The 109,535-nt window shown below is 70.7% G+C and carries 103 protein-coding genes and 1 other RNA gene; 41 read left to right on the top strand and 63 right to left on the bottom strand.

From position 1 onward, the window contains the following. Nucleotides 1–100: 100 nt before the first annotated feature. Nucleotides 101–1,465 (top strand): M1 family metallopeptidase, encoded by a 1,365-nt coding sequence (locus tag AB0I04_RS37120; RefSeq protein WP_360895656.1) that lies wholly within the window; start codon nt 101–103, stop codon nt 1,463–1,465. 31 nt (nt 1,466–1,496) lie between these two features. On the opposite strand, the gene AB0I04_RS37115 is transcribed toward AB0I04_RS37120, so the two are convergent. Beyond that, the gene (locus AB0I04_RS37115) at nt 1,497–2,522 is read right to left on the bottom strand and encodes a DUF3068 domain-containing protein (protein ID WP_360895653.1); all 1,026 of its coding nucleotides are present in this window, start codon (nt 2,520–2,522) and stop codon (nt 1,497–1,499) included. 76 nt (nt 2,523–2,598) lie between these two features. On the opposite strand from AB0I04_RS37115, the gene AB0I04_RS37110 reads away from it, so the two are divergent. Next, the gene (locus tag AB0I04_RS37110) at nt 2,599–3,390 is read left to right on the top strand and encodes a class I SAM-dependent methyltransferase (RefSeq protein WP_360895650.1); all 792 of its coding nucleotides are present in this window, start codon (nt 2,599–2,601) and stop codon (nt 3,388–3,390) included. Then, entirely contained in the window at nt 3,387–4,622 is a 1,236-nt protein-coding gene (locus AB0I04_RS37105; RefSeq protein WP_360895647.1) for an acyltransferase, read from the top strand. Before AB0I04_RS37110 ends, AB0I04_RS37105 begins: the two co-directional genes overlap by 4 nt. Here AB0I04_RS37105 and AB0I04_RS37100 read toward each other — a convergent pair. Beyond that, complete coding sequence (locus tag AB0I04_RS37100) at nt 4,612–5,193, bottom strand: LysR family substrate-binding domain-containing protein (RefSeq protein WP_360895644.1); 582 nt, start codon at nt 5,191–5,193, stop codon at nt 4,612–4,614. The genes AB0I04_RS37105 and AB0I04_RS37100 overlap by 11 nt on opposite strands. Before the next feature lie 193 nt (nt 5,194–5,386). Between AB0I04_RS37100 and AB0I04_RS37095 the strand changes: the two genes are divergently transcribed. After that, entirely contained in the window at nt 5,387–5,884 is a 498-nt protein-coding gene (locus tag AB0I04_RS37095; protein ID WP_360895642.1) for a DUF3592 domain-containing protein, read from the top strand. Between the two features lie 62 nt (nt 5,885–5,946). On the opposite strand, the gene AB0I04_RS37090 is transcribed toward AB0I04_RS37095, so the two are convergent. From AB0I04_RS37090 to AB0I04_RS37075, 4 genes are all read right to left on the bottom strand, one after another. Beyond that, nucleotides 5,947–6,978, bottom strand: coding sequence for a sigma-70 family RNA polymerase sigma factor (locus tag AB0I04_RS37090; RefSeq protein WP_360895640.1), 1,032 nt, complete (start codon nt 6,976–6,978; stop codon nt 5,947–5,949). After that, nucleotides 6,975–7,358: a VOC family protein gene (locus tag AB0I04_RS37085; protein WP_360895637.1), complete on the bottom strand. Its 384-nt coding sequence runs from the start codon at nt 7,356–7,358 to the stop codon at nt 6,975–6,977. The genes AB0I04_RS37090 and AB0I04_RS37085 overlap by 4 nt, the downstream gene beginning before the upstream one ends. A 116-nt stretch (nt 7,359–7,474) precedes the next feature. Then, nucleotides 7,475–8,233, bottom strand: coding sequence for an SDR family oxidoreductase (locus AB0I04_RS37080; protein ID WP_360895633.1), 759 nt, complete (start codon nt 8,231–8,233; stop codon nt 7,475–7,477). A gap of 86 nt (nt 8,234–8,319) precedes the next feature. Then, nucleotides 8,320–8,766 carry a MarR family transcriptional regulator gene (locus AB0I04_RS37075; RefSeq protein ID WP_360895630.1) on the bottom strand — a complete coding sequence of 149 codons (447 nt, stop codon included), beginning with the start codon at nt 8,764–8,766 and terminating at the stop codon, nt 8,320–8,322. 86 nt (nt 8,767–8,852) lie between these two features. On the opposite strand from AB0I04_RS37075, the gene AB0I04_RS37070 reads away from it, so the two are divergent. From AB0I04_RS37070 to AB0I04_RS37040, 7 genes are all read left to right on the top strand, one after another. After that, the gene (locus AB0I04_RS37070; RefSeq protein ID WP_360895627.1) at nt 8,853–9,812 is read left to right on the top strand and encodes an NAD(P)-dependent oxidoreductase; all 960 of its coding nucleotides are present in this window, start codon (nt 8,853–8,855) and stop codon (nt 9,810–9,812) included. 80 nt (nt 9,813–9,892) lie between these two features. Then, entirely contained in the window at nt 9,893–10,450 is a 558-nt protein-coding gene (locus AB0I04_RS37065) for an RNA polymerase sigma factor (protein WP_360895626.1), read from the top strand. Further along, nucleotides 10,447–11,322, top strand: a complete 876-nt coding sequence (locus AB0I04_RS37060) for a hypothetical protein (RefSeq protein ID WP_360895623.1) — start codon at nt 10,447–10,449, stop codon at nt 11,320–11,322. The genes AB0I04_RS37065 and AB0I04_RS37060 overlap by 4 nt, the downstream gene beginning before the upstream one ends. A 148-nt stretch (nt 11,323–11,470) precedes the next feature. After that, the gene (locus tag AB0I04_RS37055) at nt 11,471–11,965 is read left to right on the top strand and encodes a hypothetical protein (protein ID WP_360895621.1); all 495 of its coding nucleotides are present in this window, start codon (nt 11,471–11,473) and stop codon (nt 11,963–11,965) included. Further along, nucleotides 11,962–13,044, top strand: coding sequence for a peptidoglycan-binding domain-containing protein (locus AB0I04_RS37050; RefSeq protein WP_360895618.1), 1,083 nt, complete (start codon nt 11,962–11,964; stop codon nt 13,042–13,044). The genes AB0I04_RS37055 and AB0I04_RS37050 overlap by 4 nt, the downstream gene beginning before the upstream one ends. A 109-nt stretch (nt 13,045–13,153) precedes the next feature. After that, complete coding sequence (locus AB0I04_RS37045) at nt 13,154–13,891, top strand: ABC transporter ATP-binding protein (RefSeq protein ID WP_360895615.1); 738 nt, start codon at nt 13,154–13,156, stop codon at nt 13,889–13,891. Next, entirely contained in the window at nt 13,888–15,081 is a 1,194-nt protein-coding gene (locus AB0I04_RS37040) for an ABC transporter permease (protein ID WP_360895612.1), read from the top strand. Before AB0I04_RS37045 ends, AB0I04_RS37040 begins: the two co-directional genes overlap by 4 nt. A gap of 15 nt (nt 15,082–15,096) precedes the next feature. Here AB0I04_RS37040 and AB0I04_RS37035 read toward each other — a convergent pair whose 3' ends face one another. The 3 genes from AB0I04_RS37035 to AB0I04_RS37025 are packed head-to-tail and all read right to left on the bottom strand — an operon-like array spanning nt 15,097 to nt 16,192. Then, nucleotides 15,097–15,291: a DUF397 domain-containing protein gene (locus AB0I04_RS37035; protein ID WP_360895609.1), complete on the bottom strand. Its 195-nt coding sequence runs from the start codon at nt 15,289–15,291 to the stop codon at nt 15,097–15,099. Beyond that, on the bottom strand, nt 15,288–15,386 hold the full coding sequence (locus tag AB0I04_RS37030; RefSeq protein WP_360895606.1) for a DUF397 domain-containing protein: 99 nt from the start codon (nt 15,384–15,386) through the stop codon (nt 15,288–15,290). Before AB0I04_RS37030 ends, AB0I04_RS37035 begins: the two co-directional genes overlap by 4 nt. After that, nucleotides 15,383–16,192: a helix-turn-helix transcriptional regulator gene (locus AB0I04_RS37025; RefSeq protein ID WP_360895603.1), complete on the bottom strand. Its 810-nt coding sequence runs from the start codon at nt 16,190–16,192 to the stop codon at nt 15,383–15,385. The genes AB0I04_RS37030 and AB0I04_RS37025 overlap by 4 nt, the downstream gene beginning before the upstream one ends. Nucleotides 16,193–16,333: 141 nt before the next feature. Here AB0I04_RS37025 and AB0I04_RS37020 point away from each other — a divergent pair, with 141 nt between their 5' ends. Continuing rightward, entirely contained in the window at nt 16,334–16,717 is a 384-nt protein-coding gene (locus tag AB0I04_RS37020) for an ATP-binding protein (RefSeq protein WP_360895600.1), read from the top strand. Further along, a complete protein-coding gene (locus tag AB0I04_RS37015; RefSeq protein WP_360895597.1) occupies nt 16,714–16,923 on the top strand; it encodes a hypothetical protein in 210 nt (69 codons plus the stop codon). Before AB0I04_RS37020 ends, AB0I04_RS37015 begins: the two co-directional genes overlap by 4 nt. A gap of 183 nt (nt 16,924–17,106) precedes the next feature. On the opposite strand, the gene AB0I04_RS37010 is transcribed toward AB0I04_RS37015, so the two are convergent. From AB0I04_RS37010 to AB0I04_RS36995, 4 genes are all read right to left on the bottom strand, one after another. Then, nucleotides 17,107–17,898 (bottom strand): DUF1963 domain-containing protein, encoded by a 792-nt coding sequence (locus AB0I04_RS37010; RefSeq protein ID WP_360895595.1) that lies wholly within the window; start codon nt 17,896–17,898, stop codon nt 17,107–17,109. A 37-nt stretch (nt 17,899–17,935) separates the two neighbouring features. After that, nucleotides 17,936–18,685 (bottom strand): hypothetical protein, encoded by a 750-nt coding sequence (locus AB0I04_RS37005; RefSeq protein ID WP_360895592.1) that lies wholly within the window; start codon nt 18,683–18,685, stop codon nt 17,936–17,938. A 9-nt stretch (nt 18,686–18,694) separates the two neighbouring features. Continuing rightward, on the bottom strand, nt 18,695–20,560 hold the full coding sequence (locus AB0I04_RS37000; protein ID WP_360895589.1) for a biotin/lipoyl-containing protein: 1,866 nt from the start codon (nt 20,558–20,560) through the stop codon (nt 18,695–18,697). A gap of 107 nt (nt 20,561–20,667) precedes the next feature. Next, a complete protein-coding gene (locus AB0I04_RS36995; RefSeq protein ID WP_360895586.1) occupies nt 20,668–21,246 on the bottom strand; it encodes a TetR/AcrR family transcriptional regulator in 579 nt (192 codons plus the stop codon). Nucleotides 21,247–21,390: 144 nt separating this feature from the next. On the opposite strand from AB0I04_RS36995, the gene AB0I04_RS36990 reads away from it, so the two are divergent. After that, nucleotides 21,391–21,603 carry a hypothetical protein gene (locus AB0I04_RS36990; RefSeq protein ID WP_360895583.1) on the top strand — a complete coding sequence of 71 codons (213 nt, stop codon included), beginning with the start codon at nt 21,391–21,393 and terminating at the stop codon, nt 21,601–21,603. Between the two features lie 147 nt (nt 21,604–21,750). Beyond that, complete coding sequence (locus tag AB0I04_RS36985; RefSeq protein WP_360895580.1) at nt 21,751–22,737, top strand: alpha/beta hydrolase; 987 nt, start codon at nt 21,751–21,753, stop codon at nt 22,735–22,737. 1 nt (nt 22,738) lies between these two features. Here AB0I04_RS36985 and AB0I04_RS36980 read toward each other — a convergent pair whose 3' ends face one another. After that, a complete protein-coding gene (locus AB0I04_RS36980; RefSeq protein ID WP_360895577.1) occupies nt 22,739–23,632 on the bottom strand; it encodes a sigma-70 family RNA polymerase sigma factor in 894 nt (297 codons plus the stop codon). A 71-nt stretch (nt 23,633–23,703) separates the two neighbouring features. On the opposite strand from AB0I04_RS36980, the gene AB0I04_RS36975 reads away from it, so the two are divergent. Next, nucleotides 23,704–24,753: an alkene reductase gene (locus AB0I04_RS36975; protein ID WP_360895574.1), complete on the top strand. Its 1,050-nt coding sequence runs from the start codon at nt 23,704–23,706 to the stop codon at nt 24,751–24,753. Nucleotides 24,754–24,784: 31 nt separating this feature from the next. On the opposite strand, the gene AB0I04_RS36970 is transcribed toward AB0I04_RS36975, so the two are convergent. Further along, nucleotides 24,785–25,909, bottom strand: coding sequence for an FAD-dependent monooxygenase (locus AB0I04_RS36970; protein ID WP_360895571.1), 1,125 nt, complete (start codon nt 25,907–25,909; stop codon nt 24,785–24,787). Nucleotides 25,910–25,971: 62 nt separating this feature from the next. On the opposite strand from AB0I04_RS36970, the gene AB0I04_RS36965 reads away from it, so the two are divergent. Further along, nucleotides 25,972–26,424: a MarR family transcriptional regulator gene (locus tag AB0I04_RS36965; RefSeq protein ID WP_360895568.1), complete on the top strand. Its 453-nt coding sequence runs from the start codon at nt 25,972–25,974 to the stop codon at nt 26,422–26,424. Nucleotides 26,425–26,430: 6 nt separating this feature from the next. Here the strand turns inward: AB0I04_RS36965 and AB0I04_RS36960 are convergent, their stop codons facing one another. Beyond that, entirely contained in the window at nt 26,431–27,099 is a 669-nt protein-coding gene (locus AB0I04_RS36960; protein WP_360895564.1) for a TetR/AcrR family transcriptional regulator, read from the bottom strand. Nucleotides 27,100–27,177: 78 nt separating this feature from the next. Between AB0I04_RS36960 and AB0I04_RS36955 the strand changes: the two genes are divergently transcribed. Then, the gene (locus tag AB0I04_RS36955; protein ID WP_360895561.1) at nt 27,178–28,101 is read left to right on the top strand and encodes an MBL fold metallo-hydrolase; all 924 of its coding nucleotides are present in this window, start codon (nt 27,178–27,180) and stop codon (nt 28,099–28,101) included. A gap of 40 nt (nt 28,102–28,141) precedes the next feature. Here AB0I04_RS36955 and AB0I04_RS36950 read toward each other — a convergent pair whose 3' ends face one another. The 6 genes from AB0I04_RS36950 to AB0I04_RS36925 are packed head-to-tail and all read right to left on the bottom strand — an operon-like array spanning nt 28,142 to nt 36,552. Next, the gene (locus AB0I04_RS36950; RefSeq protein ID WP_360895558.1) at nt 28,142–32,221 is read right to left on the bottom strand and encodes an alpha-(1->3)-arabinofuranosyltransferase family protein; all 4,080 of its coding nucleotides are present in this window, start codon (nt 32,219–32,221) and stop codon (nt 28,142–28,144) included. After that, nucleotides 32,209–32,349 (bottom strand): hypothetical protein, encoded by a 141-nt coding sequence (locus AB0I04_RS36945; RefSeq protein ID WP_360895555.1) that lies wholly within the window; start codon nt 32,347–32,349, stop codon nt 32,209–32,211. Before AB0I04_RS36945 ends, AB0I04_RS36950 begins: the two co-directional genes overlap by 13 nt. Then, nucleotides 32,337–33,572 carry a glycosyltransferase family 4 protein gene (locus AB0I04_RS36940; RefSeq protein WP_360895552.1) on the bottom strand — a complete coding sequence of 412 codons (1,236 nt, stop codon included), beginning with the start codon at nt 33,570–33,572 and terminating at the stop codon, nt 32,337–32,339. Before AB0I04_RS36940 ends, AB0I04_RS36945 begins: the two co-directional genes overlap by 13 nt. Continuing rightward, the gene (locus AB0I04_RS36935; RefSeq protein ID WP_360895549.1) at nt 33,569–34,342 is read right to left on the bottom strand and encodes a glycosyltransferase; all 774 of its coding nucleotides are present in this window, start codon (nt 34,340–34,342) and stop codon (nt 33,569–33,571) included. The genes AB0I04_RS36940 and AB0I04_RS36935 overlap by 4 nt, the downstream gene beginning before the upstream one ends. Nucleotides 34,343–34,345: 3 nt before the next feature. Further along, the gene (locus AB0I04_RS36930; RefSeq protein ID WP_360895546.1) at nt 34,346–34,477 is read right to left on the bottom strand and encodes a hypothetical protein; all 132 of its coding nucleotides are present in this window, start codon (nt 34,475–34,477) and stop codon (nt 34,346–34,348) included. Continuing rightward, on the bottom strand, nt 34,477–36,552 hold the full coding sequence (locus AB0I04_RS36925; protein WP_360895543.1) for a hypothetical protein: 2,076 nt from the start codon (nt 36,550–36,552) through the stop codon (nt 34,477–34,479). The genes AB0I04_RS36930 and AB0I04_RS36925 overlap by 1 nt, the downstream gene beginning before the upstream one ends. A gap of 199 nt (nt 36,553–36,751) precedes the next feature. Here AB0I04_RS36925 and AB0I04_RS36920 point away from each other — a divergent pair, with 199 nt between their 5' ends. The 4 genes from AB0I04_RS36920 to AB0I04_RS36905 are packed head-to-tail and all read left to right on the top strand — an operon-like array spanning nt 36,752 to nt 41,027. Continuing rightward, the gene (locus AB0I04_RS36920; RefSeq protein ID WP_360895541.1) at nt 36,752–38,296 is read left to right on the top strand and encodes a hypothetical protein; all 1,545 of its coding nucleotides are present in this window, start codon (nt 36,752–36,754) and stop codon (nt 38,294–38,296) included. Continuing rightward, the gene (locus AB0I04_RS36915; RefSeq protein ID WP_360895538.1) at nt 38,293–39,513 is read left to right on the top strand and encodes a CHAT domain-containing protein; all 1,221 of its coding nucleotides are present in this window, start codon (nt 38,293–38,295) and stop codon (nt 39,511–39,513) included. The genes AB0I04_RS36920 and AB0I04_RS36915 overlap by 4 nt, the downstream gene beginning before the upstream one ends. Next, nucleotides 39,510–40,043 carry a hypothetical protein gene (locus tag AB0I04_RS36910; RefSeq protein ID WP_360895535.1) on the top strand — a complete coding sequence of 178 codons (534 nt, stop codon included), beginning with the start codon at nt 39,510–39,512 and terminating at the stop codon, nt 40,041–40,043. The genes AB0I04_RS36915 and AB0I04_RS36910 overlap by 4 nt, the downstream gene beginning before the upstream one ends. Before the next feature lie 3 nt (nt 40,044–40,046). Next, nucleotides 40,047–41,027 (top strand): hypothetical protein, encoded by a 981-nt coding sequence (locus tag AB0I04_RS36905; RefSeq protein ID WP_360895532.1) that lies wholly within the window; start codon nt 40,047–40,049, stop codon nt 41,025–41,027. Here the strand turns inward: AB0I04_RS36905 and AB0I04_RS36900 are convergent. After that, nucleotides 41,016–43,526, bottom strand: a complete 2,511-nt coding sequence (locus AB0I04_RS36900) for a hypothetical protein (protein ID WP_360895529.1) — start codon at nt 43,524–43,526, stop codon at nt 41,016–41,018. The two genes, AB0I04_RS36905 and AB0I04_RS36900, sit on opposite strands and share 12 nt — an antisense overlap. A gap of 56 nt (nt 43,527–43,582) precedes the next feature. On the opposite strand from AB0I04_RS36900, the gene AB0I04_RS36895 reads away from it, so the two are divergent. Then, complete coding sequence (locus AB0I04_RS36895) at nt 43,583–44,926, top strand: hypothetical protein (RefSeq protein ID WP_360895526.1); 1,344 nt, start codon at nt 43,583–43,585, stop codon at nt 44,924–44,926. 73 nt (nt 44,927–44,999) lie between these two features. Here AB0I04_RS36895 and AB0I04_RS36890 read toward each other — a convergent pair whose 3' ends face one another. The 6 genes from AB0I04_RS36890 to AB0I04_RS36865 form a co-directional block, all read right to left on the bottom strand. Beyond that, on the bottom strand, nt 45,000–47,516 hold the full coding sequence (locus tag AB0I04_RS36890) for an acyl-CoA dehydrogenase (protein WP_360895524.1): 2,517 nt from the start codon (nt 47,514–47,516) through the stop codon (nt 45,000–45,002). A gap of 25 nt (nt 47,517–47,541) precedes the next feature. After that, nucleotides 47,542–49,740, bottom strand: a complete 2,199-nt coding sequence (locus tag AB0I04_RS36885) for an acyl-CoA dehydrogenase (RefSeq protein WP_360895521.1) — start codon at nt 49,738–49,740, stop codon at nt 47,542–47,544. A gap of 103 nt (nt 49,741–49,843) precedes the next feature. Further along, the gene (locus tag AB0I04_RS36880) at nt 49,844–51,784 is read right to left on the bottom strand and encodes a hypothetical protein (protein ID WP_360895518.1); all 1,941 of its coding nucleotides are present in this window, start codon (nt 51,782–51,784) and stop codon (nt 49,844–49,846) included. Nucleotides 51,785–51,886: 102 nt separating this feature from the next. Continuing rightward, nucleotides 51,887–52,669 carry an EI24 domain-containing protein gene (locus AB0I04_RS36875; RefSeq protein WP_360895515.1) on the bottom strand — a complete coding sequence of 261 codons (783 nt, stop codon included), beginning with the start codon at nt 52,667–52,669 and terminating at the stop codon, nt 51,887–51,889. 105 nt (nt 52,670–52,774) lie between these two features. Then, nucleotides 52,775–54,262 (bottom strand): SDR family oxidoreductase, encoded by a 1,488-nt coding sequence (locus AB0I04_RS36870; protein ID WP_360895512.1) that lies wholly within the window; start codon nt 54,260–54,262, stop codon nt 52,775–52,777. Between the two features lie 3 nt (nt 54,263–54,265). After that, a complete protein-coding gene (locus AB0I04_RS36865; RefSeq protein ID WP_360895510.1) occupies nt 54,266–55,630 on the bottom strand; it encodes a deoxyribodipyrimidine photo-lyase in 1,365 nt (454 codons plus the stop codon). 147 nt (nt 55,631–55,777) lie between these two features. Here AB0I04_RS36865 and AB0I04_RS36860 point away from each other — a divergent pair, with 147 nt between their 5' ends. Beyond that, a complete protein-coding gene (locus AB0I04_RS36860) occupies nt 55,778–56,269 on the top strand; it encodes a hypothetical protein (protein WP_360895508.1) in 492 nt (163 codons plus the stop codon). Nucleotides 56,270–56,313: 44 nt separating this feature from the next. On the opposite strand, the gene AB0I04_RS36855 is transcribed toward AB0I04_RS36860, so the two are convergent. Then, nucleotides 56,314–56,742: a hypothetical protein gene (locus AB0I04_RS36855; protein ID WP_360895505.1), complete on the bottom strand. Its 429-nt coding sequence runs from the start codon at nt 56,740–56,742 to the stop codon at nt 56,314–56,316. Nucleotides 56,743–56,920: 178 nt separating this feature from the next. On the opposite strand from AB0I04_RS36855, the gene AB0I04_RS36850 reads away from it, so the two are divergent. Further along, complete coding sequence (locus tag AB0I04_RS36850) at nt 56,921–57,277, top strand: tetratricopeptide repeat protein (protein WP_360895503.1); 357 nt, start codon at nt 56,921–56,923, stop codon at nt 57,275–57,277. A gap of 340 nt (nt 57,278–57,617) precedes the next feature. Here the strand turns inward: AB0I04_RS36850 and ssrA are convergent. The 6 genes from ssrA to ftsE all read right to left on the bottom strand — a co-directional run bounded on the left by ssrA (nt 57,618) and on the right by ftsE (nt 63,574). Next, nucleotides 57,618–57,992: a transfer-messenger RNA gene (gene ssrA / locus AB0I04_RS36845) on the bottom strand. Nucleotides 57,993–58,356: 364 nt separating this feature from the next. Next, a complete protein-coding gene (locus tag AB0I04_RS36840; protein ID WP_360895500.1) occupies nt 58,357–60,213 on the bottom strand; it encodes a penicillin-binding transpeptidase domain-containing protein in 1,857 nt (618 codons plus the stop codon). A 2-nt stretch (nt 60,214–60,215) separates the two neighbouring features. Further along, entirely contained in the window at nt 60,216–60,689 is a 474-nt protein-coding gene (gene smpB / locus AB0I04_RS36835) for an SsrA-binding protein SmpB (protein ID WP_360895497.1), read from the bottom strand. 4 nt (nt 60,690–60,693) lie between these two features. Then, the gene (locus AB0I04_RS36830; RefSeq protein ID WP_360895494.1) at nt 60,694–61,854 is read right to left on the bottom strand and encodes a S41 family peptidase; all 1,161 of its coding nucleotides are present in this window, start codon (nt 61,852–61,854) and stop codon (nt 60,694–60,696) included. Nucleotides 61,855–61,909: 55 nt separating this feature from the next. Next, nucleotides 61,910–62,815 carry a permease-like cell division protein FtsX gene (ftsX, locus tag AB0I04_RS36825; RefSeq protein WP_360895491.1) on the bottom strand — a complete coding sequence of 302 codons (906 nt, stop codon included), beginning with the start codon at nt 62,813–62,815 and terminating at the stop codon, nt 61,910–61,912. A 60-nt stretch (nt 62,816–62,875) separates the two neighbouring features. Next, nucleotides 62,876–63,574, bottom strand: a complete 699-nt coding sequence (gene ftsE, locus AB0I04_RS36820; protein ID WP_360895488.1) for a cell division ATP-binding protein FtsE — start codon at nt 63,572–63,574, stop codon at nt 62,876–62,878. A gap of 269 nt (nt 63,575–63,843) precedes the next feature. On the opposite strand from ftsE, the gene AB0I04_RS36815 reads away from it, so the two are divergent. After that, nucleotides 63,844–64,029: a hypothetical protein gene (locus AB0I04_RS36815; protein WP_360895485.1), complete on the top strand. Its 186-nt coding sequence runs from the start codon at nt 63,844–63,846 to the stop codon at nt 64,027–64,029. Nucleotides 64,030–64,124: 95 nt separating this feature from the next. On the opposite strand, the gene prfB is transcribed toward AB0I04_RS36815, so the two are convergent. Beyond that, nucleotides 64,125–65,246 (bottom strand): peptide chain release factor 2, encoded by a 1,122-nt coding sequence (gene prfB, locus AB0I04_RS36810; RefSeq protein WP_360895482.1) that lies wholly within the window; start codon nt 65,244–65,246, stop codon nt 64,125–64,127. 261 nt (nt 65,247–65,507) lie between these two features. Here prfB and AB0I04_RS36805 point away from each other — a divergent pair, with 261 nt between their 5' ends. After that, entirely contained in the window at nt 65,508–66,554 is a 1,047-nt protein-coding gene (locus AB0I04_RS36805; protein ID WP_360895479.1) for a hypothetical protein, read from the top strand. Nucleotides 66,555–66,619: 65 nt separating this feature from the next. On the opposite strand, the gene AB0I04_RS36800 is transcribed toward AB0I04_RS36805, so the two are convergent. The 6 genes from AB0I04_RS36800 to AB0I04_RS36775 all read right to left on the bottom strand — a co-directional run bounded on the left by AB0I04_RS36800 (nt 66,620) and on the right by AB0I04_RS36775 (nt 77,489). Beyond that, nucleotides 66,620–67,525 (bottom strand): hypothetical protein, encoded by a 906-nt coding sequence (locus AB0I04_RS36800; protein ID WP_360895476.1) that lies wholly within the window; start codon nt 67,523–67,525, stop codon nt 66,620–66,622. Between the two features lie 106 nt (nt 67,526–67,631). After that, the gene (locus AB0I04_RS36795) at nt 67,632–72,524 is read right to left on the bottom strand and encodes an NAD-glutamate dehydrogenase (protein WP_360895474.1); all 4,893 of its coding nucleotides are present in this window, start codon (nt 72,522–72,524) and stop codon (nt 67,632–67,634) included. A 409-nt stretch (nt 72,525–72,933) separates the two neighbouring features. Further along, nucleotides 72,934–74,856: a protein kinase gene (locus tag AB0I04_RS36790; protein WP_360895471.1), complete on the bottom strand. Its 1,923-nt coding sequence runs from the start codon at nt 74,854–74,856 to the stop codon at nt 72,934–72,936. A gap of 238 nt (nt 74,857–75,094) precedes the next feature. Further along, nucleotides 75,095–77,047 carry an acetoacetate--CoA ligase gene (locus AB0I04_RS36785; RefSeq protein ID WP_360895468.1) on the bottom strand — a complete coding sequence of 651 codons (1,953 nt, stop codon included), beginning with the start codon at nt 77,045–77,047 and terminating at the stop codon, nt 75,095–75,097. 77 nt (nt 77,048–77,124) lie between these two features. Further along, on the bottom strand, nt 77,125–77,304 hold the full coding sequence (locus AB0I04_RS36780; protein ID WP_360895465.1) for a helix-turn-helix domain-containing protein: 180 nt from the start codon (nt 77,302–77,304) through the stop codon (nt 77,125–77,127). Continuing rightward, a complete protein-coding gene (locus tag AB0I04_RS36775; RefSeq protein WP_360895463.1) occupies nt 77,301–77,489 on the bottom strand; it encodes a hypothetical protein in 189 nt (62 codons plus the stop codon). Before AB0I04_RS36775 ends, AB0I04_RS36780 begins: the two co-directional genes overlap by 4 nt. Before the next feature lie 54 nt (nt 77,490–77,543). Here AB0I04_RS36775 and AB0I04_RS36770 point away from each other — a divergent pair, with 54 nt between their 5' ends. Continuing rightward, on the top strand, nt 77,544–78,101 hold the full coding sequence (locus AB0I04_RS36770; protein WP_360895460.1) for a class I SAM-dependent methyltransferase: 558 nt from the start codon (nt 77,544–77,546) through the stop codon (nt 78,099–78,101). A gap of 8 nt (nt 78,102–78,109) precedes the next feature. Here the strand turns inward: AB0I04_RS36770 and AB0I04_RS36765 are convergent, their stop codons facing one another. The 7 genes from AB0I04_RS36765 to AB0I04_RS36735 form a co-directional block, all read right to left on the bottom strand. Further along, entirely contained in the window at nt 78,110–78,814 is a 705-nt protein-coding gene (locus AB0I04_RS36765) for a haloacid dehalogenase-like hydrolase (RefSeq protein WP_360895457.1), read from the bottom strand. Between the two features lie 126 nt (nt 78,815–78,940). Beyond that, the gene (locus tag AB0I04_RS36760) at nt 78,941–79,474 is read right to left on the bottom strand and encodes a hypothetical protein (RefSeq protein ID WP_360895454.1); all 534 of its coding nucleotides are present in this window, start codon (nt 79,472–79,474) and stop codon (nt 78,941–78,943) included. 117 nt (nt 79,475–79,591) lie between these two features. Then, entirely contained in the window at nt 79,592–81,232 is a 1,641-nt protein-coding gene (gene pruA, locus AB0I04_RS36755; protein WP_360895451.1) for an L-glutamate gamma-semialdehyde dehydrogenase, read from the bottom strand. Between the two features lie 38 nt (nt 81,233–81,270). After that, nucleotides 81,271–81,906 (bottom strand): HAD family hydrolase, encoded by a 636-nt coding sequence (locus AB0I04_RS36750; protein ID WP_360895448.1) that lies wholly within the window; start codon nt 81,904–81,906, stop codon nt 81,271–81,273. Nucleotides 81,907–81,976: 70 nt separating this feature from the next. Further along, the gene (locus tag AB0I04_RS36745; RefSeq protein ID WP_360895446.1) at nt 81,977–82,690 is read right to left on the bottom strand and encodes a hypothetical protein; all 714 of its coding nucleotides are present in this window, start codon (nt 82,688–82,690) and stop codon (nt 81,977–81,979) included. A 62-nt stretch (nt 82,691–82,752) separates the two neighbouring features. Further along, nucleotides 82,753–83,454: a response regulator gene (locus tag AB0I04_RS36740; protein ID WP_360895443.1), complete on the bottom strand. Its 702-nt coding sequence runs from the start codon at nt 83,452–83,454 to the stop codon at nt 82,753–82,755. Next, nucleotides 83,451–85,142 carry a sensor histidine kinase gene (locus AB0I04_RS36735; protein ID WP_360895440.1) on the bottom strand — a complete coding sequence of 564 codons (1,692 nt, stop codon included), beginning with the start codon at nt 85,140–85,142 and terminating at the stop codon, nt 83,451–83,453. The genes AB0I04_RS36740 and AB0I04_RS36735 overlap by 4 nt, the downstream gene beginning before the upstream one ends. Before the next feature lie 252 nt (nt 85,143–85,394). Between AB0I04_RS36735 and AB0I04_RS36730 the strand changes: the two genes are divergently transcribed. The 3 genes from AB0I04_RS36730 to AB0I04_RS36720 are packed head-to-tail and all read left to right on the top strand — an operon-like array spanning nt 85,395 to nt 88,351. Continuing rightward, nucleotides 85,395–86,285, top strand: coding sequence for an ABC transporter ATP-binding protein (locus AB0I04_RS36730; protein WP_360895437.1), 891 nt, complete (start codon nt 85,395–85,397; stop codon nt 86,283–86,285). Beyond that, nucleotides 86,282–87,193: an ABC transporter permease gene (locus tag AB0I04_RS36725; RefSeq protein WP_360895434.1), complete on the top strand. Its 912-nt coding sequence runs from the start codon at nt 86,282–86,284 to the stop codon at nt 87,191–87,193. Before AB0I04_RS36730 ends, AB0I04_RS36725 begins: the two co-directional genes overlap by 4 nt. A gap of 51 nt (nt 87,194–87,244) precedes the next feature. Next, nucleotides 87,245–88,351, top strand: coding sequence for an ABC transporter substrate-binding protein (locus AB0I04_RS36720; protein ID WP_360895431.1), 1,107 nt, complete (start codon nt 87,245–87,247; stop codon nt 88,349–88,351). Nucleotides 88,352–88,473: 122 nt separating this feature from the next. Here the strand turns inward: AB0I04_RS36720 and AB0I04_RS36715 are convergent, their stop codons facing one another. Then, on the bottom strand, nt 88,474–88,980 hold the full coding sequence (locus AB0I04_RS36715) for a hypothetical protein (protein ID WP_360895428.1): 507 nt from the start codon (nt 88,978–88,980) through the stop codon (nt 88,474–88,476). Between the two features lie 52 nt (nt 88,981–89,032). Further along, nucleotides 89,033–89,674 (bottom strand): HAD family phosphatase, encoded by a 642-nt coding sequence (locus AB0I04_RS36710; protein ID WP_360895425.1) that lies wholly within the window; start codon nt 89,672–89,674, stop codon nt 89,033–89,035. A gap of 128 nt (nt 89,675–89,802) precedes the next feature. Between AB0I04_RS36710 and AB0I04_RS36705 the strand changes: the two genes are divergently transcribed. Further along, a complete protein-coding gene (locus AB0I04_RS36705) occupies nt 89,803–91,149 on the top strand; it encodes an aldo/keto reductase (RefSeq protein WP_360895422.1) in 1,347 nt (448 codons plus the stop codon). An 11-nt stretch (nt 91,150–91,160) separates the two neighbouring features. On the opposite strand, the gene AB0I04_RS36700 is transcribed toward AB0I04_RS36705, so the two are convergent. Together AB0I04_RS36700 and AB0I04_RS36695 are read right to left on the bottom strand one after the other, a co-directional pair. Beyond that, nucleotides 91,161–91,280 carry a DUF397 domain-containing protein gene (locus AB0I04_RS36700; protein ID WP_360895419.1) on the bottom strand — a complete coding sequence of 40 codons (120 nt, stop codon included), beginning with the start codon at nt 91,278–91,280 and terminating at the stop codon, nt 91,161–91,163. After that, nucleotides 91,277–92,095, bottom strand: coding sequence for a helix-turn-helix transcriptional regulator (locus AB0I04_RS36695; protein ID WP_360895416.1), 819 nt, complete (start codon nt 92,093–92,095; stop codon nt 91,277–91,279). Before AB0I04_RS36695 ends, AB0I04_RS36700 begins: the two co-directional genes overlap by 4 nt. Nucleotides 92,096–92,213: 118 nt before the next feature. On the opposite strand from AB0I04_RS36695, the gene AB0I04_RS36690 reads away from it, so the two are divergent. Continuing rightward, nucleotides 92,214–92,519: a hypothetical protein gene (locus AB0I04_RS36690; protein WP_360895413.1), complete on the top strand. Its 306-nt coding sequence runs from the start codon at nt 92,214–92,216 to the stop codon at nt 92,517–92,519. Between the two features lie 94 nt (nt 92,520–92,613). Here the strand turns inward: AB0I04_RS36690 and AB0I04_RS36685 are convergent, their stop codons facing one another. After that, nucleotides 92,614–93,462, bottom strand: a complete 849-nt coding sequence (locus AB0I04_RS36685) for an SDR family NAD(P)-dependent oxidoreductase (protein ID WP_360895410.1) — start codon at nt 93,460–93,462, stop codon at nt 92,614–92,616. Further along, nucleotides 93,459–94,403: an SDR family NAD(P)-dependent oxidoreductase gene (locus AB0I04_RS36680; protein WP_360895407.1), complete on the bottom strand. Its 945-nt coding sequence runs from the start codon at nt 94,401–94,403 to the stop codon at nt 93,459–93,461. The genes AB0I04_RS36685 and AB0I04_RS36680 overlap by 4 nt, the downstream gene beginning before the upstream one ends. Before the next feature lie 62 nt (nt 94,404–94,465). On the opposite strand from AB0I04_RS36680, the gene AB0I04_RS36675 reads away from it, so the two are divergent. Beyond that, nucleotides 94,466–95,398 carry a LysR family transcriptional regulator gene (locus AB0I04_RS36675; protein WP_360895404.1) on the top strand — a complete coding sequence of 311 codons (933 nt, stop codon included), beginning with the start codon at nt 94,466–94,468 and terminating at the stop codon, nt 95,396–95,398. A gap of 7 nt (nt 95,399–95,405) precedes the next feature. Here the strand turns inward: AB0I04_RS36675 and AB0I04_RS36670 are convergent, their stop codons facing one another. After that, nucleotides 95,406–95,990 carry a TetR/AcrR family transcriptional regulator gene (locus AB0I04_RS36670; RefSeq protein ID WP_360895401.1) on the bottom strand — a complete coding sequence of 195 codons (585 nt, stop codon included), beginning with the start codon at nt 95,988–95,990 and terminating at the stop codon, nt 95,406–95,408. 105 nt (nt 95,991–96,095) lie between these two features. Between AB0I04_RS36670 and AB0I04_RS36665 the strand changes: the two genes are divergently transcribed. Next, a complete protein-coding gene (locus AB0I04_RS36665; protein WP_360895398.1) occupies nt 96,096–97,145 on the top strand; it encodes an aldo/keto reductase in 1,050 nt (349 codons plus the stop codon). A gap of 162 nt (nt 97,146–97,307) precedes the next feature. Here the strand turns inward: AB0I04_RS36665 and AB0I04_RS36660 are convergent, their stop codons facing one another. From AB0I04_RS36660 to AB0I04_RS36645, 4 genes are all read right to left on the bottom strand, one after another. Next, nucleotides 97,308–99,029, bottom strand: coding sequence for an ABC transporter ATP-binding protein (locus AB0I04_RS36660; RefSeq protein ID WP_360895395.1), 1,722 nt, complete (start codon nt 99,027–99,029; stop codon nt 97,308–97,310). Between the two features lie 87 nt (nt 99,030–99,116). Further along, the gene (locus tag AB0I04_RS36655; RefSeq protein WP_360895391.1) at nt 99,117–100,016 is read right to left on the bottom strand and encodes an ABC transporter permease; all 900 of its coding nucleotides are present in this window, start codon (nt 100,014–100,016) and stop codon (nt 99,117–99,119) included. 99 nt (nt 100,017–100,115) lie between these two features. Further along, nucleotides 100,116–101,069 (bottom strand): ABC transporter permease, encoded by a 954-nt coding sequence (locus AB0I04_RS36650; protein WP_360895388.1) that lies wholly within the window; start codon nt 101,067–101,069, stop codon nt 100,116–100,118. A gap of 61 nt (nt 101,070–101,130) precedes the next feature. Next, the gene (locus AB0I04_RS36645; protein ID WP_360895385.1) at nt 101,131–102,960 is read right to left on the bottom strand and encodes a peptide ABC transporter substrate-binding protein; all 1,830 of its coding nucleotides are present in this window, start codon (nt 102,958–102,960) and stop codon (nt 101,131–101,133) included. A gap of 323 nt (nt 102,961–103,283) precedes the next feature. On the opposite strand from AB0I04_RS36645, the gene AB0I04_RS36640 reads away from it, so the two are divergent. The 4 genes from AB0I04_RS36640 (at nt 103,284) to AB0I04_RS36625 (ending at nt 107,376) form a co-directional block, all read left to right on the top strand. Next, nucleotides 103,284–104,393, top strand: coding sequence for an ROK family transcriptional regulator (locus tag AB0I04_RS36640; protein ID WP_360895382.1), 1,110 nt, complete (start codon nt 103,284–103,286; stop codon nt 104,391–104,393). A 142-nt stretch (nt 104,394–104,535) separates the two neighbouring features. Continuing rightward, nucleotides 104,536–105,996 carry a M81 family metallopeptidase gene (locus tag AB0I04_RS36635; RefSeq protein WP_360895379.1) on the top strand — a complete coding sequence of 487 codons (1,461 nt, stop codon included), beginning with the start codon at nt 104,536–104,538 and terminating at the stop codon, nt 105,994–105,996. 23 nt (nt 105,997–106,019) lie between these two features. Further along, nucleotides 106,020–106,760, top strand: a complete 741-nt coding sequence (locus AB0I04_RS36630; protein ID WP_360895375.1) for a copper homeostasis protein CutC — start codon at nt 106,020–106,022, stop codon at nt 106,758–106,760. 73 nt (nt 106,761–106,833) lie between these two features. Next, nucleotides 106,834–107,376, top strand: coding sequence for a hypothetical protein (locus AB0I04_RS36625; RefSeq protein WP_360895372.1), 543 nt, complete (start codon nt 106,834–106,836; stop codon nt 107,374–107,376). Between the two features lie 153 nt (nt 107,377–107,529). Here the strand turns inward: AB0I04_RS36625 and AB0I04_RS36620 are convergent, their stop codons facing one another. Next, complete coding sequence (locus AB0I04_RS36620; protein ID WP_360895369.1) at nt 107,530–107,667, bottom strand: DUF397 domain-containing protein; 138 nt, start codon at nt 107,665–107,667, stop codon at nt 107,530–107,532. Continuing rightward, entirely contained in the window at nt 107,664–108,482 is an 819-nt protein-coding gene (locus AB0I04_RS36615) for a helix-turn-helix transcriptional regulator (protein ID WP_360895366.1), read from the bottom strand. The genes AB0I04_RS36620 and AB0I04_RS36615 overlap by 4 nt, the downstream gene beginning before the upstream one ends. A 118-nt stretch (nt 108,483–108,600) precedes the next feature. Between AB0I04_RS36615 and AB0I04_RS36610 the strand changes: the two genes are divergently transcribed. After that, nucleotides 108,601–108,909 (top strand): hypothetical protein, encoded by a 309-nt coding sequence (locus AB0I04_RS36610; protein ID WP_360895363.1) that lies wholly within the window; start codon nt 108,601–108,603, stop codon nt 108,907–108,909. A 2-nt stretch (nt 108,910–108,911) separates the two neighbouring features. Beyond that, nucleotides 108,912–109,274 carry a hypothetical protein gene (locus tag AB0I04_RS36605; RefSeq protein ID WP_360895360.1) on the top strand — a complete coding sequence of 121 codons (363 nt, stop codon included), beginning with the start codon at nt 108,912–108,914 and terminating at the stop codon, nt 109,272–109,274. Nucleotides 109,275–109,535 lie beyond the last annotated feature (261 nt).

Here is a 109,535-nt window from a genome sequence, read left to right as displayed (position 1 = left end):
TTCGTGATCGACGACGTCGCCATCAACGCATCCTGACCGTGATCCATCGGGGCCCCGCGCGTCCAACGCGCGGGGCCCTCTCCATCACCAGGAGTCACAAGTGAAGAAGACTTTGATCGCGGTGCTCGCCTCGGCGGCGACCGCGCTGACCCCGGCGGTGGCGGCTCATGCCTCCACCCCGCATGCCACGGTACGGGCGGCCGCGGACACCGTACGGACGCCGGCGACGCCGTCGTACACGGTCAACCTGACCAGCAACAGCAGTGGTTCGAGCTGGACCGGGCACGAGAGCGTGAGCTTCACGAACGCCTCGGCCACCCCGCTCACCGAGGTGTACCTGCGGCTGTGGGACAACTACCACGGCAGCTGCCCGCAGACGCCGATCACGGTGTCGAACGTCACCGGCGGCACGGCCGGCTCGCTCGAGGTGAGCTGCACGGCCCTGAAGGTCACGCTGCCGAGCCCGCTGGGCCAGGGGCAGAGCGGGTCGATCGGGTTCGACCTGAGCATCGCCGTGCCGAGCGGCGCGGACCGGTTCGGGCGCGACGGGTCGTTCAACTTCATCGGCAACGCCCTGCCGGTGCTGGCGATCCGGGACGGCGCGGGCTGGCACCTCGACCCGTACACCAACAACGGCGAGTCGTTCTACAGCCTCGCCAGTGACTTCAAGGTCACGCTCGACCACCCCAGCTCCATCAGCGTCCCGGCGACCGGCACGTCCGTGGACACGCCCGGGTCCTCCGGCCGCACGATCACCACGGCGACCGCGACGAAGGTCCGCGACTTCGCGTGGGGCGCCGGACCGTACAGCGTCATCTCCGGGACCTCGCCGGGCGGCGTGAAGGTCAACGTCTACCGGGTGAGCTCGATCAGTTCGAGCTCCGCCCAGTCGATGCTGAGCACGGCGAAGTCGGCGATCGACGCGCACAGCGGGCGGTTCGGGGCCTACCCGTACGGCGAGGTCGACGTCGTCCTGGACAACAACTTCTGGTTCGGGGGCATGGAGTACCCCGGCTTCGTCCTCGACCTGGTCAGCTCCACCGCGCTCGCGCACGAGCTGGCGCACCAGTGGTGGTACGGCATCGTCGGCGACGACGAGTACAACGACCCGTGGCTGGACGAGGCGTTCGCCGACTACTCCACCGACCTGTACCAGGGCATCAGCGGCTCGGGCTGCTGGAACAGCGTCTCCTGGGCGTCGTCCGCCGAGAAGATCAGCAACTCGATGGCGTACTGGGACGCCCACTCGAGCCGCTATGGCACGGTCGTCTACACGTACGGCAAGTGCGCGCTCCACGACCTGAGCCGGGTGCTCGGGACGACCGCGATGGCCAACCTGCTGCGCTCCTTCGCGCAGTCCCACTGGTACGGCGTGTCGACGACGGCCGAGTTCAAGGCGGCGGCCCAGGCCGCGACCTCGACCGACCTGACGTCCTTCTGGACGCAGCACCGCATCGACGGCTGATCAGCCGCCGGAACGGAGCGGGCGGCCGGACTCAGCCGCCGGAACGGGGGCGGGCGGCCGGGCTCGGGCCGTCCGCCTTCGTCGTGTCGTCGGGCAGGGGGATGATGGTCTGCCGGCCGGGGACGGCCAGCACCAGCCCGACGACGAGCAGGACCAGGCCGAGGGCCGCGCCGCCGAGAGGCAGGACCATCCGCAGCAGCGTGATCTTCAACGCCTGGCTCTTGTTGACGTGCACGAGGGACTTCTGGCTCGCGTCGGTCATCTTCAGGTCGAGGTCGGCGGCGACGAGCCGCTCCACGCCGTCCCTGGTGCGCAGGACCGTCCGGATCCGCTGCTCCTGGCTCACCTGTCCGCCGGTCCGCGGGTCGATCCAGAGCGTCACGGTCGCGTCGTAGACGCGGTCCGCGGCGACGTTCCCGGTCTTCTTGTCATAGCCCGCGAGCCGCTTCGGGTTCTTCACCTTGAGCAGGGCGGCGGGAACTCCGCCCTTGACGGACTCGGTCACGGTCGGGGGGATCCGCTGGACGAAGCGGTACGCCCGGACGCCGTGGATCCGCTCCTCCCCCCCGAACGTCGCCGGCCACGGGCGCTTCGTCGACAGGTCGAAGTACTGGTAGGTCTGCTTCTTCACGCCGATCGGCCAGAACATCCCGACCCCCGACTGCCGGACGCTCGTGTCGCCGCCCACCGACGCGCCCCGGACGTTGTAGAGCGTGCCGGTGCGGCGGTCGAACGCCGCGCGCTGCTGCTGGATCTCCACGCTCTTCTTCGTGGCCGGGTCCTCGATCGAGGTGAAGGAGTCCCAGACGGCGATCTTCCCGCTCGCCGCCCGTACGTCACCGCGGACCGTGTTGACCGCCCGCAGGTGCACACCCTTGCGGACCTTCAGGGTGGCGGTGTCCAGGTACGACGCGTTCGTCGCCTCCAGCGTGGACTGCTGGAAGAAGTTCGCCGGGGCGGCGATGACCTGGCCCGCGACGTAGAAACGCATGAGGGCGGCGAAGGCGAGGAAGAACGCCCCCGCACCGGTCAGGACCACTCCGACGTTCCGCCGCACCTTGACCTCCCGCCACGAATGAGACCGGATTCTAGAAGACTGCGCAATTGATGGGTGGTTATGCCGGTTTGTCGTGATGAGTACGTTACCCGGGCGTAGGATTGCGGCCTCTGCCTCCCGGAGGTCCCCTTTGCCGACCGCTCCGCATCGTGCGACGCTCGCCCGCTCGGTACGCCTGATCCGGGCGTTCCGCGAGGAGCAGTCCGACCCGGAGGGGTTCTATCGGCTGCTCGCCGCCGACACGATCGCCCAGCTCAGCCGGTACACGGCCCTCGACGGCAGGGTCGTCGCGGACGTCGGCAGCGGCCCCGGCTTCTTCACCACCGCGCTGCGCGACGCGGGCGCCCGGTGCGTCGGCGTCGAGTGCGACGCCGGTGAGCTGACCCGGCACGGCCCGCCGCCGCCCGGCTCGGTCCTCGGCAGCGCGCTGGGCCTGCCGCTGGCCTCCGGCTCCGTCGACGTGTGCTTCTCGTCGAACGTCCTGGAACACGTTCCAGACCCGTGGCGGATGGGCGACGAGATGGTCCGCGTCGTCCGCCCCGGCGGCGTCGTCTTCCTCGCCTTCACCAACTGGCTGTCCCCCTGGGGCGGCCACGAGACCTCGCCCTGGCACTACCTCGGCGGGCACCGGGCCGCCCAGCGGTACGAGCGGCGGCACGGCCGGCCGCCCAAGAACCGGTACGGGGTGAGTCTCCATCCCGTCTCGGTCGCCGCCGCCCTGCGCTGGGCGCACGCCCGCGGCGGCGTCACCGTCGAGGCGGCGACGCCGCGCTACCTCCCCGGCTGGGCCGCCCCGGTCGTCCGGGTGCCCGGCGTCCGTGAGGTCCTCACCTGGAACCTGCTGCTCGTGCTCCGCAAGGCGCCATGACCACGACGCGAGCCGCCGAGCGCGCACCGGCCACCGGCCTCCCGGCGATCTCGGGCCACCAGGACGCCCTGGACGGTGTCCGGGCCGTCGCGGCGCTCGCCGTGCTGGTCTTCCACGTCGCCGCCGACACCGGCCACACGTTCAGGCACGACGCGACGGCCTACCTGCTGTCCGGCGGCGCGATCGGCGTGCCGGTCTTCTTCACCCTGTCCGGCCTGCTGCTGTACCGCCCCTGGGCGGCCGAACTGCTCATCGACGGACATCGCCGACCGCGTACGGGCCGCTACCTGTGGCGTCGCGCCGCACGGATCCTGCCGGCGTACTGGCTCGTCGTCGCCTTCGTCATCGCCACGATCCTGACGGAGCATCTCCGCGACCCGTGGACCTGGCTGAAGCTGCTGACCCTCACGTACACCTACGACCCGCACCCGTGGTGGGGCACCTACCTCGGCCCGTCAGGGCTCGGCCAGATGTGGAGCCTCACCGTCGAGGCCGCCTGGTACGCCCTCCTGCCCGTCACCGCCGCCCTTCTCGGCCGGTACGCCCGCCGCGGAGCGCCCGGCGACGCCGATCGTCGGGCCCGCCGTCTGCTGCGCGGCATCGCGGCGTACGCGGCGGTGTCGTTCGTCTTCACGATCTTCATGTTCACGCCGCACCTGTCGATCCAGCTGGGCGTGCTGGTGCCGCGCTACTTCGCCTGGTTCGCGATCGGCATGGCGCTGTCCGTGGTGACCGTCTGGGCCCGTACGGGCTCGGCGGCACCGGTCCGGTTCTGCCGTACGGTCGCGCGGTCGTGGGGCACCTGCTGGGCCATCGCCGGCGTGCTCTACTGCCTCGCCACCTCGCCGCTCACCGGCCCCTCCGACCTGGCCACCCTCGACACGACCTGGACATCGGAACTGCGCGTGCTGCTGTACGGCCTGGTCGCGGCCTTCTTCGTCGCCCCCGTGGCCCTGTCCCCCGCCGGCGGTATCGACCGGATCCTCGGCAACCGCGTCATGCGCTTCCTGGGCCGCATCTCCTACGGCGTCTTCCTCTGGCAGGTCGCGGTCTCCGTCACCTGGTACAAGGCCACCGGCCACGTCGCCTTCACCGGCGACTTCCGCACCGAGTTCCCCGTCATCACCGCCCTGACCATCGCGGTCGCGACCCTGAGCTTCTACGCCGTCGAACGCCCCGCCCTCCGCCTCATGACTCGCCGCCGGCCTTCCGGCAGGTCGGTCACCGAGTGACCGAGTCGTCGTGCGCTGTGAGGCGTACGGCGTCGGCGGCGGTTTGCGCGAATGTTCGGATGAGCGGGTTCTCCGCGGCGGTGCGCCAGACCAGCGCCCAGGAGACCGGCGGGGCGTCGCGTACTGGGAGATAGGTCAGGTTGGGCCAGGAGTAGAAGCGGGCCGCCTCCTCCGCGGTCGCGATGACGGCCTGCCCGGCACTCACCACCTTCAGCTGCTCGTCCCAGTTCCCGATGACCGGGCCCCGGGGGATGGGGCGGCCCGCGGGCGTGTGGAACGGCTGGAACACCTCCTCCATGTAGGCGGGGATCGGGGACCTATGCGCGACGAAGGTGAGGTCGCCGTAATCCTCCAGGCAGACCGACTCGCGGGACGCGTAGGGGTGAGTGGTGGCGAGCACGAGGACGAGCGCCGAGGTGTGGGTGACCGGGCCGATGGTCAGGTCGGGCTCGCGGACCGGCAACCAGACATGACCGATGTCGATCTCGCCGGAGCGAAGCAGCACGAGAGGGTCGACCGGGTTCATGTCGCGGTGTTCGAGCCGGACCGCTGGAGAGCGTTCCCGGAACACTCAGGAAAATCTCAATGTCCCGAAGCTCCAACGCCCCTCCCGAAGCATGCACGATGCCTTGCAAAGGTCATCATTGATGCGCGACCGGCGGACGCGCCACCTGCAGACGCCATTGAGCACTTGACGGGCGCGGTTTAGGCTCGACGGCGGGCCCTCATCCTGAGCGATGGTGCGGAACGCAGGGGAGCCGGGAATGCGGCAGTCGACGAAGTGGACGCTACGGCTGGCGGCGATCCCCGCGGGACTGCTGGGCGTGGCGTTCGCCGTCTTCGTCATCACGGGGGCCATCGGCATCGTACGCAGTGGGTCGCGGGCGTACGACGACGCTTCGGCCTTGAACCGACACGGGCGGACCGCCGTCGCCACAGTGATCTCCAAGCGGGTACGCGGGGACGAGCCGATCGCCACCGACATCAAGCCGATGAAGGTCAGGTTCACCGCCGCCGACGGCACCGAGCATGTGGTGGGCGTCGACGGCGACCACCACGTGGGCGCCCGGATACGCGTCCGGTACGACCCCGCCGATCCCGACGTGGCCGTCACGGAGTCGCTGACGAAGCGCCACTTCTACGCGGTATGGAAGATGGTGGGGGGCGTAGTGCTCGCCTTGTGCCCGCTCTTCATCGCCGCGGGTGCCGTCGCGTATGTCATCGACCGCCGGATGAGCCGACGGACCGCCCCGGCGTCGTGAGGTAAGGGCGCCGGCCGGTGGCGGTCGCGTGCCGGGTGTGTTCGCCACCTGCACGCAGGTGGTCAGGATCGGCCGAGTTGGCAGCCGTCCCCCTCCGGAGTGTGCAACGTCAGCGCCCATGGCTCGAGGAAGGTGTTGATCTCGGCGATCAGCTCACCGTGCAGGGTGAGCACCGCAGTGTGGTGCGGCCGGAACCTGTCGGCTGCGGGGTCCCAGAGGTAGGCGCGGGCGGCGAGCTGGCCGCTCGCGCGGGCAGGGGTCAGCCGCCACGTCAGGCTGCCGTCCAGCGGCCTTGCTGCCAGAGATGCCGCGACTGTCTCGCGCCCACCGCACCACGTCGCGGTCGGAGGCATCGCGATCGTCGCGCTGTCGGTCAGCATGGCCACGATCGCGCCGACGTCGTGCCGCTCCCAAGCCTGAACGTAGCGGTCGACGATCTCTCGCAGCCGCGCGTCACCGAGCGCGCGGAGTGTCGCCTGCTGGCTGAGCGAGGGGAGTCGCTGATCGACGGTTTCGTGGGCGCGCTGCAGCGCGCTGTACACGGACGCCGTGGTCGTCTGGAGCGCCGCGGCGACCTCGGCGCCGGAGAAGCCGAGCACGTCGCGGAGGATCAGTACTGCCCGCTGGCGGGCCGGCAGATGTTGGAGCGCGGCGATGAACGCGAGTTCGACGCTCTCGCGCTGCTCATAGCGGGCCTCCGGGCCGGCGAGTCCGGCGTCGAGACCGAACCGCTCATCGGGGTACGGCTCGATCCACGTCGATTCGACCAGCGGCTCGCCGAGCGGTCGGTGCGGATCGGCCGGGGGACCGTAATCGATCGGCAGCACGCGTCCCGGCCGGCGCTCGATCGCCCGCAGGCAGACGTTGGTCGCGATCGTGTACAGCCACGAACGCAACGAGCTGCGTCCCTGGAACGACGCCAGGCTCCGCCACGCCCGCAAGAGCGTCTCCTGCACGGCGTCCTCGGCGTCGTGGACCGAGCCGAGCATCCGGTAGCAGTGGGCGTGCAGCGCATCGCGGTGTGGTTCGACCAGCTCGGCGTAGGCCGTCTCGTCCCCCGCGGCGGCGGCTTCGAGCAGCTTCGACTCGGTCATTCCCGTCCCCTTCCGAGACGCCGTTTGGGCTGCCAGAGCGCGATCTCGCCACCCTCGCTCGTGGCCAGCACGCTGCGCCACCCCGCCGGTCCCTCCCGCGGCTCGAGCAGCACCGTCGCGCCGAGTCGGCGCGCCCGCTCGGTGATCGCCTCGATCTCCTCGACCTCCACGTAGGGAAGCCAGGTCGCGCAGGTCGCACCGCACTCCACGATCCCACCGTCGAGTGGGCCGCCGAACGCGAGCGCGTGGTAGGAACCCCAGCGAGCCTCGATCCGCTCCGTGGACCACCGCAGAACCCGACCGTAGAACGCGCTCGCGCCGGAAGGATCGTGCGTGTGCAGCTCCAGGTGCACGACGGGGAGACCCATGACCTGTTGCATCTTCCAGCTCCTCTGTACGGAGTGGTCCCGCCTGCGGCGGACCCTGTTCGACGTGGCTGACGCCTGCGTGAGCCGCACCCGAACAGAGCCGCCGCAGGCGGCCCGATAGAGCACCCTTACGCCGGGACCGCGACGATCGCCGCCATCTGCCGCTCCACGCTCTTCGGCGAGGCGTGGAACTGCTCGCCGAAGGCCGCGGCGAACGGGTCCGGGAAGATGTCCTCATCGCCCGCCTCAACGCCGTCGAGGATCGCCTTCGCGACGTCCTCAGGCGGGGTCTTCTCGAACTGAGGCGGGAGGTCCTTGGTCATGTCGGTGTCGACCGGTCCCGGGTAGACGCCGTGCACGGTCACGCCCCGAGCCGCCAGCAGCGCGCGGGACGCCTGGGTCAGAGAATGCTGCGCGGCCTTCGAGGCGCTGTACGTGGGCTGGAGCGGCACGTTGGTGAGCCCGGCCGCCGAACCGACGTTGACGATCACGCCGCCGCGCCGCGCCAGCGTGTCCGCGAAGCTCCGCAGCATCCGTAGGGCCCCGAAGTAGTTGACCTCCATCTCGCGCCGAGCCACGTCGACGATCGCCTCGTCGGTCAGCTCTGTCGGCTCGAACGCGCCCGCGTTGTTGAACAGCAGATCGACGTCCGTGGCCTGGCGTGCGACCTCGGCGACCTGTTCGGTGTCCGTGACGTCCAACCGCACCGGAACCAGGCGAGAGGCGTAGCGCTCGCGCAACACCTCAAGCGTCTTCGGATCACGCGCCGCGGCGTAGACCTTCGTGGCGCCGCGCTCGAGCAGCGCCTCCGTGATCGCGAGCCCGATGCCCCTGTTGGCGCCGGTGACCAACGCCACCGATCCTTCGATCCGTGTGGAACCCTGCATGTCTGCCTCCTCTAGTCCCCTTGCGTAGATAGAGATCCGGGGAGGCGCCGGAATCCATCGGTCGACGGCCGAGTGCCGCGGAAGAGTCATCCCTCCCGGTCTGTTTCAGCCGCTTCTGCGGTGAGCTGCTGGATGATTTTGGTGAGGGCGGTGCGGAGGTGGAGTCGCTCCTCGTCGGTGAGGGTGGCGGTCGCGTGCTCCGCCAGGTCGCGGCGTGCCTCCTGGATCGGGCGCTGGGCGGCGCGGGCGCGGTCGGTGAGGTAGAGGCGGACGAGGCGGCCGTCGTTCGGGTCGCGGCGGCGGGTGAGCAGGCCGGCTGCCTCCATGCGCGTGGCGGTGTTCACGATCGTCGGTGTCGTGATCGGAAGGCGGGAGCGGGAGGCGATCTCGCCGGGCGTCAGGCCGTCGGTCTCCCAGAGCACCTCGAGGATGAGGTTCTGGCCGATACGGACGCCGTGGCGGCTCATCGCCTCGTCCGATGCGGCGGCCAGCAGCTTGTGCGTCTGGGTGAGCAGGGTCAGGAACTCGTCCACGTACCGATCCTAGAGGTCGATTGCATGCTAATGACCTTCCCGCTACCGTCTCATTAGCACGCTAATGACTTCTGTGAAGGACGGCCATGATCCTCATCACCGGTGGGCTCGGCTTCATCGGCTCCCACACCGCTCGCGCACTGCTCGACCTCGGCGAGTCCTGTGTGCTCACCCGGCGCCGTACGGCCCGGATCCCGGCGTTCCTGAGCGACGAGATCGGCGGACGCGCCGTCGTCGAGGACCTCGACGTCACCGACCGGGAGGCGTTCCTCGATCTCGGCGAGCGGCACGAGATCACCGGGATCGTGCATCTCGCCGGCGCGGCCATCGGGGCGCTCGATCCGGTCGACGAATTCGAGGTCAACCTGCGGGGCCTGCTCAACGCGCTGCGGGCCGCCTCGGCCTGGGGCGTACGGCGTGTCTGCGTCGCCAGCACGATCGGCGTCTACGCCGGCGTCGACGACGTCCCGTTCCGCGAGGACGCCGCCCTGCCCATGACGGCGCCCCACCCGATCCCCGCGTACAAGAAGAGCTCAGAGCTCCTGGCGACCTCGGTCGCCGAGCGAAGCGGCCTGGACCTGGTCAACCTCCGCATCGCGGCGATCTGGGGCCCGCTCGGCCGCCCGGAGTCGGTGTTCTTCCCAGTACCCCGCCTGGTCCACGCCGCCGTACGGGGCGAGGCGCCGGACTTCTCGGCGCCGCGCCGACCCGCGTACGGCGGTGACGGAAGCGACTACTGCTACGTCAGGGACTGCGGCCGGGCCATCGCCCTCCTCCAGACGGCCGAGAACCTGAACCACCGCACGTACAACGTCGGCTCTGGCCGGGTGACGACCAATGCCGAGGTCGTCACCGCCATCCGGACCGTCCTTCCGGACGCCCCGGCGATCGACCTGCCGAACGGCCGTGGCCCGGGCGCTCCGGCGCGGGACGCCTACCTCGACATCACCCGCCTGCGGGAGGACACCGGCTTCGAGCCCGCGTACGACGTCGAACGCGCCGTCCGTGACTACGCCGGCTGGCTCACCGCGGGTCACGAACGGTAGGAGATAACTAAAGCCATGTAACAGTCCTCGATGTCCGGACATCTGCTTGGTCGACGAGCCCCCATCGGAAGGACCGTGGCATGGGTCCACCCGACCCCGAGCAGCGTTTCGAGGCGGTGTACATGGCGCACTACGCGGCCGTGCTCAGCTACGTCCGGCGGCGGACCGACTCTCCGGACGACGCGGCGGACGCGATCGCCGAGACGTTCGCGACCGCGTGGCGCCGGGTGGCCGACATCCCGGACGGCGACGAGGCCCGGCTGTGGCTGTACGGCGTGGCACGGCGGGTGCTCGCCAACCACCGGCGCGGGGAGTCCCGGCGGACCGCCCTCGCCACGAGGCTGCGGGCGGAGCTGAGCGCGTGGGCCGAGGACGTCCCGGCCACCGGCCGGGACGTCGGCGCGGTCCGCGAGGCGTTCCGGCGGCTCGGCGACGACGACCGGGAGCTGCTCTCGCTGGTCGGCTGGGAGGGCCTCACCCCGGCCGAGGCCGCCAGGGTCCTGGGCCGGTCGCGCGGCGCCGTACGCGTCCAGCTGCACCGCGCCCGCAAGCGCCTCGCCAAGGAGCTCGACTCGGCCGGGCTCGACGTCACCCGGTACGGCTCGCGGGCCACCGCACTCGTGGAGGAACGCCGATGAAGCGGGACATCGATCGCCTGGTCTCCCTGATCGCCCCCGACCCGGGCCCCGGAATGACCACTGGAGCGCGCGAACTCCTGCGGGAGATCACGACCGATGCCCCGTACCCGGCCCGCTCCGTCGTTCGTCCGCGTTCTCGCCTGACGCGGCGCCGGTTCGCCGTGCCGCTCGTCGCCGCGTTCGCGGCCTGTGCCGTGGCGGTCAGCTGGCTGCTGCCCGGGGTACTCGGTCCCCACGCCGCGAACGCCCTCGACATCCGGCAGGAGGGCGGCTACTACGTCATCACCGTGAAACAGCTCTTCGCCGATCCTGCCCGGTACGCCAAAGAGCTCCGCGACCGTGGCATCAACGTCTCCCTCACCGTGAAACCGGTGTCGCCGGGTCTCGTCGGAGCCGTCATGCCGCCCTTCGACCAGAGGTACAACGGCCTGACCAATGAGGAGATCGCGCGCCGGAAGGACCTGATCTCGCCCATCACCCGTCCGGGAGGCTGTGAGGACTCCTGGAGCTGCGCGATCGGGTTGAAGATCCCGGCGGGGTATCGCGGCAAGGCGAGCGTCATGCTCGGCCGGAAGGGTCGGCCCGGCGAGCGGTTCGCGGCGTTCGGCCAGCTCAACAACCTCGGCGAGCCGCTGCAGTGCGAGGCCTTCGTCAACCGGACCGCCGGCGAGGTGCGATCGATGCTGAGCCGGCGAGGCGTCGTGATCGGGGTCTTCGCGGTGCCGCTGAAGGGACCCCGCTCCGACGTGCCCGCCTTCTGGTACGTCCACGAGGGCTGGCTGACCGAACAAGGGAAGGCCCTTCTGGTCGCCGCGCCCGACCGTAACCCCCACCCGTGGCCGGTCTCCACGGACTGCTCGGCGCGGCACTGACCCGCGAACACGTGTCGATCGCGGCCCTGAGGCCGTGATCGCGCGCCCCTGAGACCTCGACCCCTCGCCGGTCCCGACGGTGACCGGCGGGTACTTCCGCATGCCCTCGACCGCCGCCAGTAAGCCGAACCAACACCGAGGAGTGTCCATGAAACGCGCATCGTCCCTGCTCGTCCTGCCGTTCTTGCTTGTTGCCGCGTGTGGCGGCGGCCGGTCCGGCGACGGCGTCGCCAGCGCGGGAGGTGGGAAGGCCTCCGCCCATACGCGGGCATCGGCGTCCCTCTCACCCGAGCAGGCCCGTCTGATGTACGCGCGCTGCCTGCGGCAGAACGGCGTCCCCGACTACCCCGACGACCCGAAGAAGATCCCCTCGGGCGGCATCACGATCCCGCAGCGCGCAATGGACGCCTGCGCCCAGTGGCAGAAGGCGATGGGCGGCTACACGGTCGACCCGAACGACCCGCAGACCCGGGACCGGTTCCTGAAACTCGCACGGTGCATGCGCGCGCACGGCTTCGACTGGCCCGATCCCAAGCCCGGCTCCCTCGGCGGACCGCCGCCGGATCTGAGCGGCGTGAAGAACAAGGCCCGGATGGAGGCGGCGATGAAGGAATGCGGCAAGACGATGGGCGCGAGCGGATGAGACGCGTCCCGCTCGTCATCGGTGCTGTGGCGCTCGGGGTGACGGCCGTGGCCGGCGGCGCCCTTCTCTTCGGCTCCGGGGAGCAGGGCCCGCGGGCCGCCGGGCGGACGGCTCTGTCGACCGCCGACATCAGGCGTGGCGACCTGGTCGACACGATCACGGTGGACGGCACGTTGACGTACGCCGCCGAACGCCGGATCACCGCGCAGAGCACCGGTACGGTCACGTCGGTCCCCTCTTCGGGTCGGGTGATCAGGCAGGGCGGCACTCTGTACGCGGTCGACCGCCGGCCCGTGGTGCTCATGCACGGCGCCGTGCCCCTGTACCGGACACTCGGGCCGGGCGTCACGGCCGGCCCCGACGTACGGCAGCTGGAGAACGCCCTCCAGGACCTCGGGTACGGCGACGGGCTGACCGTGGACCGTACGTTCTCCACCGCGACCGCCGAGGCCGTACGCCGCTGGCAGAAGGACCACGGCCTGAAGCAGACCGGGTCGGTCGACGCCGCGAAGGTCGTGTTCCTGCCGTCCGACGTGCGTGTCGTCGAGGCGAAGGCGGCGGTCGGCGATCGGATCGGCCCCGGGCGGCAGGTCCTGTCCGTCACCGGTACCCGCCACGTCGTACACGTCGACCTGGACGCCAACGAGCAGGAGACGGCCCAGAAGGGCCGTACCGTCTCCGTGCAGCTCCCCGGCGGCGCGACCGCGACCGGACGGATCACCTCGGTGGGGACCGTCGCCCACAAGAAGAACACCCAGGGCGACACTCCCTCATCGGGTCAGAGCCCGGCGGCGACCATCGATGTCGAGGTCACGCTGACCGGCGGGAAGCGGTCAAGCACGCTGGACCAGGCACCGGTGACGGTGACGATGGAGAGCCGACGCCGCAGTGACGTGCTCAGCGTGCCGGTCGAGGCCCTGCTGGCGCTGCGGGAAGGCGGGTTCGGCGTCGAGGTCGTCGACCCGGGCGGTGCGCGGCGGATCGTCGCCGTGACGACCGGCATGTACGGCAGCGGCCGGGTGGAGATCTCCGGGGCAGGACTGACACCCGGCATGAAGGTCGGGGTGCCCAGCCAGTGATGCCCCTCACCGTCAAGGGCGGGGGCCTGCACAGTGACGCTACTCATCGTCGAGGTCGAGGGGCCCGCCCAGTGACGCTACTCATCGCCAAGGTCGAGGGGCCCGCCCAGTGACGCCCCTCATCGTCGAGGTCGACGGCGTGACCAAACGGCACGGTCGGGTGGAGGCTCTGCGCGGGGTCGACCTGGCCGTCGAGCCCGGCGAACTGCTCGCCATCGTCGGCCCGTCCGGATCGGGCAAGTCCACGCTGCTCCACCTGATCGGCACGCTGGACCGTCCGTCGTCGGGCACCGTACGCATCGCTGGACACGACGTGTCGGCACCGGGTTCCGGGCGCCGGGCCGACCGGCGGCTGTCGGCGCTGCGCGCGACGTGCCTCGGCTTCGTCTTCCAGCGATTCCACCTCGCCGCCGGTACGTCCGCACTCGACAACGTCGCCGACGGACTGCTGTACACCGGCATGGCCCCGCGCCTCCGCCGCGAACGCGCCCACGCCGCCCTGGAACGCGTCGGCCTCGGCCACCGTCTGGACCACCGGCCGCACCAGCTGTCCGGCGGCGAGCAGCAGCGGGTCGCCATCGCCCGTGCGGTGGCGGGCGACCCTCCGCTGCTCCTGGCCGACGAACCGACCGGCAGCCTCGACTCGGCCTCGGGCTCGGAGGTCCTGGCCGTGCTCCGCGACCTGCACGTACGGGGGACGACGGTCGTCCTCATCACCCACGACTCCGAGATCGCCGAGTGGTGCCCGCGCCGCGTACGAATGCGCGACGGCCGCGTCACCGCCGACGACGGAACCGGTGCCGGGCATCGCCGCGTCGCCGCGCTGACGAAGGACGAACCAAGGTGACGGCACCGCTCGCCCCCGCCCGGCTCCGCCCCCGCGACGTCGCGCGCACCGGCGCGTCCGGGCTGCGCTCCCGGCCCGCCCGAGTCGCGCTGTCTGCCCTGGGAATCGCGATCGGCATCGCCACCATGGTCGCGGTGATCGGCATTTCCGCATCGGGTCAGGAGCGGCTGCTGCGGCAGCTCGACCGGCTCGGCACCAACCTGCTCCGCGTCAAGGCGGCTGAGACGATCAGTGGGGGCACGACAACGCTCTCTGTCGACTCGGCCACGATGGTGGGCCGGATCGGCCCCGTCACGACGGTGAGCGCGACCGGCGACCTGTCCGCGTCCGTCCGCCGCACCGACCGCATCCCCCGCGAGGAGACCGGCGGCATCACGGTCGAGGCCACCACCTTGGAGCTGCTCCACACGCTCGGCGGGCGGGTTCGCGCCGGCACCTGGCTCAACGACGCGACCGCCCGCTACCCGGCCGTCGTCCTCGGCGCGGTGTCGGCGGAACGACTCGGCGTCGACCGCGTCGGCATGCCCGTCTGGGTCGAGAACCGCTGGTTCACCGTCATCGGCATCCTCGATCCGCTCCCCCTCGCCCCCGAGATCGACCGCGCCGCGATGGTCGGCTTCGCGGCGGCTCATACACATCTGGGCTTCGACGGCCACCCGACCACGATCTACGAACGCTCCCCCGACAGCTCGGTCGACGCCGTACGGGACGTGCTCCCGCGCACGGTGAACCCGGAGCATCCGGAGGAGGTCGCGGTGTCGCGCCCCTCGGACGCGCTCGCCGCCCGCGCGGCCGCCGCTGGAACGTTCACGACGCTGCTGCTCGGCCTGGGCGCGGTGGCGCTGCTGGTCGGCGGCGTGGGCGTCGCCAACACGATGGTCATCTCGGTGCTGGAACGCCGAGGCGAGATCGGCCTGCGGCGCTCCCTGGGCGCGACCCGTGCCCAGATCCGCACCCAGTTCCTCGCGGAGTCGCTGATCCTGTCGGCCCTCGGCGGCACGGCAGGCCTGGTCATCGGCACGGCCGTCACGATCGGCTACGCCACCTGGCAGGGCTGGCCACCAACCGTGCCGGTCTGGGCCCCAGGCGGCGCCTTCGTCGCAACCCTGGTCGTCGGCATGCTCGCGGGCCTCTACCCGGCCGTCCGAGCCGCCCGCCTTCCGCCGACCGTCGCCCTCACAACCGAATGACCGTCAGGCGCCGAATCAGCCGATTACGGCGACCTCGACGCACTGCCCGCCGTCATGCCCGCTGCGGATGCTCTTGCGCCAGAGGAGGGCGGACTCCACGCACTCCCCGCCCTCCTGACCGCTGCGAACGCTTCGGCGCCAATCGATCAGAACGGCACTCGTCACCAGACGTGGACCGCGATCGGCACGGTCGCCGGGCACCGGGCTCATTTGTCGACGACCGCCACCTCGACGCACTGCCCGCCTTCCTGACCACTGCGGCCGCTCTTCCGCCATTCCAGGGAGGAGGTGTTCATGGCCGTCATGTCCCTTCCATCAGGGTTCGGATCAGATCGGCCGACGCCGCTGCGGACAGGGCTGCGGATCTGATCAGGTCGAACATCACTTTAAGTCCCTCGATCGGCTTGCGCTGCTCGATCAGGGGACCATGGCCGTTAACGGCCTCGGCGTGCCCAAGATCGGGTGCCACATCGAAGCTGAAAAGCGTGAAGCCACCGGACGGATAGACCGGCGCGTGTTCTGGCAGGACGTGAATTGTGATGTTCGGCCGCTCCGCCAGCTCGAGCAGCCGCGCGTGCTGCTCCCGCATGACGTCGGGCCCACCGACGACGCGTCGGAGCGCGGACTCGGCGATGACGAACACCAGCCATGGCGGCTCTTCCCTTTCGAGGATCTCTTGCCGGGCCAGTCGCGCCGCGATGAGTTGCTCCAGCTTGTCCTCCGGCTGCCCAGCACGTAGCACTTCGCGCGCGTACGCCTCGGTCTGGAGCAGGCCTGGGATCACCAGCGGATCGAAGAGGCGGATGGATGAGGCACGGCCCTCGGCGGCGACGTAGTCGCGGAACCAGCTCGGAGTCTGCTCGCGGCGGACGTGCCACCAGAGCTCCTCGAAGTACGCGTCGAGCTCAAAGAGTTCGTCGAAGCCCTTGCTCATGTCGAGGCTGGCCGGCCGCTTCGCCGTCTCGATGTGACCGATCATCTGGCCGGTCACACCAAAACGCGCCCCTAATGCATCTTGGGATAGATTGCGCTTTTTCCGGTAATGCCGGAGGCGATAGCCGTACTGTGCGATCGCCGAGACGCGCGGATCGAGTTCTCGCTCACGTCCCATCGGTTTGACCTCCGCTTTCGCGCGTTGGGATCTGTAGGGATGAAACCGTATCGACGGTAACCGCGGCAAGACACGCTGAGAAACCGATCCCTTCAGCGACCTGCGGGGATAGGAGAAATCGTCGACCGCGGAGGAAGTCTCATGATCGAATCGCGCCTTCCGTATGAAATCTCTCTCAGTCCGAATGCGGCAGCGGCCCCCTGCGCCCGACTCGTACTCAAGGACCGGCTGAAGGAATGGGGCCTGACGGAGCTGCTGGAGGACGCGAGCACCGTCACGGGCGAGCTGGTCGCCAACGCCGCCAGGCTCGGTCAGACCTTCGCCGTCCGGCTGATCCCCGAGGACGGCGCCCTGCTGATCGAGGTGGCGGACTCTTCGCCGGACGAGCCCCAGATCAAAGACGCGTTCGGGGACTTCGACGCGGAAGGCGGGCGCGGCCTGCTGATCGTCGACGCGCTGGCGACCCGCTGGGGCGTACGCCGAGAGAATCAGCGGAAGGTCGTCTGGGCCCGGGTGGCCCCATGACGGCCGATAACGTCGATATGGAACTGCTCGGCCTCCAGCGAGCACATCCGGGCTGGCTGATCCTCTTCGGCGCCTATACGCGCCGCTATGTGGCGCACGGCTACATGCTCGACCGACCGGGTGTCTGGATCACCGCCGGGAATTCCACAGAGCTGCATCGCCGAATCACTCTGATGGAAAGCACGTACCCATGCCCGCCCCCGTAGGCATTTACCCGGATGGAACAGACACTTCCTCCTCCCGACTGGGCAGTCACGTTCCAGCCTGTCTACTCAGCAGAGAATTTTTTCGTCTGAGTAGACACCTTCAGAGAAACACCTTCGCCGTTCGGGCCAGCCCATGAGCCCCAGGATGAGGTAGATGTTGCGTGCCCCGTCCGGGCGCGACGTCTAACCGTCGTCCGACGCGACGACCGCCTGTGAGAAGTCCCCGTCGCGAAGCGCCTTCCTGGGAATGAGGAAGTGCAGCGAACCTCCCTCGGCAAACTCCCACTCGCCGAGGTTGCTGGAGAGCCGGAGAAGGTGGGTGTATTCGCCCCGGAGGTCCGGGAGCGGATCACCCGGCTGTACCGATGGCGGCCAGCCGAAGGCCTGGTCGACGGCGCCCGATCCTGGATAGTGCTCGCCCGGGAAGTCTCCGGCGAACAACTCGGTCACCTGCTCGCTCGGGTCGCAGATGCTCGTGAGGTCAGGACCCGGGTCGAGTCCGAAGCCTTCGATGAAATCCTCCAGCGTCGCGCCCCACCACGCATCGGGTAGCGACAGGCACGGTTCGGCGTGCAGCGGGACGACCGCGAAGGCGTCATCGTCGGGCGGCCTGACCGGAGCGGCTCTCGTCGGGTCCGCGGGGACGACCCGGCAGGCTTGGAGATGGTCGATGCCGAAGAAGTTGAGCAGGCCGGGCCGTACGGGCAGTTCGTCCCCGAGCCACGGCGTGAGTTCGTCGGTGTCGAGCACGGCGAACAGGCTGAGCGGGAGGTCGTCGTCGTGGGGCCACGGCGTTCCCGGGTCCAGGAGGGGCGGGCCGCCCAGGCGGCTGCGTCCCGCTGCCGGACGGGACTCGCCGGCCGGGCTGAGCCCAAATCCCGGTCGGGCCAGCGCGGCCAGCTGAGACCCCAGATGCTCGCCGAGAAACTCCACGCACACCGCGCGAATGACGACGGCTTCCGACTGGTGATCCATTCGCCATATCCCAGCACACGCCCCAGGCAAGGGGCAGTCATCCCGGGATGATCAGGATGGTCGCGTCAGCGGGGTCGCCCGCCGGGACGACGGCCCGTAGCACGGCGTCCTGCGCGGCCAGGGTCACGCGCCATGAACCGTCGGATTGCTGCGAGGTGCCGGTCACGCGGAGGTTCTCCAGGCTGTAGTCCAGGGTGATCGCGGCGGCGATGGCGGCGTCAACGGCCTCCTCCTCGCTGAGCGACTCACCGGCGCCCGCTCCCCGGCTTCGCCAGCGATCCCGTACGGACTGGAAGAGCCTTGAGGTCGTCCGTGCCACGACGGAGTCGACCCGGTTGCCGATGATCCCGCCGATGCCAGCGGCGGCCAGGTAGGAAGCCACCCGGACGGTCAGTTCCACGACGTCGGGGGCCGGTCTTGCGGGCGCGTACTCGGCGTCCGTGGTCTCGGGCGCGGTGGGTTCAGACACGACGGGGATGGGTTCGGTGGGCTCCGGGTCGGGCGCGCCGACCGCCTTCGCCCACAGATCGAAGACTCGAGGCTGGTCCTCGTCGTCCGGCCGCCACCCGTGGCTACCGGTGATCCCGCACAGCAGGTCATGGAGCATCAACGACTCCTCGGGCAGCACATCTCCCCGCAGGTACGGCCCGACCTCAGACCATGACAAGGGAAAGGACAACCCGCGGGTTCTTCGCGCGATCTGGTCCACGCTCGGCGACCCGTGCGTGACCCAGATCCGCCGCAGACAGGCCACGTACGCCGCCGCGGCCTCGGAGTATTCGGCCATGAGGTCCTTTCAGAGCTTCCTCAGGCACATGGTCATGCCGCTCCAGTCCAGCTTGCTGTCGTTCTGCTCGGACCAGTCGTTGACGGATCGCGAGCAGTTGCGAGGAGGATCGCGGTAGAGCAACTTGAAGTAGGTCTTGAAGTGGTTGTCGCTGTTGAAGGACGCGCGTACCCGCATGAGGCCGCACGGCATCGTGAACCACTTCACATTCTGATAGTCGACGTTCCTGTCGTGCACGGGAAACTCCTGGGCGACGCAGTCGCCGGTCTGGGCTTTGTGCACGTCGTCCGTGAAGAGGGGACTCTCCACGCTCACCAACCCCATGACCAGCGAAGCAAGAAGGAGGAGTACGAAAGACCCCACGGCGATCCGTACTGGACGAGGAAGCGGCGCGGACGGCGGGGTCGCCCCGGGCGCGCCGACGACCGCGATCACGGAACCCCTGCGGGCGGACTGGCCTACGCGACGGCGGATGCCGTACAGGATGCCCTTGGCCGGTGAGGTGATCACGGTGTTGCCGCGGACCGAGCGGACCTCGAGCAATGGGTCGTCCACGCCGACCTTGTCACCCACCTGCTTGTGCCAGCGGATGACGGTCGCCCTCCGTGCGCCGGCGGTCCTCCCCGGCAGCCACGGCAGGTTCACGAACGTGATGCCCCCGCCGGGCTTGCGCGCAGTCGCCTGAAGAGGAGGCAGGTTGTCGGTGGTGATGACGGCGACCGTCGCCCCCACCTCGGCGCTCTCCCCGGTGGCCACGGTGATCTCCAGCAGCGTGCCCGAATCCGGGGCGCTGCCTTCGGCATTGCCCTTGCCCGCGGTGACCTCGAACAATGGTTCACCGGCCATCACCTGGTCGCCTTCTTGTCTGCGCCACTGGGTGACGACACCCTCAGTGGCCGACTTGTCCGGCCTGGGCATCGTCACGACGACCCGCCTGCCGGTGTCGGCCGGCACCGCGCGCGGAGTCGCCTGCGCCATCGGGACGGTAGGGATGAAGTTGCCGGCCGGCACCCGAGTGGCCGTATGCGTGATCATCGCGGTGACATCCGACGGGAGCCAGTGTGTGGTGGCCTCGGTCGACGCGGCGAACCGGTCGAGGATCCGGGTGAGGCTCGGCCGGTCGGCGGGGTTCTTGGCCAGGCAGGCGGCGGCCAGGTCGGCGAGGTGAGCGGGCAGGCCGCTCAGGTCGGGCTCGTCGTGGACGACGCGGTAGATGACCTCCTCGGGCCGGCCGGCGCCGAACGGGCTTCGGCCGGTGAGGGCGAACACCAGCACCGCCCCCAGGGAGAACACGTCGCCCGCCGGGCCGACCTCGAGGCCACGCGCCTGCTCGGGGGACATGAACGGCGGGGTTCCGACCACGACCCGGGACAGACTGTGCGAGGTGGCGTCCAGTGCGCGGGCGATGCCGAAGTCGATGACCCGCGGACCGTCTTCGGCCAGGATCACGTTGGACGGCTTGAGGTCGCGGTGGACCAGGTCGCAGGCGTGGATGGCGGCGAGCCCTTCGGTCAGGCCCGCCCCCAGAACACCGATCGCCGCGGGCGGCAGCGGTCCGTACGCCTCCACGGCCTGATGCAGAGAGGGGCCGGGGATGTAGGCGCTGGCCATCCACGGCGGCTCTGCCTCGGGGTCGGCCTGGACCACCTGCGCGGTGTAGAACCCACCCACCCTGCGCGCGGCAGCGATCTCACTGGCGAACCGGCGACGGAACCCCGCGTCGTCGGCCAGTTCGGGCCGCACCACCTTGACCGCGACCGCACGCCCACCCCGGGAGCGCCCCAGGTACACCTGCCCCATCCCGCCGCCGCCCAGCCGCTCTTCCAGTCGGTACGGCCCCACCTGGCGCGGATCGTCCTCCCGCAGCGGCTCCATCCGAGATCTGCCCCCTCAGAAGAACGCCCACGTACATCTGAGGTAGATCGTCTCAGGAAACGACCCTCGCGGGAAGCGATGTCAGCGGCAAGCCCGCCGGGGCATGACTATCCCGGCCGACCGGCCTGTTGTCCGAAGGCACCGGCCCGCCAGAGGGTACGGACGTGGTCGATCATCGGCGGTCCGATGGCGCGCAGCCCTTCGAGGTCGTTGTCGGCGAACGCCTTGGTCACCAGCGTGCTGGTCGCCGCGACGATCAGCCGGCAGGTGAACCGGCCCGCCTCATCGGTGACCCCCATCAGGTCGGCGAACGCGGCGACGATGGCGTCCTGCAGATCGCTCCGCCGCCGCATGGCCTCAGGCCCGGCGGCGTAAACCTCGATCAGGAACAGCCGCGTATAGGCCGGCTCGATGACGAGCGCCTCGAGGTAGGCGGTGAACGCCGCCTCGAACCTCTGCAGCGGATCACCGGCCATCGCCGGACCGGGCACGCCGTGCTCGTCGGCGCCGACCATCTCCAGCAGCCGCTGCACCAGCAGGTCGCCCGCCGTGTCGAAGGCGGCCATGAAACAGTCGATCTTGGATTCGAACACCTGGTAGAAACTCTGCCGCGACACCCCCGACCGCTGGAGTACGTCGGCGACGGAGGTGGCCACGTACCCCTTCTCGGCCATCACCTCCGCCATCGCCGCACACAGTCGCGCTCGCTGGATACGCTCTACTTCTTCCCGCGCCAACGCATAACGCCCCCGGGGCAGCCGACGCGGTGATGACTCAGACACGCGTTCACCATAGATCCCTCGCGTCGGTCCCGGCGTCCGAGAACCGCCGTGGTGCTCGCCGCGCTCGTCGCCTGGGACCGATTCAGCTCCTTCCGGTCGGCGGCCAGGGACAGCAGGGTAAGGGCGGCGAAATCGTTGGCGGCGGACCTGGCCGATTCCGATGTCGCGCATCTGTATCGAGAAAGGTGCGAGGTGATCGCGTTCGCCTCCGAAGACCACGTGGCGATTCTCTGGCTCGCCCCGTACCGCTACTACGGCTGACCGGCGGTTGCGGACGGACGGTGGTTTGCCGAAGTGGCAACAGGAATCGCGGCGGCGTCACCGTCCAGCGGAGGATCGACGCGAGAGCCGGTGCGCCGACCGTGGTTCGCACTCGGCACGCGAGGATCAACAGCTTTGGGGGATTCGATGTCGCAGTCCGCTCCCGCCACGGCGGTCACACATCGCCTGGTCTCGTCTTCCGCCGGCCGCATCCACCTGGTGGAGCAGGGCTCCGGGCCGCTGGTGCTGCTGGTGCACGGGTTCCCCGAGTCCTGGTACTCCTGGCGCCACCAGCTGCCGGTCCTGGCCGCGGCCGGCTACCGGGCCGTCGCCATCGACGTCCGTGGCTACGGCCGCTCCTCCAAGCCCGGGGACGTGGCCGCGTACCGGATGCTGGAGCTGGTCGAGGACAACGTCGCCGTGGTGCACGCGCTGGGCGAGGAGACGGCGGTGATCGTGGGCCACGACTGGGGCGCGCCAATCGCCGCCAACTCCGCCCTGCTCCGGCCCGAGGTCTTCCGGGCGGTCGGGTTGTTGAGCGTGCCGTACGCCCCGCGCGGCGGGCCACGCCCCAGCGAGATCTTCACGCGGATGGGCGGCGACGATGAGTTCTACGTCAGCTACTTCCAGGCGCCCGGCCGGGCCGAGGCCGAGATCGAACCGGACGTCCGCGGCTGGCTCGCCGGCATCTACGCCGCCCTGTCCGCCGACACCATGCCACCCGCCGACGCCCCGGACCCGCACTTCGTCTCCAAGGGCGGGACGCTGCGCGACCGCTTCCCAACCGACCGGCTGCCCGCCTGGCTCACCGAGGACACGCTTGATGTGTACGCAGGGGAGTTCGAACGGACCGGCATGAGCGGGGCGCTGGGCCGCTACCGGAACATGGACCGGGACTGGGAAGACCTCGCCGACTTCGACGGTGCCCCCATCACCCAGCCGTCCCTGTTCATCGGCGGCGCACTGGACGCCTCCACCACCTGGATGGCAGACGCCATCAAGGCCTACCCCACCACCATGCCCGGCCTGATCTCCTCACACCTGCTCGACGGCTGCGGCCACTGGATCCAGCAGGAGCGCCAGAAGGAGGTCAACGACATCCTGACCGGCTGGCTCGCCTCCCTACCGGCCTGACTCACTCGGCGCGCTCGTCGCTCGGGGGATCCAGGACCGCGAGGGTGAGCCTCTGCAGGCGTGCCGGGTCGGCGATGATGTCGTACTCCGCGACGCGGTCCCCCTCCGCCCTGATCGTGAGGGCGAGGAGCAGTCGGCCGCGCGGGGCGATCACGGCGCCGACCCGGCAGTCGATCAGGGCCGGCTCCGCGTACTTCGCGCGGCGGCCGAAGACCAGCGTTTCGCGCGCCACGGTGTCCGCGCCGCGGGCGACCGTCTCCCGGCCCGGTGTCAGCACCATGGGGTCGGCTCGCCGTACGACGTCCGGGGCCAGGACGGCGAGCAGGGCGTGCAGGTCGCCGCTCCGGGCGGCGGCGAGGAATGCCTCGACGACGCGACGCTGCCGGCCGAGCTCCGCGTCCGGCACCGGGTCGGTGCCGCGTACCCGATGGCGTGCCCGGCTGGCGAGCTTCTTGGCCGCGACCGGGGTGCGCTCGACGATGGGGGCGATCTGGTCGAACGGGACGGCGAACAGATCGTGCAGCACGAAGGCGACGCGTTCGGCGGGCGGGAGCCGGTCCAGTACCACGAGCATCGCGCGGCCGACCGATTCGATGAGGACCGCCTCCTGCTCGGGGTCGTCGTCCCGTGCCGGTGCGGGCACCTGCCACCCGAGCGGGTCCTCCCGGCGTGACGTGCGCGTGCGCAGCATGTCGAGGCAGAGCCGGGACACCACCGTACGGAGCCAGGCCTCCAGATTCTCAATGCCGCCGAGGTCGGTGCGGCTGAGCCGGAGCCAGGTCTCCTGGACCGCGTCGTCCGCCTCGCTCAGGGAGCCCAGCATCCGGTAGGCCACCGCGCGCAACTGCCCGCGATGCGCCTCGAACCGCTCGCCCAACTCGTCGTACTCGTCCATCGGTCACCTTTCACCGTCGCGCTCCGTCTGTCTCGTGCCACCGATCAGCGAGCGACGAGGGAGAAAGGTCAATGATCCGACAGGAGCAGATTAGCGAGTGGGGCGGGGACCGGGCATTGCTGCGGCCGGTGACGCTCGGAGACCTCTGGCTGCCGAACCGGGTCGTCATGGCGCCGCTGACGCGGTGCCGCGCGACCGACGAGGACCTGACACCGACGGACCTGCACGCCGCGTACTACGGCCAGCGGGCCGGCGCCGGTCTGATCATCGCCGAGGGCACCTGGACGAGCGAGCGGGCGATCGGCTTCTACCCGAACGTCCCCGGCATCTACGGCGAGCGGCAGGTCGCCGCGTGGAGCCGGGTCACCCGGGTCGTTCACGCCCTTGGCGGTCGCATCGTCCTGCAACTCTGGCACGCCGGAGTTCACTCCCTCTCCGAGCGGGAGATGACCCTCGCGGACGTCGGGCGAACGATCGCGGATTACGGCGCCGCGTCCGAGAACGCGCGCCGGGCCGGGTTCGACGGGGTCGAGATCGCCGCCAACGGAACGCACCTGATCGCGCAGTTCCTCAATGCCCGGCTCAACCGGCGGGCCGACGGATACGGCATCCGCCGGGACCGCCTGCTCTTCGAGGTGGTCGACGCGGTGACCGCGGCGTGGGACGGACGGCGTGTCGGGGTACGGCTGTCGCCGTACTGGACCGTCGACGACGAGCCCTCCGCCGACCGGCCGGACGGCGACTACCCCTGGAAAGCCGACGACCGGACGCTGGCGGACTACGACGCCCTCGTGGCCGAGCTGAGCGGACGGCCGCTCGCGTACCTGCACCTTCGCGGCCCGGTGCCCAGCGATCCTGGTCCCGATTTCGACGTCTTCGCCCGGTACCGCAAGCTCTTCGACGGGCCGCTGATCGCCAATCACGGCTTCGACCGGGAGACGGGCGACCAGATCGTCGAGGCGGGGATCGCCGACGCGGTGTCCTTCGCCCGGCTCTTCATCGCCAATCCCGACCTGGTCGGCCGGTTCGCACTGGGGCACGCGACGGCCGGCAGTGACCGGGACACCCACTACTCCGGCGGAGCGCGCGGCTACGTCGACTACCCGGTCTGGCCGTTGTGAGTGCAGGCGACCCGCTCGGCCTGAGGAGCGATTACACGGCAGCCGCGGTCAGGCGATTGCTGTAGCGGGCGAGCATGGCGGTGTAGGACGTTTCGGGGAACAGCCGACCGATCAGCGGCGGTATGCGCCAGTTGGCGGGATTGCGCCTGGCCAACCGGGAGACCAGAGATACGCGCGGGTAACGGGCCTCCTCGTAGGAACGCAGCCGTACCGCCGGATCGCCGCCATCGTCGGCGAGCAGGCGGCCGAGCACCCACGCGTCCTCGAGGGTCTGGTTGGCGCCCTGCCCCAGGGTGGGCGGCATGGTGTGGGCGGCGTCGCCGACGAGGGTGATGCGGCCCTCCCCCCACACTCGGCGGACCTTGTTCCAGTGGTGCCCGAAGAAGTCGAGGTCGTCCTCGGAGGCGGCGGCGAGCACCTCTGGCACGGGTGACGCCCACCCTCCGAACCTGCGCCTCAGCTCGGTCAGCGGGGCGGCGGGCCGTTCGTCGGTGGGCGACCAGCGCACGTCGAACCACCACTGCAGCAGGCCGCCCCCAGCGGGCATGAGCCCGCATGCGCCTTCTCGTCCTGTGATCATCAGGCTGCGGTGAGAGTGGGTGAGGTCGATGTCGATGGGGCTGAGGCCCTGCCATGTACCGAAGGTCGCCGCCCGGACGGAGCCGTCGCCCCACAGGCGGCGTCGCACCGCGGAGTGGTGGCCGTCGGCTCCGATGAGGATGTCTCCCGTGGCGGTCGATCCGTCGGTGAAGGTCATCGTCACCCGGTCGTCGTCCTGGGTCACGGTCTCGCAGGTCTTGGCGTGGTGGACGAGGTCGTCGGGCAGTCCGTCGGCCAGACGCTCCAAAAGGAGACCCCGAGAGATCGTCCTGGTCTCGAAGCCGTACCGCTCGGCCGCGTGAGCGATGTTCGCGCCGGCGCGCAGCCTGCCGTCGGCGGTGAGCGAGTCGATCCGGTCGATGCGGGCACCGACACCGTCCAGGCTGACACCGAGATCGTGCAGTACGGCGGTGCCGTTGCTGAAGATGCTCAGCGCCGCACCGCCGGTCCGCCGGGCCGGAGCCTGCTCGTAGACCCGCACCTGGTGCCCGGCGGCCAGCAGCACGCGCGCGACGGCCAGGCCGCCCACTCCGGCGCCGGCGATGATGATCTCCATATCCCCTCCGATTCGAAGTATCTCCGGTTTGAAGATACATCGCCGTGGAGTAGGTTGAGCAGGTGGGTCCCAAGCATCCGGACGAGGCCGTCTTCCGCGAGTTCCTGATCGCGGTCCTCCTGCACAACGAGGCGGTCGCCGACCGGCTCGGCCTGCAGCCGGTCGACGTCGCCGCCGCCATCCTGCTGGAGACGCGCGGACCACTCGCCGTAGGAGCGATCTCCGAGGAGCTGGGGCTGCCGTCCGCCTCGACGACCCGGCTGATCGACAGGCTGGAGAAGGCAGGCTACGTGCGGCGAGTGCGTGGAGAGCGTGATCGGCGCACGGTCACCGTCGAGCTGGTCGAGGGCGGCCTGGGCGATTACGAGGCCGCCTGCGAGGCATCCAGGCGGCACCTGGGGGCCGTCGGCGCGCACTACGGACCGGAACACGTTCCCTTGCTGCTGGACATGTTCACCCGCGTCACCGAGGCCTACCGATCGGCCACCCAGGAACTACGAGCCGACGCGACCTGAACACGACTACCCGGCCTGGCCGTCGGGAGCGCCGGTGACGCGCTCGGTGTAGTCGGAGCGGGGGGTGGGCCAGCCCAGCGGAGGGGGTGTCTGCCGGGCCAGGCCGATCAGTGTGGAGCGGACGACGCGCTCCGCCTGGTCGTCCACGGCCTGGGGGGTCTCGAGGCGCATCAGCCCGTGGACGAGCAGGGCTGCGAGGCCGTGCACGGCCGCCCAGACGACGAAGTCGGCTCCGGGGCGGGCCGCTGCAGGCAGGTCGCCGGATTCGACCAGGCGGTCGAGCTCCGCGGCGAGGATGTGGTGGGGGTGGAGAGCCGTCGGATCGCCGCCTCCCGCGTTGAACGCCAGCCAGTGCCGGGCCACGGCGGGATCCTCCAGGGCCCAGCGCACGTAGCCGCACCCGAAGGCGACCAGGCCGTCCGCGCCGTCGCCGCGTGCGCGCTCGACCGCGTCGGTCAGGCGTTCGCCGAGCCTGGCGAGGACGCGTTGCGACAGGGCCTGTACGAGCGCGTCGCGCGAGGCGAAGTGGTGGTAGGCGGCGCTCGGGCTGACGCCGACACGGACGCTGACCTCGCGCAGCGACCACCCATCGACGCCTCGCTCCCGGATCAGGGCCTCGGCGGTGTCGAGGAGGGCGGTACGGAGGTCGCCATGGTGGTACGGACGGTCGGCCATGACCCAATCTTAATACCGTTCAGATTGTGTGTTACGTTCGGAGCACGAACTGAACGTTGCTCAGATTGGAGTCTTCCGATGAGCGTTCCCGAGTCCGCGTCGTCCGCGGGTCAAGCTCCTCCCGACCTCAGCTCCGCGCCCGCGCCGATCGTGCAGGGTGAGCCCGTCGAGGTCGCCGACGGCGTGTTCGTGATCCCGGACCGGCGGGTCCCGATCGTCCCCAACGTGGGCATCGTCGTCGGCGAGCGCGCCGTGCTCGTCATCGATACCGGCGTCGGCCCCCGCAACGGCGCGTACGTGCTCGGCCAGGCCGAGCGCCTGGCGGGCGGCCGGCGGCTGTACCTGACGCTCACACACTTCCACCCCGAACACGGGTTCGGCGCACAGGCGTTCCGCGGCTCGGCCACGATCATCTACAACCGGGCACAGCACGAGGAGCTCCGGCGCAAGGGCGCCGCCTACCTGGACATGTTCAAGGGCCTGAGCGAGAACATCGCCGCCGAACTGGCGGACGTCGAGTTCGTGGACCCCGATGTCACCTATGAAAGCGAGGCACGGCTCGACCTCGGCGGACGCACCGCCGTGCTGCGCGAGTGGGGTCCGGCGCACACCGCGGGCGACCAGACGGTGCTCGTCGACGGCGACGTGCTCTTCGGCGGCGACCTGATCGAGACGCGGATGTTCCCCATCGCGCCCTACATGCCCCCGTACGACACCGATGTGGACGGCGGCCGCTGGATCGAGGTCCTCGACGAGCTGCTGGCCATCGATCCGCGGACGGTCGTGCCCGGACACGGCGAGGTCACCGACATCGGGCTCATCCGCGACGTCCGCGACTACCTCGCCCACGTCCGCGAACGCGTCACCGACCTCAAGACGGCGGGCACCTCCGTCGAGGAGGCCGTGGACCGGCTCGATCAGGAGGCCCGCGCCCGCTGGAGTACCTGGGCCAACCCCGAATGGATCGGCTTCACCGTCCGGGCGTTCTTCGCCGCCGCCTGACGGCGCTCTCTACCAGCGAGCGCCGCTCGACGCCTCCGACTCAGGTGGTTCGATGTGGCCGACGGCCTGGGAAGGTATCCGGGCGGTCGGCCAACGCCGCGAGGAGGCGGGCGGCGATGAGCAGGCAGAGCAGCTGAGGCAGGGTCTCGGCGAAGAAATGCGCCGCGGTGTTCTGCGCCGCCTGGAGCCGGAAGCCGACGATCAGGGACACCGTCGCGGTGAGCATCGCCGCCGCCGGGAGCCATGGAACAGCCGCGCGTGCGCGCCACCTGCCGGGGGCCACGGCGAACACCATCGCGGCGAGCGCCGCCACGGCCAGTGCGGCGACGCCGCCGGTCCAGTACCCGAGGCCGGCGGCCGCTCCGATCGTCAGGACGACGGTGAACGCCCCCCGCTCGCGCACGACCGGCTCCACCTCCTGCCGGGAGCGGGACGGCCACAGCGCCGCGATCACCAGGACGACCAGGAAGTTCAGGCCGAGCAGGACGGCGGCCTGGTAGGGGCGGTCGGGCGCGTACGACAGGCGGACGGTGCCGACCGTCCCCGCCGGGAGCGCCCACGCCTGCCGCCAGCCGTCGATGCGCACCGGGCGCAGCGTCCGGCCGCCGATCGTCGCCCGCCATCCGGCGTTGAAGTTCTCGTTGACCACGAGGTACGAGGCGCGCTGCGCCGAGACCTCGACCTGCCGGTGATGTGACGTCCACCGTGTCACGGTCACCGGCGAGGATTCGCGGGCCGGAGTGGTGCCGGCGCCGGCACCGGCCGGGGTCAGCACCGCCGAGTCGACGCGGAAGGCGTCGAAGGGCACCTGGGCCAGCCGGTCGTCCCCGGCCTTGAGCGCGACCGTACGGCAGGCATGGAAGCGGACGGAGCGGCCCTGCAGGAGGTCCGCGTACGTCGCCGTCGCGTGGGTCGGCACGTCGGCTCCGTTCAACCGCAGCCTCGGACCGAAGCCGCACGGGAGGGGGACGCGGGCGTCGGGGAGCGTCACGAACGGCTTCACTCCGGGCACGGTCACGTCCGTCACCTGCGGCAGGCCGGAGAAGCGCAGCGTCAGACGACTCGTGCGCATGGGCTTGAACGACAGGCGGCCGGTGTCGTCGAGCGGGACCTCGCGCCACTGGCCGGCGTCCCCTTCCAGGCGGACCTGGGTCAGGTAGGCCGCGCCCGCCGGACGCCGTACGGTGATCCGCCCGACCTCGAGCTTGCGGCCCCACGACAGGGACAGCCACGGGGCACGGTCCCCGGTCGCGGGCACCCACGTGGTCGCCGGGTCGGCGTCGAACGCGGCGCGCGGCAGCGTCGCGGGCTCCTGGGTCAGCGTCGAGCTCGCCGTGACCTTCAGCCGGGGATCGGTGGAGGTGTACCGCTGGATCAGGCCCGGGTCGGTGAGCGCCGCCGTTCCGGTCAGCTCGGCGGTGCCCGTACGGGCGGCGGTCAGGACGCGGTCGAAGCCTGGCTCCTCGCCCCGGCGTTCGAAGAAGGGGGAGCAGACCCAGCGGATCGAGCCCCGCATGCAGGCGGGCAGCGCGCCCGGCGACCGGGACATGACCACGGTGGCGCCCGCCGGGACGGCGGGCAGACGGTACTCGCGGGCGGCGTGCACGCCGTCGACGTGCAGTTCGGAGATGGCGACGCGGGCGGCGGCGGGTACGGCGGGCCGTGCGGTGAGTGAGAGGACGCGGATCCGCAGCCATCGGGTCGTCCCCGCGGGCACGCGGAGGGGCTGGGCTGCGGAGGTACGGGCGAGGTGCTGGACGGCCCGGCCGGTCTCGGTCTCCACGGCGATCTCGTCCGGCGGCGGGCCGAGCCGGTCGTCCTGGGCGAACGTCGCCGTGACGTTCCGGGGCGTCAGCGGGTGGTCGAAGTCGACGCGCAGCCACTGGTCGACGGGGCCGGTCCAGCCACCGCTCTCCCACCGCGTCCGCGGATCGCCGTCCAGGGCGGCGTACGGGAGGGCACCGGGCTGGTCGAGTTCGGCCGGCGAGGTGACGTCCGACGCGGAGGCGGAGGCCGTGACGTCCTTGATGCCGGTGTAGGCGGCGACCGTCGAGTAGCGGTCCCAGCCGGGTTCGAGGATGTCCCGCCGGGTGGCGGGCACGTTCGCCCGCTCGGCGATGGTCAGGGTGGGCGAGGTGTGGCCGCGCAGCTCCCCGAAGTCGCGTTCGACCCGGCGCAGGGAGTCGGCGACGACGGGCCTGCCGACGGCTTTGGGGTCATCGTCGCCGTACAGGACGGGCCGGTCGTCCAGCACGCCGTCGTCGGCCATGGTGAGCAGGGCCTCGGGCGAGCCGTACAGCCGCAGCGCCCGGTCGGCGTCGAGCAGGCCGACCGCGTCGTCCGCGCCCTCGACCTCGTAGATCTCGACGGGCGCGTACGGCTGGTCCGGGGAGCTCACCGCGTCGTCGGGCAGGGTCGAGCCGGCCGGCACACCGCCGAACCAGGCCACGCGCCGGATACCGGGTGAGTCGTCCAGAGCCTGGTGGACGCGGGCGGGCCACGCGCCGCGCAGGTCGTCGCGGCGCAGGTCGTTGCGGACGAGGAGGTACCGGACGCCCATCCGGGCCAGGACCTCGGTCAGGCCCGCCGATCCCTGGCCACTGGTGATCCGCTGGTCGATCGCGTCCAACATCCGGGTGAAGCCCGAGGATCCGGCGGGGACGAGCTGCCGCTCTCCCCAGCGGACGTTCAGCAGCGGCTGGGTGATCTCGTCCATGGGGCGTCCCCACAGGTACTCGCCGAAGCGCGCACCGGGGACGGCCAGGACACCCTGGTCGCCGGCGCGGCCGTTCAGCCAGTCGGCGGCGTCGCGCCAGTACTGCGGGACCTTCGGGAAGGCACCCTCGGCGGTCAGGCCGGTGCTCAGCGCGGACAGCATCACCCCGGTCAGGGCGGCCGCCGCTCCGATCGGCACCCACCGGCGCCGGGAAGGGAACGCGAGCAGGTGTGCGATGCCCAGGGCCAACGGAAGGCGTACCAGGCCGTCGAACTTGTAGAGGTTGCGGAACGGGGCGAGCGGCCCGTCGATCAGGTCCCGTACGGCCGGGGCGAGCGGGCCCGTGTGCCCGGCGACCATGACGGTCAGCCCGGTCAGCAGGGTGAGGATGAGGAAGGTCCGCTCGGGGAGCCGGGCGCGGACGAGCCCGGCCAGCCCGAGGGCGGCGATGAGGCCGGTGCACAGGACCGGGAACGTCTCGGTAGCGAACGCGTGGCCGAGCGGCCACCAGGCTCGTCCGTCGACCATGAGGAAGTTCACCCAGCGTTCCGTGCCACGCAGGACGTCGGCCGGATCGGTCGTCGCGGTCGTCGTCGCGGCCTTCTCGGTGTAGAGCAGCCAGGAGTAGGCGTACCGGCCGAGAAGGAGGAGCGGCACGGACCACCAGGCGGTCGCACAGCCGACCGCGACCGCCCACCAGGTGAGGATGCGCACGCGGAGCAGCCGGGGCCCTGCGGTTCTCCGGGTGAGCACGTACAGGACCGGGACGACGAGCACCGCGAGCGTCGCGGTGCCGTTGATGCCGCCGCAGCAGGCGACGGCCAGCCCGGACCGGGCCGCCGCGCGCACCCTTCCCCCGCCGCGGGCGGCGCCGACCAGGGGCACCACCATCCACGGCAGCATGGCGAGAGGCAGGTACTCGGAGGAGTTGATGCCGAGGGAGGCCAGCCCGTGCGGGCCGAGCGCGTACGCGAGCGCGCCGACCAGCCGCGTGGCCGGCGTGCCGATGCCCAGGCGTTCGGCGAGACGGCGGGCCCCGAGGAAGGCGGCGCACAAGAGCGTCGCCAGCCACACGCGCTGGGTGATCCAGGGCGGCATCCCGACGAGATGGCCCAGCGCGTAGAACGGACCCATCGGGAACAGGTAGCCCGACACCTGGTTTTGCAGCTGCCCGAACTGCTCGATGTCCCACAGGTGCAACGCCCGCCCGAGGAAGCCGAGCGGGTTCACCGCCATGTCAATCTTGGTGTCCGGGACGATCCGGCCCGGCCGCGTCGCCGTCGCGAGCAGCGTCAGGAGCGCGCAGCACAGGAAGACCCGCAGGCGTTCACGCAGCCGCTCATCGACGCCGTCCGGCCCGTCGGCCGTGCCGGGTGGCGCCTCCACCCGGGTCAACGCGGCCATGAGAGCGCCTCGATCCGGGTCCACAGGAACGCCTCGGCCCGAGCCCACAGGAACGCCTCGATCCGGGCCCGCGGGAACGCCTCGATCCGCGTCCGCGGGAACGCCTCGGTGCGGGTCAACGCGGCCATGGGAACGACCGGTCCTCCAGGCCTTGCGCCGTCTCGCGCCGGACGGCGGCGTCGAGCAGCGCCGCCATCCGTTCGGCACTGCGAGACCAGGTGAACTCCGCGGCCCAGGCCTGGCAGGCGGCGGCCGTCTCGCGGCGCCGCTCCGGGACGCTCAGCTCCTTCAGCGCCCGCTCGACGACGTCCACGAGCTCCTCGCCCTCGGGCACGAGCCAGCCCGTCACATCGTCAACGACGGCGTCACGCAACCCGTCGACGTCGTACGCGACGGTCGGCACGCCGAACGCCGCCGCCTCGGCGACGCTGAGTCCCCAGCCCTCTCCGCGCGAGGCGCTGAGATGGATCCGGGCGCGGGCGACGAGCGCGTCCTTCTGCTCTTCCGGCAGGTAGCCGTGCAGGACGACCAGGTCCTCCAGACCGCGCGCAGCGACCTGGGCCTGTAGCGCGGCCTCCTGCGGCCCTCGCCCGATGACGTGCACGCGGACGCGGAGCCGCGCGGCGACGTCGAGCAGCCGGCCGACGCGTTTATGCGGGACGAGCCTGCTCACGCACGCGAGCTCCGGCTCGTCGTCCGTCTCCACCGGGCCGGGAACGGTGCCCGAACGTGTCACGCCGTCCGGGCCGGAAGCGGCGTCCGGGGGCCTCACGCCGCTCGGGTCCGGAGCGGTGTCCGGGAGGGTCACGCCGTTCGGGATGAGGTACACCGGTCCGGTCCAGGCCAGGCGCTCCCGCATGGCGGTCACCGTCGACGGGGACACCGCGACGCAGGCGTGCCGCCGGTACGCGCGCCGGGCCACCGGGCCTTCGAGGAAGCGGCCGAGGCGTGCCAGCCACGCCGGGAAGTAGAGGTGGAACTGGCCGTCGTGGACGTGGTGCACGACGCACAGGACCGGAACGCGGCGCGGCAGCACCCAGGGGGTGAAGAACGGGATGCCGTTCTGGCAGTCGAGCACGGCGTCGAACGCCCGTCGGCGGAGCAGCATCCAGGCCAGCACCAGCGGGTAGACGGTGAACCGGCCACCCCGGCGTACGATCTCGACGTCCTCGATCCGTTCCCGCCCGGCCTGCCCCGGCGCACGCCCGGTGACGAACCGGACCCGGGTCCCCCGCGCGGCGAACCACCGGGCCATCTCCCAGGCGTACCGCTCGGCGCCACCGGCCTCCGGGTGCCAGGGGTCGCGCCAGTTGACGATCGCGAGCGTCCGCAGTTCCCTCTCCGCGCTCATCCGGCCCGCAGTTCGTCGGCGATGGCGCGGGCCCGCTGCGGCGTCGGTGAACGCCCGGCCTCGGCGCGGATGCGGAGCAGGTCGCGCAGGCAGGCGCCCGCGTGCCGCCGGACGGAGAACGTCGAGCCGGGCACGTCACGCCACGCGACGGGGATTTCCACGGCCTCGGCGCCCCGGCGGCGGCAGTGCAGCAGGAGTTCGACGTCGAAGGCGAATCCGGCCGTGCGCAGGTCGGCGGCGGCGGCCCGGGCCAGCGGTCCGGTGAAGAACTTGAACCCGCACTGCGTGTCCGTCACGCCTCCGGTCAGGTCGCGGACGAGCCGGTTGAACGCGAGGGCGCCCAGGCGGCGAAGCGGACGCCCGTACGCCTCGACGGCCGAGGCGGGGTGGCGGCGTGAGCCGATGACGACCCGGTGCCCGGCCCGGAGGAGGGCGAGGGTCTCGTCGAGGGCGTCCAGGCCGGTGGCCATGTCGGCGTCGCAGAAGCCGACGTACGGGGCTGCGGTGGCCAGGAGCCCGGCGCGGACCGCGGCGCCCTTGCCGGGTGTGGGGCACCGCACGAGGCGTACCGGCACGGGCCCGGACCAGCGTTCGGCGATGTCCGCGGTGGCGTCGGTGCTGGCGTTGTCGACGACGATGATCGAGCCGCTCAGCGGCAGTGCGGCGAGCTTGGCCGACAGCACCGTGAGGCCGTGCGGGAGCCGACCGGCCTCGTCGCGCGCGGGGATGACGACGTCCAGCGCCTCAGCGCGCGGGCCCTCCGGGCGCACCGGTCACCGGGTGCCGTAGTTGTAGAGCGGCTTGACGACCGGGTCCTGCTGAGCGGTCGTGACAACGCGCACGATGCCGAACGAGGTCAGCAGGGCCAGCACGATTCCGGCCAGGGCGGCGACGGCGATCCGCATCACGGCTCCTTCGGCAATGATCGTGCGATGAGGCTACCGACCGGTAGCCGCGTTGACCAGAGAACAACCGTGAAAGTAATGAACCACGCAATTTCCACAGGCCACTGCGGCGTGCGCGTCTCCGGGCTCGCGGCCGCACCCGGGATGCGGTAGAGCACCAGGTCAGGCCCTGCGACGACACGCTCGGCGCCGGGCAGGCGGTCCGCCCGGACGCCGTCGGGCGCGTCGACGGCGACGTACCGGACGCCCCGGGAACGCAGCGCGCCGGTGAGCGGTGCGCCCGACCGGATCAGGGGGTCCAGCGCCCGCGCGCGCCGGTCCTCCACCTCCATGCGCAGCTCGCGCCCGCCCGTCCCCACCCGTACGGCGTCGTTCACGATCACCCTGCCGGGCAGGAAGCGCGGCAGCGGGTCGAGCACGCGCCGCCCCCCGTTCCAGGCGTAGCTCCGGTACGCCTCCCAGGGCAGGACGAGCACGTCGCCGGGGGCTGTCTGTACGACGGCCCGCGCCCGCGCCCAGTCGGCGGGATAGCGCACCGCGTGCAGCCGCCCGCCCGCACCCCAGGCGAGGCCAGGCAGCAACGCTACGGGTGCCAGCAGGCCCAGGACCGCGAGCTCCGGACGACCGGCATCGCCGCTCCGGGGCAAACGCCACCAAACCGAAGCCCCCGGCCGAGCAGCCGTTCGGCTGACACTTCGGCCAGGTTCGGACCCCGTCCTCGGCGGCCGGCCGATCGGGGACCGGGCGTCCGCATCGCTGATGCCGGTTCCGCGGCCACGGCTGAGGGCATCGACTGCCGTCCCCATCCCGACGGCGACGACGAGGGCCAGCGGCGCGACGTACTGCTGGCCGTCCCGCAGCACCGCGAACCCGGGCCACAGGCCGATCACCCCGCGCAGCACGCCCGGCACGACGGCCCCGAGTGCGGCGACGACCAGGCCGACGACCGCAGCCGTCCCCAATCCCCGCACCCAGGCCGCCTCGTCGACGAACGCGGCCGTTCCCGGCTCACGCATCCGGGCCGCAGCATCACCCCGCACGGCAGTCCTCAGCCCCCGCACCTGGGCCATCGCACCCTCGCGCATGGCAGCCCCCAGCCTCCGTACCCCGGCCACCGCACCACCCCGCATCGCGCTCCCCACCCCGCGCGCTCCGGATGCCCGGCTGCCGCGCGCGTACACGACCAGGGCGAGCACGACGACGCACAGCCAGAGAACGGCCGTCACGGCGGCGCCGTACCCGGGCGGTACGGTCTCGGCGTTCCACGCGCCGCCGAGGAGGAGCAGGCTGCCGAGCTCGCCGAACGGCGTGTCCGCGCGAGCCGCGAACGCAGCCACCCCGGCCGGGTCCGCCGGGACGCCGGAGAACCGCAGCAGGGAGGGCACGATCCACGGCAGGCTCATCACGACCAGTACGGCGAGCGGCCACCGGATCGATCTCCGGCGCAGCGACAGCACGAGCACGACCAGGCCGGACACGGCCATCGCGGCGAAGCCGCCGATCGCCGCCGGCACCAGGGCCAGGACCAGCCGCCGGGGATCGCCGCGCGCGGCGGCCCGGACGACCCAGGGCAGCGCCGCGTACCCGAGGAGCAGCGCCCACTGGCCGAGCAGCAGGCGTTCGGCGACGAACGGGTTCCAGGCGTAGACGACGCCCCCGGCCAGCCGGGCCGTGAGCCGCTCCGACGAGACCAGAGCCGCCGCGGACACGCAGGCGATCACGAAGATCGCCAGCAGGATCGCCTTCTGGACGAGGTCGGCGGGCGCGAGGTGGGCCAGGGCCGTCACGACGGCATCGCTGGGCACATGCCGGGGCAGCATCCCGGTCAGCCCGAACGTCTCCCGCTCGAACACCGGACGCGGCACGAACACCATGTCGTACGCCAGGACGAACCCCGGCGCGAGCGCGGGACCGAGCGCGAGCAGCCCCAGCACGAGCCCGGTCACGGCCGCCGCTGCCGTACGACGGCGGGACGACGCCCTGGTGTCCCGGCTCGCGGCTCCGGGGAAGGCGTTCGGCATCGCCCCGGCGTCCCCGTCAGGGGTCCCGGGGCGGTTCGACGAGGCGTTCGGCACCTCAACAGTGTCTCGTTCCGAGAGCCCATCGCAGCGGCCCGGGAGCATGGATTCGGGGAACAGGGTCGCGACCGCTTCGGTTCCGCCGTTCCGCTTCCGTGATCGGGCGTTTACCCGCACCATGAGAGTGGGTCGAAGCAGATGGGCAGAAAGGCCGCTCGTGGCACACTCTGCGTGGCGGACGTGGCGTGCCAGGCGCATGGTGCGCGCGTCCCAGCGGCGCGTGCTGCGCCGGGCAAGGCGCGAGGCCGCACTGCGCCCGCCGAGCCGGTTAGCGTATGCGGCGGCGGTGCTGGCCTACCTGGCGGCGGTGACGCCGCTCGGGCTCACGGTGGGCCGGGTGATCGTCGGCTCGCCGGTGAACCCGGCACTGCTCGTCCTCGCGGGCACGCTGGTCTCGGCGCAGTCACTGGCTCAAGTGCGCGCCAACGGCAGTTCGATCCGGCTGAACAGGACGGCGGTGAACGTCCTGGAGGCCGTGCTCGTCGCCGTCTTCGCCGGGCTGGCCGCGGGACCGCTGGGCGGTTGGCTGAGTACGCTCTGGCTGGACCATCCGGCGGCCTGGCACGACGCCGGAGTGCTCACCGTGCTGGGCGTCCTGGCGGTGCTGACGGCCCACACCATCGGGTTCTTCGCCGTCGGCCCGGCGAGGTTCCTCGGCAGCGCGATCGCGCAGCTCGTCGAGGGGGCCATCAACACGATCGTGCGGCTGCTGGTCGGTCGGGGCGAGTTCGTGGTGCTCACGGTGGGCGTGTTCCGACCCGACCGGCGGCTGTTCCCGGCCGCGCTGGCGCTCGCGGCCGTGCTGGCCCTGCGGACGGCCTACCGGCTCCGGCCGTCCCGTCCTGCGATGGCGACCCCGGCCAGGGACATGTTCGTGCTCACCCGGCTGCCGCCCGACGACCGGCACCGGCAACTGCGCTCATGGGTGTACGACCAGTTCATCGCGGGGCGTCCCGACGACCGGCTCGCGCAGGCCGCGCTGCGGATCGCCTACCACCTGACGCCTGAGGTGACCAGGACCTCACCGCCCCGTACCCCGGTGGACCTGCCGAGGGCGGCGGCGCTGCTGGGCTTGGCCGACGAGGTCATCGAGATCATGGAGGAGGAGGGGCTGCCCAGGCTGACCGGTGTCGACCGCATCAGGATCCTCCGGCGGCTGGAGATCGCCCGGTCGATGGCGGCCGAGGTGCGCGCGAGGATCGCGGTCGCCTCGGGCGACCGGGCGCAGGGGGTGGAACTGCTCCGGCAGGGGGCGGACCGGCTCAGGAGCGCCGACCTGCACCAACTGGCCGCCTTCCAGGAGGTGCTGGCCGCGTACTGCGCGGCCGACGGCGATGACCTGGACGCGACCGTCATCGACGAACTCGACCGGCTCGTCGACGAGGGGGCGGTGGGGCGAAGCCATGGGGGTGAGAAGCAGGAGGCGGTGTCGATGGCGGTGCGAAGGCCGGCGGCTCGGCTGCTGGCGGCCCAGCGGTATCGGCAGGGAGAGGAAGAACAGGCCAGGGAGCTGTGGCTGGCCGCCCGCCATGTGCCGGTGGGGTACGCGGACTATCGGATCGTGGCCGACGAGTACCGAGTCGAGGCGGGTGGGCGGCCGCTCCCGTTCGCCGCTGTACGGCTGGGCCGGGCCCGCATCCGCGAGCGGCTGTTGTTCGCCCGTTCGGAGGACCTGTTGGCAGAGCCGTTGGTCAGAGACCTCTGGATCGAAACGCTGCGGACCTTTGGTGCTCCACGGTGACCCTGCTGCTGGAGTACTGGGTGGGTGAGGGCGGCACCCACGTGTTCGTCGGGCGAGCCGAGCTGGCCGAGCCCGCGGTGGTCCGGTTGGAGATCGGGCGGGCCGAGCTGACCGAGGCGGCGGGCTGGCTGCTGGGCGAGCGGCCTCGGCCCGAGGCGTTGCAGGACCGGCTCGGCGCACTCGTGGCTCCGGCCGCCGACTGGGCCGAGCCGGGAGAGCTGGTGTGGCTGGTCCCCCACGACCTGCTGCACCAGATACCGCTGCACGCCCTGTCCCTTCCCGACGGGCAGGTGCTCGCCGAGCGTCATCCGGTCTGCTACACGCCGAGCGCGTCGATCATGACCTACGTACGCGGGCGTGCGCCCCGCGTGCCGCGCCGAGCGGTGGTATTCGCCGACTCCCGGTCCGGCGACGCGCCGTTGCTGCACGCCGAGGCGCAGGGGCTGGCGCTGCGTGAGACCCTCGGCGGCGAGGCCGTCGAGGTGCACAGTGGCGGTGCGGTGACCAGGGAGGCGGTGCTGGCGGGCCTGGCCGGCGAGGCGGACGTCCTGCACGTCGCCTGCCACGGCGTGTTCGATCCGCAGGCCGCTCTGCGGTCGGGGTTCGCGCTGGCCGGCGCGGATGTGGCGCTGTTCACGGCCGAGGATTTCACCGCACGGCGCTGCCGGCCCGATCTGGTGGTGCTCAGCGCTTGTGAGAGCGGCGTCAACCTGCGCGGGCCGGGGGACGAGCTCATCGGCCTGACCCGGGCGATCCTGTATTCCGGCGCGGCCTCCGTCGTGGTCAGCCTGTGGTCGGTGGACGAGATCTCCACCAGCCTCCTCATGCGGGGTTTCTACGCGGAGCTGGTCGGCGGCGCGGGGAAGGCGGTCGCGCTGCAGCGTGCCCAGCGGGCCACGCGGGAGATGACGATCGGGCAGGTGGTGGCGTACTGCGAGGCGCTGCGCCCCGAGCGCGCCGGTGCGGCCCGGCGGATGCTGGACCTGGACATCGCCGATCTGGCCTTCCGGGCGGGCGACTTCGCGGTCGCCCTCGCGGGCTACGAGCGGCTGGCCGCCGAGCCCGAAGTCGCCGGGCCCGAACGCGTGGCGCTCGTCGCGGCCGCGGCGCGCAGCCGCCGCGCGCTACGAGCAGGTGCGACGCCCGACTACTCCAGGCGGCCCTTCGCCGACGCGTACTATTGGGCTCCCTTCGTCCTGGTCGGAGACTGGCGATGACCCCCGAAGTGCTTCCGGTAGACGCCGACCACGCTGAGATCCGCACGCGGCTCGCCGCGGTCGGCTGGGTCGTGCTGGTCGACGGGGACGGCGAGCCGGTCACGCTGCTGACGCCGGATCTGGCCGACCGCGCTGAGCCGCCGCCGGTCATTCTGGTCGCGGCGGACACGACGGCGGCCGAGTTCGTCTCGTCGTCGGCGGTGACGCTGCTCGACCTCGCCGACGACATCCCGGGCCTGGTCCGGGTCAGCGACGGAAGGCCGGTCGGCGTGTTGCCGGTCGAGGAGCTCGACGCGCTGCTGGCCACCGGCGGATATGAGCCGCCACCGACGACCATGGGGCCTTTCGGCGCCGCGACCGACGCGATCCTGCCCGGCGGAGCGCGGGTGCCGAAGGCGCGGGTCCGCTGTGCCGAGCCCGGCTGCGGATGGCTGAACGAACTGGACTTCTACGATCGGACCGCGCCGCCGCGCTGCGCCAACGAGGGACTGCCCGAGCACCCACTGCGGCTCGCGACACGGGGCGGATGAGGCGTGGCCGTGCTCGACAAGGCGATGGAGACGACGGTCGGCGCGCTCGACCGGCGTTTCCTGCTCACGTCCTTCGTGCCCACAGCCGCCTTCCTCGGCCTGCTGACGGTGACGCTCCGGCCGGGCGCGTTCGGCGCCTGGGAGCGCGAGAGCACCGGCGGTCAGGTCGCGCAGGGCATCGTCTTCCTCTTGGCCGCGGCGCTCTGCGCCGGGCTGGTGTCCGGGACGACCGTGCCGTTGCTGCGTTTCCTGGAAGGGTACTGGCCGGGTCCGCTGGGCGCGTTCGGCCGCCGCCACCACCGGGCGGTGCTCGTCAGGTTGGGCAAGGAAGGGCCGTACCAGCGGATCGAGTCCGGCTATCCGCTTCCCAGCGACCTGGCCGCCGTACTGCCGACCACCCTGGGGAACGTGCTGCGCAATGCCGAGCGCTACCCCGCCTACCGGTACGGCCTCGACGCCGTCGTGGTCTGGCCGCGGCTGTACCTGGTGGCCTCCGACCGGGCACTGGCCGGAGTCGCCTCGGCCCGTTCGGACGTGGACCTCCAGGCCACCGTCTGCGCCCTGTCCGCGCTGTACGGCGTGATCGCCGGGGCGGAGGCGCTGGTGACCGGGCGCCCGTGGGGGATGTTCCTGCTGGTGTTCACGGTCCCGATGGCGGTGGCCATGGTGACCTACCGGGCGGCGGTCGCCGCGGCGCGGGTGTACGGCGTGCAGCTCAAGGCCGTGTTCGACCTGCATCGCCTGGAACTGCTGGAGAAGGTCGCGCCCGACCTTGAAGGGCCGGAGCCGGACAGGTGGCACAGCGTCCAGCAGCTGTGGTATCGGGCGATCCCGCTGGAGGCGAGCGTGCCGGAGCAGGACAGGGAGCCGGTCGCCGAGGAGACCGACCCGCCCTGGTGGGTCCGGGTCCCGCTGAGCGGGTGGTTCGCGCTCATCGTGGTGACGGTCTCGCTGCTCGCCGCCCCGATGTCGCTAGGGCGCTGAGTCGGCCAGCAGCCGCCGGATCTCCTCGTACGGCACCGGCGTTCCCCTGCGCAAGGCCACGTGCTCGGCCATGTGCGGGCCCTCCGGCAGCGACCGGTCGTAGTACCGCTCCAGCTCTCTCGCCGCGTCGCGTACCTCCGTCAGCCGCTCGCCGCGCTCGGCCTCCGGGGCCGCCGCCAGCCGCTGCCGGGCCTCGCTCAGCCTGGTCTGCGCCGCTGCCTCCTCCTCGGAGAGCGGCGGCAGCCGCTCTCCGAGGAGTTCGAGGAAGACCCGTGACCTGGCCAGCTCGCTGAGATCGAAGGCGGTCGCCGCCGGGCGGCTCGGCCACTCCCCGGAGGGTCTCGGCCGGGCCGTCACGAGGAGCTCGATCGCCCGCTCGAAGGTCTCGGAGAACAGTCCGCCCACGTCGCCTCTGATGGCGGGGTCGAGGGCGAGGCTGCGGATGTGCTGATGTGCCTCGATGGCCGCCATGAGGTTGAGCCAGGCCTTCGACCGGTCTCCGCGTTCCAGATGGAGGGTCGCGATGTCGTTGCGGGACCGTAGCAGCCACTCGGTGTGGCCCTGCTGCTCGGCCAGGCGCGCGGCGTCCTCCAGCACGCTCAGCGCCCGCCGCGTCTTACCCTGGTGCGCCAGCAGCCGCCCGGCGGACAGCAGTTCCCGCTCCGGGACCGCGAAGCCACCCGGCGCAGGCGGCAGCGGCTCCGTGCCCTCCGGGGAGGACGCGTCGAAGAACAGCTCCTGGTTCTCCATCAGCTTCATCATCCACCGGCCGATTTTGCGGTTGGCCAACGGTCCGCTCCGGCCGGTCCCCGGATCGCGTGCCAGCAGCCGGGCGTAGTCGGCCGGCGTGGCCGAGAGCAGGTCCCGGCGGCGGCGGTAGGCGACCACCGCGGCCTCGTCGCCGAACTCCCTGCTGATGACCATCGCGACCTGGCAGCCCCGCCGCCGGATCATCGAGGCCACCCCCTCGTCGTCCAGGACCGTCTCCAGCAGCGACATCGCCTCGGCCGGGCGGCGCAGCCGGGCGCCGAGGACCAGGGCAAGAGCGACCCGGCTGAACGCGGCCAGATCGGACAGCCCGGCCGCTTCGGCGATCTCCACCGACCGCCGGTAGGCGGCCGCCGCCTCCTCGCGGAGGTTGACGTACTGGTAGAGATTGGCCCTCGCACCCCATGCGATGACGCGAATACCGGCGAGCCCCGAGGCCAGCCGTGCGGCGTCCGGTGGCTCGAATTCCGGGAGCACATCCTCCTCGATCCGCCCGACGAGGTAGTCGACGAAATCCAGCCACTGCAGCGAGTGCCGTACCCGCAGGGAGCCGCGGTCGACACCGACCAAGTCGTGCATGAAGTGCGCTCCGCCGTGCGGGGCGCGGACCGAGTGGTCGACAATGGCCTGCAGGAGGCTCAGGTCAGGGCGCTTCGGACGGGTCAGAACCCAGTCGTACACCCACCCCTCGACATCCGTGATGCCTCCCCAGCCCGAACCGAACGTGGCGACGTTGCCCATGAGCAGCGGCCTGCTGTTCGACAGCCAGTTTCGGCAGCGGAGAAGAATCCACAGGACCGCCAGGACGGCGCCGACCGCCAGCAGCGCCGGCACATCGTGGAACACCCCGCCGCACAGGAAGAAGAACAGGCCATCGTCGGCGATACCGCTCAGGACACCGCCCGCCAGGAGCCACCTGACCAGCCCTCCCTTCCTCTCTCCCGAATCGAACCAGGCCGCCACGGCCATCCCCACGGGCACGAGCACCACGCCCACCGGCACGCGCAGCGACGGCGCGACCGGGAAGGACCCGACCTCCGCCACCCACGCACCGATCGGCCCGGCCGCGGCCAGCACGATGACCACGCCCCTGATCGGCATGCTGAGCAGAAGCGTGTTGCGGTACTTACGGGTCATTCCGCGCAGCCCTGGCAGGTTGAGCAGGAACGCCAGCGAGACCAGCAGCCCGGTCAGCGCCCGCCACGCCCCTCCGGCGGCCAGCCCCAGGCCCAGCGGGACCAGACCCGCGAGCCAGAAGATCGGGAGAGGCAGCCGCTCGGGCGGCGAGGGCGGGTCGAGGTAGGCCGCGCCCTGCCCCTTGCCCTGCCTTATCGCCCGCAGCGCCATCCTTCCACTACGCAGGTACGCCCGGCCGGCCATGCGGTGCCGCCACCAGTCGGTGTGGCGCACGGCGACCCCGGCGTAGGCGAGCGAAGCGGCCAGGACGGGCAAGGCCGACCAGCGCGGGGGAAGACCGGCGAACGCCGCCCCCATGCTGACGCCGAACAGCGTCTCCGGCCAGATCGTCCCGCAGGCCACACCGAGGACGACCATGGCGGCCGCCGTCGCCGCGGCCCGGTCGACAGGCGGCGCCAGCAGCAGACCGGCTCCCGCTCCGGCGACCGTGGCCCCGAGCCCACGGCCCAGCGGATTGCCGAGCGTCGACCGCACTCGATACAGGCGTACGGCGCTGACGGCGGCGCCGAGGACCAGCAGCGCTAAAAGCTCCACACGGCTACTTTCCCGGAAAGGTCGCGCTCGTTCCAGGGAAGAGCTTTCCTGGTTATATGCAGGTTGTCTGGTTGACTTGCCTGGGGCTCCTCCTGACGGTGTACGTGGCGATGCGCAACCTGGAGATAGCGCCGCGCATGAAGACCGACCCCAGGGTGGATGGCCCGGTCTTCTTCATCTACGCGCTGATCACGGGTGCGGCCATGTGGACCCTCGCGGGCTGGCTGCTGCACTGGCCTCTCGGGTTTCTGGCGGGCCTGGGGTGGCCGGGGCTGGTCGTCCTGGTCATACTGGGCGCCCTGATCGGCTTCTTCGCGCTGCCGGACATCGCGCTGGGAGGCCTGCTCGCCACCACGCTCGTCGTTCCGTCGTCCACGTTGGTGAACTGGTGGGTCGCGCCCGCCGCGGCGGGCTGCACGGCGCACTGGCTGTTCAACCGCCACAGGCACGGCGCCTGGAGTGCGTACGCCTTCGACCGGGCCGTACGCCGGAACGCGCTGGCCGGATTCGTCCACCAGGTCGTTGCTCCCACGGTCGGCGACCGGCTGCGGCACGCCGCCGCGCTGGCGGTCTTCACGCTCCCGGTGTTCGTCGCCCTGACCCCGGCGGCCCTGCACGCGCCGACTCGGCCGGGCTGGCCCGGGATCTGCGCACTGATCCTGGTCACGGCGAACCTGTGGAGCTGGGACTGGTGCCTGCACGCCATCCTGCGGGAGGACCGTGCGCTCTACCGGCTCGGCGCGTCCCTCGGCGTGGTCGGCGCCGTCCTGCTGGCCATCGGACCTTGGGGCCCTCCCCTGGCGCGGCTTCTCGCCGCCGCCCCGGCCGGGACGCCGATCGTGCTCGCCGTGGTCCCGGCGCTCAGGTGGGTGCTGATCCGGCGCGCCCGGACGCCTTCCGGGCGGCGGAACGGCCTCCTCCGGATCGCCGCGATTCCCACCGGCCTCATCACCAAGCTGGTCACCCCGGCCGTACTCCTCGCCGTGGAGTACCCGCGCCATCACCTTCTGCCAGGGTCACTGCTCGTGCTGGGCACGGTGACGCTGCTCAACCTCCTGGGCGCACCAGTGGCATCCAACACGATGCAGCTCGCCTACCGACTCAGGTGGCTGCCCCGCCTGGAAGAACGCGCGCTGGACCAGATCGTCGGGCACTGGGTCTTCGACCAGTTCGTCGCATCGTCCGGACCGCGCAGTTACCGGTTCGTCCAGTTGCTGGCCATGCAGTACGCCAAGACCGGTGAGCCCGTTCTGCGGCGCACGGCGGAACTGGCCCTGGACCTGGTCCAGCGCGAGGTCCTGCCTTACCAGTCCCACGATCGGCGAACCGCGACCGTCCAGGACGACCACGACAAAGTCGCCGCGCAGTGGGCCGCGCTCACCGATCCGGCGACCGCCTGACGACGCGACCCGAACACCCGCCACGTCTGCACGTGCCGGACACGGGCTCTATCGACTCTGGTCTCGGCAACCCCTAATGTCCCGGTTCGGGGTCCCGGGGCAGCCCGAGGAGTCGTTCGGCGATGACGTTGAGGTTGACCTCGGTGGTACCTCCGCCGATGGTCATGGCCCGGGAGGCCAGCAGGAGCCGGGTCCACTCCGCGCGCGGCCCCGCGCCGCTCGGCCCGGTCAGCGCGCCGTCGGCGTCCAGCAGCCCGAAGCCGTACTCGGTGATCCGCTGGCCGTGCTCCATGCCGACGAGCTTGCTGACGTTCGCGGTCGCGCCGGCGTCCACGCCCGACAGCCGCTTGAGGGTGGCGCGCAGGCCGAGCAGCGCGAACACGTGCGCGTCGGCGACCAGCCCGCCGAGGCCGTCACGGACGACCGGATCGTCGGTGAGGCCGAGGTCGCCGACCAGGTCCAGCAGCCGGGGCAGGTCCGCGCCGAGCTGCCAGCCGGTCGACAGGTTGACGCGTTCGGCGGTGAGCGTCACCCGCGCCACCTGCCAGCCGGCGTTGACCGTGCCGACGACGAGGGAGTCGGGCACGAACACCTCGTCGAGGAACACCTCGTTGAAGACCTCCGCGCCGGTCAGGTCCTTCAGCGGCCGTACCTGGACGCCCGGAGACGCCATGTCGACCAGGAAGTAGGTGATGCCGTCCCGTTTCGGCGCCCCCGGGTCGGTGCGGGCGACGCAGATCCCCCACTGGGCGTACTGGGCGAGGGAGGTCCAGATCTTCTGCCCCGACAGCCGCCAGCCGCTCTGCCCTTCACCTCCGTGGCCGCGCCCCACCACGCCCTGTTCTCCACTTCCGTGGCTGCGCCCCGGCTTTCCGCCCCCGTGGCTGCGTCCCGCCACGCCCTGCTCTCCACCCTCGTGGCTGCGCCCTACCACGCCCTGCTCTCCACCCCCGTGGCTGCGCCCCGCCACCCCCTCCACCCGTTCGGCGCGGGTACGCAGGCCGGCCAGGTCCGAGCCTGCCCCCGGCTCGCTGAACAGCTGGCACCACACGATCTCGCCCCGCAGTGTCGCGGGCAGGAAGCGCTCCTGCTGCTCGGGCGTGCCGTACACGGCCAGCGACGGCACGACCCACGCGCCGATGCCCAGCTGCGGCCCCTGGATCGAGGCGGCCCGCAGCTCCTGGTGGATGACGACCTGTTCGAGCGGAGAGGCGGCCCGGCCCCATGGGCGCGGCAGGTACGGCTGCACCCAGCCGCCGGCGGCCAGTTCCGTCACACGCTCCCGCTCGCCGAGGGCGGCGAGCTCGGCCACGCGCGCGTGGATCTCCCGCCGCAGCGGCTCGGCCTCGGGCGGCAGGTCGAGCTCACGTTCCCGGGTCGTTCCCGCGAGGGCGAGCCCGGCGATCGACTCCCGCCACCGCGCCGCGCGGCCCAGGACGGCCCGCAGCGCCAGCGCGCGCCGGTAGTACAGGTGGGCGTCGTGCTCGAAGGTGTACCCGATGCCGCCGTGCACCTGGATGCAGTCCTCGGCGCAGGCGACGGCCGCGTCCGGGGCGACGAGGGCGGCGACCCCGGTCGCGTACGGGACCTGCTCTCCGGCGGCGACGGCCTGCGCGGCGTCCCACACGGCGGCGCGGGCCTTCTCCAGCTCGATCAGCATCCGGGCGCACTTGTGCTTGACGCCCTGGAACTGCCCGATCGGCCGGCCGAACTGCTCACGCGACCGGGCGTACGACGCCGCCGCCTCGACCGCCCACCCGGCCACCCCGCACGCCTCGGCGCCGAGCACCACCGCGGCGAGGGCCAGGACGTCCGGCCGGGTCAGCCCCGCCAGCCGCCGGTGCGGGGGCACCGTCACGCCGCCCGGCATGACGCGCGCCGCTCCGGAGACCACGTCGACGCCGCACAGCGCCTCGATACCGCCTTCCAGCGGGTACAGCACCGCCCATTCCTCGGTGCCGTCGTCGACGGCGACCGGGGCGACGATGAGATCCGCGGCGAGCCCGCCGGGGATCGGGCCGGCGGCGCCGTCCACCACCAGGGCCTCGCCGTCGCGTCGGCCGGTCAGCCCGGCGGCCAGGCAGACCGCGCCGGTCACCGTGCCCTCGGCCAGGCCGCGCAGCACGTCCTTGGGCGCGTCGGCCGCGGCGATGACCGCGCTCGCCAGCACGGTCGGAACGTACGGTCCCGGTGCCAGTGCCCGCCCCATCTCCTCGACGGCCACCGCGAGCTCCAGCAGAGAGAAACCCTGCCCGCCGTACTCCTCCGGCAGGTGCAGGGCGAGCAGCCCCTGCGCCGCCAGCTCCGGCCAGAAGCCGGGCCGCGACGCGCGTACCGCCTGTTCTCCACCCTCGTGGCTTCGCCCCACCGCCGCCTGTTCTCCACCCTCGCGGCTCCGCCCCACCACCGCCTGTTTCCCACCCCCGTGGCTCCGCCCCACCACCGCCTGTTTCCCACCCCCGTGGCTTCGCCCCACCACCCCCGCGTCCGCCACGGCGGCCCGCACCACCGTGCGGGGCACGTGCCGCGCGGTGAAGCGACGCACGGTCGCGGCCAGTTCCTCATGCTCCTCGGTCAGTCCGATCCCCATGCGCCGCTCCCCCGTCGTCCCAGTCCTACTTGCCGGGCTCCGGGTCGCGGGGCAGGCCGAGCAGGCGTTCGGCGATGACGTTGAGCTGGACCTCGGTGGTGCCGCCGTAGATGGTCATCGACCGGCTGAACAGCATGTAGCGGGCCCAGATGTTGGTGGCCTGGCCCGGTTCCTCCTCCGCGGCGACCGCGCCCTGCGCCTCCCAGATGAAGTCGGCGACCTCCTGGTTGTACTGCACTCCGAGCAGCTTGCGGACGCTCGCCTCGGCGCCCGGCTCGGCCCCGGAGATCTGTTTCAGCGTGAGGCGCAGGCCGAGCAGGTCGATGGCCTGGCCCTGGCACAGCAGCCCGCCCAGCTCGGCGAGGCCGACCGGGTCGAGGTCCTTGCCCTGGAAGAAGCCCAGCAGCTCCTTGGTCCCCGCGCCGAGACCCTGACTGCTGGACAGCTGGACCCGCTCGTTGCTGAGGGTGTTGCGGGCGACCTTCCAGCCGCCGCCGACCTCGCCGACGACCTGGTCGTCGGGCACGAACACCCCGTCGAGGAACACCTCGTTGAACATCGCGTCGCCGGTCAGCTCCCGCAGCGGCCGTACGTCGACGCCCTCGGCCTTCATGTCGACGACGAAGTAGGTGATGCCGTCGTGCTTCTTCGGCTCGACCGAGGTACGGGCGACGCAGATCGCCCACTCGGCGCGCTGGGCGATGGACGTCCAGATCTTCTGGCCGGTGAGCCGCCAGCCGCCCTCGACCCGCTCGGCGCGCATCTGCAGCGAGGCGAGGTCGGAGCCCGCGCCGGGCTCGCTGAACAGCTGGCACCACACCAGCTCACCGCGCAGCGTCGGCGCGAGCCACCGCTCCTGCTGCTCCGCCGTGCCGTACGTCACCAGAGACGGCACCACCCACGCGCCGATGGCGAGCTGCGGGCCCTTCACCTTCGCGGCGCGCAGCTCCTGCAGGATGAGCACCTGCTCCATCGGGGACGCGGCCTTGCCCCACGGGCGGGGCAGGTGCGGGAACACCCAGCCCTCGTCGCCCATCTTCGCGTGCCGCTCCCGGTCGTCGGTGATCGCGGCGAGCTGCTCGACCTCCGCGCGGATGCGGTTGCGCAGCGGCTCGGTGTCCTCGTCCAGCTCGACCTCGACCGCGCGGCGCACGCCGTCGAGCGCCAGTCGCGCGACCGAACCGGCCCACTCCTTGCCCGAGCCGAGCAGCGCTCGCAGCGTCGAGGCGCGGCGCAGGTAGAGGTGGGCCTCGTGCTCCCACGTGAAGCCGATGCCGCCGAGCACCTGGATGCAGTCGCGGGCGCAGCGCAGCGCGGCGTCGGGCGCGACGGCGGCCGCGACCCCGGCCGCGAAGGCGGACTCGTCCGCGGCGTCGTCGGAGGCGCGGGCGGCGTCCCATACGGCGGCGCGGGCCTTCTCCAGCTCGATCAGCATCCGGGCGCACTTGTGCTTGACGCCCTGGAACTGCCCGATCGGCCGACCGAACTGCACGCGCACCTTGGCGTACTCCGCGGCGGTGGTCACGCACCAGTCGGCGAGACCGGCGGCCTCGGCGCCGAGGAGCAGCGCGGCCAGGTCGAGGACCTCCGGGCCGGTGAGGCCGGTCAGGATCCGGTCGGCCGGGACGGTGACGCCGTCGGCGGACACGCGGGCGATGCGGCGAGTACGGTCCAGGCTCTTGACCGGTGTGACAGTGAGCCGGGCGGCGTCGACGGCCACCCACTCCTCGCCGTCGTCAGTGGTCACCGGGAGCACGATGACGTCGGCGAGCCCGGCGCCCAGCACCGGCTCGGCCGTACCGCTGATCGTCAAGCCGCCGTCCGCGCGGTGGCCGGTGAAGCCGCCCGCCAGGGACAGGGCGCCGGTCAGAGAGCCGTCGGCCAGGCCCGGGAGCAGCTCGGCGTGGGACTTGATCGCCTGCTCGGCGCGCAGCAGCGCGGCACTGGCCAGCACCGTCGGCAGGAAGGGGCCGGGGACGACGGCCCTGCCGAGCTCCTCCAGCGCGACCGCGAGCTCCAGCAGGCCGGCGCCCTGCCCGCCGTACTCCTCGGGCACATGGAGGCCGAGGAGGCCCTGCTCGGCCAGACCGGCCCAGAAGGCGGGGCGGGCCTCCTTCTCGGCGTCGAGCGTCGCGCGTACGACGTCCACGGACGCGTTGCGCTCTGCCCACCCGCGCACCGCGTCGGCGAGCGCCTCGTGCTCCTCGGTCAGCCCGATGGCCATGTCCCCACCCCATTCGCCGGCATCCTGTTGCGGCCTACCTTAGATCGCCGCCGACGCCGATTGGAATGGGATTCGGTATGGCTTTCGGGGACCGAGGCCCGGATCACACCACCTTGATGGAGCGCATCACGAAGTTCACGTCCGGCCACAGCTTCTTGTCGGTGTTCGGCACCGTCATGAGCACCAGCCCCGGCGTCTTCTTGCCCGTGTCCACAAGGGCGACCGTGAAGATCTCCCCGGTGGCCTTCACGCCCGGACGGTGGAACGTCAGGTAGTAGCCGACCAGCCATCCCTTGTGCCCGTCGACGTCGAGCGGCTGGGAGGCCAGCACCTTCTTCTTGTGCTTGTAGCCGTACATCCGCGCCTCGTAGGTGTCGGCCGCCTGCGTGGCGGCGGTTCGCTCCGACCCCGGCCCGTCGTAGGCGTTCTTGTCCGCGCCGCCCAGCTGCCCGCTCATCAGCCGGCCCCAGCGCTTCGGCTGGTTTCCGGCCTTCTCGGTCACGGCGAACTGGCCGGCGCTGAACCCGAGCTCGGCCATGGCGCTCTTCTGCGTCTGCATCTGCCAGGGCTTGCCGAGCTTCGGGTACGAAAGCCCGGCCCGCGGGTCGCTGATGTGGCCCACCGGCTTGGTGTGGTCGCCCTTGAACTGCGCGAGCGGCTTCTCCGGCTCCGGGTTCGTCGCCTGCCCGCCGCTCTTCGGCGGCGTCTTCGCCGAATGGCTCGGGACGGCGGAGTGGGCGGTGGCGTCCGAACCCCCGCGCGCCTTGATGAAGTAGGCGCCCGTCGCCGCGACGACGCCGACGACGAGCACGCCCAGCCCGGCGAACAGCCGCCGCTTCGTGCGACCCTCCTCCTCGAAGTCGTCGCTAGGCGGCGGAGCGGTCAGACCCCCACCGCCACCGGCGTTCCCCTCGTCGCGCATCCAGTCCGGCAGCCGCAGGTTGCCGCTGCTCGGCTTGCCGGGCTGCGGCGGCGGGCCGGACGGCGCCACCACCTTGTCCCACATCGGCGGGTGGCCGTCCTGGGCGAAGAAGTCGTTCTCCGCGTCCTGCTCCTCGGCCGACACGCGCCGGTCCGCTGGAGGCGGCGGGGCCGCCGGCTCCCCACCCGGAGCGTGGAACGACTGCGGCGCGGGCGCGCCGTCGTACGCCGCCTGACCGTTCGGCGCGACCGCGCCGGGGGTGCCCTCGCCCGGGGCGAGCAGCGACTCGAACGAGAACGGCTGAGGCCCGGAGTCCATACCGGGACTCGCCGTCTCCGGGAATCCGGCGACCGTGTCCCGCCCCGGGTGGGACGGCCCGGACGCGAACGACGGATCCGACACCTCGTACCCGTACGAGGCGTCGCGCGCGTCGTACGGATCGACGCGCGGGGCCTCCGAACCGAACGGCGGTGTCGAGCCGGAGGGGGCCGGCAGCGCGGCGTCGGAGGAGAACTCCGCCGTCGCGGCAGGGCCGAACGGACTCGACGGCGTCTCCTCCTCCGGCGGCGTCACCGACTCGAACGCCGTGGTCGGCTCGACGTAGGGCTCGGGGGCGGCGTGCGCCTCGGTCCCGAACGAGTTCCCGGCAGGGAACGACGGACCCTGCTCGGACGCGCCCGCGGCGGACTCCCCGGCCGGACCGAACCCGGCCGCCGGCTCGGTGAACGAGCCGAACCCGCCGGACCAGCCGGTCTCAGGGGACGGGTCGAACCCGCCGGACTCCGCGGACGGGCCGAACCCGTTCGGCTCACCCGGCTCGGCGGACGCCGACGGACCGGCGGCCGACCCGCGCCGCGGGTCGGCGGGCTCGAACGGCGCACGCTCGCGGCGCCCCGTCTCCTCGGGCTCCGGCGGCGTCGAGACACTGGGGAACCCGCCCGTCGGCGCGTCATCATCCGCGGACCAGGAACCGGGCTGACCGCTCACGGGAGGGAAACCCGAGGGTGCGGCGTCCTGTCCGCTGACCGCGGGAAGCGGGCCTGTCGGCTCATCCGGTTCGGAGTACGGGCCGCTTTGGCTGCTCGCCGGACGCCACTGCCCGGCGCTCCCCTGATCAGACATGCCGCACAGGTTACGTGAAGATCAACTATTTTCGCCTCGACCGGTAATTACGCTACGGCCACAGCTTGTTAGCCATGGCGTGGCGGGAACGTGACATCTCTCTCACGCGACGTTCTCGGTCAAAGCCCCTTGATCCGGCGGAATCGCCGGTCGGGCAAGTCTTTCGCGCGCGAGGAGAGTACCGCCCGCCACCGCTCCAGGCATGGTCAACACCGCTCCGAGCGGGATGAGGAACACCACAAAGACCGTGACGCCGAACCCCAGGACCAACCACTTGTCGCGGCGCAGCAGCGCGAAGCGCTCCCGCCGCCGTATGCCGCGCCGCTCCAGCGGGATCGACGTCAACTCGAACGTAAGGAAATAGCCCGACACGAACGCCGCGACGACGGGGACGACGGTCTGCCCGATCGCCGGCACGAAGCCCAGAGCGAAGAACAGCACCGCGAACAGCGCGGTCACCGACCCGACGACGATCGCGTCGACGATGGCGCGCGCGAGCTGCCGCAACAGCGAGACCCGCGCCTCGGGAGGACGCCCGCCCGCGCTCTCCTCCACCCGCCCGGAGAGGCTCTCGTAGAAGGGATCGCCGACGATCAGCGTGACGGCCGTGAACGTGACGACCGCGATCATGACCGCGGCCCCGAAGACGAGAACGGCGATCAGCCCGCGGGTGGCGTCGCGGAGGCCCTTCGACCAGTGGTCGGCGAACGGGCTCATGGCCTTCGCCAGGTCCCAGTCGTAGCGCGCCAGGAAGACCAGGGCCACGACGTAGGCGACGAGGACGATGAGGGCCGGGATCAGACCGAACAGCCACTGCCGGGGCCGCCGCGCGACCCACCCCATCCCCCGCAGGAAATACCGGACTCCGTCCACCAAATCTCGCACGCGCCCACATTAAAGCCCGATCATGGTGCGACGTCGCGGAACACGCAGCCGTCCGACCGCACGCGTCCGCTGACCCGCCACATCACACGCGCTCCGCCACCGTCCTCATCGCACACGTACCGCTCGCCCGCCGACCCGTGCGGCCTCCCGCTCGGCCGCGCGGCGTACGCCCCGCCGCATCCCGCCGAAGACGACCCCGTGGAACGGGCGGCTCGCCCACCAGTAGAGGAGCCCGACGAAGCCGCGAGGGCGGAACAGCACGCGCTGCCGGAGCCAGGTGCGGCCCCGTCGCGCCTCGATCGCCAACTCCAGCCAGGCGAGCCCCGGCAGTCGCATTTCCGCGCGCAGGCGCAGCAGCTTTCCCGGGAGGATCTCCTCCACACGCCAGAAGTCCACGGCGTCGCCGACGCGCAGCCGGTGCGGTTCGCGTCGTCCACGGCGCATGCCGACTCCACCGAACAGCCGATCGATGCCGCCTCTGACCGCCCAGGCCGCCGACCAGGAGTACCACCCGGCAGCGCCGCCGATGCCCTCGATGACCCGCCACAGCGCCTCGGGAGGGGCCGCGACCGGACACTCCCTGACGTCGGCGCAGAGAGTGCCGCCGGCCCAGGCGGGGTCGCCCGGCGACGGGTCGCCGGGCGCGGACGCCCGGGAGACGCGGACATCGCGGACGCACCGCAGCGCCAGGCGCACCGCCTCGTCGAACTCGGTGAGCCCGCCCGGCGGGTCAGGCACGAACCGGGCGATGTCATGCTCGCGGCACACCACCTCGTGGCGCTGGGACTCCGCCAGAGGCCGGGCCAGACGACCGGGGACGGGCGTCACCAGGCCGACCCACAGACTGGACAACCGGGCCGACAGTACGGGGACCGGTACGACGACACGCCGCGGCAGCCCGGCGACCGCCGCGTATCGCCGCATCATCTCCTCGTACGTCAGCACGTCCGGGCCACCGATGTCGAAAGCCCGGTTGACCGAGGAGGGCAGTTCCGCGCAGCCGACGAGGTACCAGAGCACGTCGCCCACGGCGATCGGCTGCGTGCGGGTATGGACCCAACGGGGGGTGACCATCACCGGGAGCCGTTCGGTGAGGTACCGCATCATCTCGAACGACGCCGAGCCGGAGCCGACCACCACCGCGGCGCGCAGCACGGCCGTCGGCACACCGGAGGCCAGCAGGATCGAGCCGACCTCCGCCCGGGACCGCAGGTGCTCCGATACGTCCGGACCGAGCGGTCCCAGCCCTCCGAGGTAGACGATCCGGCCGACACCCGCGTCCAGGACCGCGGCCGCGAACGTCCGCGCCGCCCGCCGGTCCTCCTCGGGGAATCCCCGCCCGCGGACCAGTGCGTGCACCAGGTAGTACGCCACCCTCACACCGTCGAGGGCCCGGCGGACCGCGGCGGCGTCGGCGACGTCCGCGCGGACCACCTCCACCCGTCCGATCCACGGCTGGGCGCGCAACCGTCCCGGAGAACGGGCGAGACAGCGGACGCGGTACCCGGCGTCGAGCAGTTCGGGCACCAGCCGGCCGCCGATGTACCCCGTCGCTCCGGTCACCAGGCACAGCCCCCGGTCCCGACCTCGCACCACTCAGCCTCCGCTCCGCGCGCGATGGAACCGCTCCCGGCGCTCGGCCAGGTCGACGATGGGATCGGGGTAGTTCAGACGTCGGCGGACCTCCGCGGGCAGAAGCCACGGCCGATGGACGGCGGCCCCCTCGATCGGCGCGAGCTCCGGTATCCACCGCCGCACATAGTCACCGCGCGGGTCGAACCGCCGCGCCTGCGCAAGCGGATCGAGCACCTGGTTCGGCCGGGTGGAGGCGCCGGTCCCGGCCACCCACTGCCAGTTCAGCTGGTTGTTCGCGACATCCCCGTCGACCAGCAGGTCGAGGAAGTGCCACGCGCCGACCCGCCAGTCGACGTACAGCGTCTTGGCCAGGAAGCTCGCGGTGACCAGCCGCCCGCGGTTGTGCATCCAGCCCTCCGCCGCCAGCTGCCGCATCGCCGCGTCGACCAGCGGATACCCGGTGCGTCCCTGCCGCCACGCCGCCACCAGCGCGTCGTCGGTGCGCCAACGGTCACCTCGGGGCCGGTAGTCGTCGTGCGCCGCGCCCGGCCGGTCCGCGAGCAGCTGCCGATGGAAGTCCCGCCAGGCGAGCTGCCGAATGAACGCCTCGGCGCCGGGGCCGCCCATCGCCCTGGCCCGATGCACCAGTTCGACGGCGGACAGGCAACCGAAGTGAAGGTACGGCGACAGGCGCGACGTGCCGTCGGCGGCCAGATCGTCGTGCAGGTCGGCGTACCGGACGATCGGCCCGCCGAGCCAGTCCTCCGCACGCCGCCGCGCCGCCTCCTCCCCGCCCCGAGGCAGGACGGGCGACGGCTCACCGCCGGCGAGATCGGCCCGCTCCGGGAGACGCTCGGACCGTACGAGCGGGACGGTCACCTGGTCCGGGTCGGCGAGCGGCTCCCGGATCCGAACCCCGCTCCACCGCCGGAAGTAGGGACCGAAGACCGCGAAGTGCCCTCGCCCCGCCGGAGTCACAGCCCCCGCCGGAACAACGTGGACCGAATCATGGACGCGCACCCGCCCGCTCATCAGCCGGCGCAGCCCGGCCTCGCGTCGCTGGGCGAACGCGCTGACGTCCCGCGCCAGGTGCACCTCGCCCGCGCCGGTCTCCTCCGCCACCGCGACGACCTCGCGGACGACGTCCCCATGCCGTACGACGAGACGGCCGCCCCGTGCCCGAAGAGCGCCGTCCAGGTCCGCGAGGCAGTCTGCGAGGAACGCCGCCCGGTTCGGCGTCACGAACCCCGACGCGTGCACACCATCGTCCACGACGAACAGCGGCACCACCTCATCCGCCCGCAGTGCCGCACGCAGCACCGGGTTGTCCCGCACCCGGAGGTCGGCGGTGAACAGGCAGATCGCGACGGACATCACTGTCGGCATGCCCGCTCCGGGACCGCCCAATGCTCCTCGACAGCCAAGAGAGCATCCGTCCCGGACTGTCCTGGACAGTAAATGATCTTCCACCCTGGCGGTCACATCCGTAACTTCTGGCCGCGAGGTCCCCCAGACATCGCCAGGAAGGTGCCAATGAGAACCAGAATCCCCGCCCTGCTCGCCTCCGCGGGCGTCACCGTGACCCTCTTCGCCGCGACGGCCGGCACGGCCCAGGCGGCGAGCGCCCAGCTGGTCGGCTGCGGCTCCGCGGGGAAGGTCACCGCGAAGATGTGCAAGCTGTACAAGGCGGCGAGCAGCGCCTCGAGCAAGGGCCACTACCACTGGGACTCGCAGGGCTGTAAGCACCCGGACCCGCTCCCCTACCACCCGCAGGGGCGCGCCTGCGACCTCGTCTACGGAAAGATCGGCCGTACGGCCACGGGCGACAACCGGGCCGACGGCTACAAGATGGTCAAGTGGCTGGTGAACCACCACGGCGCCTACTCCATCGACCACATCATCTGGCAGGGCATCATCTACTCGCCCAACGGCAACTGGCGCGGCCACAAGGACAAGAACTGCAAGAAGGGCTCCGGCGTCACCGTGTGCCACCGGGACCACGTGCACGTCGCCGTCCGCCCCTGACGACGCCCCCTGGTCCGGCCCGCCTCACGCGGGCCGGACGCCCATCAGGAACGCCACCGCCCCAACGCGGTCAGCGTGAGCGCCGCCCCGACGGCGGCCGCGGCCACGACACCCCCGGCCGTGACCAGATGCCGCTTGGTGACCCGCGAGCCCCGTACGGACGCCTTCCGCGCCACGGTCGAGGCGGTCCCCGACTCGGCGAGCAGCACGAGGTGCCTACGTCGGGCGACCCACGCGTCGACGGTCTGCGGTGAGCAGCCGCACGCCCGGGCGAACGCCTTCACCACTTCTTCGCGCGGCAGCCGGTCCCGGCTCAGCGACGACGCGACGGTGCTGTGCGGCAGGGCGTCTCCCACGAGCGCCGCCCGCTTCTCGAGCTCTCGATACGAGAGGCCGGTCCATGCCTTCAGGCACCGGAGCCCGGCGACGAACTCGGCCACGGTGCCCGCCACATCAGGCAGTGGCTCAGACATCAGTCCCGACACAAGCCCTCACTTCGAGCCAGCGAAAATGATCACCGAGTCTCGCGGATCATGCCAAGAACCGCAATGAACCCAAAGTCCCGACGGCGTCTCTCCGGGAACAGACCGACCGCTGCCGGTGTTGCCGCGTCAGGCACCCCGTCAAGGGGGTGCCGTCGACGGAGGAACCATGACGTACGAGGACTACCAGCGCGGATGCCTGTTCTTCGACGCGAAGGACTACGCCGGAGCCGGCCGCATCCTCGCCCCGATCGTCGAGCGCGACCCGGCCAACCGGGCGGCGGTGGAGTTGCTCGGCCGAGCGTACTTCCACAGCGCCCAGCTCGGCCGCGCCGAGCAGACGTTCCGGCAGCTGATCGACCTTGACCCCACGAACGGCTGGGCCTACGAGGCCCTGGCCCGCACCCTGGAGCGTCGCAGCCGCCCCGACGAGGCCCAGCGCTACCGCAAACTGGCCGCCGCCATGGGCACCGCCCCCGCGGAAAAGGCCGACCTCTCCGTAACCGCCGCCAACCTGGCCGACTGACCACAGAGACAAAGAGCCGTTGCCCTGAGCCTCAGGGCAACGGCTCTCGAGAAGCACAAAGCGGGCCCGGCACATCGCCCCGAGGACCGACGAGCAAAGACCCGCAAGAAACAACAACCCCCGAACACGCGGCAAAGCCGCACACCAGGGGACTCAGGGCCAAAAGCCGAAGCGGTCCGCGGCAAGGATGGCCGAAGGCCATCGAGCACACGGCCCCAAGAAAACAGCAACCCCGGGTGCGGCGAAGCCGCACACCGGGGGGTTCGGGGGGTCGTCCCCCCGAAAGACATAGCGGGCCATGGCGAAGGCGGCCAAAGGCCGCCGAGCACACAGGCCCGCCTCGTGGAGGTGGCGGGAATCGAACCCGCGTCCTTCAGTACCAAGACAGGGCTTCTCCGGGCGCAGCCTGCTAGTCGTTTTCTCAGCCCCGGCGCTCACGCAGGCGTGTCGCCGACAGGCTCAGCCACTGTTAGGTTTCCCCGTCGCTCCCGTGGCCGGAGCGGCAGGTTGAGTCTCCTAGCGATGCCAGGTCCCGGGCCGGAGACACTCCCGGGCTGACAAGTTCGCTACCTAACCTCAGGCGGCAAGGGCGAACTGAGTGCGCTTAGAGTTGGCACTTGTTCGTTTGCGGTCACAGGATTTACGAGGTCACAACCGCAGCCCTCGGCCCGCTTCCCCATGTCTCGACATACCGAAGTCGAAACCGGTCACCCCCTCTTGAGTTGTCAACCGGGCACCGAGGCACCCGTCGCGTCGACCGTACATCGTCAACGCTCCGGATGCCAAAGAGATTCCCGACGGGACGCCGTCCCCGGCGAAAGATCCGTAGAAGATGAGAACCCCCGTGGGTGTGGACTAGGCACACCCACGGGGGTGACCGGCAGGGTCGGGCCGGTCCGGACGGCAGAGCCTCCCCCGAGACGAGGCTCTGGTCTCATCACGGCGACTGAGTCCGCAACCCCCCAAGCGGTGTCTCAGTCACTTGTTAAGACGCCCGGTCGCGCCTGGTTGGTTGCGGCCCTTTAGTCAAGAAATGACAAAGCCGTCACAGCGGTCACCGCCGCGTCGACAGTCTCCGGTCAGGTCGCGGCCCTCAGGAACGTCCCGGCCAGGCTGTCCGCCTTGACCTTGCCCTCCACCGCGATCGCGAAGGCCACGCCCTGCCGGTAGCCGACGAACCAGGAGACGGACTGCCCGTTGCCGTACGGCACCGTGGCGGTGACACCCGCGGTGGCCTTGGAGGCGCCGCCCCGCACGGCGCGCTGCATGAGGCCCTGGAGGGTCGGGATCGCGTCCGACGAGTCCGTGTTCTTGGGCGGCACCGGCGATGGTGCGTCCTTGAGGAGCTGCGGTGGCCGCCAGGTGCCGCTGCTGACCGCACCGGCGACCAGCGCCATGGACAGCGGACTGACCTCGATCTTGCCCTGGCCGATCATCTCGGCGACCCGCTCGGCGTCGTTGGCCGGGGTCGGCACGGAACCGGCGAATGATGGCAGTGGCAGGCTCCATGGGGCGCCGATCCCGAAACGGGCCGCGCTCGTCGGCAGGTCCTGGGGTGCGATGGCGCGGTACAACGAGGCGAACGCCGTCGTGCAGCCCACCGCGAAGTTGGCCTGGAACGTCTTCCCCGCAGAGCCCGAGTAGCTGACCGTCTGCCCGTCGATGTTCTGCGTGCCTCGCAGGCAGCGCAGCGGGGAAGTGATCTTCTGGTTGGGGTACTGCAGGAGCGCCCGGGTGGTCACGATGCTGAACGTCATCCCCGGCGGATAGTGGCCGTTCAGCGCCGCGCTGTTCTCCTGTGGAGAGTCGTCGCCCTGCGCCCCGCCGTACTTTCGCTGCGCGGCGGCGTTGTTCGCGGCGGCGAGGATGTTGCCGGTAGCCGGGTCGATCGCGGCGAGCGACGCCGGGTAGCGCAGGCTCTTGAGGGTGTTCTCGGCGGCGTTCTGCGTCTTGCGGTCGATCGTCGTGCTCACCGACTGGCTCTCAGTACCGCGGACCTCGAAGAGTGTCTTGGTGTTGGCCCCTGAGGGATCCTGCGCGACGACCCGCACGGTCGGGGTGCCGGCCAGCTTGCGCTGCTGGAGCACCTGCAGCCCGGAGACGCCGATCGTATCGCCGGGCTGGTAGGGGGCGCCGACCTGCTGGAGGCGTTCGGCCGTGGCCGGACCGAGCCTGCCCACGATCTCCTCGGCGACCGCCGGGGCGACGCTTTTGTTGCCGGACAGTCGCTCGACGCCGGCGACCTGCCGGAGCTGGGCGGCATCGGCCTCCTGGCCGGGGAATTGGAGGGTGACCAGCGGCAGGAACTGCTGTGGCGGCGCGGACCGTACGTGGGCGATCACGCGGTCCTTGTCCAGCTGGGTGATCTTGGCGAGCCGGCCGATGGTCTGATCGACGTTGGCGAGCCGGCCGGGCGTCACTCCGAAGATCTCCACTCTGGTCTTCTTGAGCAACGTCCTGCCCCGGTCGTCGAGGATCGCCTGACGCAGCGGCGTGGCCGTGACGATGGCCAGCCGCTGGCCCTGGCCGAGGTCCGGGTGGATGATCGACGGGCTCCAGGCGACCTTCCACTTACCGTTCGTCCGGTGCAGGCGCATCGAACTGCCGTAGCTCCACGGCGAGCCGCCGTCGCCCAGGTCGACGCTCACCGCGAACTGCGCCGTCGCGTCCTCGCCGTTCTGCCGTACGCGACCGAGCGCCAGGTGCAGCGACGCGAGGTCCAGCTGGGACGGAACCGCGCCGAGCGCCGCCGCGACCGCGGCGCGGTCCCCGTTGGTCTGCTTCGCGGCGTTCCCGTAGTTGCCGCTCTGCCACGCCACGAGGAAGTTCCGGATGGCCGGCAGGGGTGAGGGCTCGGCGAAGCAGCCGGCGGTCGTCGTCGTGACCAGCAGGGTCGCGGCCAGCGCGGCCGTCGACCGGAGCCGTCGGATACCCACCCTCAGCGCCTCCGCAGCCGTGCGGCGCGGGCGCGTTCCATCTCCCGGGAGGCGTCCCGCTTGGCGATGGCCTGTCGCTTGTCGTACTCGCGCTTGCCGCGCGCGACCGCGATCTCGACCTTCGCCTTGCCGTCCTTGAAGTACAGGGACAGCGGGATGAGCGTATGACCCGGCTCGTTGGTCTTATGGATCAGCTTGCCGATCTCTCGCCGGTGCAGCAGAAGCTTGCGGGGACGGCGCGCCGCGTGGTTGGTCCACGTCCCCATCGTGTATTCGGGAATGTGCACTCCCTCGAGCCAGGCCTCTCCGTCGCGGATCAGAGCGTACCCGTCCGTGAGGTTGGCCCGCCCGGCGCGCAGCGACTTCACCTCGGTGCCGCGGAGCACGAGGCCCGCCTCGTAGGTGTCCTCTATGTGGTAATCGTGACGCGCGCGTTTGTTCTGCGCGATCAACTTGCGTCCCTCTTCGCGTGGCAATGACTCAGCCTCGGTCCTTCGTCGGCAGGGTGGCCAGCAGCCCGCGCACGACCGTGAGCGCGCGCCGCTCGGCCTCCCGGGGTGGGCGGTTCGCGTTGACCGCGACGTCGGGATCGATCCCGGACCCATCGAGGTTACGGCCACTCGGAGTCCGGTATCGACCTACGGTCGTCTCGATCGCGGATCCGTCGGCCAGCCGCAACGGCTCCTGCACCGACCCCTTTCCGAAGGTACGCGATCCGACGATCACTGCGCGATCTCGATCCCGCAATGAGCCCGCGACGATCTCGGCGGCGCTGGCCGTCCCACCGTCGACGAGGACGACGAGCGGGACCCTCGTGTCCCCGCCCGTACCGGCGAGGAGCCGCTCCGGCGGTGCTCCGGTGCGTTCGAAGGTGACCACCAGGCCGCCCGAGAGGAACACGGACGCGGTGTCGACCGCCTCGTCCAGCAGGCCGCCGGGGTTGTCCCGCAGGTCCAGCAGGACGCCGCCGCGGTGCCCGGGGCGGCCCGCCACCGCCGCGCGAACCTCCTGGGCCACCCCCCGCGTGAACGCCGCGATCCGGATGACCACCACGCCGTCGGGGGTCAGGGAGGCGCTCACGTCGTGCGACGCCATGGCCGCGCGCACCAGCGCGAAGCGCAGGGGGACGCCGTCACGGCGCACGTCGAGGCCGACGCTCGTGGCGGGCTGCCCGCGCAGGGCGGCGGCGACCGTGGCGACCGTCAGGTCCCGGGTCGAAGTGCCGTCGACCGTCACGATGACGTCGCCCGGGCGCACGCCCGCGCGCTCGGCGGGCGACCCGGGCTGCACGCCGACGATCTCGACGTCCTCACCGGCCTTCTCCAGCCACAGGCCGACACCGCTGTACCAGCCGTTCAGCGTGTCCTCCAGGCCGCTGAACTCCGCAGCGGTGTAGAAGCGCGCCCACCGGTCGCCCATGCGGCGCAGGACCTTCTCGACCGCGACGCGCTCGCGCTCGGGGTCCGGCGCGGCGCGGGCCACCTCGGCCGCCGCCTGCCGGACCGTCCGGTACGGGCGAGGCTGCGGGCGTACGGGCGCGCGGGCACCCGTCCCGTCCGCTCCGGCGCCCATGGCGTACGCGAACGCGAGGGCGGCCACGGCGGCCGCCCCGCGGAGCACACGACCGGTCAGCCTGGGCATGCCAGGATTCTACGAGCGACCTGATCACAGGACCGGCAGATCTCCGGTCGCAGCGTCAGATCTTCAGGTAGCGGCGGAGGGTGAGGAAGGACGCCAGGGCGCAGAGCAAGATGCCGAAGCACGTCGAGCCGACGATGACCGTCGTCACGTCGATCCAGCCCAGTGGCGTCGCGAACTGCAGGTTCTTCTGCAGTCTGCCGAGCAGGAAGACCTTCGAGAAGCTCAGCAGGACCGCGGCGAAGATACCGCCGACGAGGCCGGCGATCGCGCCCTCCAGGACGAACGGCAACTGGATGTAGATGTTCGAGGCGCCGACCAGCCGCATGATGCCGGTCTCCCGTCTCCGGTTGAACGCCGATAGTCGGATGGTGTTGGCCACCAGCAGCACGGCCGCGATCAGCTGGATCGCCGCGATGGTCAGCGCCGCCCATTGCAGACCGCCGAGGATCTTGAAGAACTTCTCCAGGATGGCCCGCTCGTTGACGACTTGGTCGACGCCGTCGCGACCCTGCATCTGTGCGACGACCGCCGCGAAGTCCTTCGGGTCCTTGAGCTTCACCCGCAGGGAGTCGGGGATGTCACCGGGCTGGATGGAGCCGGCGATGCCCGGGCTGTCCTTGAACTGCTGCTGGGCCCGCTGGAACGCCTGCTGGGCCGTCTCAGGGGTGACCTTCGCCACCTGCGACATGCCCTCGAGCTGTTTGCGGATGTCGTCCTTCTTCTGCTGGTCCGGCTCGGTCTTCTTGCAGGCCGGGTTGGCGCTCAGCTTGTTGCAGAAGTAGATCGAGACCTCGACCTTGTTCGACCAGTAGTTGTTCGACTTGTCGACCTGCATCTTCAGCAGCACACCGGTGCCGAACAGCGCCATCGCGATCGCGACGGTGACGACGAGCGCGATGGTCATGGTGAGGTTCCTGCGGAGACCGATCCAGATCTCCTGAAAAACGAACTGTACGCGCATGCCTCGCTGTCCTTGGTCGTCCGGTGTGGGTCGTGTCGTCGCGGCGGCGACGCGGCGTGCTCAGACGCCGCCGTACGCCTGGCCGTAGACGCCGCGCGACTGGTCGCGCACGACGCGACCGTCCTCCAGTTCGACCACTCGCTTGCGGAAGGCGTCGACGATGGCGGCGTCGTGCGTCGCCATCACGACCGTCGTGCCGGTCCGGTTGATCCGGTCGAGCACCTTCATGATGCCGATGCTCGTCGCCGGGTCGATGTTGCCCGTCGGCTCGTCGGCCAGCAAGATCATCGGCCGGTTGACGAACGCCCGCGCGATCGCGACGCGCTGCTGCTCGCCGCCGGACAGCTCATCGGGCATCCGGTGAGCCTTGCCCTCGAGGCCGACCAGGTCGATGACCTCGGGGACCACCTTGCGGATGAAACGCCGCGGCTTGCCGATGACCTCGAGCGCGAACGCGACGTTCTCGTAGACGTTCTTGTTGGGGAGCAGGCGGAAGTCCTGGAACACGCAGCCGATGCGGCGGCGCAGGTGCGGGACCTTCCAGTTGGTCAGTCGACTCAGGTCCTTGCCGGCGACATGGATACCCCCCTGCGTCGGCCGCTCCTCCTTGAGGATCAGGCGCAGGAAGGTCGACTTGCCGGACCCGGAAGGCCCGACGAGAAAGACGAACTCGCCCTTCTCCACGGCCACGTTGACACCCTGGAGGGCCGGTCGACTCTGGTGCGAATAGACCTTGGTGACATTATCAAAGTGGATCACGGCTGCATCACGACGTGCCAGTCTAGGGGGCTGGGGACGGCGACGACTGTCTTTTCGTCGACAGGCGCCCTGCCGTGGCTTCCCGGCTTGGCGGGCCGATTGGCCAAGCAGCAGTCTAGGGGGGAGACTGGCATGGATCGGCCAACTTGGGTACACCCAGGAAAAAGCAACCGGGCATCACGGACACCCGTCAGTCTTTGACGGCGGGCCACCGGCCAGGAACGCATAGGCTGGGCGCACTCGTCGCCCAACGTTCGGAAAGGAGCCGGATGAGCTGCGAACATCTGATCTGCGCGCGATGCTCGGGCCCCGTCGTCGAGGGGCGCTGCCCCGCGTGCCGTGCGGCACGGGCGGAGGTGCACCGTCCCGGACTGTTCGGGATCTCCCCCATCCTGCTCGGCGCGCTGATCCTCGCACTGACGCTGCTGGTCGCGCTCAAGCTGGGCCTGCACTAGGCCTTCAGACCCGGGCCCGGCAACGCCCGATCATCCGATCGTCCTGACCGGAGCGGCGGTCTCCTCCGACCGTCGCGACCTGACCGGAGCGGTGGTCAGTCCTGCTCTTCGCCGGCCTCTCGGCGGCGCATCCACCGGATCTCGGCCTCGATGAACTCGTCGATGTCACCGTCGAGAACGGCGGTCGGGTTGCCCGCCTCGACGCCCGTGCGCAGATCCTTGACGATCTGGTACGGGTGCATGACGTAGTTGCGGATCTGGGTGCCCCAGGAGCTCGTCGTCTCGCCACGCAGCTCGTTCATCCGCTCGGCCTCCTCCTGGCGCTTGCGCTCCAGAAGCTTGGCCTGCAGCACCGTCATCGCGGTCGCGCGGTTCTGCAGCTGGCTGCGTTCGTTCTGGCAGGAGACGACGATGCCGGTCGGCAGGTGCGTGATCCGCACCGCCGAGTCGGTCGTGTTGACGCCCTGCCCACCGGGACCGCTGGACCGGTAGACGTCGACGCGCAGCTCGTCCTCGGGGATCTCGACGTGGTCGGTCTGCTCGACGACCGGCACCACGTCGACGCCGGCGAACGAGGTCTGCCGGCGGCCCTGGTTGTCGTACGGGGAGATCCGGACCATGCGGTGGGTGCCGTGCTCGCCGCGGAGCGTGCCGTAGGCGTACGGCGCCTTGACCGTGAAGGTCGTCGACTTGAGGCCGGCCTCTTCGGCGAACGACGTCTCGTAGATCTCCGTCGGGTAGCCGTGCCGCTCGGCCCAGCGGAGGTACATCCGCTGCACCTGCTGCGCGAAGTCGGCCGCGTCCACGCCGCCCGCCTGCGCGTTGATGGTGATGAGCGCCTCACGCGAGTCGTACTCACCCGCCATCAGGGTACGGACCTCGAGCTGCTCGATCTCCTTGCGGAGCGCGCCGAGCTCCCGCTCGGCCTCGCCCCGGGCGTCGTCGTCGCCCTCCTCGGAGGCCAGCTCCAGCAGCACGGTGGCGTCGTCGAGCCTGCTGCGCAGGCCCTCGACCTTGCCCAGCTCGCCCTCGAGGTAGGACAGCCGCCGGGTGACCTGCTGGGCACGGTCCTGGTCGTTCCACAGGTCGGGATCGGCAGCCTGCTCGCGAAGCTCTCCGATGTCACGACGCATCGCGTCGAGGTCGAGAACGGTCTCGATGCCCGTCAGCATCGAGCCGAGTTCCTTAATCTCTTCCGAGGGGTCCATGGCTGCCACGTTCGAAAGCCTACCCGTGCCCGTACTCTCCGCGTACGCGCTCCGAGCGTCTTTGCCGAGCATGCCGCCTCGGCTCTGATCCAGTTCACGCGGAGATCCCAAGCACACGTCTTTGCCGAGCACGCTCGGCCCTCATATCCGGGTCACCCGGAGATCCGAGGCATACTTTGCCGACCAGGCACCTTCGGCCCTCACACCGGCGCACTCGGAGATCCCTGGCATACTCTGCCCGACAGCAGTAACGATGATCGGCCGGGGAACATGAACAAGGCGGTTGCGTCCACGCTGGTGGCGGTGCTCACCCTCACCGGCGCCGCAGGCTGCTCGAGCAAGCCTCACCGCACCGTCCGCACGACGCCGGTCGCCGCCGAGAGCAGCCCGCCTCCCGAGCCGGTGAACCCCGAGACGGCGGCCAAGGCGTTCCACACGTTCGTCAACAACGACGACGTCGCGCGGGCCAGCGGAGACGAGCGGCTCGCGCTGTGGTGGACCAGCGAGGGACAGTCCCAGCTCACCGCGGCGGCGTTCCGCCGGGCGGTCGCGGCGGGCGATCCGGTCCCCCGCTACCGCTACGACAAACCGGTCTTCTACGTCCCGCACCTGCTCGCGAGCGACCCCCAGTGGTTCGTGGTCAGCGCGCGCCGGACCACCGCGGACGGCAAGGACCCCCACACCGTGTTCATGGGGTTCCTCGCGTCCAAGGCGGTCACGCGCTGGCGGCTGAGCCTGGCCGCCGTGCTGGACGACAAGCAGAAGCCACCGATGATCGCGGTGGGCGCCGACGGCTACGCCAAGGCCCTGCCGACGTTCGACAGCCGCCTGCTGATCCCGCCCCGGCTGGTCCCCTCGATCCAGGCGACGCTCGCGGAGGAAGGCCCGGGGAACGTCGCGGCGCACGTCATGGACGCCGGGAAGTACACCACCGGCTACTACACGTCGGATCAGAAGGCCATGAAGAAGAGCAAGAAGGAGAAGAAGATCGGCCTGCGCACCAGTGCGCTCTACGCCGCGACCTCCTTCCCGATCTTCCCGCTGGCGACCGAGGACGGCGGCGGCGTGGTGCTGTACGCGCTGAGCCGCGACACCATCATCAGCAAGAGCAAGAAGAAGCCCGGCCAAGTGCCGGTGCCCGAGGACGTCGCGCCGTTCGTCAGCTCGAAGCTCGTTCGCGACGAGATCGATGTCACCCAGACCATGCAATACCTCGCCGTGGTGCCCGCCAAGCCGAAGAAGGACGACGGCAGTGTCAAGGCGGAGATCATCGGCGCCGACGGCGGCACCGTCAAGGCGCACGCCCCCAGCAAGTGAGGCCCGGCCCGTCAGGAGATCCGGGCCGGGGCTAGTTCGAAGTCCTCGATGCGTCGGCGCCCAGACTAGGACGCCGTGGCCTGGATCGCCTTGCGGTAGCTTCCGACGACCCGGGCGCCGCCCTGCGCGGGCACCAGGGCGAGGTACTGGGTCAGCGCGGTGGTGGCCAGGCGGTGGCGGACCTTGCCGTTGATCAGGCCGGTGAGGTCGCCGCCGCTGCCGATGACCCCCTGCTTGGTCACGTCGTAGGTCTCGCTCTGCCGCACGACGTACCAGACGAGCGCGCCGCCGTCGGTGGTGCGCAGCGCGAACGCCCGCTGCGGGTCGGGCCGGAAGTCTGAGGTGAGCGTCACCCCCCGGTTCTTGAGCGCGGACTCGGCCTTGACCAGCGCGGCGTGCGCCTGCGTGGTGTACGGCCCCGGCGCCATGCCGGACGTGCCGTTCGACAGCGTGGCGGCGTGCATCGCGGCGATCTTCCCGGGCGCCTGCTTGAGGTCGTCCGGGCCGACCGCGGTGGCGTAACCGTCCTTGTCGAGGGCCACCCCGGTGATCGTCGCAGTGGGGAACGGATCGGCGGTGAGCAGCCAGGGGCCGTCCGGGCGATCCTGGGTGAAGAGCAGGGCGTGCCGGGTCTTGCCGGTGGTCGCGGTGACCGCGAACCACTTGGGGAACCCCGACTGGCGGGGGATGTAGTACGCCGGAGCGGTGTAGGCGAAGGGGGTGGACTTCTCCTTCGCCGCCGCGCGCCGCCGGTATTCGGCGCGGTCCATGTCGAGCTGGGCGCCGGTCTCCACGGTGGCCAGCAGCTTCTCGTCGAACGTGCTGTTGGCCCGGTTGTTGACGGACTGGTAGTGGGCGAGCAGCTGAGCGGCCCGGTCCTTGGTCACGGCGGGCGCGGCCATCGCCGGAGATCCGCCGCACGCGGCCAGCGGCAGCAGGACGGCCGTCAAGGCGCTGATGTGTCGAAACATGCGGACCAGATTCGCACAGTGATCATTCGATTACTCTACGAATCCGAAAATACCCCGCCGATGGGAGAAGCCCCGGTGACCGCCGGGGCTTCTCCCATCCGACGCGTCAGCCGGGGAGTGTGCTGGCGGTGACGAGCGTGCGGATCGCGCGCAGCGCCACCGACAGGGTCGCGATGCCGAAGCTGTCGCTCTCCCAGATCTCGCCGAGGGTCTGGGCGGCACGTGCCACCGCGGCGCTGTTCTTCTCCGCCCAGGTGGCCAGGCGCTGTTCCGGAGTCGCCCCCGGCTCGCTGGTCACCAGCACGTCACGGGCGAGCGCCGCGTGCGCGGCGTACAGGTCGTCGCGCAGTGCGGAGCGGGCCATCGACTGCCAGCGGTCGTCGCGGGGCAGCGCGATGACGCGTTCGCGCAGCCGCGCGATCTGCAGCCGGTCGGCGAGGTCGAAGTACACCTCGGCGACCTCGCCCACCGACCGCCCCGTGCTGTGCGCGATCTCCACGAGGTCGAACGTGGAGTAGGCGGGGACCATGATCGCGACCTGCTCGGCCAGCTCGTCCGGCACGCCCGCCTCGGCGAACCGGTCCCGCCGCTCCTCGAACCCCTGAAGGTCACTGCCGGTCAGCAGCTTCGACAGCTGCGGCGCGAGGCTGACCGCGCCCTCGGCGAAGAAGTCGACCGTCTCCCGCAGGTCGAACGGCATCCGCCGGTTGTGCAGCAGCCAGCGGGCACCGCGCTCGCTCAGCTTCCGCGCCTCGAGCCGCATCCGGATCTGGGTCGCGGTGTCGACCTGGTGCGCCAGGGCGTCGACGGAGCGCCAGAACCTCGGCATGTCGAACACCTCGCGCGCCACCAGGTAGGCGCGGGCGATGTCGGAGGACGAGGCGCCGGTCTCCTCGTTCATCCGGAACGCGAAGGTCGTGCCGCTGTTGTTGACCATGCTGTTCACGACGGACGTGGAGATGATCTCCCGGCGCAGCGGGTGCCGGTCCATGTAGTCCCGGAAACGCTCCCGCAGCGGCGTCGGGAAGTACTCCACGAGCCGGCTGGCGAGGTCGGGGTCGTCCGGCAGGTCGGACGCCCGGATCTCCTCCTCCAGCGTCAGCTTGGTGTACGCGAGCAGCGTCGCGAACTCCGGCCCGGTCAGGCCGAGCCCCGCCTGCCGGCGCTCCGCCAGGGCCTTGTCGTCGGGCAGGTCCTCCAGCCGCCGCTTCAGCTTGCCGTCCCGCTCCAGCTTGCGCAGGTAGCGCGCGTGGACGTGCAGCATCGACGGGGCCTGCGTCCGCGAGGCGGCGAGCACGACGTTCTGCTGGTAGTTGTCGCGCAGCACCAGGTCGGCGACCTCGTCGGTCATCTCGAGGAACAGCGTGTCCCGCTGTTTGTGGGTCAGCTCCCCGTCGCGGACCACCTGGTCGAGCAGGATCTTGATGTTGACCTCGTGGTCGGAGGTGTCCACACCGGCCGAGTTGTCGATGAAGTCGGTGTAGACCAGCCCCCCGCCGCGGGAGAACTCGATGCGCCCCCGCTGGGTGAGACCGAGGTTGCCACCCTCACCGATGACCTTGCAGCGCAGCTCGGTCGCGTCGGCGCGGAGGCCGTCGTTGGCCCGGTCGCCGACGTCGGCGTTGTTCTCCCCCGACGCCTTGACGTACGTGCCGATCCCGCCGTTCCACAGCAGGTCGACCGGGGAGCACAGGATCGCGTGGATCAGCTGGTGCGGGGTCATCGCGGCGACGCCGTCGGCGATGCCGAGCGCCTCGCGCACCTGCGGGGTGATCGAGATCTTCTTGGCGGTGCGCGGGTGCACGCCGCCGCCCTTGGAGATCAGCGTGGCGTCGTAGTCGGCCCAGGAGCTGCGCGGCAGCGCGAACATGCGCCTGCGCTCCTCGAACGACGTCGCCGGGTCGGGGTTCGGGTCGAGGAAGATGTGCCGGTGGTCGAACGCCGCGACCAGCTTGATGTGCTCGGACAGCAGCATCCCGTTGCCGAAGACGTCACCGGACATGTCACCGACGCCGACGACGGTGAAGTCCTCCTTCTGCACGTCGACGCCGAGCGAGCGGAAGTGGTACTTCACCGACTCCCAGGCGCCGCGCGCGGTGATGCCCATCGCCTTGTGGTCGTAGCCGACCGAGCCGCCGGAGGCGAACGCGTCGCCCAGCCAGAAGCCGTACGACGTGGCGACCTCGTTGGCGATGTCGGAGAACGTCGCGGTGCCCTTGTCGGCGGCCACCACCAGGTAGGTGTCGTCCCCGTCGTGCCGTACGACGTCCGTGGCGGGCACGACCTCGCCGCCGACGAGGTTGTCGGTGATGTCCAGCAGGCCGCTGATGAACTGCTTGTACGAGGCGATGCCCTCGGCGAGAAACGCCTCGCGGTCGCTCGGGTCGGGCAGCCTCTTGCAGACGAACCCGCCCTTCGCGCCGGCCGGCACGATGACGGTGTTCTTCACCGCCTGGGCCTTGACCAGGCCGAGGATCTCGGTGCGGAAGTCCTCCTTGCGGTCGGACCACCGCAGGCCGCCGCGGGCCACCGACCCGAACCGCAGGTGCACGCCCTCCAGGCGCGGCGAGTAGACGAAGATCTCGAACTTCGGCCGCGGCTGCGGCAGGTCCGGGATCGCCTCCGGGTCGAACTTCAGCGACAGGTACGGCTTCGGCCGGCCGTCGGCGGTCCGCTGGTAGTGGTTCGTGCGCAGCGTGGCGCGGATCATCGCCAGGTAGCTGCGGAGGATGCGGTCCTCGTCCAGGCTGCTGACCGCGTCGAGCCCGCCCTCGATCTCCTCGGTGATGGCCGCCTCGAGCTCCTCGTGGGCGGCCGCCGACCGGTCGTCGTCGGCGTGGTTCAGGCGCGGGTCGAGCCGTGCCTCGAACAGCCGGACCAGGAGGCGCGCGATCCGCGGGTTGGCGACGAGCACCTGCTCGATGTACCGCTCGCCGAAGGTGCTCTGGGTCTGCCGGAGGTAGCGGGCGTAGGCGCGCAGCACCATGGTCGACCGCCAGTCCAGGCCCGCGCGCAGCACCAGCGCGTTGAACCGGTCGCTCTCCACGTCGCCGCGCCACAGCGCCTCGAAGGCCTCCTGGAAGAGCCCCTTGACGTCATCGTCGTCCACGTCGGGCGACGGTGTGTACCGCAGGCCGAAGTCGTAGATCCACGCCTGCCGCCCGTCGCCCCGGGCGATCTCGTACGGCCGCTCGTCGACGACCTCGACGCCCATCTCCTGCAGCAGCGGGAGGACGTGCGAGAGCGAGATCGGCGAGCCGAGCCGGTAGATCTTGAGCCGGCGCTCGCCGGGCCCCGCGTCGTACGGCTCGTACAGGTTGATCGAGATCTCGCCCGGCTCGGCCAGGTCCTCCAGCCGCTTCAGGTCGGCGCACGCCGTGCGGGCCGGGAAGTCGGCCTTGTAGCCCTCGGGGAACGCGTCGGTGTAGCGCCGGATGAGCCCGCTGGCCTGCTCCTCGCCGCACTGCTGGACGATCGCCTCGGCGAGGTCGTCGGTCCACGACCGGGTGGCGGCGATCAGGCGCCGCTCCAGGTCGGCCGGGTCGACGTCGGGCAGCGGGCGGCCCCGCTCGCCGCGGACGACGACGTGCAGGCGCGCGAAGATCGAGTCGCCGACCATCGCGCTGTAGTCGACGGAGAGGCCGTCGAACGCCTTGAGCAGGATGTCCTGGATCCGCAGCCGGATCTGCGTGGTGTACCGGTCGCGCGGCAGGAAGACCAGGCACGACATGTAGCGGCCGTAGTCGTCCTTGCGGACGAACAGCTTCAGCTGCTTGCGCTCGCGCAGCCGCAGCACGCCCAGCGCGATCGGCAGCAGCTCGTCGACGGAGATCTGGAACAGGTCGTCGCGCGGGTAGGTCTCGAGGATCTCGATGAGGTCCTTGCCGTCGTAGCTGTCGGCGGCCAGCCCGGCGTGTTCGAGGATCTCCTCCAGCTTGTGCCGCAGGACCGGGATGTGCTCGATGCTCTCGCTGTAGGCGGTGTGGGTGAACAGCCCCAGGAAGCGGCGCTCGCCGACGACCTCCCCGCTGTCGCCGAACTTCTTGACCCCGACGTAGTCCAGGTAGGCCGACCGGTGCACGGTCGCCCGGGAGTTGGCCTTGGTCAGCACGAGAAGGTGCGGCTCGCGGGCCTTGGCACGCACCTGCGGCGGCAGGGACGCGAAGCTCGTGGACTTGGCCTGGTCGGAACGCAGGAAGCCCAGGCCGGTGCCCGGCACCGCCCGCAGCTGCTCACCGTCCGGGCCGTCCTCCAGCTTGTACTCCCGGTAGCCCAGGAAGGTGAAGTGGTCGTCGGCCAGCCAGTCCAGCAGCTCGACGCCGTCGGTGATCTCCCGGTCCGCCAGCGGCGGCCGCTTCTCGGCGAGCTCCACCGCGATGGCGCACGCCAGCGCGCGCATCTTCTGCTCGTCCTCGACGGCGGTGCGCACGTCGCCCAGCACTCGCTGCAGGTCGGCCTCGAGTTCGTCCAGCAGCACGCGGTCGCTCTGCCGGTCGATCTCGATGTGGATCCAGGACTCCTCCAGGACGAGGCCGTCCCCGTCGCCGATCCCCTGCAGATGCCCGGTGACGTCGCGGGCGGCCTTGAGCTGCGGGTGGACGATCAGGTGCGTCGACAGGCGGTGCCGGTTGAGCTCCATGACGACGGAGTCGACGAGGTACGGCATGTCGTCGGTGACCACCTGCACGACGCTGTGCCCGGGGTCCCAGCCGTACTCCTCCAGCGTCGGCGTGAACACCCGCACCTTGGCCCGCCCCTGCGGACGCTCCTCGCCCAGGTGCCGGTGGACCATCGCCGGACCGCAGACGTCCACCGGGTCACGGTCGAGGAGATCCTCCGGCGCGACGTGACGGTAGTAGAGCCGCAGGTAGGCCAGGGCGTCCTCCGGATCGTGCCGCGCCCCCGGCGTATGGCTGCACGCCTGTGCGGCGCGTGCCAGCAGCTCGTCCTTCGCGTCGTCAAGACCGCCGGTGCCGTTCACCATGGCACTCGTGTTCATACGTGCCCCCCGGACGGCCGGACCGATCCATCGCAGGCTCGTCGGCTCCGACCCGTCGTCGGTTCGCGCCTCATCTCAAGTCTCCCTCAGTACCGTCGCAGTGCTTCACACGCTCACGAGCTCGGCGCAGCGCCGCCATCTCGTCGGATTCGAGAAGATCTTCGGCGAGTCGCCTGAGGTCGTCATGACGGTCACGGTCGGGCACCGGCTTCGGGGAACGCGTGCTGTCGGCGTTCCCGGCGGAGGGACCGTGTTTTCGCGGAAGGATTACGAAGCTACGCCCGGGCATGCCGGACCCGAATCCGGACACGCCGGAGTCGGGCGCGGCCGCACCACGCCGTTGTGGTGTTGTGCTCACGGCGGCCAGGTTAACGCGAAAACCGAAATCAGCCGACTCGGTGAAGCGGATTCACCGACCCTCGGCGCTGGTCGTGGCCCCAGAATGGGCGTCCGGGGCGGCGTGGGACGCCTTGCCACCACCGGTCGAACCGGAGCCACCGGTCCCCGTACCGCCGCCGCTCCCGGATCCGTGCGTGGCGCCGCCGCCGGGGGTCTTTCCGCTGCCGGGAGTCGTGCCGCCACCCGGGGTGTGGGTCGCGCCACCACCCGGGGTGTGCGTCGCGCCGCCGCCGGGAGTGTGGGACGTGCCACCGCCCGGAGTCGGGGTCGCGCTACCGCTCGAACCCGTGCTCGGGCTCGTCGAGGTGGACGGGTCCGGGGAGGTCGACGGCTCGGAGTCCGTCGGCGTGGGTGTATGGGACGGCGTGTGGGTGGTCACCGGGTGCACCGGCGCGCCTCCGTACGTCCGCCGGGTATCCGACGGGGAGGCGTGGCTCTGGGTGCCCTGCGGCTGGTAATCGGTCCGCTGTCCGGAGTGATCGTCCGCGTTGGAGGTCAGCGCGATCGCGCTGACGATCGCCGCGGCCGCGACGAACGCCGCGCCGGCTGCGGCGAGCGCCCGGCGGCCGCGCGACAGCCCCGACCAGCGGCCACGCCCCGTCCCCGCGGTGCCGTACACGTCCGGCAGAACGGGCGACGTCTGCTCCCCCGCGCCGGGATGCGGAGTCCGGGCGCCCGGCGTCTCCCCGGTCGCGCCGAAACGGGCAGTCCAGGCGCCCGCGCCCGGGTCGGGCATTCCGTGTGCCGTGACGGGCGCCGTGGGCGCCTCGGCCGCTGTCGCGCGGATCCCGGCGGGCGGCTCGGGAGCGCCCACAGGTGGCTTCGGAGCCCCGACGGGCGGCTTGTGGGTGCCGACGGGGGTCTTGGGAGCCCCCACGGGGGTCTTAGGAGCGCCGACGGGCGTCTTGTGGGTCGCCGCCGCGGCGCCGCGGTGCGGAGTGCCGGGGTGCGGAGTGCCGGGCATGGCCGTGCCCATGGGCGGCGTCCGGTAAGCCGCGACCGTGGCGGCGTGTTCGAGCAGGTCGGCGGGGACCGTCGCGGGGCCCGCGTCGGCCATGGTCTCGACCGGCGGCAGCACCTCGGTGCGCGGCTCCTGGGGACGCGCCTCCTGACCGCCGCCGAGCAGGTGCAGCAGCAGGGCGCTGGCGGTGAGCCGGTCCGCGGGGTCCTTCTGCAGGCATCCGGCGACGAGCGCGCGGATCGGGGCGGGCAGGTCGCCGAGCTTGGGCTCCTCGAGCAGGATGCGGCTGACCACCACGGAGATCGCGTCGCTGCCGAACGGCGGGGCGCCCGTGGCCGCGAAGACGATCGTGGCGGCCCATGCGAAGACGTCGGTGGCCGGGCCGACCGTCTCGCCGCGGATCTGCTCAGGGGCCATGTAGGCGGGCGTGCCCACGATCCGGCTGGACACCGTCGCGGTGGTGTCCAGCGCCTTCGCGATGCCGAAGTCGATGACCCGCGGGCCGTCGGGCCCGATCAGCACGTTGTGCGGCTTGAGATCACGGTGCACGACGCCCGCTTGGTGGATGGCGACGAGCGCGGTGGCCGTGCCGATCGCCAGGCGTTCGAGGGGCGCGCCGCTGAGCGGTCCGCTCTCCTTGATCAGGTCGTACAGCGACCGTCCCGGGACGTACTCGCTGACGATGTAGGGCCGGTCGCCCTCGACGTCGGCGTCGAGCACCTGCGCGGTGCAGAACCGCGCGACCCGCTTGGCGGCGGTCACCTCACGGACGAAGCGGGCGCGTGCGTTGGCGTCCTGGGCGAGTTCGGGGTGGAGAAGCTTGATCGCAACCCGGGTGCCCTCAGAGGAGGTGCCCAGGAAGACGGCACCCTGGCCGCCTCTCCCCAACCGGCCGATGACGTCGTACGCACCCAGCCGCCGAGGATCCCTTGGCTGCAGGGGGCTCGCGTTGTGGTCCACCGCAGTCCGCATCCCTTCCGTAAGCTCCCCGCCGACCGTCCCCACGGTCGGGCATACCGGTTGAGATGCGGACGACGTCCGGCCGGTTCGGTCGACCGGGATTGTCAGCCCTGGTCAACCCGCCGATCCGGCCATGGACGGCGAACCGCATCTGCCGAACATATCCCTCACCGGCTCCGCAGGCCCAGAGCGGGCCGTACGAGGTGACGGACATGTCCCATACAAGAGACGCGCCCGGCGCGGAGGCGGATTACGAATCCGGCGTGAAGTGCCGCAGCACCTCGGGGTTGGCCATCGCGTCCGGATTCGCCGCCTTGTTGATGGGCGTGCCGAGCAAGATCTTACGTACTGGAACCTCGAGCTTCTTACCGGACAGGGTTCGAGGGACTCCGGGCACCGCCCTGATCTCGTCGGGGACGTGCCGGGGCGACAGCGTCGACCGCAGGGCGGTACGGAGCCGGCCGACCAGGTCGTCGGACAGGGTGACGCCCTCGGTGAGCTGGACGTACAGCAGCAGCCGGCCTTCCTGGCCCAGCTGCCCGGTGTCGACGACCAGCGAGTCGGCGATCTCCTCGAACCCCTCGACGACGCGGTAGAAGTCGGCGGTGCCCATGCGGACGCCGCCGCGGTTGAGCGTGGAGTCGGATCGCCCGTAGATCACGCATCCGCCGTCGGGCAGGATCTTGATCCAGTCGCCGTGGCGCCAGACTCCGGGGTACACCCCGAAGTACGAGTCGCGGTAGCGATCGCCGTTCTCGTCGTTCCAGAAGTAGATCGGCATGGACGGCATCGGCTCGGTGAGCACCAGCTCGCCGACCTCGCCGATGACCGGATCGCCCTTCTCGTCGTACGCCTCGACCTTCGCGCCGAGCCCCCGGCACTGGATCACGCCGGCGCGCAGCGGCAGCAGCGGGCACGGCCCGACGAAGCCGGTCGCCACGTCCGTGCCCCCGGAGAAGGAGCCGACGAGCAGGTCGCGTCCGACGTGGTCGTACAGCCAGCGGAAGCCCTCCGGCGGCAGCGGCGAGCCGGTCGAGCCGATCCCCCGGATCCGGGACAGGTCGTGCTCCCGGGCGGGGTCGGATCCCGCCTTCATCGACGCCAGGACGTACGGCGCGCCGACCCCGAAATAGGTGACCCCGGTGTCGGCGGCCAGCCGCCACAGCGTGTCACCGCCGGGCGCGCCGTCGTACAGCACGACCGTGGCGCCCACGAGCAGGCCGCCGATGAGGTAGTTCCACATCATCCAGCCGGTCGTGGTGTACCAGAAGAAGACGTCGCCGGGGCCGAGGTCCTGCTGGAAGCTGAGGGACTTCAGGTGCTCCAGGACGACACCGCCGTGCCCGTGCACGATGGGCTTGGGCAGCCCGGTGGTGCCCGAGGAGTACAGGATCCACAGCGGATGGTCGAACGGCACCGGCTCGAAGGCGAGCGGCTCTCCGGAGCGCCGCAGATCGGCGTACCGGAGCGCGCGGTCCCCGCCGATCGCGGCGGCGTCGGAGTCGAGGTACGGGATCGTGACCGTGGCCTGCAGCGTGGGCAGCGACGCCTGGATATCGCGGACCACCGCGGACCGGTCGAACCGCTTGCCGTTGTAGGCGTAGCCGTCCACCGCGATCAGCACCTTCGGCTCGATCTGGGTGAACCGGTCGATCACGCTCGGCGCGCCGAAGTCCGGCGAGCACGACGACCAGATCGCGCCGAGGGACGCGGTCGCGAGGAAGGCGACCAGCGCCTCGGGGATGTTCGGCACGTACGCCGCCACACGGTCGCCCCGGCCGACGCCGAGGGCCCGCAGCCCCGCGCGCACCTCGGCGACCTCCGCCGCGAGCTCGCGATAGGTCAGCGTCCTCGATCGGCGCGGCCCGTCGTCGTCGGCCTCCGTACGGAACACCACCGCCGTCGCGTCCGGATCCTCCTCAGCACGGCGCAGCGTGTTCCGCGCGTGGTTGAGCGTGGCACCAGGGAACCAGCGGGCGTCCGGCATCTCCGCCCGCTGCAGCACCGGGCCGTCGCCGCGCTCGCCCAGCACGTCGAAGTACGCCCAGATGGCGTCCCAGAAGCCTTCCAGGTCGGTGACGGACCACCGCCACAGTTCGTCATACGAACCGAACCCGCGCTCACGCATGAAACGGGCGACACGGGCGGTCCGGTGGACCTCCTCGGACGGCTCCCACAGCAGGTCACCCTCGGCAACGGACACGGCACGCCTCCTCGCAGTCTCGTGGCTCCAGCATCGAGCCGACGGCCACCGGGCCGCAAACGGCCGTAGTTCGGACGTTATCGCGTGCCGAAGTACGCGCCCGGAGAGACTCCGAGTGCCCTGTGGAAAACCGCCACGAACGCGCTGGGCGTCGCGTAGCCGACGCGCCGGGCGACGACGGCGACGGGCGTTCCCCGCGCCAGGAGGACCAGTGCCGAACGCAGCCGGGCCTGCGTACGCCAGCGGCCGAACGTCATCCCGGTCTCCGCGACGAAGATCCGGGCGAGGGTCCGCTCCCCCGCGCCGACCCGCCGTCCGGGACTCCGGTGGCGGCCCAGGCGAGCTGGTTCTCCTCGTGGTGATGCCGGTCGAACTGCCAACCGGCCGTGTCGAAGGCGGCGACGAGGATCGTGCCGTCGCCCTGCTGGCTGTTTCGCGACATCACCCGGCAGGATAGAACGCTCCGGCCACGGCCCGGCGACGTAGCTTCCGAGACATGAACCTGCTGCACAATCGAATCTGCGCCTCGGACAAGTGGGCCGAGAAGGTGCGGACGGGGCTGTTCCCGGCCGTGCTCGACGACCTCGACCTGGGCGGGGAGGTGCTGGAGATCGGACCCGGACTCGGCGTCACCACCCGCCTGCTCGCCGAGCGGGTGCCGAAGCTGACCGCCCTGGAGGTCGACGAGAAGTATGTCGCTCTCCTGCGGCGAAGGCTCGACACCGAGATCGTCCACGGTGACGCCGCGGACATGCCGTTCCCCGACGCGTCGTTCACGGGCGTCGTCTGCTTCACGATGCTGCACCACGTCCCGTCGCCCGCCCTGCAGGACAGGGTCTTCGCCGAGGCCTGCCGGGTCCTGCGCCCCGGCGGCGTCTTCGCGGGCAGCGACGGGCAGCCGAGCCTGCGGTTCCGGCTGATCCACCTACGGGACACGCTGGTGCCGGTCGACCCGAGCACGCTTCCGGCGCGGCTCACGGCGGCGGGGTTCGAGGACGTCCGCGTGTGGCGGATGCCCGGCCGGGTGAACTTCACGGCCCGCAGGCCGGGCTGATCGCTCCGTCAGGAGCCGGACGTCAGGTCCTCGATCGCGGCGACGACCTGGTCGGTCTCGGCGAGGCTCGGCAGCACGACGTCAGCGCCGGCGGAACGCAGCTCCGCCTGGGTGGCCGTGCCGGTCGCCACCGCGATCATCTTCGCGTGGGCGATCCCGGCCGCCTGCACGTCGCGCGGCGAGTCGGCGACGAGCACGGTCGCGGACTCCGCGATCACCGTGCGGTACTTCTCCCCCGTCCGGCTGCGGGCCAGCTCGACCAGGGCGGCCTTGGGGTAGGTCTCCGAGCCGTACCCGCCGACCTTGAAGTCGAGGTACTTGTCGAGGCCGAGCGCCTTGAGCTTGGTGATCGCGTTCGGCTGGATGGAGCCCGTCAGGACCGACTGCACCACGTCACGCCGCCGGGCCACCGCCGCGAGGGCCTCGCGGGCGCCGGGCAGCACCCGCCCCTCCTTGCGGACGGCCGCCTTGCGCGCCGAGAACGCGTCGGCCAGCGCGCTCATGAACGCCGGCAGGTGGTCCTCGGTGGTCTCGACGTCGTTGAACGCCAGGGTCTCGAAGATGATCTCCGACTCGGTGCGCCCGTGGGTCGGGGCGAGCCGGACGAGCGGTCGTCCGGTGACGCGTTCGAAGGCCTCGGCGTACGCCTCCCGGGTCACCTTGCCGACGTCGACCAGGGTGTGATCGACGTTCCAAAGCACCAGACGAGGCATGACGGTCTCCTGCACGTACTCCCGCGAGTACCGGTCGGCTCGCCGGTCAATCGTGGAGGCTCCGGCCCGCCGATGCAAACCGTCAGGGAAAGCGTCGGAGAAAGCGGCCCGTCGAAGCGAGAACCATCAGGGAAAGCGGCCCGTCGTCGCCTTGATGTCGCCGATCACCTCCAGCGGGATCGCCCCGCCGACGGGCTCGGTGAAGCGGCCCATGAACGTGTGGATCGTCATCCGGCCGCGCGGCGGCCGGTCCGCCGGGGTGTCCACGACCACGTGGACGGTCCTGGTCCGTCCCGGGTCGAGTTCCTGGAAGATGCACTCGACCCGGCCGATCCCCCAGCATGACGGGTCGCTCACGGACACGACGGCCAGCCGGTCGTCGGTCCCCGGTGCGGCGACCTTGACGCTGCGGACAACGACGTGCCGGATGATGTCCGGGCCGGCGTTCGTGACACTGAAGCTGTAGCCGGCCCGGTCTCCGGGCACCAGCCGGTCCCCCGCCATGGGGGCCAGCCGGGGATCGGCGCGCAGCGTGAGGCGGCCCAGGTCGGCGCCGCCCTCCACATCGACCACGCGGGCGGAATGCGACTCGGGCACGGTCAGGGCCTTCACCGCGAACCCCGCCGCCGCCGCACACGCGACGACGGCTGCCACCGACATACAGCGCCCCACACAGCCCCCCGGTCTGCTGTAGGCGTGCCCCGCATCCTGCCTGGTCACAGGCTATGCCATGGCCCATCCGAGACGAACGTTACCGGCCGGGGGGAGCCGAGGCGATCACCCCATGTGGGGGTACCGATGATCGGTCGGCGGCACGAACGTCTCCTTGATCGAGCGGGTGTTCACCCACCGGATCAGGTTGAAGATCGAGCCGGCCTTGTCGTTGGTGCCGCTCGCCCGCGCGCCGCCGAACGGCTGCTGGCCGACGACCGCGCCGGTCGGCTTGTCGTTGACGTAGAAGTTTCCGGCGGCGAACCGCAGCTTCTCCGACGCCTCGGCGATGGCCTGGCGATCCTGGGCGACGACCGCGCCGGTCAGCCCGTACGGCGCGGCGCTCTCCATCTGGGTGAGCACGGCGTCGTAGTCGGCGTCGTAGTCGGCGTCGTCGTAGACGTGCACGCCGAGGATCGGGCCGAAGTACTCCTTGGTGAAGATCTCGTCCTCCGGGTCGCCGCTCAGCAGCACCGTGGGCTGGACGAAGTAGCCCTCGGAGTCGTCGAGGCCGCCGCCGACGAGGATGTCGATGCCGTCGTGGGAGCGGGCACGCTCGATGGCCGCCCGGTGCTTGGCGAACGCCCGGTCGTCGATCACCGCGCCCATGAACGCCGACAGGTCCTCGGCGACGTTCCCGACGGTCAGGGACTCGACGGTGCCGAGGAAGTCGTCGCGCATGGTGTTCCACACCGAGCGCGGGACGTACGCGCGCGAGGCGGCCGAGCACTTCTGGCCCTGGTACTCGAACGCGCCGCGGATCAGCGCGGTGGCGAGCACCCGCGGGTCGGCCGACGGGTGGGCGACGACGAAGTCCTTACCGCCGGTCTCGCCGACCAGCCGGGGGTAGGCGCGGTAGCCGGAGATGTTCTCCCCGACGGTGCGCCACAGGTGCTGGAAGGTCCCGGTGGAGCCGGTGAAGTGGATGCCCGCCAGGTCGGGGTGGCGCAGCGCGACGCCCGAGACGGCCTCGCCGTTCCCGGTCACCAGGTTGATCACGCCGGGCGGCAGGCCGGCCGCCTCCAGCAGGCGCATCGTGAAGTGCGCGGCGAACTGCTGGGTCGGCGAGGGCTTCCACACGACGACGTTGCCCATCAGCGCGGGCGAGGTGGGCAGGTTGCCGGCGATCGCCGTGAAGTTGAACGGCGTGATCGCGGTGACGAAGCCCTCCAGCGGCCGGTACTCCAGGCGGTTCCACACGCCGGGCGAGCTGATGGGCTGCTGGGTGTACAGCTCGCGGGCGAAGGAGACGTTGAAGCGCAGGAAGTCGATCAGCTCGCACGCCGCGTCGATCTCGGCCTGCTGCACCGACTTGGACTGGCCGAGGATGGTCGCGGCGTTCAGCGTGGACCGCCACGGGCCGGACAGCAGCTCGGCCGCCCTGAGGAAGATCGCGGCCCGGTCGTCGAACGACAGGGCCCGCCACGCCGGCGCGGCCTCCCGCGCGGCGTCGACGGCCGCGCGCACGTCGTCGTCGGTGGCCTCCCGGGCCTGGCCGAGGACGTGCCGGCGCTTGTGCGGCTGCACCGTGTCGATGGGCCGCCCGCCGCCCAGCCGCTGCTCGCCGCCGATCGTCATCGTCAGGTCGATCTGCTCGCCGGCAAGCTCTTTGATCTTCGCCTCGAGAGCGGTCCGATCCTGGCTCCCGGGGGCGTACGCCTTGACCGGCTCGTTCACGGGGACCGGTACGTTCGTCACAGCGTCCATGAGAAAAGCACCCCGCAGTTCGTGACGGCGTTGTCAGGTCAAATGTACGCAGAGATGTCGGTGAGCCGGTCCACCACGGGGACCCCGAACCGATCCAGCTCGGCCCTCCCCTGCATGCCCCCCGTGTACAGAACCGCGCGCGCCCCCGCGTGCCGGGCGGCCACCGCGTCGTCGACGCTGTCCCCGATCGCCACCACCTCGGCCGGATCGACGCCGAGCCGGGACAGGTGCCGGACCATGAACTCCGCCTTCGACCCGCCTGCCTCCTCAGGCCGCAGGCCGTCGACCCGGCGGAAGGCCTCCCCGATGCCGTACTCGTGGACCGCGACGGTCAGCCGGTCGTGGTGCCACATCGACAGCAGGGACTGGCTGTGCCCGGCGTCGGCGAGGGCGTCGATCGCGTGCCGGGCGTCCGCCGCGAGCCGGCAGCGCTCCATCATCCGGTGGTAGGAGTCGTGGAAGGCGGCATCGAGGCGCTCCCACTCGCCGTCCTCCAGCGAGCGGCCCAGCATGCGCTCGTAGCAGGCCCAGATCGGCCGGGTGTAGATCGCCCGGAACGAGTCCAGGTCCACCCGCGCCAGTCCGTACGAGTCGAAGATCTCGTTGGTCGCGTCCACGACGGCGTCGAGATCGTTGAAGAGCGTGCCGTTCCAGTCCCAGACAATGTGCGTCATAGCGTTCCGAGGATAAGCCACGGCGCGACCGGTCGCGGGGAGAGATCATCGCGCGCCGGGTCCCGGCGGATCAGGGGCGGCGGCCCCAGCAGGAGGGTGGCGGCTTCGGATCCGGCATCACGTCCTCGGCCTCGGGCTCCTCGATGTCCACGGGGATGCCGAAGTCCCCGTACTCCGAGGTGACCTCGGCGAACGGCATGACTCGAACCGACCGCAGCCTCCGGAAGTGTGTCCGTACGCGGCGGACGTCGAGATCGCCGTCCGTCCAAACGTCCAGCGTGATCCGCAGCATGCCGTGATGACGCATGTGCGCCGCGATGCGCGCGACGGCCGGATCTGCCGACCGGAGCGATGGCGCGAGCGGGACGGTGTACCGGCGGAGACCGTCTTCCAGAGCGGAACGCACCTTTGCCGGCTGCACGGCCCTGATCGCGGGTGCCAGCGCCCGGGCTCCCCCGATCCGGTCTCCTCCGCACGGATCCGGCCGGAGGATCCACTTCTTGCCGAGACGTTCCTCCTCCTCGGACGGGAGGCGGTGGAACCAGCGGTCGCCGACCAGGATCTGCTCGAGAGGGATCTCACCGATGCGGCCACGGTGATGTCCGCGCCCGGCGGCGAGATCCGAGACCCCTTCCACGGAGTACGGCCGATCACGGTCGTAGCCCGCATAGACGCCCTGCGAGGAGGAGCGTGCCGTCCGCAGGGCGGTCAGCGCGTCGGCGAGCGCGTCGAGCGAGATGTCCGGAGGACCGCCTTGTCCGGCCGTACGACGGGGAACGCGCATCGCGTCAGGCTACGCCGCGGACGTCCGGTTGGACCGCCGTTACGCCGAGACGACGGTACGGGTCAGCGGGTCGCGCTGTAGCGATGCTCCGGCCGGCCGGTGACCCCGTAGCGGAGCTGAAGCTCGACGACGCCGTGCCGGGCCAGGTAGGCGAGGTACCGCTGGGCGGTCGGGCGGCTGATGCCCACGAGTGCGGCGACCTCGGCGGCCGACATGTCCCCGGACGCCGACCGTACGGCGTCCCGGACGCGTTGCAGCGTCGGCGCCGAGTGCCCCTTCGGCAGGCTCGACGGCAGGGCCGCGGGCCCGCGGAGCAGGCCGTACAGCGCGTCGACATCGCCCTGATCGGCGGTCTGGTCGTCCAGTGTGGTGAGCCGGGCGTGGAGTTCCTCGTACGCGGTCAGCCGCTCCCGCAGGGCCGCGAAGCCGAAGGGTTTGACCAGATAGTGCACGGTTCCGAGTTGCATGGCCCGTCGCACGCTCGCCACATCGCGGGCCGAGCTGATCACGATGAAGTCCGGAGGCGCGGAACCGTCGTCACGGGACGCCTGGTCGAGGACCCGCCGGATGACGTTCAGGCCGTTGTCGTCGGGCAGGTAGATGTCGAGCAGCACTAGATCGGGGTGCAGTTCGGCGACGGCGGTCAGCGCGTCGGCGGCGCTGTGCGCCTGCCCGAGCACCTCGAACCCCGGGACACGCTCGACGTACTTGGCATGGATCTTGGCGACGTGGAAGTCGTCATCGGCGACCAGCACACCGATCATCCGATCTTCTCCTTCGCGTGTGGCGGGGGCCCGGGCTCGCGATGCTCGCCGGCCTCGTGGGGCCGGGTGGAGTCGGGTAGTCGCACCGTGAAGGTGGCCCCAGGCCCCTCGCCGACGCGGATCGTGCCGCCGATCCGGCGGACGAGCCGGTGGACGATGGCCAGGCCGAGCCCGCGACGGCGCACCTCGAACGCTCGCCTCGCGTCGTCCGTGCCGCCGCGATCAGTGTGCTTGGTGCTGTACCCGTCCGCGAAGATCAGATCGGCGCAGCCGGACGGAATGCCGGGCCCGGTGTCCGAGACGACCATCGTGATCCCGTCACCGTCGGTGAGCCGAACGGTCACCTCGGCGGGCCGTCCCGCCGGTGTTCCCGGCCGCGGCCTCCCGACGGCGTCGATGGCGTTGTCCACGAGGTTGCCGAGGATCGTGAGCACCGCCTGGACGTGCGAGGGGGACTCTCCCAGCCAGGAGTCCTCGGTGAGCGTCAGGGTGACGCCGCGCTCGGCGGCGACCACGGACTTCGCCAGGATCAGGCCGACGACCAAGGGGTTCGCGATGCGCTCCCGCACCGACTCCGACAGCGCCGCCTCCGCGCCCTGCGCGGTGGTGAGGTAGGCGATCGCCTCGTCATGGTCGCCGAGCTCCAGCAGCCCCGCGACGGTGTGCATGCGGTTGGAGAACTCGTGCTGCTGGGCGCGGAGGGCGTCGGTCAGGGCGCGCACGCCGTCCAGCTCACGCAGCAGCCCGGACATCTCGGTGCGGTCCCGGAGCGTCACCACGGCGCCGAGTTCCTGGCCGCGCAGGCACACCGGTCGGCGGTTGATCGTCAGATAGTGCTCTTCGGTGAGTACGGAGGCGTCGACGCCCCCGTCGGCGCCGGCCAGGACGTCGCGCAGGCGCCCGGACGGCACGACCTCCTCCAGCGGTCTGCCGAGGACGGCGGTACCGAGCCGGAGCAGCCGCCGGGCCTCGTCGTTCACGATGCGGATCCGGCCCGCACGGTCAAAGCCGATCACGCCTTCCTTGATCCCGTGCAGCATCGCCTCGCGTTCTTGGAGGAGCCCCGCGATCTCGTCCAGTTCGAGCCCGAACGTACGCCGCTTGAGCCGCCACGCGAGCCCGTACGAGACGGCCGCGCCGAAGGCCAACGCGATGCTCATCCACAGGCCGAAGGCGGGCAGTTCGCTCCACAGCGTGCTGGAGACGGCACGCTCGCAGATCCCGGCGGAGACCTCACCGACCAGGGCACCGGACGGCCCGTACAGCGGGGCCTTGCCGTTGGCGTTCCGGCAGAGGCTGCCGGGGTCGATTCCGGTGTGGCCGTTTCCGTCGGAGGCGATGAGCGATTCGGTGACCGGCTTCCCGATCAGCGCCGGATCGGGATGGGAGTGGCGGATCCCGTGGAGATCCAGCACGACGATGTAACGCGCGCCGGCGGCCGTCCGCATCCGCTCGGCGGTGCTCTGCACCACGTCGCCGGCGTCGCCGTACTCCATCGCCGACTGGATCTCCGGCGTGCCCGCCGCCGTCTCGGCGATGGCGAGGGCGCGCTGGCGGTACTGATCGTCCAGTTTCGCCCGCTCCTCGTGGGCGAACAGCCCGAAGCCGACCAGCATGCTCGCCGCCAGAATGCTGAGCTGGCTGGTCAGGATACGGGTGGACAGCTTCCGGCCGCCCGCGGGCCACATGGCACGAGTATGCCAAGGGATGCAAGTAAAAAGTCCCTTTTGTCTGGATCGATGCATAAGCAAAACGCTCAAAACCATCAGAAGGGCACCGTCCCGCCGGCGCCCACCGGGGCACTCCGGCCGCGAACGAAACGCACAAAAGGGTCGGTAACAAACGCTACGGCGACTAACGCATGAAACATGGAAGTTACTTCCAGGCAGTCCTAGCTTCTTCGTACTCCGCGAAAGCGGGAACGAAAGGAGACGGACGCGATGGCTGCTGGCAGTGACCAGGCAGTGAGTCCGGCGGCCGGCCCTGGCGCTGTGGCGCCGGGGCGGGAGAGCGCGCGCATCGAGCTGTCGGGAGTGACAAGACGTTTCACATCTCCGGCGGGGAAGGTGTTCACCGCGCTACGAGACGTGAACTTCACGGTGGAGCCGGGACGCTTCTGCGCGGTCGTCGGGCCGACAGGTTGCGGCAAGTCGACGACTTTGGGCATGGTGGCCGGCCTCGACCGGCCGAGTGCCGGCACGGTTCGCGTCGGCGGCCGAGAGGTGAACGGCATCACCGACGGCGTCAGCTTCATGTTCCAGCAGGACGCGCTGCTGCCGTGGAAGACGGTTCTGGCCAATGTGGCGATCGGCCCGATGTTCCGCGGCGTCTCCAAGAAGCGGGCGCAGGCCGATGCACGGGACTGGCTGCGCCGGGTGGGCCTGGCCGGGTTCGAGGACCACCACCCGCACCAGCTCTCTGGAGGCATGCGCAAGCGCGCGAGCATGGCGGCGGCGCTGATCAACGAGCCGTCGATCCTGCTGATGGACGAGCCTTTCGGCGCCCTGGACGTGCAGACCAAGGCGATCATGTCGAACGAGCTGCTCGGCCTGTGGGAGGAGCTCAAGCCGTCCGTCATGTTCATCACCCATGACTTGGAAGAGGCCGTCGCGCTCTCCGACCAGGTGGTCGTCATGACCTCGGGCCCCGGCACGATCAAGGGCGTGTACGACATCGACCTGCCGCGCCCGCGAGGCGCGGTCCAGGAGATCCGGTTCGACCCGCGCTTTCTCGAACTGCACCAGCAGATCTGGGAGTCCCTCAAGGACGAGGTGGAGCGCGCCTACGCCCGCACCGGCGCCGCACAGGATGCGGAGGGAGATGCGTCATGAGTAGCACGTCCGGGAGCCGCACCGCGCAGACGCCCGCCGAGGTGCACTCCGCCCCGCCGTCGGAGACCGTCGCCGACGAGGCCACCATCAAGGCCAGGGCCTTGCGTCGGGCACGTCAGCGCAAGTTGAAGGTGTACCTGGGCCGGGCACTCGTCGGCGTGGTCGTGGTCGGTGGCTGGCAGCTTTTCGCGCAGTTGAAGATCATCGATCCGTTCTTCTTCGGGGAACCCACCGGAATCGTCGGCCAGCTGCGCGACTGGATCGAGCACGGCACCGAGTTCGGCTCCGTCTGGCAGCAGATCGGCATCACCATGGAAGAGGCCGTGCTGGGCTTCGTCTACGGCGTCGTGGCCGGCATCGTGCTGGGCGTCCTGCTCGGACAGGTGCGCTACCTCGCTGATGTGATCGGGCCCTACATCAAGATCGTGAACGCGATCCCGCGCATCGTGCTCGGCTCGATCTTCTTCGTCTGGCTGGGCCTGGGTACTCCCGCGAAGGTGCTGCTCGCCTCCGTCCTGGTGTTCTTCGTGGTGTTCTTCAACGCTTTCCAGGGCGTCCGCGAGGTCGACCGGGTCTTCGTCAACAACGCTCGAGTGCTCGGTGCCTCTCGGCTGCAGATCGTCCGCCACGTGATCCTGCCCTCGGCGCTCACCTGGATCACCGCGAGCCTGCACGTGGCCTTCGGCTTCGCCGTCATCGGCGCCATCGTCGGCGAGTTCCTCGGCGCGCAGCACGGTCTTGGCCTGGTCATCTCCAACGCGCAGAACCACTTCAACCCCAATGGTGTCTTCGCGGCAATGCTGATCATCGGCGCCATCGCGCTCACCGCCGAAGGCGGGATCACCTTGCTCGAGCGACGGTTGCTCTCCTGGCAGCCGCCGACCCCGACAGAGACCCCCGGTCTCTGAGTCCGACTCAGTTCTTCTTTCTCTCCTCCACCACGAAAGGGCTCAACAGCCATGCGCGAAAAAGCCTTCTTCAAGAGGTCCAGGCGAACGGTGGCGTTGGCGCTCGCCGGCGGTCTGGCCGCCGCGGGCGGCCTGACGGCCTGCGGCTCCAGTTCCTCCAGCAGCGGCTCGGGCAGCAGTGGCGGCGTGCCGACGGTCACGATGATGATCGGCGGCATCGACAAGCAGATCTACCTGCCGTACGAGCTGGCCGACCGGCTCGGTTACTACAAGAAGTACGGCGTCAAGATGAAGCTGAGCACCGAGAGCGCGGGCGGCGTCGGCGCGGAAGACGCGATGGCCTCCGGGCAGGTCGATATGGCAGGCGCCTGGTACATCCACACCATCGACTTCCAGTTGAAGCACAAGGACGTCATCAGCGTCGCACAGATGAGCGGCGCGCCCGGTGAGCGCGTGCTGTGCTCGAAGAAGTCGGGTGTCACCTCCGCTGCCGGCTTTGCCGGTAAGAGCATCGGCGTCACTGACCTCGGTTCGGGTACCGATGACCTGATCCTCATGTTGGCCGCGCACAACCACCTGTCCACCAGCCAGTTCCACCGGGTCGCGGTGGGCGACGGGTCGACACTGCTCGCCGCGCTGCAGAAGGGCCGGGTGGATTGCGCAATAACCACCCAGCCTACGGTCAATGGCGTCGAGAAGGCCGGGGCCGGCACGTCGGTGATCGATCTCGCCACCACGGCCGGCGTCAACCAGTGGATGGGCGGCGCATGGCCGTCCGCGGCGGTGCTCACGTTGCAGAGCTGGGCCACCTCGCACGAGGCCACGGTCCAGAAGGTGGTCAACGCGCTGGTCGCGACCATGCACTGGATCAACACGCACAGCGCCGCCGACATCGCGAACGCACTCCCGGCGACGTACGTCTCCAACGGCCTGACCACCAAGGCCGACTACATCGCGACGCTTGCCCAGGACAAGGCCCAGTTCCTGCCCGACGGGATCATGCCCGCCAATGGCCCGGCCACCGTCCTGGAGACCGCGAAGATCGACGGAACCGTCAAAGGCCAGACCGTCGACATCAGCAAGACCTACACCAACAAGTACGCCCTCGCGGCGAACAAGGCGGAGGGATTCCCGGTCTCGTCCGGTAGCGGCGGCTGAGCCCACGCCCGAAAGCGTCAGGAGCCGGGCCGACGCGTGTGCCGGGTGGCAGGCAGCCAGAATCAGGACTGCGCCACCCGGCACAACGCTGTTGCGGACCACCGATCGGCTGAGCCTGGCCGTTACGAGAAGAGATGCCGCAGCTCCTGGGTGGCGTACCACATGAGGTCGTGGCCGGCGGCGCCGTCGACGGTGAACCGGGCGTCCTCATCGCCTGCGTCGGCGGCCTCGATGGCGGCGCGCGCGGCCCGGACGTCCGGCTCGGCCTCCGCGTCGTCGATGTGCCCGGAGACGATCCGGCTGAACGGGATCGGCTCCGACACCCGTACGACCGCGCGGTCCTCGGCGTGGACGAGGTCGCCGGCGGCGTAGGTGACGGCCTTGTCGGGCACCTCGGCGACGATGACGACGCGACGGGACGGCGCCTCCGGGTCGTCGGCCAGCAGCCGGAGGGACGCCTTGGCAGCGTCCGACATCGCGGCGTACTCGAGCTCCTCGAGGTCCGCGGAGGCATACCACTCCCGCAACGCCGGAGTCACGGCGTAGGCGGTCAGCGGCACCGGCCCGAGCTCGCGATCACGGAGGATCCGGGCCAGGCCGTTGAGTGTGGACGGTAGATAGACGCGCATGACCCTGGAGAGTGTGCCAGTACGGGACCGCGAATGTGCGCTCCGTCGCCGACTAGCTCAAGGAGATGCCCAGCAGGTGCTCCAGCCGGATGACCGTGCTCTCGGTGTTCACGTAGTGCACGCCGGTGATGCCGAGCTCCTCGGCGGCGCGCACGTTGTGCTCGATGTCGTCGACGAACGCGCACTCCTCCGGCGGCAGCCCGATCAGCTCCAGGGCGTGGTGGAAGATCGCCGGATCCGGCTTGCGCAGCCTGACCTCCGAGGAGATCACGACCGCGTCGAACAGCTCGACGAACAGCTCCCGCGGGTAGGTGTTGCCCCAGGAGTTCGACAGCAGGCACGTACGGACGCCGGCGGCCTTGGCACGCCGCAGCGCGTCGTACATCGGCTCGACCGGTTCGAACGCGAGGAACATCCGGGTCAGCAGCCCATCGGCCGGCACCGTCGTGCCGGTCCGGGTGCGCAGCCGCTCGGCCAGCCGCCGTTCGAACTCCGCCGGGCTCAGCGAGCCGTCCTCCAGCCCGTGGATGGGGTTGACGACGTCGCCGGCGTACGCCTGGCTCACCCACTCCCGCATCACCAGCTTGTAGGCCTCGGGATCGATATCGTCCGCCTCGATCCACGCCGTGATCGTTTCCTTCAGCGGCGTGGTGAGCACGCCGCCCCAGTCGGTGATGAGCCCGCGAACCGTCACGGAGCCGATGGTAAGCCACCGATCCCCCGGCGACCGAACGCGGTTCTACGTACGTGCCCGCCGTCGCCACATCGGCCGCGTTCGCCGGCTTGCGCTGGAGCACGCTCCAGCTTCTAGGGTCGATGAGTATGAATTCCTGGTCCATTCGCGAGGCCGCGGACAAGTGCGGGCTGTCGCTGGACACGGTGCGCTGGTACGAGAAGGTCGGCCTGGTCGGCCCCATCGAGCGAGACCCGAATGGGCGGCGGCGGTTCGGCGATGCCGACATCGACCGGCTGATCCTGCTGCGCAGGCTGCGCGCGACCGGCATGCCGATCCGCGAGCTGCAGCACTACGCCGAACTCGTCCGTTCGGGGGCGGGCGAGTTCGAACGGTTGGAAGTGTTGCGGCGGCACCGCGAATTCGTCGTCGAGTCCTCGGCGACCCAGCAGGAGTACGTGCGGCTGCTCGACAAGAAGATCCGCATTTACCAGGACCGCCTGCGTCAGATGCCCAGAGCGGAGCGGTCACGCATGGAGACCACCAAGCTCGGCGAGCTTGCCGTACCCGTCCAGGGTCTGGGCTGTATGGGGATGAGCGAATGGCGCGGCCCCACCGACTGGGACTCATCGGTGAAGACGATCCACCGCGCGCTCGATCTGGGCGTGACGTTCCTGGACACCGCGGACGTGTACGGGGCCGGCCACAACGAGGTGCTGGTCGGCCGCGCGATCTCCGGTCGGCGCGATCAGGTCCAGGTCGCCACGAAATTCGGCATCGACCGGTCGGCCGGCCGCAGCCCGGCCATCCGCCGCGGCGAGGCCGGTTACGTCAAACGCGCCTGCGAGGCATCCCTGCTGCGGCTGGGCATCGACGTGATCGACCTGTACTACCTGCACAGGCCGCCGCAGACTGCGGAGATCGAGGAGACCGTCGGCGCCATGGCCGAGTTGGTCGCCGAGGGCAAGGTGCGTCATCTCGGCCTGTCGGAGGTGGACGCCGACCTGCTGCGGCGTGCGCACGCCGTCCACCCGATCACCGCCGTGCAGAGCGAATACTCACTGTGGGCCCGCGAGGTCGAGTTCACCGTGTTGGACGCGATGCGCGAACTTGGCGTGGGCCTGGTGCCGTACTCGCCGCTGGGGCGCGGCTACCTCACTGGGACCATCGACGCCGGCGCCCAGGACGCCCGCCGCGGCAACCCACGCTTCGCCGCCGTCGCCGATCATGCCGCCGCCAACCAGGCGATCATCGATGCGGTCCGGTCGGTAGCCGATGTGAGGGGCGCCGCCCCAGCCCAGGTGGCGCTGGCCTGGGTGCATGCCCAATCCGACCGGTTGGGCGTGCCCGTGGTTCCGATCCCAGGCACCAAGCGGGTGGAACGGCTGGAACAGAACGTCGCCGCTCTTGAGCTCTCACTCACCGCCGACGAACTGACCCTCCTCGACTCTCTCGCCGACACCGCGACCGGCGACAGCCCCACGCTCCGCCACTGAAAGGGCGGTCTTTAGTCCTCGCGAGCGGCAGCCATCTGATGTACGGCCGCGACCTCGACGCACTGACCTCCCGTGGTGCCGCTGTGGCTGCTCTTGCGCCAAGGAACCGTGAACACGTGCAGAGTCTTCATAGGTTCTCCCAAACCGTGCGAAGCAGCTTCAGGGAGTCATATGCGGACATAGCCGCACCCCTGATCAAATTGAAGCCTAATACATGGGCTTGCACCTTGTCGGATTGATCGATTACCTGACCTTCGGCATGCCCTTCGACGTAAACGAGGTCGGAGCGGTCATCGAAACTAAGCAGGGTGAACGCACCCATGACACCTGCGTAGGCTCCAGCCCGGCTCGGCACGACCTGAATCGTGACGTTGGGATCTTCAGCACGTTCGATCAACTGGCCGATCTGCTCCTTGCGGATGTCCTCCCCGCCGATCTGTCTATGCAGAACGCCTTCGTCGAGGATGAGCACGATGACAGGGGGACTCTCTCTGGCGAGGATTCCCTGGCGTTCCATCCGCGTGGTAACCAGCCCCTCGACAACCTCCGGTTTCCGTCCGGCCGCGAGCAGTTCGTGGGCGTACCGAGGGGTCTGGAAGAGGCCCGTGACGACCATGTTCTCGAAGATGCACATCATGGTCGCCTTGGCTTCCAGCTCGACGAAGCCGGAGAAGCCGGGTGGCAGTTCGGCGTGTTTGCCGACGCGGCGGACCTCGAGCCACATGCGGTGGAAGGTCTCTGGGGTCTTGAAGTAGGTGTCGAGGTCTTCCGAAGTCGCCTCCGATGGCGCGCGGAGGCCGGTCTCGAGCTTTTCGATCCATTGAGGTGTGCAACCCAGCGCCTGGGCCAGCGCCGAGCGGGAGAGCTTCGCCGCTTCACGGTGGCCGCGTAGCACTGCGCCGAACGCTCGGATGAGGGGGTCTCGGGTCAGCGCGCCGTTCGCCATGGTGAGTCCTTTCGGGGGGCCACGTGTGACATCGGGTGATGCCTGTCTGTAGCTGAAAGTAACTCAGCGCGTGAGCCTGGTTATGGGAAATCGGCGGGCGATTAAAAGGGAATAAGTCGTGGAATCGTACACAACGGAAGACATTTACGCGTACGCGAAGTGGCTGACCCAGGAATGCCAGGCGGCGGAGCTACGCGCCGAGCAGTACGGGGCGGAGATCTTCATCCACAGGGCGAGCAATCACCTCAGCGAGAGGATCATCTGTAGACCCGATGAAGAGAATCACCTCCGCTGGCACTGGTCGTGGGGCATCCCGATCGGCCGCCTCAACGACTCGGCCCGGCTCCTGGCCGTCGACGACATCGAGGAGCTGATCCGGGTGATCAGCAAGGTCGTCTGCGTCCCGCTACGGCGGGGAGAGTGACCATAACGCCCGAGGAACGCCTCCTGCGTTCGCTGCCGGGGCTACGCGCCCTGGTCGACTCCCTGGCGGCGCACCCGCCGTCCGAGGCGACCGGTCATCGCGCTGTCCGCTCGGGTGCCCAGGGCAGGACCTGGCCGTTGCGCACGAGTTCGCCGTAGTGGTCGGGGTCGACCGGGTCGAACGCGAGGTTCAGCAGGGCGGTGGCGGCCTGTGCCGGGGTGGGGGCATCGCTGACGTCCCACCACATGGCGGAGGTGGAGGTGTTCACCATGCCCGGGCAGACGGCGGCCACCAGGATGCCACGCGCCAGGTCCTGCTCGCGGCGCTGGCGCGCGAGGGCGCGCACGGCGGCGACCTGGCCGATCTTGGACGGGATGTTGACGAAGCCGGGCCAGGCTCCGGCCCGGGCGCTGCCGTCGGCGACCGCATCGCGCCACGCGGCGATCTGCTCGTCCACTTCCTCCAAAGAGGACAGCCCGGTGAACCGGTCGTGCAGCACGGGTGCGAGGTGGTGCAGAGTGCCCAGCGAACTGGCCACCACGATCAACCGGCCGTTGTCCCGCAGCAGCGGGGCGAAGGCCCGCAGCACGCGGGTGGTACCGAAGTTGTTCACCTGCGCGTAGGCGTCCACGATCGCGCGCGGGTCATCGCCGGGACCGACCCGCATCACGGCGTTGCCGAACACGATGTCCACGCCGCCGTGCCGCTCGCGCAGTCGCGCGGCGAGGCGGTCGGCGGCCTCGGGGTCGGCCACGTCGAGCATCTCGCCGCGGACCCGGGCACCGCCACCCGGCAGGGCGGCGACGGCCTGGGAGACCCGGTCGAGGTCGCGGCCGGTGAGGTAGACGGTGTCCTCGGGAGTCAGGCGCCGGGCCAGACCCTCGACCAGGGCCAGGCCCAGCCCCTGGGTGGCACCGGTGACGAGCGCGACTTTCGGCGTCATGACAGTCCTTCGACGGTGGCGAGCAGGTTCTCGGAAAGGGTCCACAAGCGGCGGGCGTTGTCCGGGTCCAACGCGTAGCGGGCCACACCGTGCAGGGGCGGCGCGGCACCGCGGCGGTCGATGGTCTCGGTCTCGTTGCCGTCGACGAAGTACCGACCGCCGACCCCCTCCAGGAGGGGCGAGGTGGCCAGCAGTACCGAGGTCGCCGCGCCCTGTTCCGCTGTCTTGATCAGCTCGGACGGCACCGTACCGCTGCCGCGGCCACCAGTGTGGCGTTGCAGGTTGGTGTAGATCGCGCCGGGCATCAGCGCGTTCGCGGTGATCCCGTCACCGGCCCAGCGGCGGGTCGCCTCAACCGTGAACAGGACGTTGGCGGTCTTGGACTGGCCGTAGGCCAGCCACGGGTCGTAGGGACGGAAGGCGAAATGGACATCGTCGAATACCACCGGTGAGAGCTGGTGGCCACTGGAGCTGACCACGACGATGCGGGCGGCCCCGTCGGCGGCCAAGGCCGTGTGCAGGCCGGTGGCCAGAGCGAAATGGCCGAGGTGGTTGGTGGCGAACTGCCACTCCCAGCCCTGCGGCGTGTGCTGCTCGGGGCAGGCCATCACGCCGGCGTTGGCGACCAGGACGTGCAGTGGCCCCTGCCAGGACCGGGTGAACGTGGCGATCGAGGCCGGGTCGGTCAGGTCCAGCCGGGCGACGCGCAGCGCGGTGTTGCCGGTGCCGGCGGTGATGTCCTTGGCGGCGCGCTCGCCCGCCTCCACATCGCGGACCGCCAGGGTGACTTCGGCGCCGGTGCCAGCTAGGGCACGCGCCGTCTCCACGCCCAGGCCGGATGAGGCGCCGGTCACCACCGCCCGCCGGCCGGTCAGGTCGATGCGGGCGGCGACCTCGGCGGCGGTGCTGGCGAAACCGAAAGGTGTGCGGATCAGGTTCATGGCAGTCACGCTAAGCCGAGCGAAGGCATGTCACCAGCGAGAAAAACTCAACCGTGCTATGCATGAATGTCATGGCCTTCACCGACGCGTCGCTGGTGGCGCTGCGGGTGTTCCGGGAGGTGGCCGAGCGGGGCACGCTCACCGCCGCGGCGACCGCGCTCGGCTACACCCAGTCCGCGGTCTCCCGGCAGATCGCCGCGCTGGAGCGCGCGGCCGGCTCGCCGCTGCTGGAACGCCGCTACGACGGGGTCCGCCTGACCGCGGCCGGACGCGTGGTGCTGCGTCGCGCCGTCACCGTGATCGACCAGATCGACGCCACCGCGCGTGAACTGGCCGGGCTGCCCGACGAGCCCGGCACGGTCCGGCTGGGCTGGTTCCCCAGCGCCGGGTGCTGGCTGGTCCCGCGCGCGCTGGCCGAACTGCGGCGCACCCATCCGGCCATCACCGTGACCACCCGCGAGGGCAGCACGCCCGCCCTGGTCCGGGCACTGCGCGCCGGCACGCTCGATCTGGCGCTGCTGGCCTCGGTGCCGCCGTTTCGCCCGCCCGACACCGAAACCCCGGCCCTGCGGCTGCAGACGCTGACCGAGCGCAGCCTGTGCGTTGCCGTGCCCGCAGGTCATCCCCTCGCCCGGGGCGAGTTCATCGACGTGGCCGACCTACACGGTCAGCGATGGATCGCCGGCTCGGCCTCGGGCGAGGACCGGGTGATGGGGGTATGGCCCGGCCTGGACGAACGGCCGACGATCGCGCACACCGCCCGCGACTGGCTGGCCAAACTCCGCCTGGTCGGCGCCGGCTGCGGCATCACCACCGCGCCTGCCGCACTCACCTCCGCGCTGCCCGACGGCGTGCGGATCCTGCCCGTCCGCGGCGGCCCCGCCGAACAACGCCGCATCGTGCTCGCCCGGCTACCCCAGCCACCATCCGAACCGGCCGCCCGCCTCGCCGACGCACTGCGCTCCGCCGCGATCGAGACGGACACGTCGCGCTGACGAGCGCTCAGATCGGCTGGGGCGGCGCCTGTAGCCCGGAGAACACGGCAGCGATCAGGCGTCGCCCCTGGGCCGCGCCCTCGTCGTTGTTCGCGACGCGCCACAGAAAGCTCATGAGCATGATGATGTCCGCCGGGTCGTGCCCCGGGGCGATGGTGCCCTCGGCCGTGCAGGCGTCGACCAGCTTCGCCACCGCCGCGGTGGTCGGTGCCCAGGAGGCACTGATCACGTCCTGGGCGGCGGCGCTGTGCAACGCGTCGCCGAGGCCGTGCTTGATGCGGATGTAGGCGGAGAGAGTCTCGAACCACTCGATGAACCCGGCTTTCGCGGAGGACTGCCGCGCCAGCACCTCGTCGGCGGTGGTGGTCAGGCGTTCGATGTCGTGCTGGTAGGCCGCGAGGATCAGGTCGTCGCGGGTGGGGAAATGACGGTAGAGCGTCCCAGCGCCGACACCCGCGCGCTTGGCGACCTCGCTCAGCGGCACGAGCGGGTTGTCCGCGAACAGCTCGTGGGCGGCCTCGATGATCGCGACCCGATTGCGCGCGGCGGCCTGGCGCTGCGTGCCGTAGGTGCTCGGCGTCTCGTCGTTCATGTCTCGATGATGCCCTCCGATTGATTCGCGGAGGATCCTCCGCTAGTTTGATCCACACTTGCGGAGGATCCTCCGCGAGTTGAACTCTCGCAGGAGGCATCCCCCATGCGCTACGTGAAGCTCGGCACCACCGGCCTCGACGTCTCGCCCATCGCGATCGGCGCGATGACCTACGGCGAACCCGACCGCGGCCACCCCGTCTGGTCTCTGGGCGAGGAGCAGGCTCGCCCCCTCATCAGGCACGCTCTCGACGCCGGCATCAACTTCTTCGACACCGCGAACATGTACTCGAACGGCTCCAGCGAGGAGATCCTCGGACGCGCGCTCAAGGACTTCGCGAACCGTGACGACGTGGTGATCGCCACCAAGCTGCGCCACCCGATGCGCCCAGGCCCCAACGGCAGGGGACTGTCACGCAAGGCGATCATGACCGAGGTCGACCACTCTCTACAGCGGTTGGGCACCGACTACATCGACCTCTACCAGGTGCACCGCAACGACCACGCGACGCCGCTGGAGGAGACGCTCGAGGCGCTCAGCGACCTCGTGAAGATGGGGAAGGTGCGGTACCTCGGCGCGTCCTCGATGCATGCCTGGGAGTTCGCGAAGGCCCTGCACCTGCAGCGCGAGCGCGGCTGGGCACGCTTCGTGTCCATGCAGGATCACTACAACCTGCTGCACCGTGAGGAAGAGCGCGAGATGATCCCGCTGTGCCTGGACGAGGGCGTCGGCACGATCATCTGGAGCCCGCTGGCCCGAGGCCGCCTGGCCCGGGCCTGGGACGACGCGAAGTCCACCGAGCGTGCCGCGACCGATGGCGCGTACGCCGATCAGCTGTACGCGCCCACGGAGGAGGCGTCCAACCGCGCGATCATAGACGCGGTCGGGCAGGTCGCGGCCGCGCACGGGGTGAGCCGCGCGCAGATCGCCCTGGCGTGGCTGCGCCGCCAGCCCGTGGTCACCGCCCCGCTGGTCGGCGCGAGAACGGTAGAGCAGATCGATGACGCCGTGGCGTCGCTGGACGTGGTGCTCACCGACGAGGAGGTGCGCGCGCTCGAGGCACCGTACACGCCGCGGTACGACTGGCAGGGCATCTCCGACGAGGCCGAACTGGACGCGATCCGAGCCCGCGTACCCGGCATGGCCCTGAGGTAGCACGCCGACCCTGCATGAGCCGCACGTCCGCAGCGGTCACAAGCTCGACCTTCGCCATGGCGCGCCACTGTGTCAGGACTCCACAAAGCCGTCCAGCCGCTTTCGGGGTCAGCGATCGCGGCGGTCGCGACCGGTACGGCGAGCCGCCGGAGCAGCCGTGGGTCAGTCGCGGGCCGCTCTCAGTTCCGCCGCGCGGACCCGCCGCTCTCGCTGCTCCACCGGGTCGGGCACGGGGGCGGAGGTGACCAGGCGGCGTGTGTAGTCCTCGCGCGGGTCGAACAGCACCTGGTCGCGCGGGCCCTCCTCGACCAGCCGGCCCTGGTTCAGCACCGCGACCCGGTCGGAGACCAGCCCGACGACGGCGAGGTCGTGCGTGATGAACAGGCAGGCGAAGCCGAGGCGGGCCTGCAGCTCCAGGAACACCTCCAGCACGGCCGCCTGGACGGAGACGTCGAGCGCGCTCGTCGGCTCGTCCGCGATCACCAGGTCGGGGTCGAGGGCGAGCGCCCGCGCGATGCCGACCCGCTGCCGCTGCCCGCCGGACAGCTCGTGCGGGTAGCGGAGCCGTACGGCAGGGTCGAGCCGGACGCTCTCCAGCAGGGCGACGACCCGCTCGTCCCGGCCGCCGACCTTGTTGATCAGCAGCGGCTCGGCGATGCAGTCGCCGACGGTCATCCGGGGATCCAGGGACGACGCCGGGTCCTGGAAGACGATGCCGCACCGACGCCGGAGCCTCCGCAGCGCCCGTCCCCGCGCGCCGGTCAGCGAGTCGCCGAGCAGCCGTACGGTGCCCGAGTCCGGGCCGATGAGCCCGATCGCCGCGCGGCCCACGGTCGACTTGCCGGATCCCGACTCGCCCACCAGCCCGAGGACCTCGCCCCGCGCGATGGTGAGCGAGACGTCGTCGACCGCGCGGACCTTGGTGCCGCCCTTGCCGCGGAACTGCACCACGAGGTTCTCGATGGCCAGCGCCGGACCGCCGTCGGACGCCGCGCGCCGAGGGTCCTCGTCCTGCCGGGACGTCGCCTGGGCGGCCCGCCCCCGCGGGGCCCTCTCGTCGGCCGGCTCCGTACGCGGCGCGTCGTCCCGGGGTGCCAGGCGCGGGACGGCCTCCAGCAGCCGCTTGGTGTAGTCGGCCTGGGGCCGGGCGAACAGCTCCTCGACCGGCGCCTCCTCGACGACCTTCCCCTGGTACATGACGACGACCCGGTCGGCGATGTCAGCGACGACGCCCATGTTGTGGGTGATGACCAGCATCGCCGTGCCGAACCGGTCCCGCAGGCCGCGCAGCAGGTCGAGGATCTCCGCCTGCACGGTGACGTCCAGGGCGGTGGTGGCCTCATCGGCGATCAGCACCTTCGGCTCGCAGGCGATCGCCATGGCGATCATGACGCGCTGGCGGAGGCCGCCGGACAGTTCGTGCGGGTACTGCCCGAGCCTGCGCCGCGCGTCCCGGATGCCGACCGTCTCCAGGAGCTCGGCGGCGCGGTCGAGGGCCTGTTTCCGCGACAGGCCGTCGATGTGCAGGCGCAGCGCCTCGGCCACCTGCCAGCCGACGGTGAACGCCGGGTTCAGCGCGGTCATCGGCTCCTGGAACACCATGGCGATCTCCGAGCCGCGTACGGCCCGCAGCGCCGAGCCGTCCAGGGTCGTGACATCGACGTCGCCGACCCGGATCGTCCCGCTCACGGTGGCGGTGGGCGGCAGCAGGCCCAGGGTCGACATGGACGTGACGCTCTTGCCGGATCCGGACTCGCCGACGACCGCGACGATCTCGCCCGGCCGGACGCGGATGCTGACGCCGTCGACCGCGCGCACCGTCTCAGGGCCGCCGGTGAAGGAGACGTTCAGGTCCTCAATGGCCAGGGCCGTGGAGTCGCTCACCGTCTCACCTTCCGTTTTGTTCCGCACAGGTCCTCGATGGCCGGCATGAAGAGCCGCTCACCGTCTCGCCTTTCGTGTGGTTCCGCATCAGCGCCCCTGCAGCCGTACCTCGAAGGCGTCGCGCAGGCCGTCGCCGATGCAGTTGAACGCGCACACGACCAGCACGATCGCCAGGCCCGCCGGGAAGATCAGCCACCAGTAGCCGTCGTAGGTGTAGGAGATGCCCTTGCTGAGCATGCCGCCCCAGTCGGTCTTCGGCGGGGCCACGCCGAGACCGAGGAAGCTGACATAGGCGATCAGCAGGATCGCGTCGGCCACCTGGAAGGTGGCGTTGACCACGACCGTGCCGATGGCGTTGGGGATGACGTGCCGGAAGACCGCCCGGCCGTGGCCGCCGCCCATCGCCTTCATGGCCTGCACGTAGTCGCGGCTGCGCAGCGACAGCGCCTCCGCGCGTACGAGCCGGGCCGGCACGAGCCACGACACGCAGCCGATGATCAGGATCTGCACCGGCACCGTCGGGCGGAGGATCGTCGCGGTCACGAGGAGCAGGAACAGGGCGGGGATCGCGATGCCCGCGTCGACGACCCGCATCATCACCGCGTCGACCCAGCCACCGGCGTACCCGGAGATCGCGCCCCAGACCGTCCCGATCAGCGTCGCGAGCAGGCCGGCGGCGATGCCGATCTCCAGGGAGGTCTGGCCGCCGACCATCAGGCGGCCCAGCACGTCGCGGCCGACGTCGTCGGTACCGAGGAGGTGCCCGCGCGTGCCCGGCGAGAGGTTGGCGTCGGACAGCTGCGTGTGCGTCTGATCCGTGTGGTGGATCAGCGGGCCGAGGAAGCAGAAGATCAGCAGCGCGCCGAGGATGACCAGGCCGGTGACGGCCAACCTGTTGGCGAAGAACAGCCGGACCATCCGGCGGTACGGCCCGGCCGCCGTGGTCGCGGGCGCCTGCTCGGTGATGAGCGGAGCGGAGACGGTCATGTGCCCTCCTTCGTCGGCCTCGTGACCAGGGTGCTGTGCTGATCGGCTCCCTCGCTTCGCTCGGTCACGGATCCTCCTTCGCGATACGCGGCGCGTTCGTCAACGGATCGCTCCCCGGACGCGGGGGTCGACGAGCGCCTGGACGATGTCGGCGAGCAGCGAGCCGATGACGGTGGCCAGCGCGATCACCAGGACCGTGCCGAGCAGGATCGGGTAGTCGGAGGTCTGCGCGGCGTTCCAGAACAGCAGCCCCATCCCGGGGTAGTTGAACACCGACTCGATGACGAGCGCGCCGGAGAACAGCACCGGCAGGTAGTAGCCGAGCATCGCGATGATCGGGGTCAGCGAGTTGCGCATGATGTGCAGCCACACCACCCGCCGCTCCGAGGCGCCCTTGGCTCGGGCGGTCCGTACGTAGTCCTCGGCGAGGTTGTCGAGCACCGCCGAGCGCATGTACCGGCTGAACGCCGCGACCGTGGCGATCGCCCCGGCGAGAACCGGCAGGATCAGCCCGCGCGAGTCGGCGAACAGCCCGCCCAGCGACTGGGTCTGCGGCGCCTGCGGGGGCAGGATCGGGATCTTCTCGGTGAAGACGATCACGAGGATGAGCGCGAGGAAGAAGACCGGGGTCGCGTACCCGACGAACACCACGGTCGTGACCGCGTAGTCGGTCAGGCCCCGGCGTCGCCGCCCCTGCCAGACCCCCAGCGGGACCGCGATGACGAGCGCCAGCAGCGTCGACATGCCGGTCAGGACCAGTGTCTTGGGCAGGCGCTGGGCGATGAGCGAGCCCACCGACTGGTTCAGCGTGTACGAGTCGCCGAGGTCGCCGTGCAGCAGGCGGCTGAGGAACGCCCAGTACTGCTGGACCAGCGACTTGTCGAAGCCGTGCTCGTGGTTGAACGCGGCGATCGCCTGTCGGCTGGCCTGCGGACCGAGAATGCCCCGGGCGGGTCCGCCGGGGACCGAGTGCAGCAGCAGGAAGACGATCACGGTCACCAGCAGGATGACGACGATCGCCTGCCCGAGGCGCTTTGCCAGGAAGCGGGTCAACGGGGGTTCCTCCGGCCAGGGTGGGGCCCGGGACGGCGGTCGGCCGTCCCGGGCACGTCGGTCACTTCGCGAGGTACCAGCGCTGCGGCTGCATGCCCGCCAGCGGGTCCTGGACGACGCCGCGCAGGTTGTTGCGGATCGCCGAGACCTGGTAGGCGGGGTTCGGCATCCAGATCACCGGCAGGTTCTTGGCGAGGTAGGAGCTGTACTCCTGCATCGCCGCGGGCGACGATGAGCTCGTCGACTCCGTGACCAGCTTGTCGGCCGTCGGGTCGCTGTAGCTGCCGAGGTTGGTGCTGCCGTCGGTGGAGAAGATCTGCTCACCGCTCGGGTACGCCGGGAAGTACCAGCTGCCCTGCGTGCCGAAGAAGGACAGCTGCCAGGAGCACGTCGACTGGCTCGGCTTGCACTCCGGGGTGTGGTCGAGGACGGAGTTGAGCGGCTCCGACTTGATCGACAGGGCGATGCCGATCTTCGACAGGGCGGACTGCAGCTCCTGCATCGTGTTGTCGGTCTCGGTGCTGCCGCTCTCGGTCAGCAGGGAGAACTTCAGCTGCGTGCCCGCCTTGATCCCGGCTCCGCACTGGTCGGCCCCGGTGCCCGGCTTCGTACAGGAGGCCGCGTTGCCGGTGACCGTCCAGCCGTGCGACGTGATCAGTGCCTTGGCCTTGTTCACGTCGTACGGGTACGGGTTGTTCTTCTGGTCGGCCGACAGGTACTTCGAGACGGGCTGCTGCGGCACCGGCCCGTACCCGGGGGCGGCCTGGTCGTGCCAGATGACGCGCGAGATGGTCGCCTGGTCGATCGACATCTGCACGGCCTGCCGGATGTAGAGCTGCTTGAACACCGCGCCCATATCCGGGTTGTTGAAGTTGTACGGGATGTAGGTGATCGCCCAGCCGTTCCAGGGCTTCACCTGGTAACCGCTGTTCTCGATGGTCTTCTGCTGCGCGACCGCGAGCGCCGGCAGGTAGCCGTAGTCGACGCCGCCGGAGCGCAGCACGTTGAGCTCCGCCTGGGCGGAGGTGAACGGCTTGAACGTCACGGTGTCCAGGTGGGCGGCGTCGTCGCCGGTGTACTTCGGGTTCTTGGCGAGCGTCACCTGGCCGGTGGTGGTGAACTCCTTCACCGTGAACGGCCCGTTCGCGACCTTCCACAGCGGGTTGGTGGCGTACTCCGACAGCTTGCCGGCCTCACCGGTCAGGTACTTGAAGACCTTCTTGGCGCCGTCCGTCGTACGGTCGAAGTCGCCGGCCTTGCCGCCGGCGCTCTCGACGTCCCAGGCGCGCGGCAACGGCGTGACGTAGACGAGCTGGTTGGCGGTGAACCAGTCCGGGTTGTACGCCCGGGTCAGGTCGAGCTTGAACGTCGTGTCGTTGACGGTCGTGAACTTCGCGACGTTGTCCGGCAGGTCACCCTTGGCGTAGTTGCCCCACTGGTCCTTGTTGGCCTTGGCCAGGTTGAACCAGAACTCCACGTCGCGGCTGGTCATCTTCTGACCGTCCGCCCAGGTCAGGTCCTTCAGCGTGATCGTGACCGTCTTGCCGCCGTTTGAGTACACCGGCGGCTTCGCGGCGCCGGCCTTCTCGTCCAGGGCGACGGTGCCGCTCGAGCCGTCGTAGGCGTACAGCGGGAGGAAGACGTTCTGCCGGATCGAGCCGTTGTACGAGGCCAGGTGGCCGGGGGTGCCCAGCGGGAAGATCCAGTTCGGCGTCGCGTTGGGCGGCAGCGCGAACGTCACCGCCCCGCCCTTCTGCGGTGTGCCGCCGGTCGCCGACGACCCCTGCCCACTGCCAGAGGAACATCCGGCCGCCAGCAATGCGGCGGCCACGCCGAGCACCGCCAGCGGGGTGCGCGCGGCCACCGGGAACGAAGGCGATGGTCTCTTCATCGGTGCTCCTGACGGGAGGTACGGACGTCGTCCGCGGTTCAGCGAGTCGGTTCGGCCGACCGGGCCGGCGGCTTCGTACGAGGGGGCCGGTCCGGTGGGGATCAGTGGCGATGTGGCGGTGACGATACATCGCCTCATCGAACCAAGACAAGAGTGATTCGAATCAAGTAACGCCCTCGACTCCAACGAACCCCATGGTTACCGTCGTGTTACGTGCATCTTCGATGGACTCTCCGGCATCGGCTTGCTATTGTTCCGCTCGTTCCGGTGCTTTAATGTTCGGAATCGAATTAAGTTCCCAGTCATTCGACGAAGGAGCCGCCGTGTCGGCCGCGCAGATCATCGGGCTCGTCGCGTCGGGCCAGGCAACGTCGCGAGCCGAGCTGGCCCGGTTGCTCGGCTGGGCTCCCTCGACGGTCTCCGCCCACGTCCAGGAACTGCTCGACTCCGGTCTGCTCCTGGAGTCCGGCGAGGGCCGCTCCCGCGGCGGCCGGCGGCCGCGCCTGCTCAGCGTGCCCGCTGGCAAGGGCGTGATGCTGGCCGCCGACCTGGGCGGCCACCACGCACGCCTGGCGGCGCTGGACGGGACGGGGCGGCCCGAGACGGTCCGCGATCTGGCGATCGACGTCACCGCCGGGCCGGAGCCCATCCTCGACCAGGTCATGGACGCCCTCGAGGACCTCGCCGCGGGGCGCCCGGTGCTCGGCGCCGGGATCGGCCTGCCCGGTCCGGTCGACCTCGACGGCGTCATGGTCGGGCCCTCCCGCATGCCCGGGTGGAACGGCTACTCCGTACGCGAGCGCCTCGGCAGGCGGTTCACCGCACCGCTCGTGGTCGAGAACGACGCGAACCTCATGGCCATGGGCGAGACCGTCGCGCGGGGCCCGGCGCTGCGCGACTTCGTCTTCGTCAAGGCTGGCACCGGCGTCGGCGCGGCGGTCGTGAGCGACGGCCGGCTGCACCGGGGCGCCCGCGGCTTCGCCGGCGACATCACGCACAACCGCGTGCCGGCGGGCGGCGAGCGGCCGTGCAGCTGCGGCAACTTCGGCTGCCTGGAGACCATCGCCAGCGGCGCGGCGCTGGTCGCCGCCGTGAACGCCGACGGCGTCGACGTCAAGAACACCGCCGACCTCGTGCGTCTCGCCGGTGACGGGCATCCGACGGTCACGACGAACGTCCGGTTCGCCGGCCGGCAGCTCGGCGAGGTCCTCACCACGATCGTGAACTTCCTCAACCCCCAGGCGGTCATCCTCAGCGGCGCGCTGGCCGCCTGCGACCTGTTCGTCGCGGCGGCACGCGGCGTCCTGTACGAGCGATGCCTGCCGCCCACCACGCAGGACCTGGAGATCGGGGAGAGCGTCGCCGGACCCGACGCCGGCCTGCTCGGCATCGGCCGGCTCATCATCGACCAGGGCGTGGCCCTGCCGTCCTAGCCAAGGAGCCCCCCGTGAGAATCCGCCGGCACATCATCGACCAGGCCGTGGCCCTGCCGTCCTAGCCAAGGAGCCCCCCGTGAGAATCCGCCGGCACATCATCGACCAGGCCGTGGCCCTGCCCTCGTAGACAAGGATCCCCGTGAGACCACTGCGCATCGGCATCGCCGGCATCGCGATCGAGTCGAGCACCTTCTCCCCTCACCTGACCCGCCTGGCCGACTTCACGGTCACCCGGGACGACGCCCTGCGGGCCCGGTACCCGTGGATCCGGGAGCCGCGGCCGTGGTGCGCTGCGGTCGAGTGGGTGCCGCTGCTGCACGCGGTCTCCCTGCCGGGCGGCGCCGTCGACCCGGACGTGTACGACGCCCTCGAAGCCGAGATCGTGGAACGCGCCAAAGCCGCCGGGCCGCTGGACGGCCTGTTCTTCGACATCCACGGGGCCATGAGCGTCACCGGACGCACCGACGCGGAGGCCGGCCTGGCCGCCGCCGTACGAGCGGCCGTCGGCCCGGAGACGTTGATCTCCGCGTCCATGGACCTCCACGGGAACGTCTCCCGCGAGTTGGCCTCCACGGTCGACCTGATCACCTGCTACCGGATGGCACCGCACGAGGATGCCTGGGAGTCCCGGGAGCGCGCGGCGCGCAACCTCGTGACCCGCCTGCGCGAGGGCGGACGCCCACTCAAGGCCTGGGTGCAGGTGCCGGTGCTGCTGCCCGGCGAGAAGACCAGCACCCGCATCGAGCCCGCCAAGAGCCTGTACGCCCGCGTGCCCGAGGTCGAGGCCATGCCCGGCATGCTCGACGCCGCGATCTGGGTCGGGTACGCCTGGGCCGACGAGCCCCGCTGCCGGGCCGCCGTGGTCGTCACCGGCGACGACGAGACGACCGTCACCGAGCAGGCACGCGGCCTGGCCGAGGCGTACTGGAACGCCCGCGCGGACTTCGCCTTCGTCGCCCCCACCGGACGCCTCGACGACTGCGTCCGTGCCGCGATCGACAGCGACGCCCGGCCATTCCTGATCAGCGACTCCGGGGACAACCCGACCGCCGGCGGCGCCGGCGACGTCTCCGCCACGCTGGAGTACCTGCTCGGCGTCGAGGAACTCCGTCTCGGCAAGGTCAGCGCGATCTACGCGAGCATCGCGGACCCCGAGGCTGTGGACGCCGCGTTCGCCGCCGGCGAGGGCGCCGAGGTGACGCTGCGGGTCGGCGGCAAAATCGATTCGGGCCCGGCCGGCCCGGTCACCCTCGCGGGCACGGTGCAGGCACTCCGCCGCGACGACCCGGTCGGCGGCGACATCGCGGTGCTCAGGACCGGCGGACTGCACGTGATCGTGACGGCCCGCCGCAAGCCGTACCACGAGATCCGCGACTTCACCTTCCTCAGCCTGGACCCCGCCGCGACCGACCTGGTCATCGTCAAGATCGGCTACCTGGAGCCGGAGCTGCACGACCTCGCGGCCGACTGGCTGCTCGCCCTCACGCCGGGCGGCGTCGACCAGGACCTGCTCCGGCTCGGCCACCACCGCGTACGGCGGCCGCTGTTCCCATTCGACTCCGACATGCCCGATCCGGACCTGACCCCGGAACTGCTCTGACTCTCTTCGAAAGGAACCGAAACGTGCGCTACGAGATCTGCCTGGATTCGGCCGACGGCGTCGCCGCCGCGGCGGAGGCCGGTGCCGACCGGGTGGAGCTCTGCGCCGCCCTGTTCGAGGGCGGGATCACGCCGAGCATCGGGATGATCGAACAGGCGGTCGCCGCCGCGACCGGCCGGCTCAAGGTCCATGTGATCATCCGCCCGCGTGGCGGGGACTTCGTGTACGGCCCCACCGAGGCCGAGGTCATGCTGCGCGACATCGCGGCGGTCAAGGCCGCCGGCGCGGACGGCGTCGTCATCGGCGCCCTCACTCCCGACGCGGACATCGACACCGAGCTGTGCGCACGGCTCGTCGAGGCCGCCCGCCCGCTCAGCGTCACCTTCCACCGGGCGTACGACGTCACCCGCGACCCCGAGGCGGCGTTCGAGGACGTCGTCGCCCTCGGCGTGGACCGGCTGCTCACCTCCGGCGCGGCACCCAGCGCCCTGGAGGGCGCGGACCTGCTCGCGCGCCTCGTCGAGAAGGCCGCCGGGCGGATCGTCATCCTGGCGGCCGGCGGGATCAACGAACGCACCGCCGCCCGCGTCGCCGAGCAGACCGGCGCCGAGGAGATGCACTTCACCGCCTCGGAGTCGCTGCCGTCCCCGTCCCGCCATGTCCGGCCGGACATCTTCATGGGCGGCGCGCTGTACCCGCCGGAGACCGTCCGTGCGGTCACGACCACGGCCCGGGTCCAGAGCATCGTCGCCGCCGCCGGTTGATTTCTCCGCGAGCGGAGACGGAGGATGCCTCCCGAAGCCCACGCATCCACCAAGATCCTGCAAAATTCGGGATATGAGGATCTCCGATAACGAGCTGCGACGCATCCGGTCCGGCCCCGCCGACGATGACGACGAAGGTCTGATGCTCGTACGGGTGTTCTTCACGGCGGCCGACGCGGCGGCCGTGATCGCCCGCGCGCGTGAGGTGCTCGGACGCGTCGTCGAGCGGATGGACTCATGGCCGGCGGAGGAAGAGTGGCCGGAGATCCTCCCCTCCTGGTTCGTGGAACGGTCCGCGCCGGAGGCCAAGCCGTCGGCACCGGCCCTGGTCTTCGATCCTGCCGACCGGGCCGCCGCCTGGCTGGAGCGCTGGCAGGCCACGACTCCGAAGGAGGAAGAGGAGGCCGCCGCGGACAAGGCGCCGTGGAGACTTTCGGACTGGCTCTCCTATTTCGACCCGGATGAGGTCGACGACCGAAGCTGGTGGTGGTGGCACGCCGGAACCGACGCGCCGGGCACAGGCTGGATCGACGTCGCCACGACCGGCCTGCCCTTCGGCACCGGAACGCTGTACTGGCTGATCGAGGCGAGCGGCGGAACGGATCCCGGCTACTGACGGCGCTCACCACCAGCCGAACGCGGAGCCACAGGATCAGCCGGTAGCGAGCCGGATCGGCATCCCACCGACGCCCACCGCATCGTTGAGGTCTGACAGGTCCAGCCGTTCGAGCCCGGCGGCGGAAAACATCGCCGGGCTCGGCCGCGTCGGCTAAGCGTCCGTCGTCGGAGCGGCGCCGCGAGTGGTGACCATCGGAGATATGGCGGCGACCTCGACACACTGGCCGCCTGTGTCGGTGCTGCGGCTACTCGTGCGCCACGAGGTGTCCGACAGGTCCAGCGTCTTCATAGACTCCCCCAAACCGTGCGGAGCAGCTTCAGGGAGTCATCTGCGGACATAGCCGCACCCCTGATCAGATTGAAGCGTAGTTCATGGCCTCGTACCTTGTCGGACTGATCGATCATCCGGTCTTCCACATGGCCTCCGACGTATACAAGATCGGGGCCCTCCTCGAAGCTCAGCAGAGTGAACGCTCCCGGTAGCCCGGCGTATGTGCCCGTTTGGCTTGGAACGATCTGAATCGTGATGTTGGGCTGCTGGGCAAGTTCGATCAAGCGACCGATTTGCTCCTTGCGGGTCTCCTGCTCGCCGATCGGCCTGTGCAGTGCCCACTCGTCCAGGACGAGAATGATCTCGGGAGGGTCTTCTCTGGCCAGGATCTGCTGACGCTCCAGACGCGTCGTGACGAGTTGCTCGGTCACCTTCTCTTTACGGCCGACCTTCAGCACTTCGTGAGCGTACGCCGGAGTCTGAAAAAGCCCGGTAATGACCATGTTCTCGAAGATGTACATGATGGTTGCTTTGGCTTCCAGCTCAACAAATCCGGAAAAGCCTGGCGGTAGCTCCGCATGCTTGCCAGCGCGTCGGATCTCAACCCACATCCGGTGGAAGGTCTCCGGAGTCTTGAAGTAGGTGTCGAGGTCTTCCGACGTCGCCTCAGATGGCGCGCGCTGGGCGGTTTCCAGCTTCTCGATCCACTGAGGTGTGCAGCCCAGCGCGTTGGCCAGGGCCGGGCGCGAGAGCCCGGCCGCCTCGCGGTGGCCGCGCAGCACCGCCCCGAACGCTCGAATCAGGGGGTCTCGAGTCAGAGCGCCATTCGCCATCGTGAGTCCTTCGGGGGGCCGGGGGTGCCATCAGGTGTTGCCTGTATGTAGTCCCAAAGTAACTCAGCGTACAAGTCTGGTCACCGGAAATCGACCGGCGACCACAAGGGAATAAGTCGTGAGACCGTACAGACCGGAAGACATTCACGCGTACGCGAAGTGGCTGACCCAGGAATGCCAGACGGCAGGGCTACGCGCTGAGCAGTATGGCGCGGAGATCTTCATACACGGGGCGAGCAATCACCTCAGCGAGAGGATCATCTGCAAACCGGATGCACAAGGTCACCTCCGCTGGCACTGGTCGTGGGGAGCCCCGATCGGCCACCTGGGTGACTCGTCCCGGCTTCTCGCCGTCGACGACATCGAGGAACTGATCCGCTCGATCAGCAAGGTCATCTGCATGCCACTGCGGCGTACGGAGACGTGACGATGACGCCCGAAGAACGGCTCATGCGCTCGCTTCCGGCGCTACGCGCGCTGGTCGACTCGCTGGCGACACATCCACCGTCCGAGGCGCGGGAGTTGCTGCGTCTGGACTTCCTCGTCCGCAAGTACCCGGCCGCCGCGCGAATGAGCGTGCAGCGGAGTCAGCGGGCTCATATCGACCTGCCAGAGCCGCCGCAGGAATGGACGTCGACACTGGACACCGGCGGGCTCCCGCTGTGGCGGTGGTCGGGCGGTCCGGTCTGCGTGGCGACCAGAGACACCGACCAACTCCGCTTCCTCGAAGTGGCACTGAAACGGTTCGATGAGATGACCGCCGAGGAACTCCACGCCTACCTACGCGGCTGACCGACTCTCGCCTCCGGGCACGGAATTCCTCTGCCCGAAGTGATTCACGTCCATCGTCAACGACGGTCGCCTCTGCATCCTGGTGGAAGACCTCGGCACTCCGCTTCAGGCGGGGCCCACATTCGCCGACGGATCGCCGCCGGTCCCCCTGGCTGCCGGAGCGATCGCTCATTAGGGGAGCATGTTCGTGCGGTTCCGTGTGGGGCCGTCACCTCTCGGCCTGGTGGGTGCACGGCCTGCGATCGGTCGGCCGCTGGACGG

The sequence above is a fragment of the Actinoallomurus sp. NPDC050550 genome, from assembly GCF_040655075.1.
Classification (GTDB): domain Bacteria; phylum Actinomycetota; class Actinomycetes; order Streptosporangiales; family Streptosporangiaceae; genus Actinoallomurus.
Note: the sequence above shows the minus strand (reverse complement) of the source record. Positions and strands in the feature narration are given on the sequence as shown.

Bases quoted from the DNA above. Each gene is read 5' to 3' on its own strand.
- AB0I04_RS36750 (WP_360895448.1), bottom strand. From the start codon at position 81,906: ATGACGCACATTGTCTGGGACTGGAACGGCACGCTCTTCAACGATCTC.
- AB0I04_RS36705 (WP_360895422.1), top strand. From the start codon at position 89,803: ATGAATTCCTGGTCCATTCGCGAGGCCGCGGACAAGTGCGGGCTGTCG.
- AB0I04_RS36950 (WP_360895558.1), bottom strand. From the start codon at position 32,221: ATGGCCGCGTTGACCCGGGTGGAGGCGCCACCCGGCACGGCCGACGGG.
- AB0I04_RS37055 (WP_360895621.1), top strand. From the start codon at position 11,471: ATGAAACGCGCATCGTCCCTGCTCGTCCTGCCGTTCTTGCTTGTTGCC.
- AB0I04_RS36790 (WP_360895471.1), bottom strand. From the start codon at position 74,856: ATGCGGACTGCGGTGGACCACAACGCGAGCCCCCTGCAGCCAAGGGAT.
- AB0I04_RS36605 (WP_360895360.1), top strand. From the start codon at position 108,912: ATGACGCCCGAAGAACGGCTCATGCGCTCGCTTCCGGCGCTACGCGCG.
- AB0I04_RS36815 (WP_360895485.1), top strand. From the start codon at position 63,844: ATGAGCTGCGAACATCTGATCTGCGCGCGATGCTCGGGCCCCGTCGTC.
- AB0I04_RS36720 (WP_360895431.1), top strand. From the start codon at position 87,245: ATGCGCGAAAAAGCCTTCTTCAAGAGGTCCAGGCGAACGGTGGCGTTG.
- AB0I04_RS36625 (WP_360895372.1), top strand. From the start codon at position 106,834: ATGAGGATCTCCGATAACGAGCTGCGACGCATCCGGTCCGGCCCCGCC.
- AB0I04_RS36615 (WP_360895366.1), bottom strand. From the start codon at position 108,482: ATGGCGAATGGCGCTCTGACTCGAGACCCCCTGATTCGAGCGTTCGGG.
- AB0I04_RS36735 (WP_360895440.1), bottom strand. From the start codon at position 85,142: ATGTGGCCCGCGGGCGGCCGGAAGCTGTCCACCCGTATCCTGACCAGC.
- AB0I04_RS37095 (WP_360895642.1), top strand. From the start codon at position 5,387: ATGCGGCAGTCGACGAAGTGGACGCTACGGCTGGCGGCGATCCCCGCG.
- AB0I04_RS37050 (WP_360895618.1), top strand. From the start codon at position 11,962: ATGAGACGCGTCCCGCTCGTCATCGGTGCTGTGGCGCTCGGGGTGACG.
- AB0I04_RS36855 (WP_360895505.1), bottom strand. From the start codon at position 56,742: ATGTCTGAGCCACTGCCTGATGTGGCGGGCACCGTGGCCGAGTTCGTC.
- AB0I04_RS36995 (WP_360895586.1), bottom strand. From the start codon at position 21,246: ATGGCGGAGGTGATGGCCGAGAAGGGGTACGTGGCCACCTCCGTCGCC.
- AB0I04_RS36970 (WP_360895571.1), bottom strand. From the start codon at position 25,909: ATGGAGATCATCATCGCCGGCGCCGGAGTGGGCGGCCTGGCCGTCGCG.
- AB0I04_RS37005 (WP_360895592.1), bottom strand. From the start codon at position 18,685: ATGGCCGAATACTCCGAGGCCGCGGCGGCGTACGTGGCCTGTCTGCGG.
- AB0I04_RS37035 (WP_360895609.1), bottom strand. From the start codon at position 15,291: ATGAGCCCGGTGCCCGGCGACCGTGCCGATCGCGGTCCACGTCTGGTG.
- AB0I04_RS36770 (WP_360895460.1), top strand. From the start codon at position 77,544: ATGAACCTGCTGCACAATCGAATCTGCGCCTCGGACAAGTGGGCCGAG.
- AB0I04_RS36940 (WP_360895552.1), bottom strand. From the start codon at position 33,572: ATGAGCGCGGAGAGGGAACTGCGGACGCTCGCGATCGTCAACTGGCGC.
- AB0I04_RS37010 (WP_360895595.1), bottom strand. From the start codon at position 17,898: ATGGATCACCAGTCGGAAGCCGTCGTCATTCGCGCGGTGTGCGTGGAG.
- AB0I04_RS36775 (WP_360895463.1), bottom strand. From the start codon at position 77,489: ATGTCGCGAAACAGCCAGCAGGGCGACGGCACGATCCTCGTCGCCGCC.
- AB0I04_RS36645 (WP_360895385.1), bottom strand. From the start codon at position 102,960: ATGAAGAGACCATCGCCTTCGTTCCCGGTGGCCGCGCGCACCCCGCTG.
- AB0I04_RS36955 (WP_360895561.1), top strand. From the start codon at position 27,178: ATGAGCGTTCCCGAGTCCGCGTCGTCCGCGGGTCAAGCTCCTCCCGAC.
- AB0I04_RS36805 (WP_360895479.1), top strand. From the start codon at position 65,508: ATGAACAAGGCGGTTGCGTCCACGCTGGTGGCGGTGCTCACCCTCACC.
- AB0I04_RS36910 (WP_360895535.1), top strand. From the start codon at position 39,510: ATGACCCCCGAAGTGCTTCCGGTAGACGCCGACCACGCTGAGATCCGC.
- AB0I04_RS37030 (WP_360895606.1), bottom strand. From the start codon at position 15,386: ATGACGGCCATGAACACCTCCTCCCTGGAATGGCGGAAGAGCGGCCGC.
- AB0I04_RS36655 (WP_360895391.1), bottom strand. From the start codon at position 100,016: ATGACCGTCTCCGCTCCGCTCATCACCGAGCAGGCGCCCGCGACCACG.
- AB0I04_RS36725 (WP_360895434.1), top strand. From the start codon at position 86,282: ATGAGTAGCACGTCCGGGAGCCGCACCGCGCAGACGCCCGCCGAGGTG.
- AB0I04_RS36670 (WP_360895401.1), bottom strand. From the start codon at position 95,990: ATGAACGACGAGACGCCGAGCACCTACGGCACGCAGCGCCAGGCCGCC.
- AB0I04_RS36765 (WP_360895457.1), bottom strand. From the start codon at position 78,814: ATGCCTCGTCTGGTGCTTTGGAACGTCGATCACACCCTGGTCGACGTC.
- AB0I04_RS37000 (WP_360895589.1), bottom strand. From the start codon at position 20,560: ATGGAGCCGCTGCGGGAGGACGATCCGCGCCAGGTGGGGCCGTACCGA.
- AB0I04_RS36695 (WP_360895416.1), bottom strand. From the start codon at position 92,095: ATGGCGAACGGCGCGCTGACCCGAGACCCCCTCATCCGAGCGTTCGGC.
- AB0I04_RS36700 (WP_360895419.1), bottom strand. From the start codon at position 91,280: ATGAAGACTCTGCACGTGTTCACGGTTCCTTGGCGCAAGAGCAGCCAC.
- AB0I04_RS36680 (WP_360895407.1), bottom strand. From the start codon at position 94,403: ATGAACCTGATCCGCACACCTTTCGGTTTCGCCAGCACCGCCGCCGAG.
- AB0I04_RS37085 (WP_360895637.1), bottom strand. From the start codon at position 7,358: ATGCAACAGGTCATGGGTCTCCCCGTCGTGCACCTGGAGCTGCACACG.
- AB0I04_RS36715 (WP_360895428.1), bottom strand. From the start codon at position 88,980: ATGCGCGTCTATCTACCGTCCACACTCAACGGCCTGGCCCGGATCCTC.
- AB0I04_RS37060 (WP_360895623.1), top strand. From the start codon at position 10,447: ATGAAGCGGGACATCGATCGCCTGGTCTCCCTGATCGCCCCCGACCCG.
- AB0I04_RS36745 (WP_360895446.1), bottom strand. From the start codon at position 82,690: ATGCGCGTTCCCCGTCGTACGGCCGGACAAGGCGGTCCTCCGGACATC.
- AB0I04_RS36860 (WP_360895508.1), top strand. From the start codon at position 55,778: ATGAGAACCAGAATCCCCGCCCTGCTCGCCTCCGCGGGCGTCACCGTG.
- ftsX (WP_360895491.1), bottom strand. From the start codon at position 62,815: ATGCGCGTACAGTTCGTTTTTCAGGAGATCTGGATCGGTCTCCGCAGG.
- AB0I04_RS36795 (WP_360895474.1), bottom strand. From the start codon at position 72,524: ATGAACACGAGTGCCATGGTGAACGGCACCGGCGGTCTTGACGACGCG.
- AB0I04_RS36945 (WP_360895555.1), bottom strand. From the start codon at position 32,349: ATGGCCGCGTTGACCCGCACCGAGGCGTTCCCGCGGACGCGGATCGAG.
- AB0I04_RS37025 (WP_360895603.1), bottom strand. From the start codon at position 16,192: ATGGGACGTGAGCGAGAACTCGATCCGCGCGTCTCGGCGATCGCACAG.
- AB0I04_RS36730 (WP_360895437.1), top strand. From the start codon at position 85,395: ATGGCTGCTGGCAGTGACCAGGCAGTGAGTCCGGCGGCCGGCCCTGGC.
- AB0I04_RS36975 (WP_360895574.1), top strand. From the start codon at position 23,704: ATGATCCGACAGGAGCAGATTAGCGAGTGGGGCGGGGACCGGGCATTG.
- AB0I04_RS36675 (WP_360895404.1), top strand. From the start codon at position 94,466: ATGAATGTCATGGCCTTCACCGACGCGTCGCTGGTGGCGCTGCGGGTG.
- AB0I04_RS37080 (WP_360895633.1), bottom strand. From the start codon at position 8,233: ATGCAGGGTTCCACACGGATCGAAGGATCGGTGGCGTTGGTCACCGGC.
- AB0I04_RS36960 (WP_360895564.1), bottom strand. From the start codon at position 27,099: ATGGCCGACCGTCCGTACCACCATGGCGACCTCCGTACCGCCCTCCTC.
- AB0I04_RS36985 (WP_360895580.1), top strand. From the start codon at position 21,751: ATGTCGCAGTCCGCTCCCGCCACGGCGGTCACACATCGCCTGGTCTCG.
- AB0I04_RS36830 (WP_360895494.1), bottom strand. From the start codon at position 61,854: ATGCCCAGGCTGACCGGTCGTGTGCTCCGCGGGGCGGCCGCCGTGGCC.
- AB0I04_RS36980 (WP_360895577.1), bottom strand. From the start codon at position 23,632: ATGGACGAGTACGACGAGTTGGGCGAGCGGTTCGAGGCGCATCGCGGG.
- AB0I04_RS36895 (WP_360895526.1), top strand. From the start codon at position 43,583: ATGCAGGTTGTCTGGTTGACTTGCCTGGGGCTCCTCCTGACGGTGTAC.
- AB0I04_RS37020 (WP_360895600.1), top strand. From the start codon at position 16,334: ATGATCGAATCGCGCCTTCCGTATGAAATCTCTCTCAGTCCGAATGCG.
- AB0I04_RS36780 (WP_360895465.1), bottom strand. From the start codon at position 77,304: ATGACGTTCGGCCGCTGGCGTACGCAGGCCCGGCTGCGTTCGGCACTG.
- AB0I04_RS37070 (WP_360895627.1), top strand. From the start codon at position 8,853: ATGATCCTCATCACCGGTGGGCTCGGCTTCATCGGCTCCCACACCGCT.
- AB0I04_RS37065 (WP_360895626.1), top strand. From the start codon at position 9,893: ATGGGTCCACCCGACCCCGAGCAGCGTTTCGAGGCGGTGTACATGGCG.
- AB0I04_RS36760 (WP_360895454.1), bottom strand. From the start codon at position 79,474: ATGTCGGTGGCAGCCGTCGTCGCGTGTGCGGCGGCGGCGGGGTTCGCG.
- AB0I04_RS36850 (WP_360895503.1), top strand. From the start codon at position 56,921: ATGACGTACGAGGACTACCAGCGCGGATGCCTGTTCTTCGACGCGAAG.
- AB0I04_RS36865 (WP_360895510.1), bottom strand. From the start codon at position 55,630: ATGCCGACAGTGATGTCCGTCGCGATCTGCCTGTTCACCGCCGACCTC.
- AB0I04_RS37090 (WP_360895640.1), bottom strand. From the start codon at position 6,978: ATGACCGAGTCGAAGCTGCTCGAAGCCGCCGCCGCGGGGGACGAGACG.
- AB0I04_RS36890 (WP_360895524.1), bottom strand. From the start codon at position 47,516: ATGGGGATCGGACTGACCGAGGAGCATGAGGAACTGGCCGCGACCGTG.
- pruA (WP_360895451.1), bottom strand. From the start codon at position 81,232: ATGGACGCTGTGACGAACGTACCGGTCCCCGTGAACGAGCCGGTCAAG.
- AB0I04_RS36885 (WP_360895521.1), bottom strand. From the start codon at position 49,740: ATGGCCATCGGGCTGACCGAGGAGCACGAGGCGCTCGCCGACGCGGTG.
- AB0I04_RS37110 (WP_360895650.1), top strand. From the start codon at position 2,599: ATGAGTACGTTACCCGGGCGTAGGATTGCGGCCTCTGCCTCCCGGAGG.
- AB0I04_RS36930 (WP_360895546.1), bottom strand. From the start codon at position 34,477: ATGCGGATCGCCGTCGCCGCCCTGGCCGGAATCGTGCTGGCCCTGCTG.
- AB0I04_RS36740 (WP_360895443.1), bottom strand. From the start codon at position 83,454: ATGATCGGTGTGCTGGTCGCCGATGACGACTTCCACGTCGCCAAGATC.
- AB0I04_RS36880 (WP_360895518.1), bottom strand. From the start codon at position 51,784: ATGTCTGATCAGGGGAGCGCCGGGCAGTGGCGTCCGGCGAGCAGCCAA.
- AB0I04_RS36800 (WP_360895476.1), bottom strand. From the start codon at position 67,525: ATGTTTCGACACATCAGCGCCTTGACGGCCGTCCTGCTGCCGCTGGCC.
- AB0I04_RS37015 (WP_360895597.1), top strand. From the start codon at position 16,714: ATGACGGCCGATAACGTCGATATGGAACTGCTCGGCCTCCAGCGAGCA.
- AB0I04_RS36920 (WP_360895541.1), top strand. From the start codon at position 36,752: ATGGTGCGCGCGTCCCAGCGGCGCGTGCTGCGCCGGGCAAGGCGCGAG.
- AB0I04_RS36685 (WP_360895410.1), bottom strand. From the start codon at position 93,462: ATGACGCCGAAAGTCGCGCTCGTCACCGGTGCCACCCAGGGGCTGGGC.
- AB0I04_RS36620 (WP_360895369.1), bottom strand. From the start codon at position 107,667: ATGAAGACGCTGGACCTGTCGGACACCTCGTGGCGCACGAGTAGCCGC.
- AB0I04_RS37105 (WP_360895647.1), top strand. From the start codon at position 3,387: ATGACCACGACGCGAGCCGCCGAGCGCGCACCGGCCACCGGCCTCCCG.
- AB0I04_RS36665 (WP_360895398.1), top strand. From the start codon at position 96,096: ATGCGCTACGTGAAGCTCGGCACCACCGGCCTCGACGTCTCGCCCATC.